General features: G+C 67.7%; 116 protein-coding genes, 2 pseudogenes and 1 riboswitch (1 of these 119 cut by a window edge). Of the genes and pseudogenes, 72 read left to right on the top strand and 46 right to left on the bottom strand.

Translation table 11 applies throughout. The features are described from left to right. Both FFS20_RS04580 and FFS20_RS04575 read right to left on the bottom strand, forming a co-directional pair. A protein-coding gene (locus FFS20_RS04580) for a histidine kinase (protein ID WP_171006979.1) crosses the window boundary here: on the bottom strand, positions 1-1,232 show its 5' portion. Its footprint begins 28 nt before the window's first position; the window shows 1,232 of its 1,260 coding nt (coding positions 1-1,232); its start codon is at positions 1,230-1,232; its stop codon lies off the left edge, out of view. 61 nt (positions 1,233-1,293) lie between these two features. Then, positions 1,294-1,857, bottom strand: a complete 564-nt coding sequence (locus FFS20_RS04575; RefSeq protein ID WP_137824739.1) for a hypothetical protein — start codon at positions 1,855-1,857, stop codon at positions 1,294-1,296. 171 nt (positions 1,858-2,028) lie between these two features. Here FFS20_RS04575 and FFS20_RS04570 point away from each other — a divergent pair, with 171 nt between their 5' ends. Further along, the gene (locus tag FFS20_RS04570) at positions 2,029-3,273 is read left to right on the top strand and encodes a crosslink repair DNA glycosylase YcaQ family protein (protein ID WP_249356662.1); all 1,245 of its coding nucleotides are present in this window, start codon (positions 2,029-2,031) and stop codon (positions 3,271-3,273) included. 55 nt (positions 3,274-3,328) lie between these two features. After that, a complete protein-coding gene (secA, locus tag FFS20_RS04565; RefSeq protein ID WP_137824738.1) occupies positions 3,329-6,025 on the top strand; it encodes a preprotein translocase subunit SecA in 2,697 nt (898 codons plus the stop codon). A gap of 40 nt (positions 6,026-6,065) precedes the next feature. On the opposite strand, the gene FFS20_RS04560 is transcribed toward secA, so the two are convergent. Both FFS20_RS04560 and FFS20_RS18065 read right to left on the bottom strand, forming a co-directional pair. Beyond that, positions 6,066-6,524, bottom strand: a complete 459-nt coding sequence (locus FFS20_RS04560) for an Rv3235 family protein (RefSeq protein ID WP_137824737.1) — start codon at positions 6,522-6,524, stop codon at positions 6,066-6,068. Beyond that, the gene (locus FFS20_RS18065) at positions 6,521-7,336 is read right to left on the bottom strand and encodes a LysM domain-containing protein (RefSeq protein ID WP_212743285.1); all 816 of its coding nucleotides are present in this window, start codon (positions 7,334-7,336) and stop codon (positions 6,521-6,523) included. The genes FFS20_RS04560 and FFS20_RS18065 overlap by 4 nt, the downstream gene beginning before the upstream one ends. A gap of 138 nt (positions 7,337-7,474) precedes the next feature. Here FFS20_RS18065 and FFS20_RS04550 point away from each other — a divergent pair, with 138 nt between their 5' ends. Continuing rightward, positions 7,475-7,990 (top strand): hypothetical protein, encoded by a 516-nt coding sequence (locus FFS20_RS04550; RefSeq protein ID WP_137824736.1) that lies wholly within the window; start codon positions 7,475-7,477, stop codon positions 7,988-7,990. 37 nt (positions 7,991-8,027) lie between these two features. Here FFS20_RS04550 and FFS20_RS04545 read toward each other — a convergent pair whose 3' ends face one another. Next, on the bottom strand, positions 8,028-8,249 hold the full coding sequence (locus tag FFS20_RS04545) for a helix-turn-helix domain-containing protein (RefSeq protein WP_137824735.1): 222 nt from the start codon (positions 8,247-8,249) through the stop codon (positions 8,028-8,030). A 164-nt stretch (positions 8,250-8,413) separates the two neighbouring features. On the opposite strand from FFS20_RS04545, the gene FFS20_RS04540 reads away from it, so the two are divergent. The 3 genes from FFS20_RS04540 to FFS20_RS04530 all read left to right on the top strand — a co-directional run bounded on the left by FFS20_RS04540 (position 8,414) and on the right by FFS20_RS04530 (position 10,827). Continuing rightward, positions 8,414-9,043, top strand: coding sequence for a hypothetical protein (locus FFS20_RS04540; protein ID WP_137824734.1), 630 nt, complete (start codon positions 8,414-8,416; stop codon positions 9,041-9,043). A 5-nt stretch (positions 9,044-9,048) separates the two neighbouring features. Further along, complete coding sequence (locus FFS20_RS04535) at positions 9,049-10,299, top strand: DNA-binding response regulator (protein WP_137824733.1); 1,251 nt, start codon at positions 9,049-9,051, stop codon at positions 10,297-10,299. A 69-nt stretch (positions 10,300-10,368) separates the two neighbouring features. Further along, positions 10,369-10,827: a hypothetical protein gene (locus tag FFS20_RS04530; RefSeq protein WP_137824732.1), complete on the top strand. Its 459-nt coding sequence runs from the start codon at positions 10,369-10,371 to the stop codon at positions 10,825-10,827. 9 nt (positions 10,828-10,836) lie between these two features. Here the strand turns inward: FFS20_RS04530 and FFS20_RS04525 are convergent, their stop codons facing one another. Continuing rightward, positions 10,837-11,301: a DUF2505 domain-containing protein gene (locus FFS20_RS04525; RefSeq protein WP_137824731.1), complete on the bottom strand. Its 465-nt coding sequence runs from the start codon at positions 11,299-11,301 to the stop codon at positions 10,837-10,839. A 143-nt stretch (positions 11,302-11,444) separates the two neighbouring features. Between FFS20_RS04525 and FFS20_RS04520 the strand changes: the two genes are divergently transcribed. Then, complete coding sequence (locus FFS20_RS04520; protein WP_137824730.1) at positions 11,445-16,328, top strand: NAD-glutamate dehydrogenase; 4,884 nt, start codon at positions 11,445-11,447, stop codon at positions 16,326-16,328. Positions 16,329-16,431: 103 nt separating this feature from the next. Then, on the top strand, positions 16,432-17,946 hold the full coding sequence (locus tag FFS20_RS04515) for a PAS domain-containing sensor histidine kinase (protein WP_137824729.1): 1,515 nt from the start codon (positions 16,432-16,434) through the stop codon (positions 17,944-17,946). 144 nt (positions 17,947-18,090) lie between these two features. On the opposite strand, the gene FFS20_RS04510 is transcribed toward FFS20_RS04515, so the two are convergent. After that, positions 18,091-18,339: a WhiB family transcriptional regulator gene (locus FFS20_RS04510; protein WP_009374875.1), complete on the bottom strand. Its 249-nt coding sequence runs from the start codon at positions 18,337-18,339 to the stop codon at positions 18,091-18,093. A 415-nt stretch (positions 18,340-18,754) separates the two neighbouring features. Between FFS20_RS04510 and FFS20_RS04505 the strand changes: the two genes are divergently transcribed. The 5 genes from FFS20_RS04505 to FFS20_RS18215 all read left to right on the top strand — a co-directional run bounded on the left by FFS20_RS04505 (position 18,755) and on the right by FFS20_RS18215 (position 22,567). Beyond that, positions 18,755-19,315 (top strand): gamma carbonic anhydrase family protein, encoded by a 561-nt coding sequence (locus tag FFS20_RS04505; RefSeq protein WP_137824728.1) that lies wholly within the window; start codon positions 18,755-18,757, stop codon positions 19,313-19,315. An 81-nt stretch (positions 19,316-19,396) separates the two neighbouring features. Next, positions 19,397-20,830: an NAD(P)H-quinone dehydrogenase gene (locus FFS20_RS04500; protein WP_137824727.1), complete on the top strand. Its 1,434-nt coding sequence runs from the start codon at positions 19,397-19,399 to the stop codon at positions 20,828-20,830. 120 nt (positions 20,831-20,950) lie between these two features. After that, positions 20,951-21,292, top strand: a complete 342-nt coding sequence (locus FFS20_RS04495; protein ID WP_137824726.1) for a YciI family protein — start codon at positions 20,951-20,953, stop codon at positions 21,290-21,292. Between the two features lie 8 nt (positions 21,293-21,300). Beyond that, positions 21,301-22,260 (top strand): sigma-70 family RNA polymerase sigma factor, encoded by a 960-nt coding sequence (locus tag FFS20_RS04490; RefSeq protein WP_249356661.1) that lies wholly within the window; start codon positions 21,301-21,303, stop codon positions 22,258-22,260. Then, positions 22,238-22,567 (top strand): hypothetical protein, encoded by a 330-nt coding sequence (locus tag FFS20_RS18215; RefSeq protein WP_249356660.1) that lies wholly within the window; start codon positions 22,238-22,240, stop codon positions 22,565-22,567. The genes FFS20_RS04490 and FFS20_RS18215 overlap by 23 nt, the downstream gene beginning before the upstream one ends. A gap of 27 nt (positions 22,568-22,594) precedes the next feature. Here the strand turns inward: FFS20_RS18215 and FFS20_RS04485 are convergent, their stop codons facing one another. From FFS20_RS04485 to FFS20_RS04475, 3 genes are all read right to left on the bottom strand, one after another. Beyond that, positions 22,595-24,403: a biotin carboxylase N-terminal domain-containing protein gene (locus FFS20_RS04485; RefSeq protein WP_137824725.1), complete on the bottom strand. Its 1,809-nt coding sequence runs from the start codon at positions 24,401-24,403 to the stop codon at positions 22,595-22,597. 124 nt (positions 24,404-24,527) lie between these two features. After that, entirely contained in the window at positions 24,528-25,205 is a 678-nt protein-coding gene (locus FFS20_RS04480; protein WP_137824724.1) for a Maf family protein, read from the bottom strand. Continuing rightward, positions 25,202-26,170: an SGNH/GDSL hydrolase family protein gene (locus FFS20_RS04475; protein ID WP_249356659.1), complete on the bottom strand. Its 969-nt coding sequence runs from the start codon at positions 26,168-26,170 to the stop codon at positions 25,202-25,204. The genes FFS20_RS04480 and FFS20_RS04475 overlap by 4 nt, the downstream gene beginning before the upstream one ends. 66 nt (positions 26,171-26,236) lie before the next feature. Here FFS20_RS04475 and FFS20_RS04470 point away from each other — a divergent pair, with 66 nt between their 5' ends. Continuing rightward, positions 26,237-27,652, top strand: coding sequence for an AI-2E family transporter (locus tag FFS20_RS04470; RefSeq protein WP_137824723.1), 1,416 nt, complete (start codon positions 26,237-26,239; stop codon positions 27,650-27,652). Between the two features lie 134 nt (positions 27,653-27,786). Here FFS20_RS04470 and greA read toward each other — a convergent pair whose 3' ends face one another. Together greA and FFS20_RS04460 are read right to left on the bottom strand one after the other, a co-directional pair. Continuing rightward, on the bottom strand, positions 27,787-28,281 hold the full coding sequence (gene greA / locus FFS20_RS04465) for a transcription elongation factor GreA (protein WP_137824722.1): 495 nt from the start codon (positions 28,279-28,281) through the stop codon (positions 27,787-27,789). A 254-nt stretch (positions 28,282-28,535) separates the two neighbouring features. Then, entirely contained in the window at positions 28,536-28,958 is a 423-nt protein-coding gene (locus tag FFS20_RS04460) for a DUF4307 domain-containing protein (protein ID WP_137824721.1), read from the bottom strand. A 124-nt stretch (positions 28,959-29,082) separates the two neighbouring features. Here FFS20_RS04460 and mca point away from each other — a divergent pair, with 124 nt between their 5' ends. Further along, positions 29,083-30,066: a mycothiol conjugate amidase Mca gene (gene mca, locus FFS20_RS04455; RefSeq protein WP_137824720.1), complete on the top strand. Its 984-nt coding sequence runs from the start codon at positions 29,083-29,085 to the stop codon at positions 30,064-30,066. After that, the gene (locus tag FFS20_RS04450; protein ID WP_249356658.1) at positions 30,063-30,428 is read left to right on the top strand and encodes a hypothetical protein; all 366 of its coding nucleotides are present in this window, start codon (positions 30,063-30,065) and stop codon (positions 30,426-30,428) included. The genes mca and FFS20_RS04450 overlap by 4 nt, the downstream gene beginning before the upstream one ends. Before the next feature lie 170 nt (positions 30,429-30,598). Here FFS20_RS04450 and FFS20_RS04445 read toward each other — a convergent pair whose 3' ends face one another. Then, on the bottom strand, positions 30,599-31,372 hold the full coding sequence (locus tag FFS20_RS04445) for a hemolysin III family protein (protein ID WP_137824719.1): 774 nt from the start codon (positions 31,370-31,372) through the stop codon (positions 30,599-30,601). A 208-nt stretch (positions 31,373-31,580) separates the two neighbouring features. Here FFS20_RS04445 and FFS20_RS04440 point away from each other — a divergent pair, with 208 nt between their 5' ends. Continuing rightward, positions 31,581-32,342 (top strand): isoprenyl transferase, encoded by a 762-nt coding sequence (locus tag FFS20_RS04440; protein ID WP_137824718.1) that lies wholly within the window; start codon positions 31,581-31,583, stop codon positions 32,340-32,342. Between the two features lie 60 nt (positions 32,343-32,402). On the opposite strand, the gene FFS20_RS04435 is transcribed toward FFS20_RS04440, so the two are convergent. After that, entirely contained in the window at positions 32,403-33,131 is a 729-nt protein-coding gene (locus FFS20_RS04435; protein WP_137824717.1) for a methyltransferase domain-containing protein, read from the bottom strand. Positions 33,132-33,306: 175 nt separating this feature from the next. Here FFS20_RS04435 and FFS20_RS04430 point away from each other — a divergent pair, with 175 nt between their 5' ends. Beyond that, positions 33,307-34,614, top strand: coding sequence for a PhoH family protein (locus FFS20_RS04430; RefSeq protein ID WP_137824716.1), 1,308 nt, complete (start codon positions 33,307-33,309; stop codon positions 34,612-34,614). A 77-nt stretch (positions 34,615-34,691) separates the two neighbouring features. Here the strand turns inward: FFS20_RS04430 and FFS20_RS04425 are convergent, their stop codons facing one another. The 3 genes from FFS20_RS04425 to glpX all read right to left on the bottom strand — a co-directional run bounded on the left by FFS20_RS04425 (position 34,692) and on the right by glpX (position 38,035). Then, positions 34,692-36,095, bottom strand: coding sequence for a class II fumarate hydratase (locus FFS20_RS04425; protein WP_137824715.1), 1,404 nt, complete (start codon positions 36,093-36,095; stop codon positions 34,692-34,694). A gap of 79 nt (positions 36,096-36,174) precedes the next feature. After that, positions 36,175-36,801 carry a carbonic anhydrase gene (locus FFS20_RS04420; protein WP_137824714.1) on the bottom strand — a complete coding sequence of 209 codons (627 nt, stop codon included), beginning with the start codon at positions 36,799-36,801 and terminating at the stop codon, positions 36,175-36,177. A 109-nt stretch (positions 36,802-36,910) separates the two neighbouring features. Beyond that, on the bottom strand, positions 36,911-38,035 hold the full coding sequence (gene glpX / locus FFS20_RS04415) for a class II fructose-bisphosphatase (RefSeq protein ID WP_137824713.1): 1,125 nt from the start codon (positions 38,033-38,035) through the stop codon (positions 36,911-36,913). 331 nt (positions 38,036-38,366) lie between these two features. Between glpX and FFS20_RS04410 the strand changes: the two genes are divergently transcribed. Beyond that, a complete protein-coding gene (locus FFS20_RS04410; RefSeq protein ID WP_137824712.1) occupies positions 38,367-38,936 on the top strand; it encodes a DUF4245 family protein in 570 nt (189 codons plus the stop codon). A 137-nt stretch (positions 38,937-39,073) separates the two neighbouring features. Here the strand turns inward: FFS20_RS04410 and FFS20_RS04405 are convergent, their stop codons facing one another. Both FFS20_RS04405 and xseA read right to left on the bottom strand, forming a co-directional pair. Then, complete coding sequence (locus FFS20_RS04405) at positions 39,074-39,310, bottom strand: exodeoxyribonuclease VII small subunit (RefSeq protein ID WP_137824711.1); 237 nt, start codon at positions 39,308-39,310, stop codon at positions 39,074-39,076. A 2-nt stretch (positions 39,311-39,312) separates the two neighbouring features. Then, positions 39,313-40,614: an exodeoxyribonuclease VII large subunit gene (gene xseA / locus FFS20_RS04400; RefSeq protein WP_137824710.1), complete on the bottom strand. Its 1,302-nt coding sequence runs from the start codon at positions 40,612-40,614 to the stop codon at positions 39,313-39,315. 176 nt (positions 40,615-40,790) lie between these two features. On the opposite strand from xseA, the gene FFS20_RS04395 reads away from it, so the two are divergent. Continuing rightward, positions 40,791-41,849: a 4-hydroxy-3-methylbut-2-enyl diphosphate reductase gene (locus FFS20_RS04395; RefSeq protein WP_137824749.1), complete on the top strand. Its 1,059-nt coding sequence runs from the start codon at positions 40,791-40,793 to the stop codon at positions 41,847-41,849. 87 nt (positions 41,850-41,936) lie between these two features. On the opposite strand, the gene FFS20_RS04390 is transcribed toward FFS20_RS04395, so the two are convergent. Further along, positions 41,937-43,103, bottom strand: coding sequence for a DNA recombination protein RmuC (locus FFS20_RS04390; protein WP_137824709.1), 1,167 nt, complete (start codon positions 43,101-43,103; stop codon positions 41,937-41,939). Between the two features lie 72 nt (positions 43,104-43,175). Between FFS20_RS04390 and ychF the strand changes: the two genes are divergently transcribed. After that, positions 43,176-44,261, top strand: a complete 1,086-nt coding sequence (gene ychF, locus FFS20_RS04385) for a redox-regulated ATPase YchF (RefSeq protein WP_137824708.1) — start codon at positions 43,176-43,178, stop codon at positions 44,259-44,261. 401 nt (positions 44,262-44,662) lie between these two features. Here ychF and FFS20_RS04380 read toward each other — a convergent pair whose 3' ends face one another. Continuing rightward, positions 44,663-45,706 carry a zinc-dependent alcohol dehydrogenase family protein gene (locus tag FFS20_RS04380; RefSeq protein ID WP_137824707.1) on the bottom strand — a complete coding sequence of 348 codons (1,044 nt, stop codon included), beginning with the start codon at positions 45,704-45,706 and terminating at the stop codon, positions 44,663-44,665. Positions 45,707-45,740: 34 nt separating this feature from the next. After that, entirely contained in the window at positions 45,741-46,985 is a 1,245-nt protein-coding gene (locus tag FFS20_RS04375; protein WP_137824706.1) for an MFS transporter, read from the bottom strand. A gap of 136 nt (positions 46,986-47,121) precedes the next feature. Here FFS20_RS04375 and FFS20_RS04370 point away from each other — a divergent pair, with 136 nt between their 5' ends. Then, complete coding sequence (locus FFS20_RS04370; protein WP_137824705.1) at positions 47,122-48,003, top strand: helix-turn-helix transcriptional regulator; 882 nt, start codon at positions 47,122-47,124, stop codon at positions 48,001-48,003. A 168-nt stretch (positions 48,004-48,171) separates the two neighbouring features. Here the strand turns inward: FFS20_RS04370 and FFS20_RS04365 are convergent, their stop codons facing one another. Further along, a complete protein-coding gene (locus FFS20_RS04365; RefSeq protein ID WP_137824704.1) occupies positions 48,172-48,546 on the bottom strand; it encodes a VOC family protein in 375 nt (124 codons plus the stop codon). A gap of 215 nt (positions 48,547-48,761) precedes the next feature. Beyond that, positions 48,762-49,124, bottom strand: coding sequence for a DUF5655 domain-containing protein (locus FFS20_RS04360; protein ID WP_137824703.1), 363 nt, complete (start codon positions 49,122-49,124; stop codon positions 48,762-48,764). Positions 49,125-49,395: 271 nt separating this feature from the next. Here FFS20_RS04360 and FFS20_RS04355 point away from each other — a divergent pair, with 271 nt between their 5' ends. From FFS20_RS04355 to FFS20_RS04320, 8 genes and pseudogenes are all read left to right on the top strand, one after another. Beyond that, the gene (locus FFS20_RS04355) at positions 49,396-49,677 is read left to right on the top strand and encodes a type II toxin-antitoxin system RelE/ParE family toxin (protein ID WP_137824702.1); all 282 of its coding nucleotides are present in this window, start codon (positions 49,396-49,398) and stop codon (positions 49,675-49,677) included. Then, positions 49,652-49,972 (top strand): HigA family addiction module antitoxin, encoded by a 321-nt coding sequence (locus tag FFS20_RS04350; protein WP_137824701.1) that lies wholly within the window; start codon positions 49,652-49,654, stop codon positions 49,970-49,972. Before FFS20_RS04355 ends, FFS20_RS04350 begins: the two co-directional genes overlap by 26 nt. A gap of 220 nt (positions 49,973-50,192) precedes the next feature. Further along, a complete protein-coding gene (locus tag FFS20_RS04345) occupies positions 50,193-50,651 on the top strand; it encodes an NUDIX domain-containing protein (protein WP_137824700.1) in 459 nt (152 codons plus the stop codon). Positions 50,652-50,802: 151 nt separating this feature from the next. Then, on the top strand, positions 50,803-51,204 hold the full coding sequence (locus FFS20_RS04340) for a GNAT family N-acetyltransferase (protein WP_137824699.1): 402 nt from the start codon (positions 50,803-50,805) through the stop codon (positions 51,202-51,204). 273 nt (positions 51,205-51,477) lie between these two features. Next, positions 51,478-51,777: pseudogene (locus FFS20_RS04335) on the top strand (HigA family addiction module antitoxin); the annotation flags it as partial. Between the two features lie 728 nt (positions 51,778-52,505). Then, the gene (locus FFS20_RS04330; RefSeq protein ID WP_137824698.1) at positions 52,506-52,751 is read left to right on the top strand and encodes a hypothetical protein; all 246 of its coding nucleotides are present in this window, start codon (positions 52,506-52,508) and stop codon (positions 52,749-52,751) included. A gap of 334 nt (positions 52,752-53,085) precedes the next feature. Next, positions 53,086-53,439, top strand: coding sequence for a DUF1801 domain-containing protein (locus FFS20_RS04325; RefSeq protein ID WP_137824697.1), 354 nt, complete (start codon positions 53,086-53,088; stop codon positions 53,437-53,439). A 223-nt stretch (positions 53,440-53,662) separates the two neighbouring features. Then, on the top strand, positions 53,663-54,811 hold the full coding sequence (locus FFS20_RS04320; RefSeq protein ID WP_137824696.1) for a heme-binding protein: 1,149 nt from the start codon (positions 53,663-53,665) through the stop codon (positions 54,809-54,811). Positions 54,812-54,836: 25 nt separating this feature from the next. On the opposite strand, the gene FFS20_RS04315 is transcribed toward FFS20_RS04320, so the two are convergent. The 3 genes from FFS20_RS04315 to FFS20_RS04305 all read right to left on the bottom strand — a co-directional run bounded on the left by FFS20_RS04315 (position 54,837) and on the right by FFS20_RS04305 (position 57,480). After that, positions 54,837-55,106 carry a DUF3263 domain-containing protein gene (locus tag FFS20_RS04315; RefSeq protein WP_137824695.1) on the bottom strand — a complete coding sequence of 90 codons (270 nt, stop codon included), beginning with the start codon at positions 55,104-55,106 and terminating at the stop codon, positions 54,837-54,839. A gap of 116 nt (positions 55,107-55,222) precedes the next feature. Further along, entirely contained in the window at positions 55,223-56,368 is a 1,146-nt protein-coding gene (locus FFS20_RS04310; RefSeq protein WP_137824694.1) for a glycerol dehydrogenase, read from the bottom strand. 161 nt (positions 56,369-56,529) lie between these two features. Further along, complete coding sequence (locus FFS20_RS04305; RefSeq protein ID WP_137824693.1) at positions 56,530-57,480, bottom strand: LysR family transcriptional regulator; 951 nt, start codon at positions 57,478-57,480, stop codon at positions 56,530-56,532. 129 nt (positions 57,481-57,609) lie between these two features. On the opposite strand from FFS20_RS04305, the gene FFS20_RS04300 reads away from it, so the two are divergent. Both FFS20_RS04300 and FFS20_RS04295 read left to right on the top strand, forming a co-directional pair. Then, complete coding sequence (locus FFS20_RS04300; protein WP_137824692.1) at positions 57,610-58,848, top strand: MFS transporter; 1,239 nt, start codon at positions 57,610-57,612, stop codon at positions 58,846-58,848. Positions 58,849-58,876: 28 nt separating this feature from the next. Next, positions 58,877-59,329, top strand: a complete 453-nt coding sequence (locus tag FFS20_RS04295; protein WP_137824691.1) for an acetyltransferase — start codon at positions 58,877-58,879, stop codon at positions 59,327-59,329. 34 nt (positions 59,330-59,363) lie between these two features. Here FFS20_RS04295 and hchA read toward each other — a convergent pair whose 3' ends face one another. Continuing rightward, entirely contained in the window at positions 59,364-60,224 is an 861-nt protein-coding gene (gene hchA, locus FFS20_RS04290; protein WP_137824690.1) for a glyoxalase III HchA, read from the bottom strand. Positions 60,225-60,401: 177 nt separating this feature from the next. Between hchA and FFS20_RS04285 the strand changes: the two genes are divergently transcribed. The 3 genes from FFS20_RS04285 to FFS20_RS04275 all read left to right on the top strand — a co-directional run bounded on the left by FFS20_RS04285 (position 60,402) and on the right by FFS20_RS04275 (position 62,227). Continuing rightward, entirely contained in the window at positions 60,402-60,974 is a 573-nt protein-coding gene (locus tag FFS20_RS04285; protein WP_137824689.1) for a GNAT family N-acetyltransferase, read from the top strand. Between the two features lie 80 nt (positions 60,975-61,054). Then, positions 61,055-61,777 carry a class I SAM-dependent methyltransferase gene (locus FFS20_RS04280; RefSeq protein WP_249356657.1) on the top strand — a complete coding sequence of 241 codons (723 nt, stop codon included), beginning with the start codon at positions 61,055-61,057 and terminating at the stop codon, positions 61,775-61,777. 51 nt (positions 61,778-61,828) lie between these two features. Then, entirely contained in the window at positions 61,829-62,227 is a 399-nt protein-coding gene (locus FFS20_RS04275) for a DoxX family membrane protein (protein WP_137824687.1), read from the top strand. Positions 62,228-62,242: 15 nt separating this feature from the next. Here FFS20_RS04275 and FFS20_RS04270 read toward each other — a convergent pair whose 3' ends face one another. Further along, on the bottom strand, positions 62,243-62,737 hold the full coding sequence (locus tag FFS20_RS04270) for a DinB family protein (protein WP_137824686.1): 495 nt from the start codon (positions 62,735-62,737) through the stop codon (positions 62,243-62,245). 189 nt (positions 62,738-62,926) lie between these two features. On the opposite strand from FFS20_RS04270, the gene FFS20_RS04265 reads away from it, so the two are divergent. Next, positions 62,927-63,613, top strand: coding sequence for an SDR family oxidoreductase (locus tag FFS20_RS04265; RefSeq protein WP_137824685.1), 687 nt, complete (start codon positions 62,927-62,929; stop codon positions 63,611-63,613). Here the strand turns inward: FFS20_RS04265 and FFS20_RS04260 are convergent. Further along, positions 63,606-64,244, bottom strand: a complete 639-nt coding sequence (locus FFS20_RS04260; RefSeq protein ID WP_137824684.1) for a dihydrofolate reductase family protein — start codon at positions 64,242-64,244, stop codon at positions 63,606-63,608. The two genes, FFS20_RS04265 and FFS20_RS04260, sit on opposite strands and share 8 nt — an antisense overlap. Positions 64,245-64,336: 92 nt before the next feature. Here FFS20_RS04260 and FFS20_RS04255 point away from each other — a divergent pair, with 92 nt between their 5' ends. The 3 genes from FFS20_RS04255 (at position 64,337) to FFS20_RS04245 (ending at position 65,586) form a co-directional block, all read left to right on the top strand. Further along, positions 64,337-64,828, top strand: coding sequence for a helix-turn-helix domain-containing protein (locus FFS20_RS04255; protein WP_137824683.1), 492 nt, complete (start codon positions 64,337-64,339; stop codon positions 64,826-64,828). A gap of 103 nt (positions 64,829-64,931) precedes the next feature. Next, the gene (locus tag FFS20_RS18060) at positions 64,932-65,123 is read left to right on the top strand and encodes a hypothetical protein (RefSeq protein WP_137824682.1); all 192 of its coding nucleotides are present in this window, start codon (positions 64,932-64,934) and stop codon (positions 65,121-65,123) included. Further along, a complete protein-coding gene (locus FFS20_RS04245) occupies positions 65,116-65,586 on the top strand; it encodes an SRPBCC domain-containing protein (protein ID WP_171006978.1) in 471 nt (156 codons plus the stop codon). The genes FFS20_RS18060 and FFS20_RS04245 overlap by 8 nt, the downstream gene beginning before the upstream one ends. On the opposite strand, the gene FFS20_RS04240 is transcribed toward FFS20_RS04245, so the two are convergent. After that, positions 65,576-66,463 (bottom strand): carbohydrate kinase, encoded by an 888-nt coding sequence (locus FFS20_RS04240; protein WP_137824680.1) that lies wholly within the window; start codon positions 66,461-66,463, stop codon positions 65,576-65,578. The genes FFS20_RS04245 and FFS20_RS04240 overlap by 11 nt on opposite strands. A 202-nt stretch (positions 66,464-66,665) precedes the next feature. On the opposite strand from FFS20_RS04240, the gene FFS20_RS04235 reads away from it, so the two are divergent. From FFS20_RS04235 to FFS20_RS04215, 5 genes are read left to right on the top strand one after another with little or no spacing between them, the layout of a single operon-like run. Continuing rightward, positions 66,666-67,391: a DUF2695 domain-containing protein gene (locus FFS20_RS04235; protein ID WP_171006977.1), complete on the top strand. Its 726-nt coding sequence runs from the start codon at positions 66,666-66,668 to the stop codon at positions 67,389-67,391. Positions 67,392-67,428: 37 nt separating this feature from the next. Further along, positions 67,429-68,511: a nucleoside hydrolase gene (locus FFS20_RS04230; protein ID WP_137824678.1), complete on the top strand. Its 1,083-nt coding sequence runs from the start codon at positions 67,429-67,431 to the stop codon at positions 68,509-68,511. Further along, positions 68,504-69,346, top strand: coding sequence for a histidine kinase (locus FFS20_RS04225; protein ID WP_137824677.1), 843 nt, complete (start codon positions 68,504-68,506; stop codon positions 69,344-69,346). The genes FFS20_RS04230 and FFS20_RS04225 overlap by 8 nt, the downstream gene beginning before the upstream one ends. Beyond that, a complete protein-coding gene (locus FFS20_RS04220; protein ID WP_137824676.1) occupies positions 69,347-70,153 on the top strand; it encodes an energy-coupling factor transporter transmembrane component T in 807 nt (268 codons plus the stop codon). After that, on the top strand, positions 70,150-71,670 hold the full coding sequence (locus tag FFS20_RS04215) for an ABC transporter ATP-binding protein (RefSeq protein ID WP_137824675.1): 1,521 nt from the start codon (positions 70,150-70,152) through the stop codon (positions 71,668-71,670). The genes FFS20_RS04220 and FFS20_RS04215 overlap by 4 nt, the downstream gene beginning before the upstream one ends. A gap of 47 nt (positions 71,671-71,717) precedes the next feature. Here FFS20_RS04215 and FFS20_RS04210 read toward each other — a convergent pair whose 3' ends face one another. After that, on the bottom strand, positions 71,718-72,008 hold the full coding sequence (locus FFS20_RS04210) for a YrhK family protein (RefSeq protein ID WP_212743284.1): 291 nt from the start codon (positions 72,006-72,008) through the stop codon (positions 71,718-71,720). Positions 72,009-72,363: 355 nt separating this feature from the next. Here FFS20_RS04210 and FFS20_RS04205 point away from each other — a divergent pair, with 355 nt between their 5' ends. The 3 genes from FFS20_RS04205 (at position 72,364) to FFS20_RS04195 (ending at position 74,324) form a co-directional block, all read left to right on the top strand. Then, positions 72,364-72,825, top strand: a complete 462-nt coding sequence (locus FFS20_RS04205; RefSeq protein WP_137824674.1) for a VOC family protein — start codon at positions 72,364-72,366, stop codon at positions 72,823-72,825. A gap of 133 nt (positions 72,826-72,958) precedes the next feature. Next, positions 72,959-73,654, top strand: coding sequence for a PepSY domain-containing protein (locus FFS20_RS04200; protein ID WP_137824673.1), 696 nt, complete (start codon positions 72,959-72,961; stop codon positions 73,652-73,654). A gap of 58 nt (positions 73,655-73,712) precedes the next feature. After that, positions 73,713-74,324 (top strand): thymidine kinase, encoded by a 612-nt coding sequence (locus FFS20_RS04195; protein ID WP_137824672.1) that lies wholly within the window; start codon positions 73,713-73,715, stop codon positions 74,322-74,324. Positions 74,325-74,377: 53 nt separating this feature from the next. Here the strand turns inward: FFS20_RS04195 and FFS20_RS04190 are convergent, their stop codons facing one another. Further along, a complete protein-coding gene (locus FFS20_RS04190; RefSeq protein ID WP_137824671.1) occupies positions 74,378-75,019 on the bottom strand; it encodes a mismatch-specific DNA-glycosylase in 642 nt (213 codons plus the stop codon). Between the two features lie 48 nt (positions 75,020-75,067). Between FFS20_RS04190 and FFS20_RS04185 the strand changes: the two genes are divergently transcribed. Further along, on the top strand, positions 75,068-75,547 hold the full coding sequence (locus FFS20_RS04185; RefSeq protein ID WP_137824670.1) for an SRPBCC family protein: 480 nt from the start codon (positions 75,068-75,070) through the stop codon (positions 75,545-75,547). On the opposite strand, the gene moeB is transcribed toward FFS20_RS04185, so the two are convergent. The 4 genes from moeB to thiO form a co-directional block, all read right to left on the bottom strand. Then, positions 75,531-76,685 (bottom strand): molybdopterin-synthase adenylyltransferase MoeB, encoded by a 1,155-nt coding sequence (gene moeB, locus FFS20_RS04180; protein ID WP_137824669.1) that lies wholly within the window; start codon positions 76,683-76,685, stop codon positions 75,531-75,533. The genes FFS20_RS04185 and moeB overlap by 17 nt on opposite strands. Next, positions 76,682-77,491: a thiazole synthase gene (locus FFS20_RS04175; protein WP_137824668.1), complete on the bottom strand. Its 810-nt coding sequence runs from the start codon at positions 77,489-77,491 to the stop codon at positions 76,682-76,684. The genes moeB and FFS20_RS04175 overlap by 4 nt, the downstream gene beginning before the upstream one ends. 1 nt (position 77,492) lies before the next feature. Then, positions 77,493-77,729, bottom strand: coding sequence for a sulfur carrier protein ThiS (gene thiS / locus FFS20_RS04170; RefSeq protein ID WP_137824667.1), 237 nt, complete (start codon positions 77,727-77,729; stop codon positions 77,493-77,495). Further along, a complete protein-coding gene (thiO, locus tag FFS20_RS04165; RefSeq protein ID WP_137824666.1) occupies positions 77,726-78,922 on the bottom strand; it encodes a glycine oxidase ThiO in 1,197 nt (398 codons plus the stop codon). Before thiO ends, thiS begins: the two co-directional genes overlap by 4 nt. Further along, positions 78,913-79,015, bottom strand: a riboswitch (TPP riboswitch). It overlaps the preceding gene by 10 nt. Before the next feature lie 23 nt (positions 79,016-79,038). On the opposite strand from thiO, the gene thiE reads away from it, so the two are divergent. Both thiE and FFS20_RS04155 read left to right on the top strand, forming a co-directional pair. Beyond that, complete coding sequence (gene thiE / locus FFS20_RS04160) at positions 79,039-79,839, top strand: thiamine phosphate synthase (RefSeq protein ID WP_137824665.1); 801 nt, start codon at positions 79,039-79,041, stop codon at positions 79,837-79,839. Continuing rightward, complete coding sequence (locus FFS20_RS04155) at positions 79,836-80,750, top strand: 2-dehydropantoate 2-reductase (RefSeq protein ID WP_137824664.1); 915 nt, start codon at positions 79,836-79,838, stop codon at positions 80,748-80,750. The genes thiE and FFS20_RS04155 overlap by 4 nt, the downstream gene beginning before the upstream one ends. Here FFS20_RS04155 and FFS20_RS04150 read toward each other — a convergent pair. After that, entirely contained in the window at positions 80,704-81,492 is a 789-nt protein-coding gene (locus FFS20_RS04150) for a DedA family protein (RefSeq protein WP_249356653.1), read from the bottom strand. The two genes, FFS20_RS04155 and FFS20_RS04150, sit on opposite strands and share 47 nt — an antisense overlap. A 148-nt stretch (positions 81,493-81,640) precedes the next feature. Here FFS20_RS04150 and FFS20_RS04145 point away from each other — a divergent pair, with 148 nt between their 5' ends. Beyond that, positions 81,641-82,777 (top strand): histidine kinase, encoded by a 1,137-nt coding sequence (locus FFS20_RS04145; RefSeq protein ID WP_171006976.1) that lies wholly within the window; start codon positions 81,641-81,643, stop codon positions 82,775-82,777. Then, positions 82,770-83,468: a response regulator transcription factor gene (locus FFS20_RS04140; protein ID WP_137824661.1), complete on the top strand. Its 699-nt coding sequence runs from the start codon at positions 82,770-82,772 to the stop codon at positions 83,466-83,468. Before FFS20_RS04145 ends, FFS20_RS04140 begins: the two co-directional genes overlap by 8 nt. A 145-nt stretch (positions 83,469-83,613) precedes the next feature. On the opposite strand, the gene FFS20_RS04135 is transcribed toward FFS20_RS04140, so the two are convergent. Beyond that, a complete protein-coding gene (locus tag FFS20_RS04135) occupies positions 83,614-84,333 on the bottom strand; it encodes a TetR/AcrR family transcriptional regulator (RefSeq protein WP_137824660.1) in 720 nt (239 codons plus the stop codon). 147 nt (positions 84,334-84,480) lie between these two features. Here FFS20_RS04135 and FFS20_RS04130 point away from each other — a divergent pair, with 147 nt between their 5' ends. The 3 genes from FFS20_RS04130 (at position 84,481) to FFS20_RS04120 (ending at position 88,403) form a co-directional block, all read left to right on the top strand. Further along, entirely contained in the window at positions 84,481-85,797 is a 1,317-nt protein-coding gene (locus FFS20_RS04130; RefSeq protein WP_171006975.1) for an NAD(P)/FAD-dependent oxidoreductase, read from the top strand. Between the two features lie 60 nt (positions 85,798-85,857). Continuing rightward, positions 85,858-87,354 carry an amino acid permease gene (locus FFS20_RS04125; protein WP_137824658.1) on the top strand — a complete coding sequence of 499 codons (1,497 nt, stop codon included), beginning with the start codon at positions 85,858-85,860 and terminating at the stop codon, positions 87,352-87,354. 86 nt (positions 87,355-87,440) lie between these two features. Continuing rightward, positions 87,441-88,403, top strand: a complete 963-nt coding sequence (locus tag FFS20_RS04120; RefSeq protein WP_137824657.1) for an iron-siderophore ABC transporter substrate-binding protein — start codon at positions 87,441-87,443, stop codon at positions 88,401-88,403. Between the two features lie 27 nt (positions 88,404-88,430). Here the strand turns inward: FFS20_RS04120 and FFS20_RS04115 are convergent, their stop codons facing one another. Beyond that, positions 88,431-88,898, bottom strand: a complete 468-nt coding sequence (locus tag FFS20_RS04115; protein ID WP_137824656.1) for an NUDIX domain-containing protein — start codon at positions 88,896-88,898, stop codon at positions 88,431-88,433. A 78-nt stretch (positions 88,899-88,976) separates the two neighbouring features. On the opposite strand from FFS20_RS04115, the gene FFS20_RS04110 reads away from it, so the two are divergent. From FFS20_RS04110 to FFS20_RS04080, 7 genes are all read left to right on the top strand, one after another. Then, complete coding sequence (locus tag FFS20_RS04110) at positions 88,977-89,489, top strand: SRPBCC family protein (protein ID WP_137824655.1); 513 nt, start codon at positions 88,977-88,979, stop codon at positions 89,487-89,489. Positions 89,490-89,505: 16 nt separating this feature from the next. After that, a complete protein-coding gene (locus FFS20_RS04105; protein WP_137824654.1) occupies positions 89,506-90,330 on the top strand; it encodes an alpha/beta fold hydrolase in 825 nt (274 codons plus the stop codon). Positions 90,331-90,429: 99 nt separating this feature from the next. Further along, complete coding sequence (locus FFS20_RS04100) at positions 90,430-91,332, top strand: sulfurtransferase (RefSeq protein ID WP_137824653.1); 903 nt, start codon at positions 90,430-90,432, stop codon at positions 91,330-91,332. After that, the gene (locus FFS20_RS04095) at positions 91,332-91,811 is read left to right on the top strand and encodes a SufE family protein (RefSeq protein WP_137824652.1); all 480 of its coding nucleotides are present in this window, start codon (positions 91,332-91,334) and stop codon (positions 91,809-91,811) included. The genes FFS20_RS04100 and FFS20_RS04095 overlap by 1 nt, the downstream gene beginning before the upstream one ends. 85 nt (positions 91,812-91,896) lie before the next feature. After that, positions 91,897-92,964 (top strand): iron chelate uptake ABC transporter family permease subunit, encoded by a 1,068-nt coding sequence (locus tag FFS20_RS04090; RefSeq protein ID WP_137824651.1) that lies wholly within the window; start codon positions 91,897-91,899, stop codon positions 92,962-92,964. Then, positions 92,961-94,073 carry an iron chelate uptake ABC transporter family permease subunit gene (locus tag FFS20_RS04085; RefSeq protein ID WP_249356650.1) on the top strand — a complete coding sequence of 371 codons (1,113 nt, stop codon included), beginning with the start codon at positions 92,961-92,963 and terminating at the stop codon, positions 94,071-94,073. The genes FFS20_RS04090 and FFS20_RS04085 overlap by 4 nt, the downstream gene beginning before the upstream one ends. Further along, a complete protein-coding gene (locus FFS20_RS04080; protein WP_137824650.1) occupies positions 94,070-94,939 on the top strand; it encodes an ABC transporter ATP-binding protein in 870 nt (289 codons plus the stop codon). Before FFS20_RS04085 ends, FFS20_RS04080 begins: the two co-directional genes overlap by 4 nt. Positions 94,940-94,977: 38 nt before the next feature. On the opposite strand, the gene FFS20_RS04075 is transcribed toward FFS20_RS04080, so the two are convergent. Further along, positions 94,978-96,105 carry a DUF808 domain-containing protein gene (locus tag FFS20_RS04075; protein WP_137824649.1) on the bottom strand — a complete coding sequence of 376 codons (1,128 nt, stop codon included), beginning with the start codon at positions 96,103-96,105 and terminating at the stop codon, positions 94,978-94,980. Positions 96,106-96,407: 302 nt separating this feature from the next. Next, positions 96,408-96,863: an META domain-containing protein gene (locus tag FFS20_RS04065; protein ID WP_137824647.1), complete on the bottom strand. Its 456-nt coding sequence runs from the start codon at positions 96,861-96,863 to the stop codon at positions 96,408-96,410. 256 nt (positions 96,864-97,119) lie between these two features. Between FFS20_RS04065 and FFS20_RS04060 the strand changes: the two genes are divergently transcribed. Together FFS20_RS04060 and FFS20_RS04055 are read left to right on the top strand one after the other, a co-directional pair. Further along, positions 97,120-99,018, top strand: a complete 1,899-nt coding sequence (locus FFS20_RS04060; RefSeq protein WP_137824646.1) for a S1 family peptidase — start codon at positions 97,120-97,122, stop codon at positions 99,016-99,018. Positions 99,019-99,404: 386 nt separating this feature from the next. Continuing rightward, entirely contained in the window at positions 99,405-101,507 is a 2,103-nt protein-coding gene (locus FFS20_RS04055) for a trypsin-like serine protease (protein WP_137824645.1), read from the top strand. 128 nt (positions 101,508-101,635) lie between these two features. Here FFS20_RS04055 and FFS20_RS04050 read toward each other — a convergent pair whose 3' ends face one another. Beyond that, a complete protein-coding gene (locus tag FFS20_RS04050) occupies positions 101,636-102,184 on the bottom strand; it encodes a GNAT family protein (protein ID WP_137824644.1) in 549 nt (182 codons plus the stop codon). A 41-nt stretch (positions 102,185-102,225) separates the two neighbouring features. Between FFS20_RS04050 and FFS20_RS04045 the strand changes: the two genes are divergently transcribed. The 6 genes from FFS20_RS04045 to tpx all read left to right on the top strand — a co-directional run bounded on the left by FFS20_RS04045 (position 102,226) and on the right by tpx (position 106,074). Continuing rightward, on the top strand, positions 102,226-102,444 hold the full coding sequence (locus tag FFS20_RS04045) for a hypothetical protein (protein ID WP_137824643.1): 219 nt from the start codon (positions 102,226-102,228) through the stop codon (positions 102,442-102,444). A 36-nt stretch (positions 102,445-102,480) separates the two neighbouring features. Continuing rightward, positions 102,481-103,299, top strand: a complete 819-nt coding sequence (locus FFS20_RS04040; RefSeq protein ID WP_137824642.1) for a thioesterase family protein — start codon at positions 102,481-102,483, stop codon at positions 103,297-103,299. Between the two features lie 130 nt (positions 103,300-103,429). Continuing rightward, entirely contained in the window at positions 103,430-103,855 is a 426-nt protein-coding gene (locus FFS20_RS04035; RefSeq protein ID WP_137824641.1) for a VOC family protein, read from the top strand. Beyond that, positions 103,852-104,367: a DinB family protein gene (locus tag FFS20_RS04030; RefSeq protein ID WP_137824640.1), complete on the top strand. Its 516-nt coding sequence runs from the start codon at positions 103,852-103,854 to the stop codon at positions 104,365-104,367. Before FFS20_RS04035 ends, FFS20_RS04030 begins: the two co-directional genes overlap by 4 nt. Before the next feature lie 98 nt (positions 104,368-104,465). Further along, on the top strand, positions 104,466-105,458 hold the full coding sequence (locus FFS20_RS04025) for a DUF368 domain-containing protein (protein ID WP_137824639.1): 993 nt from the start codon (positions 104,466-104,468) through the stop codon (positions 105,456-105,458). Positions 105,459-105,573: 115 nt separating this feature from the next. Next, complete coding sequence (tpx, locus tag FFS20_RS04020) at positions 105,574-106,074, top strand: thiol peroxidase (protein WP_137824638.1); 501 nt, start codon at positions 105,574-105,576, stop codon at positions 106,072-106,074. A gap of 3 nt (positions 106,075-106,077) precedes the next feature. Here the strand turns inward: tpx and FFS20_RS04015 are convergent, their stop codons facing one another. Next, a complete protein-coding gene (locus tag FFS20_RS04015; protein WP_137824637.1) occupies positions 106,078-106,797 on the bottom strand; it encodes a PIG-L deacetylase family protein in 720 nt (239 codons plus the stop codon). Positions 106,798-106,991: 194 nt separating this feature from the next. Between FFS20_RS04015 and FFS20_RS04010 the strand changes: the two genes are divergently transcribed. Beyond that, positions 106,992-107,549, top strand: coding sequence for a hypothetical protein (locus tag FFS20_RS04010; protein ID WP_249356648.1), 558 nt, complete (start codon positions 106,992-106,994; stop codon positions 107,547-107,549). A gap of 100 nt (positions 107,550-107,649) precedes the next feature. Next, positions 107,650-108,345, top strand: coding sequence for a hypothetical protein (locus FFS20_RS04005; protein WP_249356644.1), 696 nt, complete (start codon positions 107,650-107,652; stop codon positions 108,343-108,345). Here the strand turns inward: FFS20_RS04005 and FFS20_RS04000 are convergent. Together FFS20_RS04000 and FFS20_RS17860 are read right to left on the bottom strand one after the other, a co-directional pair. Continuing rightward, positions 108,320-109,768, bottom strand: a complete 1,449-nt coding sequence (locus FFS20_RS04000) for an FAD-dependent oxidoreductase (RefSeq protein WP_349290511.1) — start codon at positions 109,766-109,768, stop codon at positions 108,320-108,322. The two genes, FFS20_RS04005 and FFS20_RS04000, sit on opposite strands and share 26 nt — an antisense overlap. Before the next feature lie 319 nt (positions 109,769-110,087). Beyond that, positions 110,088-110,590 (bottom strand): annotated as a pseudogene (locus tag FFS20_RS17860) (hypothetical protein); the annotation flags it as partial.

The raw sequence follows: 110,590 nt of genomic DNA, 5'->3' as shown, positions 1-110,590 counted from the left end.
GGGTCGATCTCCTGTGAGTCTGTCGGTGCCGCGGCACGCACGGGCAGGTGCGCGCACACCTGCCAGCCTCCTCCCGGCGCCGGGCCGGTCTGCAGGGTGCCGCCGGCGCTGACGACGCGGTGCCGCATCCCGATGAGACCCGTGCCGCTGCCGCGGCCGATTCCCGCGGTGCCCGGACCGTTGGCGATCGTCAGGGTGAGGGCACTCGGTCTGCGCGCGGAGTCCGGACCGGCGGCCGTCTGCGGGGCACCGCCTGTCAGCGGGTCGTCGGCGGTGAGCGGGTCGTCGGCGGTGAGCGTGACCGTGACCGGCACCGTCGTGCCGGCGTGCCGGCGGATGTTCGTCAGCGCTTCGACGAGGACGCGGTCGAGCACGGCCCAGACCGGTGCGGGGACCGCCTCGGCGAGGGACCGGTCGATGTCGGCGCGGACATCGGTGCCGCCGGAGGCGCGGAAGGACTCGACCCGGTCGGTCAGGCTCTGCGGTCCCGTGGCCACCGGGAGGCGGGCGGCGGCCGACGTGTCCTCGGCGGTGGAGGAGACGAGCGCGCGGATCTCCTCGAGAGCGCGCGTGCTCGAGTCCTCGATCTTTCCCAGCGCGGTGTGGAGGATGCCGACGTCGCTGCTGCGGCCGGCAGCCTGGGAGAGCACGACGATGCCGGTGATCTCGTGGGCGACCATGTCGTGGAGTTCGGTGGCGATGCGGCGGCGCTCGTCGGCCACGGCGGTGGCGTGGCGTTCGACGAGGGAGCGATCGACCATGCGCAGCAGCAGCCCCAGGGCGAGGGCGGCGATGACTCCCGTGGACGCGCCGAAGGCGAAGGTGAAGCCGTCGCCGGCGGCGAAACCGGCCACGAGCCCCGGTGCGAGCACGGTGATGACGGCGAGGACGACGAGGCCGATGATCTGCTGCGCCGAGGCGGCGACCCGACCGAGGACGGCGAGGACGACGAAGCTCAGCCACAGCACGGTCACGCCGATGCCCTCGCCGAAGACGAGCGCGATCTGTGCGGCCGTGAGGACGGCGACGGCGACGAGGAGCAGGCGAGCGGTCGCCGAGTCGACCCCGGCGGCGGTGCGGCTGGGCATCCGCGTCCGGATGAGGATCGCGGTGCAGACCACGGTGGCGACCACCGTGACGAGAGCGGTGAACGGACCGAGCGAGGCGAGGAGGTCGAGTCCCAGGCAGAGCGGGATCGGGACGAGCCACAGCCAGGTCAGGACGGTCTTCATGCCTCGGAGTCTAGTCATGACCGCGCTCTCGCGCGGCCATGACTGAGTCGGAGGGCGAGGATCAGGCCAGGGCGCACGTCGGGTCCGCGTACTCGAGCTCTGCGGCGACGCCGGACTGGTTGGCGAACACGGAGGTCAGCGTCACGTTCTTCCGCAGGGGGAGCTCACCGAAGCTGCGGCCGTCGGCGAAGACCTCGAGCCTGCCGTCGCCGGCGGTGCCGGAGAACTTCACGGTCTTCCCGTCGATCGTCGCCTTGTCGGTGTAGGCGCCGTCGGCGTCCTCGACCGGCTGAGCGCCGGCCTTCGGGTAGTCGAAGGTGACGAAGCGGGTGACCCGGTCGGCCTTGCCGTCGGCGAGTTCGCGGACGAGGAGCTGATCCTTGTTCATGCCCGGCTGCGGGGCGACGTCGACGTAGGTGAGCTCGGCCCGCTCGGCCATCGCCGAGAGGATGAACGGCCGCCCGTGGACTTCGAGATGGGACGGCTTGACGTCGCAGGTGCCGAGGTAGTCCTCGACCTGGGCTTCGAGCTGCGCCTTCGACCGGTACTCCCAGTAGAAGAGCGCGCCGACGCCGACGGCGAGGACGGAGAGGATGGAGGTGAGGGTGATGATGACCTTCTTCATGGCAGGTCCTTTCGATCTTCGTGTGCCGACCGGAGGGTGTTCCGGCTTGTGATGTCCATCCTGTCGCCCGGCAGGGGGTCGCGAACTCAGCCGTTCGGCCGATCCGCCTCGGCCGAACGGGCGGAGCTGTCGCTGCGGGGCCGCGTCAGTGGCGTGGCCTATCGTGGGGCCATGCAGACGATGTCACTGGCAGCGGCGCGACGAACCGCGATCGCGGCGACCGGTCTCGACCGTGCGCGCCCGCAGCAGGTCACCGCGTGCCACCTCAAGTCGACGTTCGAGAGGATGGGACTGGCGCAGATCGACTCGGTCGCCCGGGTCGTGCGCTCCCACTACCTGCCCTTCTACTCGCGGTTGGGCCCCTATGACCGCAGCCGGCTCGACCGTCTCCTCTACTCCGCCCCGCGGATGGGCGTCGAGTACTGGGCGCACGCGGCGGCCTTCGTGCCCCCGGAGACGTGGCGCCACTTCGACCGCAGCCGTGCGGAGTGGTGGCGCCAGGATCACGGACAGCGGCACCCGGAGACCGGGGCTGCGTTCCGCGCCCTGCAGCGGTCGCTCCTCGACGCGCTCGAGGACGGACCGCAGACCGCCAGATCGGCCTCCGAGCTCGTCGACCACGACATCCCCGAACGCCACCGCGGGCACTGGGGCTGGAACCCGAGCCAGGTGAAGACGGCGCTCGAGGCGCTCTTCGTCTCCGGGGCGGTGAGCTCAGCGGGGCGCAACGACCACTTCGAGCGCATCTATGCGCTGCCGCGCGATGTCAGCCCCCTCCTCGGCGAACCGGTCCTCACCTACGGCACCCCGGAGGATCCGGATCTCGGACTGCGCAGCGGTGCAGGCAAGCCCCCGCGGGGCGTGTCCGGGACCGCCAACGATGTGCTCGCCCTCACCCGCATCGCCGCTCGAGCGCTCGGCGTCGCGCGCCCCGACTGCCTCGCCGACTACTTCCGTCAGCTGCGCGCCCCGACCGACGCCGCGATCGAGACGCTGCTCACCACGGGCGAACTCGTCGAGGTCGAGGTCGCGGGCACTCCTGCCCTGCGCTGGCACGCGGCGAGGACCCCGCGGACGACGGCGGCGAGGGCGCTGCTCGCCCCCTTCGACCCACTCGTCTTCCACCGCCCCCGCATCGAATGGCTCTTCGACTTCCGCTTCCGGATCGAGATCTACACCCCGGCGCCCCAGCGGCAGCACGGGTACTACGTCATGCCGTTCCTCCTCGGCGACCGCCTCGTCGCCCGCGTCGACGTCCACCGCGACGGTCGGGCCGGGGTGCTGCGCGCACTCAAGGTGACATGGGAGCCGGGGGAGGAGCACTGGGAGCAGCTGAGCGCTGAACTCGCCGACATGGCGCGGTGGCTGGGGGCGGAGTCGGTGGATATGTGCGGGACTCACCTGCCATTAAGCTAGGGACTATACAGTCATTCGAGTTGTCGTCAGGCGCCCAGCGCCGAATAGGAGAGAAGTGGCTAACATCCTCGAGAAGCTTCTGCGCACCGGCGAGGGTCGGACGCTGAAGAAGCTCCGCCGGTACACCGACGCCATCAATCAGCTGTCCGATGAGTTCAGCGAGATGTCCGACGCCGAGCTGCGCGAGGAGACCGACCGGTTCAAGAAGCGCGTGGCCGACGGGGAGTCGCTCGACTCGCTGCTGCCCGAAGCCTTCGCCGCGGTGCGCGAGGCCTCCGGCCGCACGCTGGGCATGCGCCACTTCGACGTCCAGCTCATGGGCGGTGCCGCCCTCCACCTCGGCAACATCGCGGAGATGAAGACCGGTGAGGGCAAGACGCTCGTGGCCACCGCGCCCGCGTACCTCAACGCGCTCACCGGCAACGGCGTCCACGTCATCACCGTCAACGACTACCTCGCGACCTACCAGTCCGAGCTCATGGGCCGGGTGTTCCGGTTCCTCGGCATGGAGACCGGCTGCATCCAGGCGAACATGCCCTCGGACGAGCGCCGGAAGCAGTACGCGGCGGACATCACGTACGGCACGAACAACGAATTCGGCTTCGACTATCTGCGCGACAACATGGCGTGGTCGTCCGAGGAGCTCGTTCAGCGGGGCCATTCGTTCGCGATCGTCGACGAGGTCGACTCGATCCTCATCGATGAGGCCCGCACCCCGCTCATCATCTCCGGCCCCGCCGAGGGCGATGCCAACCGCTGGTACGACGAGTTCGCGAAGGTCGTCAAGCGCCTCAAGGTCGACCGCGACTACGAGGTCGACGAGAAGAAGCGCACTGTCGGCGTGCTCGAACCCGGCATCGAGCGCGTCGAGGACTACCTCGGCATCGGCAACCTCTACGATGCCGAGAACACCCCGCTCATCAGCTTCCTCAACAACGCGATCCGGGCGAAGGAGCTGTTCAAGAAGGACAAGGACTACGTCCTCCTCGATGGGGAAGTGCTCATCGTCGACGAGCACACCGGTCGCGTCCTCAAGGGCCGCCGTTACAACGAGGGCCTCCACCAGGCCATCGAGGCCAAGGAGAACGTCAAGGTCCAGGCGGAGAACCAGACGCTGGCGACGATCACCCTGCAGAACTACTTCCGCCTCTACGACAAGCTCTCGGGCATGACCGGCACGGCCGAGACCGAGGCCGCCGAGTTCATGTCGACGTACAAGCTCGGCGTCGTGCCGATCCCGACGAACAAGCCGATGCAGCGCGTCGACCAGTCGGACTTCGTCTACAAGAACGAAGTCGCGAAGTTCGATGCCGTCGTCGACGACATCGTCGAGCGCCACGAGACCGGACAGCCGGTCCTCGTCGGCACGACGAGCGTCGAGAAGAGCGAATACCTCTCGAAGCACCTCGCCAAGCGCGGAGTCCGCCACGAGGTCCTCAACGCGAAGAACCACGCCCGTGAGGCCGCGATCGTCGCCCTGGCCGGACGCAAGGGCGCGGTCACTGTGGCCACGAACATGGCCGGACGCGGCACCGACATCATGCTCGGCGGCAATGCGGAGTTCATCGCCGTCGCCGAGATGGAGAAGCGCGGACTCGACCCCGTCGACGACGCCGAGGAGTACGAGAAGCAGTGGCAGGACGTCCTCGCCGAGGCGGAGGCGAAGGTCGAGTCGGAGGCCGAGGAGGTCATCGAGCTCGGCGGTCTCTACGTCCTCGGCACCGAACGCCACGAGTCCCGACGCATCGACAACCAGCTGCGCGGACGCTCGGGACGTCAGGGCGACCCGGGGGAGAGCCGCTTCTACCTCTCGCTCACCGACGACCTCATGCGCCTCTTCGGCTCCGGTGCCGCCGAGCGGATCATGGCCACGGCCAATGTGCCCGACGATGTCCCGCTCGAGTCGAAGATGGTCACCCGGGCGATCCTCTCGGCGCAGACGCAGATCGAGCAGCGCAACGCCGAGCAGCGCAAGAACGTGCTCAAGTACGACGATGTCCTCAACCGCCAGCGCACGGTGATCTACGACGAGCGCCGCAAGGTCCTCGACGGCGAGGACCTCGCCGATCAGGTCGCGAGCTTCCGCGAACAGGTCATCGACGCGTACGTCCAGGCCGCGACGACCGGCCCGGTCGAGGAGTGGAAGGTCGATGAGCTCTTCGAGGCGCTCGGCAAGATCTACACCCCCTCGATCACCGAGGACGACCTCGCCGAGGAGGTCGGCGGGCTGAGCAACCTCACGAAGAACCGCCTCAACGCGGAGATCCAGTCCGACATCGACGTCTTCTACGCCCAGCGCGAAGAGGATCTCGGGGAGGAGGCGACGCGTGAGCTCGAGCGTCGTGTCGTCCTCTCCGTCATCGACAAGCGGTGGCGTGAGCACCTCTACGAGATGGACTACCTCAAGAACGGCATCGGCCTGCGCGCGATGGCCCAGCGCGACCCCCTCGTGGAGTACCAGCGCGAGGGCTTCGAGATGTTCACGACGATGCAGGACGGGATCAAAGAGGACGTCGTGCGTCTCACCGACACCCTCGAGGTCACCGTCAACCGGCCGCAGGGCGAATCCGGAGACGACTCGGAGGTCGAGGTCGACGCGGCGGAGCTGCGCCACACCACCCCGAAGATGCAGCTCTCGGCGCCCTCGGAGGACGGCGGCACCTCGGTGACCGAGGACGACGCCGACGGTGCGGACGACCCGGCACCGGCCAACCGCGCCCAGCGCCGGGCGAAGAAGAAGGCGAAGCGCTGAACCGGCGCTGAGACATGAGACGGTGCGGCCCGGGCGGGGCTCACATGGTCTGCAGCGCCGTCATCGTCCACCGGTTCGTCAGCAGCTCGAGGCGGATCGCCACGGCTCGGTAGCGCGCGGGCGTGCGGACCATGACCGTGACCTCGGCGACGGTCTCGGCGACGCGGCACACGCGGGAGCGCCCCGCCGTGAGGGTGCGTTCGGCGCCATGGTCGCGGACCGGTCTCGTCGGGGCGATCTCCGCCCGCAGCTGAGCGCGCCGATCGATCTTCTCGAGCAGCTCCTGGTCGACCCAGCGGGCGATCGTGTCGCTGCGCCGCACCCCGGAGAAGATCTCGAGGCACGCGATGGCCAGCGACGTCGCCGTCTCGGCGATCCGTTCGCCGTCATCGTCCGGCGGCAGCGATCGCGGGGGAGACGCACCGGTGGCGCTGCGGGTCAGCCGCGTGGCCGGGGCTGTCGTCCGGGCCGGGCGCGTGAGAACGAGGGGTGCGCTCATGAGGGGATCTCCAATCGCTGTCCGGGCATGATGAGATCGGGGTCGGCGCCGATGATGTCGCGGTTGGCCGAGTGGATGGCGGCCACGAGCGTCCCGCGCGCGTCATCGGAATCGGTGAGCTCGGAGGCGATCGACCACAGACTCTCCCCACGGCTGACGACGTGCACCGTCGGCTCGAAGGCGTCGGACGAACCGTCGGACGAGCCGTCGGGCGAATCGTCGGGCGGAACACCGTCATCGGGTGGAACACCGTCATCGGGTGGATCCGTGCTGCTGGGTGGATCGGTGCTGGTCGGTGGATCAGTGTTGCTCGGCGGATCGGCAGGGTCGGTCGTCGGCCATCCCGGGTCGAGCGGCGCACCGGGAGTCGTCGGCCATCCCGGGTCGGGCAGGGCCGCGGCACTGACAGGCCTGTCGTCGATACTCGAACTCCCCGTGACACTCGCCGCCCTCGGATCACCGGCGATGCCCGTGCCGGCATCTCCGGCGATAGTGCCGCTGAAGGCGAGGGCGCTCTGCGCCGCGCAGCCGACGGCGACGGCGGTGAGCACGCTCGACGCGAGCATCCGGGGCGCCAACCGCACCGCTGCCGCACTGAGCCGGGTCCGCAGACGACCGGTCGGGAGCACGGCCACGCCGAGGGCGAGGAGGGCGGTGACGCCGAGGCGGGCGAACGCGAGGACCGCGGCCCCGGCGAGTGTGAGGACGACGAGGTCGCTGACCGTCCACGGCTGGGCGAGGACCACCCACAGCGTGGCGAAACCGCCGAGCAGAGACAGCCAGGAGATGGCGCAGAGACCGATGAGATACATTGTGGACATCCTTAAGCGTGAATGTTCACTCAGGATGCAGTTTGATACTGTTTCATGTCAATAGTATCCGTCGAACTACGACAGTGTAGTTAGTTCAGTCTCTTGCGGACATCGCGGGACTCGGGCAAGCTTCACGATATGGACGAGCGGATCGACGCCTTCCTCGATGACCTCGAAGCCATGCACACATGGCGGGAGCGTCATGCCCGACGCGGCGAGTTCTCCGATGAGCTGGCGATGCAGGCCGCCGAGCGGACCCTCCTCGAACGCCTGCGCGGCAGCCTCGGGGAGGAGGTCAGGGTGACGACCGAGAGTCGGGAGATCACGGGGACGGCGGCCTTCCTCGGCGCCGGGATCTGCGTCATCGCCGGGGCGGAGGTGACGATCGTGTCACTGGCCTGTCTCTACGAGCTGCGGACCGGATCCCGCCGGCACGACCACGGGGCGGGGGCGCTGGAGAAGCTCGGCATGGGATCGGCGCTGCGGCGTCTGGCCGCCTGGCATGAGGAGATCGTCATCGAGCTGCGGGCGACGGGCAGGACGATCCGCGGCCGCACCGACATGGTCGCCGCCGACTACGTCGAGATCGCGGGACGGATCATCCCGCTCTCGCGGATCGCCACCGTGCAGGCGCGGGTGAATCCCTTTGCGTGAGGGGCGCGGGAGACCTCTGCGGGAGCGGCGCAGGAGATCAGTCGTCGAGGAGGCCGGCCTTGATCTCGTGCTCGGTGCGCTCGTACATCCGCTGGATGTACGCCTCGATCTCGGCCTTCTCGACGCGCCACTGCCCGCGGCCGCCGACCTTGATGGCGCGCAGGTCGCCCGTGCGCACGAGGGCACGCGCCTGAGCGATCGAGACATTGAGCAGTTCGGCCACGTCGGTGAGTGGCAGGAAGCGGTTTTCGACGACCATGACGGTTCTCCCCAATTCCAAGCGACGGCATTGTTCCCAGCGATGACAGGGTTTCAAGCGACAACAGTTTTGCCTGAAATCATTGCTTTGACCCCATTTGATACTCGATACTATCACTCACAGGCAATTCCTGTCATGGGAAAATCCCCCGAATCGGAGATGCAATGGAGCTCTCGAGACGTTTCCGCCCACCCCGCTGGACCGATGCCAGACTGCTCGTCGGCGCAGTCCTCGTCATCGCGGCCATCGTCGCCACCTATCTCCTCGTCAGCGCCGCCACGGCGACGACGCGGGTCTGGGCCAGCGCGGCATCCCTCGTGCCCGGTCAGGCGCTCGGACCCGACGACCTCGTCGTCGCCGAGGTCAACCTCGCCGACGTCGGGGACAAGTACCTCTCCGCCGATGCGCCCCTGCCCCAGGACTCGAGCGTGCGCTCCGTCATCGCCGAAGGCGAGCTCGTGCCCGCCTCGGCGGTGACCCCGATGGCCGAACTCGAGGGCCGGATCGTCGCGATCGACGTCCCCGGATCGGTGCCCTCGGTCGTCGACCGGGGCAGCCTCGTCGACGTGTGGGCCCAACCGGAGTCGACGGGACTCGATGATGAGGCCGGCGACCCCGAGCAGATCGTCAGCGGCGCCCCGGTCGCGCACATCACCCGTGACGTCGGCAGCTTCGGGGTCGGCGACGGCGCCCGGATCGAAGTCTTCGTCCCGGCCACCGCGCTGTCCGGGGTGCTGTCCGCTCTCGACGGCCGCAGCGTCCTCTCCGTCGTCGGCGCTCCCGGCGGGAGCTGATCGCGATGCCCCAGGTGCTGCTCGCCGTCGACTTCGAGTACGACCTCATCCTCTTCGAACTGCTCAGCGACCTCGACGACGTCGACGTCATCGCCCGTCCCGCCGACGACGTCGAACTCCTCGCCCTGTGCCGGACCGGCAGCGCCGACATCGCGATCGTCGGCGAGTACTTCCCCGGCCTCGACGCCGACGTCATCGCGGCCGTGCTCGCCACCGGGACGAAGGTGCTCGGGGTCGGAGCCGATGAGGCGGCCCTGGCCCGTCTCGGCATCACGACGGCCGTGCCCGCCACCGCCGACGCCCTCCGGGTCGCCCGCGCCCTCGACGACGTCACCCGCAGCGCCGTCGTGCCGCCCCGCCCGGCGTCCCCGCCGGGACGCACCAAACCGGCCGGGCGGATCGTCACGGTGTGGGGGACGGGATCGTCCCCGGGGCGCACCCTCACCGCGGTCAACCTCGGCGATCAGTCCTCCCGTCTCGGACATCGCACCGTCGTCGTCGACGCCGACACCGTGGGGGCGATGGTCGCCACGACGCTCGGGCTGACGGAGGAGTCCTCCCACCTGGCGAGCCTGTGCCGGCTCGAGGCGGAGAAGTCCCCGCCCACCGACATCAGCGGGGTGCCGCACGCGGCGATCCGCGACGACTTCCACGTCATCACCGGGCTGACCCGGCCCGAACGGTGGCCGGAGGTGCGGGGAGCCGTGCTCCGCTCGGCGCTGCGCGACCTCGCAGGACTCTACGATCTCGTCGTCGTCGACGTCTCCGACCGCCTCGATCCCGACGACGACTTCGCCGATCCGTTCTACGACCGTCACTGCGCGACCCGTGCGGCCCTCGACGCGGCCGACGATGTCCTCGTGCTCGCGACCGGGGATCCGATCGGCCTGCAGAAGCTCGTGCGGCTCCTCGGCACCGAACGCTGCGAGCAGATGCGCGACACGCTGCGGATCGGGATCACGAAGGTGAGGGCCTCGGCGGTCGGGCATCCGGCGGAGACGCGGATCAGGGAGGCGCTCGGACGCTTCGCCGGGCGCGAACCCGACTTCGTCCTCAGCGACGACCGGGCGACCGTCGACGCCGCGCTGCTGTCGGGACGCACTGTGGCCGAGGTCAGGCCGAAATCGGTGCTGAGCCGGCAGTTCGCCGAGGTCGCTGCCGGGCTCCTGCCTACGCGCAGGCGGATCCGACACCGGTCCGGCAGTGCCCGGGGTGCGAGCGGGCGCGGAGTCGCGGCCCGCCTCCGGTCGCGCTGAGCCCCGCGGGTCGGCCCCGGCGGGGATCGTCTGCGCCTCATCCGGGGATCCTCGCCCTAGGATGGAGGCATGGCTGTTCGCTGCTACATCCCGACCACCCTCGCCGCCCTCGCCGCCGGCCTCCAGTCCGTGACCGCGGTCGCCCCGGACGCCGCTGCCGCCCAGCTCCGCGGTGACGACCTCGACGAGGCCGAGTTCACCGCCATGAGCATCGCCGCGGCCCTCGCCGCCGACGAGGCGCTGGGGTCCGGCGCGGAATCAGCGTCCCCGCGCGTCGTCGTCGCCTACGACGCGCCGTCGACAACCGGTCGGGAGCCGCTCGCGCCGGGATTCGATGCGCTCACCCTCACCAGGGTCGACGAGGACCGCATCGTCAGCGTCCACCTCGACGAGGCCTCCGACTGGGAGGCGGCGATCGAGCTGGCCGCAGCGCACGGGGCAGAGGCGGCCGGCGACCGCCTCGGCGAGTCCGATCTGCTCTGGTACGACCGGACCGAACTGCGCGATCTGCTCCGCGATCGCACCTGAGCCTGCGGGTCAGACCTCGGCGAGCCGGTCGAGTCGCTCGCGCAGCTGGGTCTCGAGGATGGGCACGAGCGCCTGTTCGATCATCGACCCGAACATCGGCACCGAGGAGCTGATCTCGGACCGCACGGTGGCCGCTGTGCCGCTGCCCTCGGAGACGAGGGTGAGGAGAGAGTCGATCTCCACGGGCACGCCGGCGGCGTGGGCGGTCATCCGGACCTCGGCACGATCGCCGATGACGTCCCCGGGAACCATGTAGACCTCGACGAGCTCGGCACCCGAGGGCAGGCGCGAGGCCAGGGTCGCCGGCAGCTCACTGGCCGGCACAGCGGTGCGCACGGTCACCTCGGTGTCGGGATCGACCCGCTCCGTCGTCGCCGCGGAGCCGAGCTTCTCCCACGTCGCGGCGTCGGCGAGCAGGGCGAGGAAATCGGTGAGTCCGATCGCATAGTCATGGCTGAGTGTCAGTGTTCTCATGCCCTCAGTCTGCCAGCCGATCGACGCCGTGCCGCGGCAGGCCGACCGGCGTGCCTTTCTCGCCGATTGAGCATAGTGTGGGGGATGGCGGCTCCGAGTCGAGCCGGCAACATTATTTGTGCGCTGATCGTAGAGGTGTAAAGGTGTCTCAGGTCTCATATTCGGACATTGCTGGAGAGTGGAGGAAGCAGAAGGGGCAGGCCGCTCCGGAGAATTTCATCGAAGCGTACTACCCCCGATTCGAACCGGGCACCGCCGAGGCGGGCGCCGAAGGTCTCGCCGCAGCGGCGGCCACCCACTACGCTCTCGGCCTCGAGTATGACGGCACCGCCCCGGTCCTCAACATCTACAACCCGTCGGTCGACTCCCCGGAGTACCTCGACAACCACACCGTCATCGCGATGGTCCTCCCCGACATGCCTCACCTCGTGTCCTCGATCGTCTCCGACCTCGCAACGAGCGGACGGGCCATCCGCCTCGTCCACCATCCCATCCTCGCCGTCGAGGGGCACGGCTCCGATCTCACCGTCCTCTCTCCCGCCGAAGCGCCCGCCGTGTCCGCCGACACCGCGGGCATTCCTGTGGTCACCGAGGCCGCGGAGCCGACCGGTGACGCCCCCGACCAGCAGTCGTGGATCCGCATCGAGGTCGACCGGGTGCCGCCGGAGGACCACGACGGACTCGAGAAGCAGCTGCGCAGCGTCCTCGACTACGTCGCTGCCGCCGCGCGCGATGCCGATGCGATGTCGGCGAAGGCCAAGGAGATCGCCGGTGAGCTCCAGGCGCGTCCGCCCCGCCCCGAGCTCGCCTCCGAGGCGGAGGCCGCCGCCGAACTGCTGACCTGGCTCGACGGTCATTTCACGTTCCTCGGCTACCGCGAGTACGACTACTCCCACGACGCGGAGTCGAGCAGCCTCGAACCGATCGAGCACACCTCGCTGGGCATCTCCGCGCTGCGCCCGCTCGCGAAGTCGCCGCTGTCGAGCGCCGTGGCGGCGAAGGCGGCCGAACCGCACGTGCTCGTCCTCACGAAGGCGAACTCCCGGTCCCGGGTCATCCGGGGCTCGTTCATGGACTACATCGGGGTGAAGACCTTCGATGAGAACGGCGAGATCGTCGGTGAGCGACGCTTCGTCGGCGTCTTCAAGCCCGAGTTCTACAACGACAGCGTGCTGAGCATCCCGGTCATCAACCGCAAGGTGCGCAAGATCCTCGCCTCGAGCGGGTTCCCCGCCGGATCCCACTCGGCCAACGAGCTCCTCGGCATCCTCGAGACGTATCCGCGCGATGACCTCATGCACGATGACACCCAGTCGATCTTCGACGTCGTCATGCAGATCGTCGACATGCAGGAGCGCCGCCAGTCGCGGGTCTTCGTCCGCGAGGACCCCTACCAGCGCTACGTCTCCGTCATCCTCTACCTGCCCCGCGACCTCTACGACACTGCGGCCCGCCAACGCGTCCAGGACGTGCTGCGCGAGTTCTACAACGCCGAGAGCGTCGACTTCGACGTCCTCCTCACCGAGTCCGCGCTGGCCCGCATCCACTTCGTCGCCCGTGTCGCCCGCGACGCGGAGCTGCCGGAGATCGATCCGGCGGTCGTCGAGAAGCGCATCGTCGCCGCCGTGCGCTCGTGGAACGAGGACGTCCACGCCTTCCTCGCCCCGACCGAGCGCGGCGACAGCGGCCGCGCCATCGAACGCGCCGACCTGTGGTCGAAGGCGTTCCCTCCCGGCTACGGCGAGTACCACACGCCCGCCGACGCCGTCGCCGATGTCGAGCGCTTCGAAGCGCTGAGCTCCGGTGAGGGATCGGCCGTGCGCCTCTACACTCCCGACGACGCCGACGATGCGCCGACGCGGCTCGCCCTCTACCGCGACGGTCGGGTCGGCCTCTCCGAGGTCCTGCCGTACCTCACCGCGTTCGGCGCCACGGTGCTCGACGAGCGACCCTACGAACTCGACCTCGCCGACGGCACCCACCGCTACATCTACGACTTCGGCGTCCGCTTCGACACCGACCTCGACGAGGCGGCCAGCGAGCGCATCGCCGAGGCGTTCATCGCCGGCTGGGACGGTCGCAAGGAGGCAGGCGTCTTCGACCGCCTCGTCGTCTCCGGTCTCGACTGGCAGCAGGTGACGATCATCCGGGCGCTCGGGAAGTACCTGCGCCAGGCCGGGTTCACCTACTCCGACGCCTACGTCGGGGAGGTCTACAGCGACAACCCGGAGATCTCCCGCCTCCTCGTCGACTACTTCTTCGCGAAGTTCGACCCCGCGGCCGACGACGCCGGACGCGAGACCGCCACCGCGGCGATCGACGAGCGAATCGAGACCGCCCTCGGCGACGTCGCCAGCCTCGACGCCGACCGCGTGCTGCGCTCCTCGCTCGAACTGCTGCGCGCGACCCTGCGGACGAACTACTTCATCAACCCCGACGGCGAACTCCCGACGGCACTGGCCCTGAAGATCCGCCCCACCGAGCTCAGCTTCGTGCCCAAGCCCCGGCCCGCACTCGAGATGTGGGTGTACTCCCCGCAGGTCGAGGGCGTCCACCTGCGCTTCGGCACCGTCGCCCGCGGCGGCCTGCGCTGGTCGGATCGCCGTGACGACTTCCGCACCGAAGTCCTCGGTCTCGTCAAGGCGCAGATGGTCAAGAACGCGCTCATCGTGCCCACCGGCGCCAAGGGCGGGTTCTTCCCCAAGCAGCTGCCGCCGATGAGCGACAGGGATGCGTGGATGGCCGCCGGTCAGGCCGCCTACGAAGTGTTCATCGAAAGCCTCCTCGAAGTCGCCGACAACCTCGTCTACACCGAGGACGGCAGCCAGAAGGTCGTCCACCCCGACCGCGTCGTCCGCCACGACGGCGACGACTACTACCTCGTCGTCGCCGCCGACAAGGGCACCGCGCGCTTCTCCGACGTCGCGAATGCGATCTCCGAGCGCCGCGGATTCTGGCTCGGCGACGCCTTCGCCTCCGGCGGCTCGGTCGGCTACGACCACAAGAAGATGGCGATCACCTCCCGCGGGGCGTGGAAGTCCGTCGAACGCCACTTCCGCGAGCTCGACCTCAACACCGCCGAGGAGGACTTCACCGTCGTCGGCATCGGCGACATGAGCGGTGACGTCTTCGGCAACGGCATGCTCCGCAGCGAGCACATCCGCCTCGTCGCCGCCTTCGACCACCGCGACATCTTCCTCGATCCCAACCCGGATGCGGCGAGGAGCTTCACCGAACGGCAGCGCCTCTTCGACCTGCCGCGCTCGTCGTGGCAGGACTACGACCGGGACCTCATCTCGCAGGGCGGGGGAGTCTTCCCGCGGACGGCGAAGTCGATCGACCTCAGCCCGGAGGCCGCCGCGGCCCTCGGCGTCGATCCCGGCCGGCGCAGTCCCGCCGAACTGATGTCGGAGATCCTCGCCGCTCCCGTCGACCTCCTCTACAACGGCGGCATCGGCACGTACATCAAGTCCTCCGGGGAGAGCCACGCCGACGTCGGCGACAAGGCCAACGATGCGATCCGGATCGACGGCGACGACGTCAGGGCACGGGTCATCGGGGAGGGCGGCAACCTCGGCGTCACCCAGCTGGGACGTGTCGAAGCGGCGCTGAACGGGGTCGCGATCAACACCGACGCCGTCGACAACTCCGCCGGCGTCGACAGCTCCGACCACGAGGTCAACATCAAGCTCCTCCTGCGCACCCTGCTGCACAAGGGGGCGTTCGCGGCCGAGGATCGGGAGAAGGTGCTGCTCTCCTTCACCGACGACGTCGCCGATCGGGTGCTGGCGAACAACTACGCGCAGAACGTCGTCCTCGGTGAGGCGCGCTCGCAGACCGAGGCGATGTCGGGCACCTACGGCCGGATGCTCGCCTACCTCGAGAAGCACGCGGACCTCGACCGCCACGTCGAGTTCCTGCCGAACGCCGAGGAACTGGCCAAGCGCGAGTTCAGCTCGTACGTCTCCCCGGAGCTCGCAGTGCTCCTCGCTTATGCGAAGATGCACGCCGTCGACGAGATCCTCGACAGCGTCGTGCCCGATGAGCCGTGGATGAAGCGGGAGCTCGCCGGATACTTCCCGGACGCCCTGCGCGAGCAGTACGGGGACTACATCGCCGAGCATCCGCTGCACCGGGAGATCGCCACGGCGAAGCTCGTCAACCGGATGGTCGACCGCGGCGGACTCACCTACGTCTACCGGATGCTCGAGGAGACTCCGGCCTCGGTGCCGCAGATCGCCCGTGTCTTCGTCGTCGTCTCCGAGATCTTCGGGCTCGACGACTTCTTCGACGCGGTCACCGCGCTCGACAACAAGGTGCCCACGGAGGTCCAGGTCAAGCTCCAGCACGACTACGTGCGCCTGCTCGACCGGTCCTCGCGCTGGCTCGTCCAGCAGGCCCCCGACACCCTCGACGTCGATTCGGGCATCGAACTCTACGGCAAGGTCGTCGCCGCTCTGCGCGAGCGCGTGCCCGCCCTCGTCGACGGCTTCGACGCCGAGGCGATGGCCGCCAAGGCGCAGGAGTACATCGACGACGGGGTCCCCGAGGAGCTCGCATGGCGGGCTGCGGCGCTGCTCGACGAGTTCGCCCTCCTCGACATCACCCAGCTCGCGGCGCGCACCAACGAGTCCGCCGAGGACGTCGCCGAGGTCTACTACGCCGTCAACGACAAGTTCTCCGGGTCGCAGGTGCTCGCCCTCATCGGCGACCTCGACCGGTCCGATCGCTGGTCGGCACTGGCCCGCGGCTCCCTGCGCGATGACTTCTACTCCGCGATCCTCTCGGTCGCCGGCTCCGTCATCGCCGCCACGGACTCGCCGATCTCCGGGACCCCGGACGAACGCGCCAAGCAGCGGCTGACCGAATGGCTCGAGCGCAACGAGACGGTCGCCGCGCGGGTGCTCGAGACGATCGAGACGGTCATCGCCCTCGACACCGTCACGCAGGCTCCGCTGTCGGTGCTGCTGCGCATGATGCGCGGTGTCGTGCGGTCCTCGGCCTGGGAGTCCGAGCACAGCGCCTGATCCCCACCGTCTGGCCGAGCGTCATCGGTGATAGCGTCAACCTCAGCGGGCTCGAAGACGACCTTCGGGCCCGCTGAACACTCCCCACCCGGAAGAGGGACCCGTGCTCAACGAACAACTGGCAGCCGAAGGCATCACCGATGAGGCGGATGCCGAATACCTTCACCTCCTCGTCGGGGACTGGCAGCTCATCGCCGATCTCTCGTTCGCCGACCTCGTTCTCTGGGTGCCGTCGGCGAGCGGGGCGTTCACGGTCGTCGCGCACGCGAGGCCGACGACGGGGGCGACGCTGTTCAATCGGGACCTCCTCGGCGCGCGGGCGACCGGGCTCGAACGCGAGCTCCTCGAGGCGGCGGTGGAGACCCGGACCATCGTCACCGAGGTGGCTCCGGCCAAGGAGCTCGGCGTCAACGCGGGCACCGAGGAGACCGAGGTGAGCGCCGAGGCGGTGCCGCTCGTCCGCCACGGGGAGACGCTCGCCGTCATGGTCAGGTACTCCGAGGAGATGCGCCGGCGCGGGACCTCGCGGCTCGAGAAGCACTACCGGGACGCGGCGAAGGCGCTGCTGACGATGATCGCCCAGGGCGCGTTCCCCGATCGGGAGGCGCCGAGCGGAGTGCGCCACGGTGAGCCGCGGGTCGGTGACGGCATCTTCGTCCTCGACCGTGACTCCCGGGTCCAGTACGCCTCCCCGAACGCCGTGTCGCTGATGAATCGCCTCGGCCACGGTGGGGAGATCGAAGGCGCCTACCTCTCCGAGGTGGTGTCGAGCCTGAGCACGGAGTTGCGGCAGGTCGATGAGACCCTGCCGCTCGTGCTCACCGGACGCGCGCCGTGGCGGACCGAACTCGAGGTGGGGCGCACGAGTGTCTCCCTGCGCGCGATTCCGCTCACCGACGACGGTGAGCGCACCGGGGCGATCGTGCTGGCCAGGGACGTCTCGGAGATCCGGCGGCGCAAGCGGGAGCTGCTCTCCCGCGATGCGATGATCAAGGAGATGCACCACCGGGTGAAGAACAATCTGCAGACCGTCTCCGCACTGCTGCGCCTGCAGACGCGGCGGATCGACAATCCCGCGGCCAAGGCGGCGCTGTCGGAGGCGATGCGGAGGGTGTCGATCATCGCCGTCGTCCACGATGTGCTCAGCCAGGGAGTCGAGTCCGAGGTCGACTTCGACGAGGTCGTCGACAAGGGCCTGCGACTGACCCCGGAGCTGACGAGTCCGCTCGTCCAGATCTCCCTGCAGCGCCAGGGCAGCTTCGGGACGATCTCGTCCGCCGACGCGACGTCCCTGGCGCTGGCGATCACCGAGCTCATCACGAACGCGATCGAGCACGGCTTCCCGCTCGAGGAGCAGGAGGGGCTCGCGCCGGGGGAGACGCTCACCGGCCATGTCTGGGTCGTGCCCGAGCGCAACGGCGACCACCTCCACGTCACGATCGCCGACGACGGCGTCGGGCTGGGCGACCAGCAGAGCCCGGGCAACGGCCTGGGCACCCAGATCGTGCGCACCCTCGTCTCGGCGGATCTCGCCGGGTCGATCCAGTGGCGGGAGCGGGAGGGCGGGGGCACCGAGGCGATCCTCGACGTCCCGCTGCGCCCCGACTCCTACGACTGACGGTCCGCCTCGGTGCTGCGATGCGCGCCGCGGTGGTGCGACGGGTCCGGGCACGACAAAGTCCCCAGCTCGGATCGCGAAGATCGTGGTTCGAGCAGGGGACTCTGACGAGGTTCGGACTGTGCGAGTTCGGTGGAGCGGGAGTCAGCCGGCGCGGCGGGCGCGGGCGGCGCGACGCTTGAGGGCGCGGCGCTCGTCTTCGCTGAGGCCGCCCCAGACGCCGGCGTCCTGTCCGGATTCGAGTGCCCACTGGAGGCAGGTCTCCGCCACTTCGCAGCGACGGCACACAGTCTTGGCCTCTTCGATCTGAAGCAATGCCGGACCCGTGTTTCCGATGGGGAAGAACAGTTCGGGGTCCTCATTGAGGCATGCAGCGCGATGACGCCAATCCATGGTGGCCTTTCGACGGTGATAAGTGAAAGCGGTGTGCGCGCACGACAGCAGCGGCGCGCAACTCTCACAGTCAAGGTTCACATAACCGCAAAAGGCACACAAGAGTCTGGCAGTGTGAAGTTTCTGACAAATATTCTGTCCATTTTCCTGCTAAGGCGTGCTCGTTGCAAATCCGTCCAAAACGCGTCTCACTCTGCAGAAGCACGGTGTCGCCGGGGTGAACGGAAAGGGGAGGGACCGTGAAGTCGCCCGTCCTCGGAGGAGGATGTCACGCGGCAGGCGGACAGCCGCCCCTCGTGGTGGGCGGAGACTATCACTGCGAGGAGAACTGCACGTGAGACGCCTGCCGCAGGGACCTCGGCCGTGGGTAGACTGGCAGGCACCTGAACCAGCACCGAGAGCCGATGGAGGACTCATGACGGAATCGCAGGCACGCATCATCTCTGTCGGCGGGCACACCCCGCAGATCGATCCCGAGGCCTTCGTCGCCGCCGGCGCCACCCTCGTCGGCGACGTGCGCGTCGAACGCGGCGCCGGCATCTTCTACGGCTGTGTGCTCCGAGCGGAGAAGGCCCCGATCACCATAGGCGAGGACTCCAACGTCCAGGACAACACGGTGATGCACACCGACGAGGGCAAACCCGTCGTCGTCGGCCGGCGGGTCTCGATCGGCCACCAGGCCCTCGTCCACGGCGCCGCCGTCGACGACGATGTGCTCATCGGGATGCATGCGACGGTCCTCAACGACGCGCACATCGGCTCCGAATCGCTCATCGCGGCCGGCACGGTCGTCCTCGAGGGCACCGACATCCCGCCGCGCTCCCTCGTCGCAGGCGTCCCCGGCAAAGTGCGACGCGAGATGACCGACGACGGCGTCGAGAAGGTCAGGGCCAATGCGCAGGCCTATGTCTCCCTCTCCGCGCTCCACCGCGACACCGCCGAGGTGGTCGACCCTGCCGACGCCGCCGATTCCTGACCGGCGCCGCCCGCCTGACGACGCACTTTCCGCCCCGAGAGTTCATTCGCTCCCGGGGTGGCGATTTGAGAGGATTGAGCCGTGAACGAAGAATTTGAATCCGCAGCAGATCGAGTCGTCGTCATCGGCGGTGGTCCGGGAGGCTACGAAGCCGCTCTCGCCGCCGCACAGCTGGGCGCCGACGTCATGCTCATCGAGCGCCACCGCACCGGCGGCGCCGCTGTCGTCACCGACGTCGTGCCCTCGAAGTCGCTCATCGCGACAGCGGAGATGATGGACGAGATCACGCGCTCGTCGAGTCTCGGCATCAGGATCACCGGCAAGGACGAGACGACCGAGGAGCACCCGGACCACGACCGGGTGACTGCGGACCTCAAAGCGGTCAACGACCGCATCCTCTCGCTCGCCACCGCCCAGTCCGACGACATCTACGACGGTCTCATCCGCGCCGGGGTGAAGATCATCAAGGGCAGCGCGACGCTCGTCGACCGCGATCGGGTCGAGGTCGTCGAGGAGAGCGGCACCGAATACACCCTGCGGGCCTCGACGATCCTGCTGGCCGTCGGCGCCCACCCGCGCGAACTCGACACCGCCAAGCCCGACGGCGAGCGGATCCTGTCATGGACCCAGCTCTACGAACTCGAGGAGCTGCCCGAGCATCTCATCGTCGTCGGGTCGGGCGTCACCGGTGCCGAGTTCGCCTCGGCGTACCGCGCCCTCGGCGCCGACGTCACCCTCGTGTCCTCCCGCGAGAAGGTCCTGCCCGGGCAGGACGAGGACGCCGCCGACGTCCTCGAGTTCGTCTTCCGCAACAAGGGCATGAACGTGCTCTCCCGCTCCCGCGCCCAGTCGGTCGAGCGGACCGACGACGGCGTCGAGGTCACCCTCGCCGACGGCCGCCGGGTCCAGGGATCGCACTGCCTCATGGCCGTCGGGTCGATTCCCAACACCGCCGACCTCGGACTCGACGCGGCCGGCGTCAAGGTCAACGACTCCGGGCACATCGTCGTCGACGGCGTCTCCCGGACCAACCGCCCCGGCATCTACGCCGCCGGTGACTGCACCGGCGTCCTGCCGCTTGCCTCGGTGGCGGCGATGCAGGGGCGCATCGCGATGTCCCACGCCCTCGGCGATGCCGTCCAGCCGCTCAAGCTGCGCAACGTCGCCTCGAACGTCTTCACCGCCCCGGAGATCGCGACCGTCGGATTCACCCAGCAGAACTACCGCGAGAACCCCACCGACATCGACACCGTCATGCTGCCGCTCGACACCAACCCGCGGGCGAAGATGCTCGGCATCGAAGACGGCTTCGTCAAGATCTTCGCGCGTCGCGGTTCGGGCTCCATCCTCGGCGGAGTCGTCGTCGGGCCCCGCGCCAGCGAGCTCATCCTCCCCATCACGATGGCCGTGGAGAACCGCCTGACCGTCGATCAGCTCTCGGCGTCGTTCGTCGTCTACCCCTCGCTGAGCGGATCGCTGACCGAGGCCTCGCGGCGCCTCCACCGGCACCTCTAGAGATCTTTTCGCCTCCCGGTGTCGATATCCTGACCTCAGGGACGTCACAGTGGTGTCGGACGATCCCGTCCGGCGCCACCGGGTGCGCGAGGCGCATCCGCACGCGAAGGGAAGTCAGAGATGAAATACGCACTGCTGCTCATGGGCAGGACCGCCGACGCCGACTGCGGTGAGGACGGCGGACCCGACCCGAGCGAGTTCATGCGCTTCGACGAGGAGATCAGCGCCGCCGGCATCGTCGTCGGCGGATTCGCCCTCGAAGGCCCCGAGCACGGGGTGAGAGTGAGCGAAGCGGAGGGGCAGGCGCTGGTCACCTCGGGGCCGTTCGCCGAATCGAGCGAGTTCGTCGGCGGCAGCTACGTCATCGAGGTGCCGACGATCGACGATGCGATCGGCTGGGCGAAGCGCAGCCCCGGCGCGCGGTTCGGGCACATCGAGATCCGGCCCCTCGCCGACTACTGAGTCCGGCCATGGCCACCGAGTCCGCGGCAGCCGCCCGGGCCCTCACCGTGATCGGCGAGGAGGACCACGGGCGCCTGCTCGCGGCTCTGGCCCGGACCTTCCACGACCTCGATCTCGCCGAGGAGGCACTCGCCGACGCGATCGTCCGCGCGGTCGAGACCTGGCCGGGCAGGGGAGTGCCCGCCAACCCCCAGGCGTGGCTGATGACGACGGCGAAGAACCGCGCGATCGACCTCATCCGTGCCGATGCCCGCAGAGCACGGCACCTCGCACGACTGCGGATCGAGGACGAACGGCGCCCCGGCGATCACGAGGACCACGCCGACCGCCTCGGCGCGGACCTCGATTCCGCCCGTATCCCCGATGACCGGCTCGGTCTCTTCTTCACCTGCGCGCATCCGACCTTGAAAGAGCCCGAGCGGATCGCCCTCATCCTCCGCTTCCTCGCCGGACTGAGCACCGCCGAGGTGGCTGCCGCCTTCCTCGTCGACACGACGACGATGCAGCAGCGGATCGTGCGGGCGAAGAAGCGGATCACGGTGACGGGGATTCCGTTCGGCACCCCCACCTCGGAGGTCCTCGGTGACCGACTGTCCGGAGTGCTGCGCGTCGTCTACCTCATCTTCACGCAGGGGTTCGCCGCGACAGCCGGACCGGTCCATGCGCGCGCCGACCTCCAGGAGGAGGCGATCCGGTTGGCCCGCCTGCTCGTGCGGCTGCTGCCGGACCGGACGGAGCCCCGCGGTCTGCTCGCCCTGCTCCTGCTCACCCGGGCGCGGGCGGAGGCGCGGGTCGATGAGCACGGGCGTCCGATCCCGCTCGAGCACCAGGACCGGCGGCGCTGGGATTCGCGGCTCATCGCCGAAGGCCTCGGGCTGGCGCAGGCGGCCGCCGGTGAACAGGGTGCGGGGGCGTACACGGTGCAGTCGGCGATCGCGGCCGTCCATGCCGAAGTTCGCCGAGACTGACTGGCCGCAGATCCTCGTCCTCTACCGGCTGCTCGAGCGGTTCGAGCCGACCCCGGTCGTCGCCCTCAACATCGCGGTGGTGCGGGGGAAGGTCAGCGGTCCGGCGACGGGGCTGGCGTCCCTCGATGCGCTCGCCGGTGACGCGCAGCTGCAGCGCCATCGTCCCTATCACATCGCGCGGGCGATCACGCTGCGTGAGCTGGGACGCGAGGACGACGCCGAGGCGGCGCTGCGCAGCGCACTGGCGTGTCCGGGCAATGATGCCGAGTCCGACTACCTCACTGCCCGGATCACCGACGACGGGTGATCCGGGCAGTGGGTGAGCGCGGTGGACTCAGGCGGCGAACCGGATGATCGGCTCTCCCGACTTCACGGCGGTGCCGGCATCGACGAGGACCTCGGAGACCGTGCCCGAGTGACCCGCCTTGAGCGGCTGCTCCATCTTCATCGCCTCGATGACGGCGAGCGTGTCCCCGGCCTCGACGGTGTCCCCGGCGGCCACGGCGACGGAGACGATCGTGCCCTGCATCGGGGCGTTGAGCGCGTTGGACTCGTCGGTCAGCTGCGCGCCCTTGCGGCGCAGGTTGCGCTTGCGGCGGGGCACGCTCGGGCTCGGGACGTGACCGAGGTCGGAGATGACGTCCTTGGGAACCGACACGGTCATTCGGCGGCCGTCGACCTCGACGACGACACTGAAGCTGTCAGCGGTGGTGCTCATGTGATCTCCTGTGGTCGGTGCGGCGAGCGGGTTGACGAACGCGGTTTCGAGCCAGTTGGTCCACACCGCGAAGTCTCCGGCGAAGGCCGGTTCCGAGGCGAGGATGCGGTGGAGGGGCAGCAGAGTGGAGACTCCGTCGATGCGGTATTCGCTCAGGGCGCGACGCGAGCGGGCCAGCGCCTGGTCGCGGTCGGCGCCGGTGATGATGAGCTTGGCGAGCATCGGGTCGAAGTCGGTGCCGACGACGCTGCCCTCGCCGATGCCGGAGTCGAGGCGCACCCCGGGCCCGGCCGGTGCCCGGTAGTTCTTCACGGTGCCGGTGGCGGGGAAGAACGTCGTGGGATCCTCGGCGTTGATGCGGAACTGGATCGCGTGTCCGCGCACGGCGGGGAACGTCTCGGGGAGGCGCTCACCCGAGGCGATGCGCAGCTGCCAGCCGACGAGATCGACGCCGGTGACCTCCTCGGTGACGGTGTGCTCGACCTGGATGCGCGCGTTGGCCTCCATGAAGATGATCGTCCCGTCCGTGCCGAGGAGGAACTCGCACGTGGCGGCGCCGACGTAGCCGACGTGGGCGAGCACGCGGATCGAGGCCTCGGTGACGATGCGCTCCTGCTCCGCGGTGAGGAACGGGGCAGGCGCCTCTTCGACGATCTTCTGGTTCCGGCGCTGCAGCGTGCAGTCGCGGGTCGAGAGGACGCGGACTTCGCCGAAGGAGTCGGCGAGGCACTGGGTCTCGATGTGCCGGGGGTGGACGATCTGCTTCTCGATGAGGCATTCGCCGCGCCCGAACGCCGCCAGGGCCTCGCGGGTGGCCGCGGTGTATGCGGCTTCGAGGTCGTCGGCGGTCGGGCAGGCGCGGAAGCCGCGGCCGCCGCCGCCGTGGACGGCCTTGATGACGACGGGATAGCCGATGCGCTCGGCGACCGCGGCGGCCTCGGCGAGATCGGCGACGGCGCCGTCGGATCCCGGTGCGACGGGAGCGGAGACCGCCTCGGCGACCTCACGGGCACCGGACTTGTCGCCGAGGAGCTCGATGGCGGCCGGGGGAGGGCCGACCCAGGTCAGACCGGCATCGATGACGGCCTGCGCGAACAGCGCGTTCTCGGCGAGGTAGCCGTAGCCGGGATGGATGGCATCGGCACCGGAGCGTGTGGCGAGGGCGAGGATCTTGTCGATGTCGAGGTAGGTCTCCCCGGCGCCGGTGCCCTCGAGCAGCCAGGCGTCGTCGGCGAGCGACACGAACTCGGCGTCCGCATCGGCTCGGGTGTAGACGGCGACCGCTTTGATGCCCAGGTCGTGTGCCGCCCGGATGATGCGCAGGGCGATCTCACCGCGGTTGGCGATGAGGACGCGGCGCACGGGGGCCGTGGGGACGTGGGTCGACAGCGAATCGGTCGTCTCGTCGGGGAGAACTGAGGTCATGGCGCTCCTTTTGTATGATCTCAGATCAATTTAGGGATCGCCGCAAACCATTTGTAGGCCAGCGATAAAAACCTCATGAGAAAACTTCAAAGGCGCCGGGCGTGTCCGCTCGACCGCTTCGAGTCTAGCCCCGGACGGACCAGAAATCGGGCCAGAACAGGCCCATGTCACGCGCGAGATCCCTCACAACCGGCAGGCTGAGCCCGAGCACCGTGAGATGGTCCCCGTCGAGCCGGTCGACGAAGGCGCCGCCGAAGCCGTCGATCGTCAGGGCGCCGGCGACGTGGAAGGGCTCCTCGGTGGCGATGTAGGCCTCGAGCTCCTCCGGGGTGGGAGTGCCGATGAGCACCGCGGTGGCCGACCGCTGCGAGCGGAGGTCCCGGAGCCGGAAGGGCTGCGCGAGGTCGGTGCGCTCGAGCACCGCGAGCGAGTGACCGCTGTGCAGCGTCGTCCAGGAGCCGGCCATCGACGCCCAGATCTCGCGTGTGCGCTCCGGCGTGCCCGGCTTCCCGATCGCCGCGCCGTCGTGTTCGAGGAGGGAATCGCCGGCGATGACGACGCAGGTGAGGGCCCCGCGCAGTGATTCGGGCAGGTCGGCGGCAGGCATCGCCTCGAGTCGGGTGACGACCGCCTGGGCCTTCGCCGCGGAGAGCTCCGTCGTCAGGTCCCCGACGGACCCGGTGAAGGACTCCTCGATCGCCCGTTCGTCGACGTCGGAGACGATGACGGTGGGGTCGATGCCCGAGGCGGCGAGGATCTGCCGACGGGAGGGGGACTGGGAGGCGAGGACGACCGGGATCACGGGGCTCTGCCCTCGGATGTCGGCGTCGTGGTGTCGGCGGGTGCGGTCGCAGACGCGTCCTCGTCGGCGACGCTGCCCTGGCCTGGGCCGGCGTCGGCAGACTCCTCGCGCGTGTCGTCGGGGATGTCCTGCGAGCGGTCGACGGCGATGGGGGCGGCGATGCGCTCGGCGATCGCGGCGAGCACCGTCGAGGCGAGCTGGGCGTATCCGAGGGCACTGGGGAACCGGCCGGACTCGTTGAGCAGCGATTTCCGGGTCGTGCCCGTCAGCGACCCGGTGGCGAGCAGCGGCACCGCGCGGGCCGACAGCGCCGCCAGCCACTGCGAGCCGGCGAGGACGCGGGACGAGCGCCGCAGTGTCGTCTTCAGCGGATCGCGCAGCCCCGGAAGCCCGCCGAGGTTGGGGCAGACGAGGACGAACACCGTGTACCGGCCTTCGCGCTGGAGCCGGTTGATCGCCTGGGTGAGCGCCGGCACGCCGATCGGACCGTGGATGGGGTGGATGACGTCACCGGTGCCGATCGAGATGATCGCGAAGCGGCGGTCCTGGGTCCACGACTCCGCGCCCTGCCGGGCGAGGCGCGACGAGCGGAGGATCTCATCGACCTGTGCCGAGAGCCGATCCGACAGCGCTGAGGGGCGGGCGGTCGCTTCGACCCGGACCGTGGTCCCGAGCAGTCGGGCCAGGCCGCGGCCGATGAGCATGGCAGGGGTCTGGGCGGGATCGTCGATGTCGACGCCGCACAGCCACGAATCGCCGATGACGGCGAGAGCGGCCACCTCCCCGTCATCGGCGCCCGGTGGAGGAACATCCTCGGCGATGGTGAGGTGGCGGCGGTCGGCGTCGGCGTCGAACCCCCGACGCAGGGACGAGGCCTGGCGGCGGAGCAGCCCGGCGGCCGATGCGCCGATGCCGACAGCCGCCCCTGTCATGGTGGCGGCTGCGTAGAAGATGCGCTTTCTCACAAAGAATCCCTTCCTGTGCTGTCATCATTCCACCTCACAGCCATGCGCAACAACTATTGTTGGAGCATGTCAGAGAACGAGAACACTGAATCCCGATTCCGGCTGAAGGGGGCATGGAACTCCTCCCGCGGAGACCGCAGCCGCTCGCGCCGGCGCAATGACGACGAGGCGGTGCGCGCCGGAGACGTCAGCTCCACCGAGGTCGCGCACGCCCGCCTCGACGCCGGTTCCGAACCGTACGTGTCCCCGGGCCTCAGAGTCGCCGCCGCATGGTCGTGGCGCTCGATCGTCGTCCTCGTCGGCATCGGCGTGGCCTTCTGGCTGCTGTCGAAGGTCTGGGACGTGCTCCTGCCCGTGCTCATCGCGCTGCTGCTGGCCGCGCTGCTCGGTCCGCTCACCGACTGGCTCGCGAAGCGGATGCCGCGCGGTCTTGCCGCCGCCATCGCCTTCGTCGGCTTCATCGTCGTCGTCGTCGGACTCTTCACCCTCGTCGGGCAGCAGATCTACTCCGGGATGCCCGATCTCATCGATCAGGTGATCACCGGATTCTCGAGCATCAGCGACTGGCTCGCGCACAACCCGTTCGGCATCGATTCGGGAACGATCTCGACCTACATCGACGACGCGATCCAGTCGGCGACCCAGTTCCTCCAGAACAACGGCTCGCAGCTGCTCGGCGGAGCGCTCCAGGCGACCACCTCGGTGGGTTCGTTCCTCGCCGGTCTCCTCATGACCCTCTTCGCGACGTTCTTCTTCCTCTACGACGGCAAGCGCATCTTCGGGTGGGTCGCGAACCTCCTCCCGATCCCCGCCCAGCCGGTCGCGATCGGCGCCGCCCGTCGCGGGTGGACCACACTGACCCAGTACGTGCGGGTGCAGATCCTCGTCGCCGCCGTCGATGCGATCGGCATCGGCATCGGTGCCGCGATCCTCGGCGTGCCGCTCGTCATCCCGATGACCCTGCTCGTCTTCCTCTCCTCGTTCGTGCCGATCGTCGGTGCCGTCGCCTCGGGCATCGTCGCCGTCGTCGTCGCGCTCGTGTCGAACGGCCTCGTCTCGGCGATCATCATGCTCGCCGTCGTCATCGGCGTCCAGCAGCTCGAAGGCCATGTCCTCCAGCCGTTCCTCATGGGCAAGGCCGTGTCCGTCCACCCGCTCGCCGTCGTCCTCGCCGTGGCCGCCGGAGGCTTCCTCTTCGGCATCGTCGGCGCCCTCTTCGCGGTGCCGCTCGTCGCCGTGCTCAACACCGTCGTCAGCTACATCGTCCACGCCAACGGTCCACGGGGAGGTGCGGCACCCCCGGAGGAGAGACCGGACACCGCCGAGGCGGATGCCGTGCTCGACTCCGCGCAGGCCAAGGTCGACGCGGCGGAGGCCAGGAGCGCCGCAGAGGGCCGCGATTCGGCCGAACCCGAGGACCTCCCCGGATCGGAGACCCCGAGCGGTCGCAGCGGCGCCGGCCGCGACGATCCGCAGCGCTGAGTCCGCCCGGTGCTGAGCGGCCTCGACCGCTCAGCACCGTGTCGTGGGGCGTCGTCCGCACGCGGAGAAGAGAAGACCGGTGGGCGGGTGCATGATGCACCCGCCCACCGGTCTTCGCTGCATCGCAGCCGGTCTCAGCCGGAGAAGGCCTCGATGTCGACGACCTCGACGGAGATCTCCTTGCCGTTGGGGGCCTCGTAGCTCGTCTTGTCGCCGACGGCGACGCCGAGCACGGCCGCACCGAGCGGCGATTTCTCCGAGAACACGTCGATGTCGGAATCGCCGGCGATCTCGCGGCTGCCGAGCAGGAAGCGCATCTCGTTGCCGGCGACCTTCGCGGTCACGACGGATCCGGGGGACACCGTCTTGCCGTCGCTCTCGCTCTCTCCGACCTTCGCGGACCGGAGCAGCTGTTCGAGCTGGCGAATGCGGGCCTCCTGCTTGCCCTGCTCTTCGCGTGCCGCGTGATAGCCGCCGTTCTCCTTCAAGTCACCCTCGTCGCGGGCGGCTTCGATTTTCTCAGCAATCTCTGCACGTCCCGGTCCGGAGAGGTGTTCCAGTTCCTTCGACAGACGGTCGAAGGCTTCCTGTGTCAACCATGTCTCTTCCTGGGTGACATCCTCGGTCATGACTTCTCCTTCTTCGGTTCGGTGCACTGACGGCACGTCAGGCAACGAAAAACCGGGCGTGGGGTACGCCCGGGTGGTGAATGAAACTACAGTCTAACGCATCTGCGGCGAAATACGATGATCTGGATCACCATCCGGACGCAGAAATCGTCCACGTCAGACCGCCTCGGCGAGGAACCAGTGGGAACAGGTGGCCTTGCGGCTCCAGCGCACGGCGGACGCATCCCGGTCGTTCGGCCTCGGGGTCGGCCGGCTCACTCGAACCAGCAGGCGTCGGCGTGGCCCGAGGCCGCGAGCTGCGTCGTCGCGAGGGTGACGTCGATCTGCTTGGGCGAGGTGGGATCGGCCTGCGGGTCGGCCTCGAGACTGACCTCGGTGAAGCCGACGATCGCCTCGCGGTCGTTCGTCGCCTGCACGATGCAGTGCACGCTGCGGGTCTCATCAGGGTAGATGGCGACGCTGACCTGAGTCGTCGCGGAATCTACGATCTCATAATTGAGCGTCCGGGGGTCAGTGGGCTCCTGCGACGGCTGGAAGTTGATGACGCCGATGACGACGACGGCGACGGCGATGACCGCTGCGGCGATGATCGTGGCCCGGCGGCTGAGGCGCCGCTGCGGAGTGCGGCTGCGGCCGTAGCGGTCGCTCTGGGGGTCGGCGGCTGTAACCTCAGTCATTGAATTCCTCATCTGTCAGTCTCGCGCACTAACCTAGAGTAGTCGATCCGAGTTCTGCGATCATGTTCACGGGCACGTGGAGTGAGGAACGGCTCACGGCGAATCGAAAGGGATCTTCCGAGAAATGACTGCGCTTCCATATGAGGGTCTGCGTCTGCTGGCAGTCCACGCCCACCCCGACGACGAATCGTCGAAGGGGGCTGCGACGAGCGCGAAGTACGCGGACCTCGGCGCGCGCGTCCTCATCGCCTCGATGACCGGGGGAGAGGCCGGCGACATCCTCAATCCGGCGCTCCTCCAGTCGCCCAAGGCCGTCCGCGACATCGCGGGGCTGCGCCGTGAGGAGATGGCGGCCGCCGCTGCCGCGCTCGGCGCCGAGCACGTGTGGGTCGGTCATGTCGATTCGGGACTGCCCGACGGCGACATCGACGAGGAGACCCCCACCGGCTGCTTCTACCGGGTGCCCGACGAGATCGCGATGCTGCCCCTCGTCCACATCATCCGGCAGTTCCGGCCCCAGGTCGTCACGACGTACGACGAGCTCGGCGGCTACCCGCACCCCGATCACATCAAGAACCACGCGGTGACGATGGCCGCCGTCGCCGCTGCCGCCGATCCGCAGGCGCACCCGGAGCTCGGCGAGCCGTGGCAGGTGCAGAAGGTCTACTACAACCAGGACCTCTCGGCGAAGAAGTGGATCACGATCCACGAGAAGATGACCGAGGCCGGTCTCGAGTCGCCGTTCGCCGACCATATCGAGGACTTCAGGAAGCGCGATGCCGAACGCGTCAACTGGCTGTCGACGCGCATCGACTGCAGCGAGTACTTCGACGCCCGTGATCGCGCCCTGCTCTCCCACGCCACCCAGATCGATCCCGAAGGCGGGTTCTTCTCCGCCTCGCGGGTGGCGGCCCGGAAGTACTGGCCGACCGAGGAGTTCGAGCTCGCCGTCGACCGCACCGACCGGCCGCCGCTGACTCCGGGCGTCGACTTCCAGGAGTCCGATCTCTTCGCCGGCGTCCGACGCGACGACGGCAGCACGGTCCCGGCCGAGGGCATGCTCCCGGCCTCACCCTCCGTCGACGAATACCAGGGAGAGCGCGCATGAGCATCATGGCAACCGAGTCGAGCCTGTCAGCGGTCGCGGTGCTCGCGGCGACCGGAACGGCGACCCCGTCGGGTGGGCCCGATCCCGACCTCGTCACGCCCGGCACGATCGGCTTCCTCACGACGTTTGCGATCGTCGTCGTCGCGATCTTCCTCATCCGCGACGCCCTCAAGCGCGTGCGCCGGGTGCGGGCGCGGTCCCGAGCCAGCGACGCCTACCCGATCCCGCTGCGCAAGTACGCGGTGCCCAACCAGTCGAAGCTCTCCGGGGCCAACGCCCCCGAGGCCACCGGTGACGCCTCCGAGACCGACCAGGCCGATGCTGATGGTGGGGCCGAGGAGTCCCGGAAGCAGGACGGCTGAACATCTGAGGGGGTGGGGCGGGCGCCGTCCCGACCCCACCGGCAGCCCACAGCGCCGGATCCGCTGATCGCCGAGGCGGTCGCCGGGTCCGGCGCTGTTTTGTGTGCTGTGTGCTCGGCCGGTGCGGCGCGGCCGGTGCGGCGCGGCCGGTGCGGCGCGGCCGCCCGTGCTCAGTACGCGGCGACGGCCGCGACGAGGAGCGCGGCGAGGTGGCAGCCGTAGCCGGCGATCGTGAGGATGTGGAAGATCTCATGGAACCCGAGCCACCGCGGTGCCGGGTTGGGCCGCTTGATGCCGTAGATGACGGCACCGGCGATGTAGCAGACGCCGCCGACGACGATGAGGATGCCGACCGCTGGGATCGTCGCCCAGATCTGCGGGATGTAGCCGACTCCGGCGATGCCGAAGAAGACGTAGACGGGAACGAAGAGCCACCTCGGCGCGGTCGTGAAGATCGTCCGGAACGCCACCCCGAGGGCCGCGGCGCCCCAGAGCACCGAGAGCAGGAGGATCGCCTGATCCGGTCGGAGCATGAGAACGGCGAGGGGGGTGTAGGTGCCGGCGGTGATGAGGAAGATGTTCGCGTGGTCGAGGCGGCGGAGGATGAGGCGGGCGCGGGTCCGCCAGCGGCCGCGGTGATAGACCGCGGAGGTGCCGAAGAGGAGCATGCCGGTCACCGCGAAGACCGAGGCCGCCAGCCGCGATTCGATCGTCGGGGAGATGATGACGAGGGCGAACCCGCCGATCATCGCCAGAGGGAACGCTCCGGCATGGAACCAGCCGCGCAGCTTCGGCTTGACCTGTCCGGCGAGTTTGCCGAGCTCCGAGCGCAGGGCCGTGCGGCGCCGGGCGATGCGCACGGGATACGCGCCGCCGGAGCGGGGCTGCCGGTCCGGCGATTCAAGACGGTCGAGCGCTGGCGGATCCGTGACGGGAGCGTTCATGGGTTCAATCTACTGGCTTCTCCTGGCAGGATCCCCAGCGGCTCATGTGCCGGTCGTGGCAGTCCCATCCCGGGTGTGCCAGTCCCATCCCGGGGTGTGCGCTGACCTCGGAGAGTCACCGGCTGAGACCGACCGCAGGTGAGGCGGTCGGAGGATAGTACTCTGGATGATGTTCGACCGACCGGGACCGCAGGAGAAAGAAGGCGACGTGGCACGACCGCTGAGCTTGCTCTACCGCCTCTACGAGCGGAGACTCCTGCGCGAGCTCGACACCTCGGTGCCCGTGCCCCGGCACGTCGGGGTCATCACCGACGGCAACCGCCGCTGGGCGAAGGAATTCGGGGCGACGACCGCCGACGGCCACCGCGCGGGAGCCGACAAGATCGTCGAGTTCCTCGGCTGGTGCACGGAGGTCGACGTCGAGATCGTCACCCTCTACGTGCTCTCGAAGGAGAACCTCGCACGCTCGGCCGACGAGGTGGCCGTGCTCATCGAGATCATCTCCGACATGGTCGAGCGGATCGCGAAGCTCGACGGGGTGTGGGTCCAACTCGTCGGCGACCTCGACATCCTGCCTCCCGATCTGCGCGCCCGCCTCGAAGCCGCGGCCTCCTCGGACGGACGCGGGATGCGGGTCAACGTCGCCGTCGGCTACGGGGGTCGGCAGGAGATCGTCAACGCCGTGAAGTCCCTGCTGCGGACCCGAACCGACGACGGCATCGACCTCGAGACGATCATCGCCGAACTCTCACCCGAGCAGATCGGGGCCCACCTCTACACGAAGGGTCAGCCCGACCCTGACCTCATCATCCGCTCCTCGGGCGAACAGCGGCTCTCCGGGTTCCTCATGTGGCAGAGCGCATACTCGGAGTTCTACTTCTGTGAGACGTACTGGCCCGACTTCCGGCGCACCGACTTCCTCCGCGCCGTCCGCGACTACGGGCTGCGCCAGCGCCGCTTCGGCCGGTAGACGGGCCCACGGCCTCGGCGGAGGCCGTCGGACCAACCGCCGCATCTGTGGCCGCCGGGCTCAGCGCTTCTGCGCGACGAACACCCATTCGGCTCCGGGACGGTCCGGTGCGTCCCGGATATCGCGGACGGCGAAACCGGTCGCCTCGAGCGCCGCGTTGACCTCTCCCTGCGTGTGGAACCGCAGCCGGGAGCGCGAACCGATGACGTCCCCGGTGGCCGCGAACCGGTAGAGGTGGGAGAACGAGACGAACGGCAGGTCGACCTGGCCCAGTGCCAGGGTCTCCGTGACCTCGCCGATGCCGTCGACGTCGAGGGTGCGCGGCTGGCGCCGTCCCCACGCCTCCCAGGCCCGGAGAGCGGGGTCGCGGGTCTCGACGACGAGGTGACCACCGCGGCGCAGACCCCGGGCACAGCCGGCGAACGCGACTCGCAGGTCGTCGAGGCCGAGGAAGACCTGAGCGACGTTGCCGGTCATCGTCACGAGATCGGCGACAGCTGTGGGGATGTCCGCTGCGGTGCCGACGCGGAGATCGATGCTGAGCCCCTCCGCGGCGGCGTGCGCCGTCGCCAGCTCGATCGAGGCCCGGGCCGGATCGATGCCGAGGACGTCGCGGCCGGTGCGGGCGAGCCTGCGGGCGAGCACTCCGGTGCCGCACCCGAGGTCGATGACCGCCGACGCCGCGACCTCCTCGGCGAGGGAGGTGTAGAGGTCGAGATCGTCGCGGGAGCCCTCGAAGGCATCGTAGACGGCGACGAGCTGCGGGTTCTCGAAGATCGCATCGGCCATGGGCCGAAACTATCACCCATCCCATTCATGCGAAGTTCATGACGCGGATGCGCGTGCCGGTACCGGGACACGCCCGAGACCGGGGTTAGGTTGGCTGTAGTTGGTCGACACCAACCCGGGGTTCGGGGGATGTCAGGACTTGGACCTCGGCGCTACGCACGCAACAGGGGTCCCCATGGCCGAAAAGGTCCACACATACGTTCTCGACACCTCGGTGCTTCTCTCGGATCCGGGAGCACTGCTGAGATTCGCAGAGCATCACATCGTCATCCCTCTCGTCGTGGTCTCGGAGCTCGAGGCGAAACGGCACCATCCTGAACTCGGTTTCACTGCCCGCAAGGCCCTCCACATCCTCGACGACTTCCGCTCCGACTACGATCGCCTCGACGAGCCGATCCCCGTCGGCGACGCCGGGGGCACGGTGCGCGTCGAACTCAACCACATCGACGCCTCGACGATGCCCGTCGGCTTCGACCGGTCGGAGAACGACACGCGGATCCTCGCGGTCGCCCGCAACCTCGCCGCGGAGGGCCACGACGTCGTCGTCGTGACGAAGGATGTGCCGATGCGCGTCAAGGCCTCGGCGCTCGGCCTCCAGGCCGAGGAGTACCTGGCCGAGCTCGCCACGGATTCGGGATTCACGGGGATGAGCGAACTCGCGCTCGGCGATGAGGAGATGTCGGAGTTCTACGACTCGGGGTCGATCCAGACCGCTGCGGTGGCCGACGAGGTCGTCAACACCGGGGTCGTCATCACCTCACCGCGAGGATCGGCTCTCGGCCGGGTGCGGGCGAACAACACGGTCAGCCTCGTGCGCGGGGATCGGGACATCTTCGGCGTCCACGGGCGTTCGGCCGAGCAGCGGGTGGCCATCGACATGCTGCTCGACGACGAGCTGGGCATCGTGTCGCTGGGAGGGCGAGCCGGAACGGGGAAGTCCGCGCTCGCTCTCATGGCGGGGCTGCAGAAGGTGCTCGAGGAGAACAAGCACTCGAAGATCATGGTCTTCCGCCCGCTCTACGCGGTCGGCGGCCAGAACCTCGGCTATCTGCCCGGCAGCGAGGGGGAGAAGATGAACCCCTGGGCCGAGGCGGTCTTCGACACGCTCAGCGCACTGGTGAGCAAGAACGTCATCGACGAGGTCGTCAACCGGGGGATCCTCGAGGTGCTGCCGCTCACGCATATCCGCGGGCGGTCGCTCCATGATGCGTTCGTCATCGTCGATGAGGCGCAGTCGCTCGAACGCAATGTGCTGCTCACGGTGCTCTCGCGCATCGGCATGAACTCGAAGGTCGTGCTCACCCATGATGTCGCGCAGCGGGACAATCTGCGGGTGGGGCGCCATGACGGGATCGCCGCGGTCATCGAGAAGCTCAAAGGCCACGACCTCTTCTCCCACGTCACGCTCACCCGATCGGAGCGCTCGGACATCGCCGCCCTCGTCACCGACGTTCTCGAGGAGTTCGACCCGTTTCGATCCTAGGGTGTGCTCAGACGCGACAGCGCCCGCCGGCGGTCGGAGGGGACCGGCGGCGGGCGCTGTGCGGAGATCGGGTCAGCTCACTTGTAGGTGCCGATCATCGTCATGACATCGAGCGCCTTGTCGAGGTCGGCCTCGGTGATCGAGCCGTTCTCGACGAAGCCGAGGTCGATCGTCGCCTCCTTGACGGTCATCTTGTTCGCGACCGCGTGCTTGGCGATCTTCGCGGCGTTCTCGTAGCCGATGACCTTGTTGAGCGGGGTGACGATCGACGGGGACGCCTCGGCGAGGAAGCGCGCCCGTTCGACGTTGGCGGTGAGCCCGTCGATCATCTTCTCCGCCATCACCGTCGAGGCGTTGGCGAGCAGGCGGATCGACTCGAGGAGGTTCGAGGCCATGACGGGGATGCCGACGTTGAGCTCGAAGGCACCGTTCGTCGACGACAGGGCCACGGTCGTGTCGTTGCCGATGACCTGGGCTGCGACCTGGATCGTCGCTTCGCAGATGACCGGGTTGACCTTGCCGGGCATGATCGAGGACCCGGGCTGGAGGTCGGGGATGGCGATCTCGCCGAGGCCGGTGTTCGGTCCCGAGCCCATCCACCGCAGATCGTTGCAGATCTTCATGTAGCCGTAGGCGATCGTGCGCAGCTGACCCGAGGCCTCGATGAGGCCGTCGCGGTTGGCCTGAGCCTCGAAGTGGTTGCGGGCCTCGGTGATCGGCAGGCCGGTCTCCTCGGCGAGTATCTCGACGACGCGCGAGGAGAACCCGTCAGGGGTGTTGATGCCGGTGCCCACGGCGGTGCCGCCCTGCGGCACCTCGGCGACGCGGGGGAGCGCCGATTCGATGCGCTCGATGCCGTAGCGGACCTGCGCGGCGTAGCCGCCGAACTCCTGGCCGAGGGTGACCGGGGTGGCGTCCATGAGGTGGGTGCGCCCGGACTTGACGACCGAGGCGAACTCCTCGGCCTTCTTCTCCAGCGACGTCGCCAGCGTGTCCATGGCCGGGATGAGCGTGGTCACCAGGGCCTTCGTCACGGCGACGTGGACCGAGGTGGGGAAGACGTCGTTCGACGACTGCGAGGCGTTGACGTGGTCGTTGGGGTGGACGTCGATGCCCTTGTCGGCCAGGGCCTTCGTCGCCAGCGTCGCGAGCACCTCGTTGGTGTTCATGTTCGACGAGGTGCCGGATCCGGTCTGGAAGACGTCGATGGGGAACTGCGCATCGTGCTTGCCGGCGATGACCTCGTCGGCGGCGTTCTCGATCGCCTCGGCACGGTCGGCGTCGAGGACGCCGAGTTCGCGGTTGGCCTTGGCTGCGGCCTTCTTCACCTGCGCGAGGGCGGCGATGTGCGCGGATTCGAGGGTCTTGCCGGAGATCGGGAAGTTCTCGACGGCGCGCTGGGTCTGCGCGCTGTAGAGGGCGTCCTTGGGAACCTTCACTTCACCCATGGTGTCGTGTTCGATGCGGAACTCTTCGCTCATGCTTGGGCACTGTCCTTTCGTGATGGTGGTGTGGCCGCGACGTGCGGACGCCGCGGCGCCCTCACGTTCCGGCCACGGGTCAGGAGGCGTAGGTCGAGACCGCGGCCTCGTCGCCTCCGTACTGGGCGACGACGGTCGTGTGACCGTCGTGGAGCTGGTAGGTCATGCCGACGATGATGAGTCGGCCCTCCTCGACGGCGCGGGAGATCAGCGTGGAGAGCTGCATGATCTTCTCGACGGTGTCGATGGTGTTCTGCACGACCGTCTCATTGACGGTGGTGCGGTGGTTCTTCCGCGCCCGGGCCACGGTCGGGAGAATGCGGGCGACGACGTCGGAGATGAACCCGGGCGGGGTCTCCCCGGTGTCGTAGGCGTTGTAGGCCGCCGTCACGGCCCCGCAGCTGTCGTGGCCGAGGACGACGAGCAGCGGAGTGCCGAGCATTTCGACCCCGTACTCGAGCGAACCGAGGGTGACGGGGTCGATGACCTGTCCGGCGTTGCGCACGACGAACATGTCACCGATCCCGACGTCGAAGATCATCTCCGCGGCCACTCGGGAGTCGGCGCAGCCGAAGAGGGTGACGAACGGCTTCTGGTCGGCCGTCACCGCCTCGCGGCGCGCCGTGTCCTGGTTGGGATGTTCGGGCTCGTCGTTGACGAACCGGCGGTTGCCTTCCTGCAAGCGCTTCCAAGCCTGATTGGGCATTGCGTCCTGAACCTGCTTCCCTGGGCCGGTGATGGTGGAGCGAGCGGAATCGCACTCGCTGTGTCTGGGTCCGGCGCCGGGGATGCCGACGCCGGTGATGGAGTCCGGGTCAGACGAGTCCGCGGCGGGCGGCCTCTTCGGCGGCCTCGACGTAGGAGTGGGTCTTCGCCGACTGGTGTTCGGCGAAGACCGAGCGCACGGTGCCGGACTTCGACCGCATGACGAGCGAATGCGTCGAGACGTGGCTGCCGTGGAACTTCACGCCGTCGAGCAGATCGCCCTGGGTGATGCCGGTGGCGACGAAGTAGCAGTTGTCCCCGGTCACGAGGTCATCGGTGCCGAGCACCTGGTCGATGTCGAGGCCGGCCTTCGCCGCGGCTTCGCGCTCACTGTCGTCCTGCGGCCACAGGCGGCCCTGGATGACGCCGCCGAGGGCCTTGATCGCACACGCGGTGATGATGCCCTCCGGGGTGCCGCCGATGCCCATGAGCATGTCGACGCCCGTGTCGGGGCGGCAGGCGGCGATGGCGCCGGCGACGTCGCCGTCGGTGATGAGGCGGATGCGGGCGCCGGCGGCGCGGATCTCCGCGATCGTCTTCTCGTGGCGGGGGCGGTCGAGGATCATCACCGTCACCGAGGCGGGATCCTTCGTACCCTTGGCCTTGGCGACGCGGCGGATGTTCTCCGCGATCGGCAGGCGCAGGTCGACGGCGTCAGCGGCGGCGGGCCCGGTGACGAGCTTCTCCATGTAGAACACGGCCGACGGGTCGTACATCGCGCCGTCTTCGGTCACGGCCATGACGGAGATCGCGTTGGGCATGCCGAGCGCGGTCAGTCGGGTGCCGTCGATCGGGTCGACGGCGACATCGCAGCGGGCTCCGCCGCCGTCGCCGACCTGCTCGCCGTTGAAGAGCATCGGCGCTTCGTCCTTCTCGCCTTCGCCGATGACGACGGTTCCGGCCATCCGGACGCTGGAGATGACATTGCGCATCGCGGCCACGGCTGCGCCGTCGGCGGCGTTCTTGTCCCCGCGGCCCACCCAGGGGGCGGCGGCGATGGCGGCGGCTTCGGTGACGCGCACGAGTTCGAGGGCGAGGTTGCGGTCGGGAGCGTCGGCTCCGACCTGGGCCTGCTGGGACCATGCGTCGGTGACTGCGACGGGTGGCGCTTCCGCGTCCACTCGGCCCCGATCATGATGCGATTTCACGTCAACTGAATCCTGTGGGTCACTCATGCCTCCAATTGTGCCACCCTCCTCAGGTGGTCTCCGACACCTCCTCGGTGAGTGCTGACACCCAATTGATGAGTACTGACACCTCATTGATGAGTACTGGCACCTCCTCGGGTGTGCGCCGACAGCGGGGCCCGGCACGTGGCCGAGTGCCGGTCGCCGAACGGTGAGCCCGTGCGCCAGGCGTCAGTGGCACCACCGCGCCGGGCGTCAGCGGCGCTGCCGATTGGCTCCTGGTGGGCCGCGCGGGGACAATGGAGGGGTGAATGTCCGTTCCACCACCGACGAAACGGGTTCCCGGCAGCAGCAGGGGACCGGCCGTGAGGGAGTTTCCATGTCCGACCAGTCCGGAGTCGTCCTTCCCGGGTCGCGGGAAGAGATGCGTCTGCTGCGGAAGAACTCGAACTGGGTGAACATGACCGTGGCGATCATGGCGTGCCTGGCGCTCGTCGGCGGTGTACTCCTCCTTGCTCCGCAGCCGGAGGTCAACTCCGAGCGGGTCGTCGACTATCGCGCGATCGCCGAGGTGTCCCAGTCGAACACGGACTATCCACTCGTCGTTCCCGACGTGCCGTCGGGGTGGACGTCGAACGAAGCCAACCTCGATCGCATCGGCGACACCGGCGTCACCTCGTGGTACGTCTCGTTCCTCGGGCCCGACGATCAGTGGGTGAGCATCGAGCAGGCGCAGGCGTCGCAGGCGTGGGCCGACGGGAGGGTCAAAGATGCGACCGCCGCCGAGACCGTCGATGTCAGCGGCTACACCTACCAGGTGTACCGGACCGATGATGCGAAGGTGCAGTGGGTGACGTCGAAGGGCGACGTCTTCGTCGTCATCACGGCCATCGCCACTCCGGACACGGTCAACTACTTCGCCGATCAGGTGTCAGCCGACCTCGCCTGAGCCGACAGATCGCCTGAGTGGGCACCGCGCCACTGTTGCGTACGGTGCCCTGACTGCCTGCGCTTGCATGGGCCGCGCGTGACCGCGGCCCGCGGTCGGATCCAAGCCGTCGCCGGGCACCGGGGACGGCTGAACCGTCATTCGTCGTCGGTGCTGTCCTCGTGGGCCTTGTCGAGGCGTTCGCGCGCACCGTCGAGCCACGCCTGGCACCGGTCGGCCAGTGCCTCGCCGCGTTCCCACAGCCGCAGCGACTCCTCGAGGGGCAGGTTGCCGGCCTCGAGGCGCTTGACCGTGGTGACGAGTTCCTCGCGCGCCTGTTCGTAGCTCAGTGTGCTGATGTCGGGTTCGCTCTGCTGGGTGGCGGGTTCGGTCATGGTCAGCTCCTTGTCTCTTCTGTGGCATCGTCGATGGTCGTCACCTCGGCGTCGAAGCGTCCGCGGGCGACTCTGATATGGACGGTCGATCCGGTGTGGACTTCGTCGGCATCGCGCACGGCCTGGCCGCTGTCCGTCTGCACAACGGCGTAGCCGCGTTCGAGCGTGCGCAGCGGCGAGAGCGACCGGGCCTGCGACCGCAGGTGGTTGATCTCGTTCTGTCCCTGGTTGAGCTGACCGAACATCGCCTGCAGGCTGCGGCGCCGGAGCATGAGGAGTTCGTCCTCCCGGGCGTCGACGATCGTCTGGGGTTCGGCGAGGACGGGTCGCGAGCGCACGGCGGTGAGCATCTCCTGCTCGCGGTCGATGATGCGATTGACTGCGGAATCGAGCATGGCCCGGGCATTGAGGATGCCCATGGCTTCCTCGGCGACGTCGGGGACGATGCGCTTGGCGGCATCGGTCGGTGTCGAGGCGCGGAGATCAGCGACCTCGTCGAGGATGGGACGGTCGGCTTCATGGCCGATCGCCGAGACGACCGGTGTCTGAGCATTGGACACGGCGCGGACCAGCGCTTCGTTGGAGAACGGGAGGAGGTCCTCCATGCTGCCGCCGCCGCGGGCGATGACGATGACGTCGATCGACGGGTCCGCGTCGAGCTCGGCGAGGTTCTTCATCACTCCGGGCACGGCGTCAGGCCCCTGCACCGCGGTGTTGCGGATCTCGAATTCGGCGGCGGGCCAGCGGAGGTGGACATTGCGCACGACGTCCTTCTGGGCGTCGGAGTCGCGTCCGGTGATCAGCCCGATGCGGTTCGGGAGGAACGGCAGACGCTTCTTGCGGTTGGGATCGAACAGGCCTTCGGCGGCGAGCTGCTTCTTCAGTCGTTCGAGACGAGCGAGCAGCTCGCCGAGGCCGACGGCGCGGATGTCGTTGGCGCGCATCGTCAGACGGCCGGTCTTCGTCCAGAAGTCGGCTTTGAGGTTCGCGACCACATGGCTGCCTTCGGACAGCTGTGCTCCCGTGCGGTCGAGGACGTTCTTCCAGATCTGGACGGGCAGGGACATCTCGACGTCGGTGTCGCGCAGCGTGAGGTAACTGGCCTTGCCGCGGTGGTTGAGCTCAACGACCTGGCCTTCGATCCACACGCTCGACATGCGGTCGATGTAGGACTTCATCTTGTTCGACAGAACACTGAGCGGCCACGGGTTCTCCGCTGTGGTCTCCGCCGCCGTCGCCGGCAGCTCCTGCGGGTCGACGGACTCGCCGAGCGTCCCGGGGGTGCCGGATATTCGTTGCGCCATGTCATCTCCTTGTCCCGACCCAGCCTAACGAACGCCTCGGACATGGACGGTCAGCGCTGCCGGGCGGGTCCCGGGCAGCCGTCGGGCAAGGCAACTGCCTGTGGAATGGTTCACCTTTGTGGCCCACGCACAGCCCCGACACTTAGACTGTCCCTGTGACTGCCGTTTCTGTTCCCATGCCCACGATCCCGCGCAAGCGCATCGCCCCGGACGCTATTCGGACCCCGGCCGGCAGCGAGCAGAAGGTGCTGCTCGCCGCTCCGCGCGGTTACTGCGCTGGCGTCGATCGCGCCGTGATCGCGGTCGAACGCGCGCTCGAGCACTACGGTGCTCCCGTCTATGTGCGCAAGGAGATCGTCCACAACCGGCACGTCGTCGAAACGCTTTCGGAGCGCGGTGCGGTCTTCGTCAATGAGACCGATGAGGTTCCCGAGGGCGCCCGGGTCGTGTTCTCCGCTCACGGTGTCTCCCCGGCCGTTCACGCCGAGGCGGCCGCCCGCGATCTCGCGACGATCGACGCGACGTGCCCGCTGGTGACGAAGGTCCACCGGGAGGCTGTCCGGTTCGCCCGCGACGGCTACCGCATCCTCCTCGTCGGCCATGCCGGTCACGAAGAGGTCGAAGGCACGATGGGCGAGGCTCCGGATCACATCACGCTCATCCAGAACCCGGAGGAAGCGAAGACCGTCGAGGTCGAGGACACCGAGAACCTCGTGTGGATCTCGCAGACGACGCTGAGCGTCGATGAGACCATGGCGACCGTCGACATCCTCCGTCAGCGCTTCCCGCAACTGCAGGATCCGCCGAGCGATGACATCTGCTACGCCACCCAGAACCGTCAGGTTGCGGTGAAGAAGATCGCCCCGCAGGCCGATCTCGTGCTCGTCGTCGGGTCGGCGAACTCATCGAACTCGGTGCGCCTCGTCGAGGTCGCCCTTGAGCACGGTGCGAAGGCGGCCCACCGCATCGACTTCGCCCGTGAAGTCGACGAGACCTGGTTCCACGACGTCGCGACCGTCGGCGTCACCTCGGGGGCGAGTGTCCCCGACGGCCTCGTGCAGGAGCTGCTCGGACTCCTCGCCGACTACGGCTTCTCCTCGGTCGAGGAAGTCGTCACCGCCGAAGAGGATCTCATGTTCTCGCTGCCGCGGGAACTGCGCAAGGACCTCAAGGCGGCAGGCAAGAAGACGTCGAACAAGCGCGACGGCGCTGACCGTCAGCACGACATCATCTGAACTGTTCGACCCTTCACCGGACGCGTGAGCCGTTCGACCCCTCACCGGACGCGCTGATCGGACGAATCGCGCATCTGTGTGCTCGTCTCAGTCGGTGCCGGTATGTCGCCTCCTCAGCAGTGTCGGATCGTCTGCGCCGAAGCTCGGGCGTGAGAGCTCCGCAGCACTGACCCCCCGCGTTCGGGAGTCGAGTTCGGCGACCGCGTCGAGTTCCTCGCTGACGATGCCCGTCGACGGGAACTTGCGCGCCGTGACGAGGAAGCGCGACTCGAACGAGGAGACGAACCGGTTGTAGTCCTCCACGGAGCGGTCGAGGCTCGACCCCATCTTCGACACATGCGAGACGAGCGTGCCGACGCGTTCGTAGAGTTCCGTGCCGAGACGCAGGACCTCAGCCGCCGACGTGCTCATCTCCGCCTGACGCCAATTGAGCGCGATGGTCTTGAGCAGGACGAGGAGCGTGGCAGGAGAGGTGAGGACGACGTTCTTGCCCAGGGCATGATCGATCATCTTCGGATAGGTCGCGGCCGCGGCGGAGAGCAGGCCGTCGGTGGGAACGAAGCACACGACGAAATCCGGTGCGGTCTCGAACGCCTTCCAGTACTCCTTCGACGCGAGCGCATCGACATGGCGCAGGAGCGCGCGAGCATGGCTGCCGTCGGCCTCCTCTCCCTCGCCGATCCGCGCCGACAGCGGGGTCTTCGCATCGATGACGATGGTGCCTCCGCCGGGCAGGTGCACGATCATGTCGGGACGGTGGCGCTGTCCATCGCGTTCGACGCTGACCTGCGCATCGAAGTCGACGTGGGGGAGGAGCCCCGCGTATTCGACGATGCGCCGCAGCTGCACCTCGCCCCAATCGCCGCGCTGAGTTGTGGAGTTCAGGGCATTCGCGAGTGACCCGGTCGATTCCTGCAGCCGCAGATTCTGCTGGCTCAGGTGCGAGATCTGGGCGTTGAGCCGGGTGATCTGCTCGACCTGAGCCCTGTCCTGAGTGCGGACGCTCTCATGCAGCTGTCGGACACTGGCGGCGAGGGGCCCGATGGCCGCGGTGATCTCGCTGGCCATCTGGGCGTCGGCTTCGAGGTCCTCGGTCCGGGTGGAGAGGAGCTGGGAGGTCGTCTCCGCGCGGGTCAGGCGTTCGACGTAGCGGGAGCGGGTGAGGGCGCGACCGAGGAGGAACCCGAGGGCAGCGCTGAGGACGATCGCCAGGAAGAAGGCGACGATGACGCCGGCGGCGGGAAATGCATTCATGACTTCAGGGTGACAGACGGCACGGACACGAGGATTCGGGACCGCCTCGGCGCCGGGATAGACTTGACTACCGTGGCACTGACAATCGGAATCGTGGGACTGCCCAATGTCGGCAAGTCGACCATGTTTAATGCACTGACCAAGAACCAGGTTCTCGCGGCGAACTATCCGTTTGCGACGATCGAGCCGAATGTGGGCGTTGTGCCCCTGCCGGATGCGCGGCTGACGCGCCTGGCCGAGATCTTCGGGTCGGAGCGGATCCTCAACGCGACCGTCGACTTCGTCGACATCGCCGGAATCGTGCGCGGTGCCTCCGAGGGTGAGGGGCTGGGCAATCAGTTCCTCGCGAACATCCGCGAAGCCGACGCGATCTGCCAGGTCATCCGCGGTTTCGTCGATGACGATGTCGTCCACGTCGACGGCAAGATCAGTCCGGCCGATGACATCGACACGATCAACACCGAGCTCATCCTCGCCGATCTCCAGACCCTGGAGAAGGCGCGCCCGCGGATCGAGAAGGACGTCAAGGGCAAGCGGGCGCCGGCCGAGTTGCTCACGGCGATGGATGCGGCCACGGAGATCCTCGAGAGCGGGCGGACGCTCTACCAGGCGATGCATACGGACAAGTTCGACGTCTCGCCGCTGCGGGAGCTGCAGCTGATGACGACGAAGCCGTTCCTCTACGTCTTCAATGTCGACGACGAGGTGCTCGGCGATGAGGCGAAGAAGGACGAGATGCGGGCGCTGGTGGCCCCGGTCGAGGCGATCTTCCTCGATGCGAAGTTCGAGTCCGAGCTCGCTGAGCTCGACGAGGACGAGGCGCGGGAGATGCTCGAGTCGACGGGTCAGGAGGAGAGCGGACTCGATCAGCTCGCTCGCGTCGGGTTCGACACGCTCGGTCTCCAGACCTATCTGACCGCGGGGCCGAAGGAATCGCGCGCGTGGACGATCCCGAAGGGGGCGACGGCCCCCGAGGCGGCCGGAGTCATCCACACTGACTTCCAGAAGGGCTTCATCAAGGCTGAGGTCGTCTCCTTCGACGATCTCGACGCCACCGGCTCGATGGCGGCCGCCAAGTCCGCCGGCAAGGTGCGGATGGAAGGCAAGGACTACGTCATGGTCGACGGGGACGTCGTGGAGTTCCGGTTCAACGTCTAGTTCGCTTCTTCTGATTCCGACGGACGAACTGTTCGCTGCGGCGCCTGAGTTCGAGGATGCCCAGTTCCTGGTTGTGGAGCTGCGTCGGCGCGGTGACTCGAAGTGTGTCAACAGCACGATCGCGATGTCATGGCCCTTGATCACCTCGAGCACCGTCATCACCTCGCCGAAGTCGACTTTCTCCAACTCCTCGCGGGGAGCTGTGAGCGGCGTGGGCGAGCACGACACGGTCGATGCCCGGGGCCGCCGCTTCGATGAAAGCCGGGTCGGTGGCGTCGGCAGCGAACAGCGCGACGCGGGAGGACAGGAACTCCCGGTCCTCGCAGCGGACGAGTGCGCGGATGGCGAGGCCGTTTGTCGTCGCAACGGCGGGCAGTGCAACTCCGCCGCCGCTCACAGGGTTACGGACGGATAAGGACCTTCAGACTCCGTCGCTCGTCCATGTCTCGGTATCCGCCCGGGACGCCGTCGAGATCCGTATCGACATCGAAGACCTTGCCGGGGTTGATGGTGCCGTCGAGGATGTCAGGCATGAGTTCCTCGATGTAAGCGCGGACCGGAGCGGGTCCGCCGGCGAGGCGGATGTTGTGCCGGAACAGGCTGCCGAATCCGATCGGGGCGTCTTCGTACTGCGGGACACCGACTCGGCTGATCACATCGCCTGGGCGGACGACGCCGAGCGCCTGCTCGTAAGCCGGCAAATGGCCGACGGCCTCGAGCACGGCGTGGGCGCCGTGGCCGGCGGTGAGGTCTCGGACCTTCGCGATGCCCTCCTCGCCGCGCTCGGCGACGATGTCGGTGGCCCCGAACTCGCGTCCGAGGCTGGTGCGGCCAGTGTGACGACCCATCAGGATGATCTGTTCTGCGCCGAGTCGCTTGGCGGACAGGACTGCCATGAGGCCGACCGCGCCGTCGCCGATCACCGTCACGCGCTGACCGGGCGTGACTCCGGCCATCTTCGCGGCGTGGTGACCGGTGCCGAGCACGTCGGCCAGGGTCAGCAGCGAGGGGACGAGCGCTGAGTCTTCGGCGACGGGCAACTTCACCAGGGTGCCGTCCGCGAGCGGAATGCGGATGGCTTCGGCCTGGCCGCCCTCGTCGGCGATGCCGTCGAGGAAAGTCGCCTCGTGGTGGATGCAGGAGGTCTGGAGACTCTCACGGCAGAACTCGCACACGTTGTCCGAGATAGCGAACGGGGAGACGACCAGATCGCCCTTCTTCAGAGTGGTGACCTCGCTGCCGAGATCTTCGATTACGCCGATGAGCTCGTGGCCCATGCGGGCAGGGCCGTTCTCATGGGTCATCTGGTGGTAGGGGTGCAGGTCTGAGCCGCAGATGCAGGACGCGGTGACACGCACCAGAGCGTCTGTCGGATGCTTGATGATCGAGTCGGGGACATCCTCGATCCGGACGTCGCCTGCTTTGTACATGAGCGTTGCGCGCATGGTGTGTTCTCCTTCGTGGGGTGATGTTGAGTGGTCAGACGGACCGGGTTGGCTCGGCGATGCTTCTGCGTGTCATGACCGCGAGGACGAATGCCGGAATCAGGGACAGCGCGACGATCACCGTGCCCACGACCGGGGGACCGGACAGGCCCAGCGAAGTGGTCAGGGTGGCTCCGGCGATGGTGGTGCCGATGGCGGTACCGGCGTTGAATGCTGCGACAGCGAGTCCTGAGCCGAGAGTGGCCGCGCGGCCGGCGTAGCCGACGGCGAGGTGGATGAGCACACTGTTGGCGCTGAGTCCGAATGCCCCCAGCAGCACGACGAGCACGACGGTGGTCCAGGTCGACCCAGGCAGCAGGGCCATCGCCAGCAGCACGAGCGTCGTCAGCGCGGGGGCCGCGATCGTCACGGCGTGGGCATGCTTGTCGCCCAGTAGTCCGCCGAGCAGGGTGCCGAGGAAGGAGCAGATGCCGAAACCTGCCAGCACCAGCGGCACGAGACCAGCAGAAACTCCGGCCTGGATGGTGAGAATCGGTGCGATGAACGAGTACGCGGCGAGCACGCCGCCCGTGGTGGTCAGGCAGGCGGCCAACACGAGCCAGAGGCGCGGTGTTCGCAGATCCGCGAGCCCGGACAGCATGGAAGACTCCTCGGGCTGTGCCTCGTCCGCCGGGACCAGTCGGGCGACGAATACCACGGCGACCGCCGCGGCGATCCCGAGCGCCCAGAAGGTGCCCCGCCAGCCCACATGTTGGGCGAGGTACGCTCCGATCGGAACTCCAAGCACTGTGGCCAGCGAACCTCCGGCGGCGACCACTCCCACCGCGGAGGACTTCAACGACGAGCCGACGACGTTCGAGGCCACGACTGCGGAGACGGCCCAGAAGGCGCCGGTGGCGAGTGCGGTGACGAAGCGCGCGCCGGTGAGGACTGTGAGGTCCTCGGCGAGCGCGACGACCAGATGCCCGGCGACGAACACGATCAGTGCGATGAGGAGCGTGAGCTTCTTCGACAGCCGCAATGTCACCATAGTCAGCAGCGGTGCGCCGATGACCATGCCGGTTGCGAACACTGTGATCAATGACCCGGCTTGGCCGAGCGAGATGTCCAGGTCGCCGGCGATCTCGGGCAGGATGCCCGCGATCACGAACTCGGTCGTGAGCATCAGGAACGTGCCCAGCGCCAGGACGTAGACGACGAGCGGAAGGCGGAGTTTTGGCGTGTCGTCACTGGGTGCGGTTTGCGTCGGGATGAAAGCCGTGGCGGCTTCGTTGTGCATGGATACCTCGTTGACGGTTGGACTATGTTTGCTCGATATCCATTTGGCATCCGTTCGCGCAGGCGGGGAAGGTCGAGTTCATAGGGGGTAGAAGATCGACCCCCTTCGCGCATGGGAACCCTTCTACTCTTGAACCATGGACAATCGCGACGACATCAAAGGCTTCCTCGCCAGCCGCCGCGCGAAGCTGACGCCCGATATGGTCGGGCTTCCTACCGGCACTCGCCGGCGTGTGCCGGGACTGCGCCGCGAAGAGGTCGCTGTTCTCGCCGGGGTGAGCACCGAGTGGTACACCCGCCTGGAGAAGGGCCACATCGGCGAAGTGTCTGCCGAGGTCCTCGACGCGGTCGCCGCAGCGCTGCGACTCGATGACGACGAACGCACTTACCTGAACGACCTCGCTCGCGCCGCCAAGCCCACCCACCGGAGGTCTGTCCGTCGCCGCGACGTCCCGATCGCGCCACAGGTACAGTGGATGCTCGACTCGATCACCGGCTCCGCCGCTTTCGTGCGCAATGGACGCCTCGACGTCATCGGCTCCAATGCCCTCGGTCGCGCTCTGCACTCACCGATGTTCGCCAGCCCTACCTCTGTGGATGGGACAGCGAACTTCGCCCGCTACCACTTCCTCGACGAAGGATCCAAGGACTTCTTCATCGACTGGGAGTCAGGAGCCGCCGCGACCGTGGCGCTCCTACGGGCCGAGGCCGGACGCGATCCTTACGATAAGATCCTGCGAGAGCTCATCGGCGAGCTGTCCACGGCAAGTGAGGCGTTCTCCGCATACTGGGCCTCCCATGACATCCGCATCCGCCACGAAGGCACTAAGCTCCTGCAGCACCCCGAGGTTGGCGAGATCGAATTGACATACCAGTCAGTCGGTCTCCCCACGGGCAAGCGCACCCGGCATGACCTGTCGATCTACACGGCTGAACCCGGCTCGCCGCACGAGGAAAGCTTGAAGCTGCTGTCGACCTTGGCGGCTCCAAGCGAGGGAGCGCACCCGACGACGCGCTGACGGCTGACGCGCGTCAGCCAAGCTGTAGAGGCTGGAATGTGGTGGAGTTCCGGTTCAACGTGTAGTCGCGTTCCGGTTCACCCTCAGTCTTGCTGCTGATCTGTGAGGGTGAGTTCGATGATCCAGGGCCCCGGTTCCGTGATGGAACCGGGGCCCTGTTGTCGGGAATCACAGGTAGGGCTGCGTGATCAATTCGAGGTAATGCCCTGAGGGGTCGAGCAGGTAGACGCCTCGTCCACCGTGCTCGTGGTTGATCTCGCCTGCACGGGTGCGCTGAGGATCTGCCCAGTGGTCGCGTCCGCTCGCCGTGATCTGCGTGTAGGCGCGATCGAAATGTGCATCATCGAGTCGGTAGGCGTAGTGCTGTGGTGGGAAATCGATCGGCGGGGTCGCGAACTGAAGCAGTACGCCGTCGCCGATCTGGAGGTTGAGGAACGGGCCCCATGCGGGGGCGTCGTCGGCCTCGAGAAGATCGCGATAGAACCGGGCCATTTCGGTCGGGTCCGTGGACGCGATGATCGTGTGGTTGAAGTGTGCTGTCATGGTTCTCCTTGTTGTCTCGTGGGTGAAAGTGGCTTCACTCACGCAAGGAGGTGCGCGGATCAGGGAACGACCAGATTGCCGTTCCGGGAGCGGCCGACAGCGGCCTGGCTGGTCATCATCGTCATCATCTTAGTGGATCAGCGGGAGCGGTCTCGCGCTCACCTCCGATGCCGCTGCTGGAGGTTGGTCGTGCCGGAGCCTGGTGGAGTTCCGGTTCACTGTGCAGCTGTGGGGCCTTCTTTGCCGCCCCACGCCCTGGCCAGTTCGAACCAGTTCCGGTTCGCGACCAAGGTGATCGTCTCGGCGGAGTCGACGGTGATCTGGTGAGTGAACTTGTCCGCGCGGAACGGGATGATCTCGTCTACGACCGGATCCTCGTGTGGTTCGTACATGTCGAGCGTCAGAAGCGACCGCGTCCGAGTGACGGGTGTGAGCCAGGCGAACTGGCGCTTCACGCGGTATGCCACCTGGGTGCGGGCGAATTGCTCCTCTGCCCCTCCGGCCGCTGCGATCGATGAGGCGAAGGCTTCATAGTGAGCTCGAAGAGAGCCCGGGAACAGTGTGTCGGGTCCTGTCATCGCGCGTCCTCCTGACGGAGATCACCTCGGTCAACCATTGTACGCATCGATCTCGTCGTTGCCGAGCGAAGTCGTGACGATGCGTACAGTCGGTCGATCAGAAGTACGTCGCCCTGCAGCGCAGGTCGTCGTGGGCGAGCTGGCCCTGTGGCGGCGACCGAAAGGGGATGGTGTTGCCGGGTGACAATCTGATGGCTGGTCGTGCCGGAACCCGGTGGAGTTTTGGTTTAACGCTTAGCGGTATTGACGAATTCCGTTATATAGTTGTTCCATGATCAGATCGTTCGGCAGTAAGGAAACCGAGCGCATCTGGCATGAGCAATACGTCAAACACGTAGACCGGATGGTCCAACGAGCGGCTCTGCGAAAGCTCGAATTGATCCACGCGGCGAACGATGTCGAGGATCTGAGGATTCCGCCAGGGAATCGTCTGGAGCGACTCGTCGGAGATCGTGCGGGTCAGCACAGCATCCGGGTCAACGCGCAATGGCGCATCTGCTTTGTCTGGAGAGAGGGAGGAGCGGACGATGTCGAACTCGTCGACTACCACTGAGAGTGACCTGATCGAGCCTGTCCATCCGGGAGAAATCCTGATGGAGGATTTTATCGAGGGTTTCGGGATCACCCAGAACAAGCTTGCAGTGTCCATCGGAGTGCCGCCGCGCCGAATCAACGAGATCGTGCACGGCAAGAGGGGGATCACCGCAGATACGGCGATTCGGCTGGCACGGTACTTCGGGACCTCGGAGGAATTCTGGATGAACCTGCAGTCAAACTACGAGCTGCGGATCGAACGTCGGACACTGCGGGACAAGGTCGCCGCGATCACGCCGCTGCAGGTTGCGTGACGCGTGTCCGAAATAACGATGAACATTGTCGTTGACCAGCGTGCTCGACGTTTGGGATTGTTGTGAAGTACCAATTCAATGTAAATCGTCAGTGGCGCACCCCGCGGGCAGGGCGACTGAGATCTCGTCGTGCTTGTACTCACTCGAGCCGGCGACTGTCTGGTGTCTAATTTGATCGGTTCTGTTCAGTCGATGCGCGAACACAATAGGCTGTTGTCCGATGGCCCTTTCAACTCGTACCGCAGCGCGGGTAATTTTGCTCGATCCCTCGTCACGCGTGTTGCTTTTCGAGGGACGCGATCTTTCAGATGGTGACGATATCGTGCGATTCTGGTTCACGGTGGGCGGCGGCGTAGAACATGATGAGTCTCTCACCGACGCTGCCGCGCGTGAGCTGCGTGAAGAAACCGGACTGACTGGATTGTCGATAGTGGGCCCGTTCCATCGCCGAGTTGCGAACTTCCTCAACCACGGCGAACGCGTCCTTCAGACCGAACATTTCTTCGCCGCGCGAGTCACCGCTGCCTCAGCACTCAAGTGCGAGGGATGGACGGAGCTGGAACGTGTAGCGATGACACGGTGGCGATGGTGGTCGCAGGCTGAGCTGAAAAGCACGACCGTAACGTACTTTCCCAGGAATCTTCCGCAACTTATCGCGAGGGCAATTGAGCTTGTTTAAGGAGGATCACGATGGAAACGTTCACCTCTGCGTCTGGCGTCGGATCGGGGGGCTTCGCTGATCGTCTTTTGGCGCGTACTCTAACGACGGTCTATGATTCGCACGCCATTGCTGACGTCTTCTGCCGCGTCCCATGTCAGGCTGAGTTCCGATGACTGTTGAGTTTCAGATTTCGCCCGACCTCGATGACCGGAAGCTGTCGGACCTGCACCATCAGGCATTCGGAACAGAGTCGACGGCAGTTTTCCCGTGGTCAGCTCGTCTCGAACGGCACAGCATCTTCTGGGTGACGGCAGAGGTCGAACAGCATCTTGTCGGATTCGTCAATGTCGTTGGGGACGGCGGTGCCCACGCCTTCATCCTCGATACCGCTGTACTGCCGGCATACCAAGGTCAGGGTCTTGGCTCCAAGCTCATCGACATGGCAGTTGCCGAAGCCCGCGACCGAGGATGTGAGTGGATGCACGTCGATTTCGAGCCTCGCCTCGCAGACTTCTATCTGAAAGCGAACAGGTTCTATCCGACGCAGGCGGGACTGCTTCGGTTGCAGTGAGGATCGTCCGTGCAGCAATGTCCCCGAATTCCGGTGCGAAACGACACTCTGGCGCGCCATCAAAGTATGGTCCCCAGCATCTGGGAGAGGCACCCAGCGACTGGGTGTCGACCGAGAGCCTGTCCGTGAAGGATGATCTGTGACTAATGTTCGCCATACCGATTAGCTCGAAGGTGTCAACGGAGTTCTAGCGTGACAGCGCAATATTTGTTCTAATGACCAAAAACGGATCTGTTTCACACTGACGGACGTCGCACGTAAGGGCTGGGGTCGTTGACTCGCGTTGGCAAGATCGAGCCGATCCACCCAGGGGAGGTCCTCATTGAGGACTTCATCGAGGGATTCGGTGTGACCCAGAACAAACTCGCCGTGTCGATCGGTGTGCCCCCGCGGCGGATCAATGAGATCGTGCACGGCAAGCGCGGGATCAGCGCAGACACGGCACTGCGCCTCGCGAGGTACTTCGGTACGTCTGCGGAGTTCTGGATCAATCTGCAGAGTCACTACGAGCTCGACCGTGCGGAAGAACACGCGGGGGAGCAGATCGCGTCGATCACCCCGCTGAGCGTCGCGTATCGCGTAATGGGCGAAGCTATCCAGAGCGCGGCACCCGACACGTCTGGCTTTACCCTGCAGGTCTACGTGCCTACTGATCAAGTCGCTTCGGCGCGGCAGTTCTATGCCCGTCTCTTCGGGCGAGAACCCGACTTCGAACCTCACGATGACTTCCTTGAGTGGGCACCGATCGCCGGGCAGGAATGCTTTTTCCAGGTGGCTGGCCGGTCGCCCGCACTCGCTCTGGGAAGCCGAGTGCGGTTCCGTGTGCGCGATCTTGCGGCAGCTGTGGCGTTCTTGGACGAGTGCGGCATTGCGCATTCAGTTCCCGCTCGGTTGCCGGATGTGGTCGCCTTTCTCAACTTCGCCGATCCGTGGGGCAATCAGCTCGGTTACTACGAGGACCTTGTGCCGACAGAACAGCAACGGACGTACTCGGGTACCTCGGTATCCGACGAATCTCAGTTCGAAGACCATCAAGTCTGAGGGCCATGCCGATGGCACGGCGAGACTGCCCAATGCCGAAGAGAATCGACGATGCCCCGAACCAACGTGTATGACGGAGTGGTCCTACGCAGGCTCTGACACTCACACTTTGCCGGCTTTTGCAGTGGTAATCGGGCAACATGTTCGCATGCGGACGAGCGCGGATTCGTCGGCACCAGCACATCCCTCAAGCACGCCTATGAATGCGATGATGAGGAGCCGATGTTCGGCCCGCCCAACCATCACTGCGAAGGGATCGAATGACGATGACATCCGACCGTGGGAGGTTTGTGCGCCGACTCGTCGCCGTCGGCATCGCCATTTCGGGGTGGGCGATCGCACTCCTCGTCGTCCGCGTGGGGTTGGACTGGTCAGATTCGCAGCCGTATGCACCCTGGGTTGAGACGTACTACATCGTTCTTGCCATCACGGCTGTGCTTCTCGCTGTCGTGGCAACCGTCACCGGAGGACTGCTGTGGCATCGAGCCCGACTTCGCCCCGAGTGAACCGAGACGTGAATCGGTCGCCCGAAGCACATGACGGTCATCGTTGACCGGAGCGATGCCCGACCGGAAGCGCCCGGGTCTGCTGAGCCGAGGCCGGCGAGACCTGCCCGGACAGACGCTGACTGTCCTGCGACCAATGGGCACCAGATGATGAGTGTCGTTTAGACTGAACTCGGTGGCGCTCAGCGTCACCTCCTGCACTTCCACGTGAGGATCACGTGAATCATCGCGGAGAGACTTGAGTTCCTCAGGACAAGTCCGGATGGGGTGCGGCGCTCCAACGCGCCGACTTCTGCCCGCCGATGTTCGACATCGGCCGATGAAAGGACATGACATGTCATCGAAAGATGAGAAGAACCTCACGCAGGTCATCGACAAGATCGCAGCCATGGATGAGCCGAGACGCTCGACTATGCAGCAGGTGCACGACCTCATCGTGGCGACCGCACCGGAGCTCAAACCCAGGATCTGGTACGGGATGCCCGCCTACGCCGCCTCCGCGAGCACTCCGGCACTGATCACCCTGCGCAACGACGAACGGCTGAACCTCGCGCTCACCGAGAAGGCTCCCTTCCGAGCTGCAGGTGGTGAGGACGGCTCGCTCATGCCTGCGGCCTGGTACTTCGAGACCGTGGATGCCGACGCGGAGAAGCGAATCGCGGAGATCGTTCGCTCGGTGGTTGGCTGACAGCATTGCACAGTGCTCTTCCCGGCGATGGGCTCTCGCCGGGAAGAGCACGGGTCGGTGCCCGAGTGCTCCTGAGCAGACCTGTTCAGGCCATGCACGGATGTGGCAAGATGGCTTTCCTCAGATGAGGCAACGGGGTCGAAGAGTGCGGTGACCCGGACGGCGGCTGAACGCCGTGCCCGCTCGATCTGAGTTTTCCGGATTCCTCGAAGGAGAGTGCGCGATGTCAGAGTCAACGGTTCGCTTCAGCCCGGACAACAGCAATGTGCTCTCGTGTCTGGGCGGTCTGCAGGAACTCGCGGGCTCTTGGCGCGGACACGGATTCAACCTGATCTCCCGACCCGACTACTCCGGGCACGCGAATCTCTATCTCCAGCTCAACCAGACCGAGGAAACCTACGACGTCACACCGATCGGCTCACCGGTGCCCAACCGTGCCTGCGGCGGAGACGGCGTCGATCTCCACGGCCTCACCTACCTGCACAAGGTCAGCGACAAGGACACCCACAGCGCGCTGCACATCGAACCCGGCATGTGGATGATCCAACCACCGGCCGAATATCCGCCCCTGCGCAACCCCTCGAACGGGCAGATCGTCTACCGCATGTCGTCGATCCCGCACGGCAACACCCTCATCGCCCAAGGAACGGTCGTGCCGTTCTCCGGTGTGCCACCGGTGCTTCCGATCGGCGACCAGCCGTACGGCTACTCGGACTTCCTCTCGTTCAACAGCACCCCGATCACCGGCGTGACACCGCCTGAGGAAGCGATCATGAACGCGGCAGGCAGTTCGGAGGCCGGAACTTCACGCACCGACCACCTCAAACCGTTCCAGCAGTTCGACCTCAGCGTCCCCGAAGGCCCGGAGAACCCCCGCACTCCCTATGACACGCACCCTGCGGAGCCACCGCTGCCCGACCACATCCTCGGCGTGCCGATGCAGGACGTCGTCAACGATCCCATTCGCCTTCTCCAAGCCGATATTCATGACAAAGTCGAGGCCGGTTACTCGATCGACGGAGTCGCGATCAACGTGATGACGCAGGCCAAGGTCGGCTTCCGCAAACACCGGAACGACCCGTATGGCCCGCACGTCACCGTCGAACCGCAGCTCGCCGAGGGCGGTCTGACGAACTCGCCCTTTCTGCTCGGGGGCGTGCCGACGGGAGACAAAGGGCCGAACGCGCAGACCACCCTCGTCTACGCGACCATGTGGGTTGAGAGGCTCACCCATCCGGACCAGCCGACGATCATGCAGATCCAATACGCACAGATGTGCGTCCTCAACTTCCGCATCCTGCTCATGCCGGACCAGGGCATCGTCGGTTGGCCGCACATCTCGGTGGCCACACTTCGCAAGACCTTCGGCTGATCGCCCAGCGCCATCCACGATCGCCCTACGGCATGAACGAACGCCAGCGGCCCTTTCGCCGCTCGAAGGCGAAGCGCTCTGAGCGCAGTCGGCGGATGCGCGTGACGACATCCGGGGCGTAGCTGAACGCCGCGTCGGTGTCAGCGAGTCCGTCGAGCACCGCAGGGTATCTCTCGACGGCCAGTTCGATGCGACGGCACAGGATCACGCGGGTATCCGCCGATGACGGTGACCGCTCGAAGTCGAGGATCATCCGATCATGCGCGGAGAGCTCGTTGACGGTGCCTGGAACCACGACGCTCAGTCTCACACGAACCCATCGACGTATACGAACCCCGAGGTCACAGCGCCGAGGTTCGCATCACGTCGATCAGGCGAGGAGTCCGATCAGTGCAGGCGGGAGGCGATACCTCAGTGCCCCTTCGCCTCGTACTTCTTCGGCTCGGGCAGGCCGCGCTCAGCCCGCACTCGGCGCGAGACGGATTCGACCGCGCGGAGGGCGTCGACGACCATCTCCGGGGTCACCGGGAACGGCATGTTGTGGATCGTCTCCTCGGGCACGGTCGCTGCCTTCGCCACCGCTTCAAGCTCCTTCGTGTCATCGGGACTCAGCCCCACCTCGGTGAGGGTGTTGGGCAGACCGACGAGGGTCGTGAACTCGATGAAGTCCTCGATCTCCTCGGCATCGGCGCCTTCCATGATCAGCTGGGCGAGAGTACCGACGTTGACCTTCTGCCCGTGGGCGAGACCATGCGTCTGCGGAGCCGCGGTCAGCCCGTCGTGGATCGCATGGGCAGCGGCCAGCCCACCGGCCTCGAAGCCGAGACCGGACAGCAGGGTGTTCGCCTCGACGACGGCCTCGAGGGCCGGGGTGACGGTCTTCGCGTTGACCGCGTCGATCGCCGCCATTGCGTTGTCGTGGAGGATTTCCCAGCTCAGATGCGCCAGCGCGGTGCCGGCCTGGGTCGGGCGGCCGCCGGACATCGTCTCGCCGGTGCCGCGTGCCGTGGCCCGCGCTTCGATCCAGGTCGCGAGCGCATCGCCGATGCCGGCGATGAGGAAGTTCACCGGTGCGTTCGCCACGAGCTGGGTGTCGATGAGGACGAGATCGGGGTTCTTGTGGAAGAAGCGGTACTCGAGGAATTCGCCGTCAGCGGTGTAGACGACCGACAGGCCCGAGGTCGGGGCGTCCGAGGACGCTGCGGTGGGAATCGACGCCCACTTGATACCGGCCTTGTGCCCGGCGGCCTTGGCCGAATCGATCGCCGAACCTCCGCCGAGGCCGACGACGACATCGTGACCGCCCGACCGGATGCGGTCGACCAGGCCGTCGATCGTCTCGGGTGTGGCGAAGCCGCTGAACGACTCGCGGACGACGTCGATGCCCGCGTCCTTGAAGCTCTTCTCGATCGGTGCTTCGACAAGACCCCACACGGTGTCGTCGGCGATGAGCAGCGGAGTGGAGCCGAGGGGTGCGAGATGCTCGGCGAGGTCGGCGATGACGTTCTTCCCCTGGACGTAGTGCGAGGGGCTGGAGAATGCGTACTGGGTCGTCATGGGGTCTGTCCTTCCTGCGTGCGGCTTCCCGAGCCGACGTGGCGAGCCGTGGATGAGACCCGTCGGTCAGCCGATGGGGATCGCTCCTGTGCCGGAGCGCGCGGCCAGTCTATGCCCGTCGCCGAGGCGTCTCCACCTGACAAGGTGACTGTTCGATCACGTCAGCGGCGTCCGGCTCTGCTCGGATCCCCGTGGCCAGCGGCTTTGCCGCTGTCGCCGTCGCCGGCGTCCTCTGCCTCGGCGTCGTCGAGAAGCTCGACGAGGGCGGTGAGCGCGGGCGGCTGCCAGCGGCGCTGGTGACAGATGAGTGAGATGCTCCAGTGGAGTGCTGCGTCGCGCAACCCCAGGGTGACGACGCCCGGGGCCTGTCTGACAGCCGATTCGGGAAGCAGGGCGATGCCGAGCCCGTTGCGGACGAACGCGAGGATCATCGCCGCTGTCGAGGATTCGACCATGACCGATCTGCGCAGGCCCACCGCGCGGAAGGCATCGTCGGCGATCGCGCGGAGTCCGAAGCCGGCAGGGAAATCGATGAACGGATCCTCAGCGATGTCGGCCAAGGTCACGGTCGACTGCGTGGCGAGCTCATGGTCATCTGCGACGACGAGGACGACCGGTGTGCGCGCGATCTCGCGCACCGACAGCGCCGGATGCGGCGTGGGATCCGAGGAGAACGCCGCGTCGAGCTGGTTGTCGATGACATCCTGGCGCATGCCCACCGATCCGGTCGGTGAGGAGATGAGCTGCAGTTCGACGGCGGGGTAGCGCTGCCGGAAGCGGGCAAGCAGGTCCGGCAGGTCGAACGGCGGTTCGAAGGTCGGCGCACCGAGGCGAAGCCGACCGCTGACCACCCCGTCCGCGCGCCGCACCGCTGCCAGGGCCGCCTGCTCATCGGCGAGCAGGCTCTGTCCCCGCATGAGCATCTCCGTCCCGGCAGGGGAGAGGTGGAACTGCCGCGTCGTCCTGATGATGAGCGACACGCCCACTTCGCGCTCGAGGGCCTTGACTCCGGCCGACACCGTTGACTGCGAGACGTGGAGGGACTCGGCGGCACGGGTGAAGCTCTGGGCGTTCGCAACGGCGACGAAGTACTCGAGCTGACGAAGGTCCATCCACCAATTATCGCATAAGGCGATTTCTCCAATCCGAATTATTCGTTGGACACGATGGCTGGGTGGGAGCACAGTGGAAACGGCGTCCGGTGGACAGGACGCTCCGAGCACCGAGAGGCAGGAACCCGAATGACGACGACACTCAACCGCGACCGCAGAGCAGTGAGCACCCGACACGGCGTCGGGTTCTGGCTCGTCGCCGCCGCCTTCCTCATCGGCATGGCCTACTCGACGCTGCCGACCCCGCTCTACCCGCTCTACGCCGAACGCGACGGCTTCTCGACGTTCGTCGTCACGATCGTCTTCTCGGTCTACGCCGTCGGCGTCGTCATCAGCCTCATCCTCGTCGGCCACATCTCCGACTGGGTGGGACGCAAGCGCATCATCATCCCCGCGCTCGCCCTCGAGGCCGCCTCGGCGATCATCTTCCTGCTCTGGCCCGACCTCCCCGGACTCATCGCCGCCCGGTTGATCTCGGGACTCGGCGTCGGCATGCTCACCGCCACGGCGACGGCGCACCTGCACGAACTCCACAGCCGTCACCGTCCGCGCGCAGCCACCTCGGCCCGCTCTGAGGTCGTCTCGATCGCTGCGAACATCGGCGGTCTCGGTCTCGGCCCGCTCGTCGCCGGCTTCCTCGCCCAGTACGTCACGGGTCCCCTCGTCGTGCCCTACCTCGTCTTCCTCGTCCTTCTCCTCGCGTCGATCGCCGCGGTCTGCCTCGCCCCCGAGACCGTCGACGTGCTGCCGTCGCGGCCGAGCTACCGCCCCCAGCTTCCTGGCGGCGCTGGATCGGGGTCAGGATTCTGGCAGGCGGGAGTCGCGGCGCTCGCCGCGTTCTCCGTCTTCGGTGTCTTCACCTCGGTGACTCCGGAATTCCTCGCCGAGGCGCTCCACGAACCCAGCAGACTCATCGCCGGTGCGGTGACGTTCGTCGTCTTCGCCGCCGCCGCGCTCGCCCAGACCGCAACCCAGCGGATGACACCGCTGGTGCGATTGAGGGTCGGCGTGCTCGCCGAGATCATCGGGTTCGGATTCCTCGTCGCCGGCTCGGTCTCGGCGAGCCTCGTGCTCTTCCTCGTCGGGGGAGCGGTCGCCGGTGCCGGGGCCGGCTTCCTCTTCAAGGGCGCGGTCGGCACGATCCTCGCGACCACCTCGGCGGACCGTCGCGGAGCGGCCCTGGCCGGTCTCTTGCTCGTCGCCTACCTCGGTCTCATCGTCCCCGTCGTCGGTCTGGGCCTGGCGGTCACGATCCTGCCGTCGACGACGGCGATGATCGGGTTGAGCATCATCCTCGTCATCGTGCTCGCCGGACTCGGTCTCAGCACCGTCCCCGGGGTGGGCCGGTCGGAGGCAGCGCGCGGGTGAGGGCCAGCGGTCGACTACGCTTGTCGACATGGCCCGCTCCCTGCACATCCGCCCGGCACGAGGCGCCGACGACTATCCGCGGCTCGTCGGCATCTGGCGTTCGTCGGTGCTCGCGACGCACGATTTCCTCGCCGCTGACCACCGTGACGCCATCGAGGAGCGGCTGGCCTCGGACTATTTCCCGAATGTCCGTCTCACCGTCGCCGAATGCGGCGGTGTCGCCGTCGGCTTCGCCGGCACCGCCGATGGCAGCCTCGAGATGCTCTTCATCGACGCCGACCACCGAGGCGAGGGAGTCGGGACGAAGCTTCTCGACCATCTCATCGCCGCCGAGGACGTGACGGCCGTCGACGTCAACGAGCAGAATGAGCAGGCGTACGGGTTCTACCTGCGCCGCGGGTTCACTGTCACCGGACGCAGCCCCGTCGACGCCGCCGGTCTGCCGTATCCGCTGCTCCATATGACAATGGCCCGGGGCTGAGTGCCCGGGGCCTGATGGCAGACCCAGACCGGTGTCAGTTCCCGAACTGTTCGAGCAGCGCCTTCGCGGAGTCCTTCCCGAGCTGGTTCGCCGCAAGCGGACTGTCGCCGGTGAGGAGGTTGCGGTCGCGCGTCGTCGCTCCCGTCATGTCCTCGTTGGCGATCTCGATGCCCGCCTTCGTCAGCGCCTTCCCGAGCGCCCACGGCATCTTGCCCGGCAGGTAGCCGATCTCGATGTTCGCGCCCTCATCGAGGGTGTCCGGGAACGCGACGATCCGGTATCCGGCGAACGGGTTCTCATCGCGGCCGACACCGGAGGCCAGCAGTGCGGCCGGGCCGTGGCAGAGGGTGATGATGAGACGGTCGTTGTCGAGGAAGTAGTCGAGGGTCTCGCCGAGGACAGCGCTGAAGGGAATGCCGTTCATCGCACCGTGACCGCCGGGAATGAAGATCGCCGCGTAGTCGTCGAGACCCTGTTCGAGCACCTCGGTGAGCTTCTTCGGCGCCTTGAACGCTTCCTTCGTCGCCTCCCACTCCGCGGTGACGGCTTCGTCGTCCTTCGGGTAGGCCCACCATTCGAACTTGCCCGGTTCCCCGTCGAGGGTCGCGATGTCGATTGCGTAGCCGGCCTGGGCGATGTGGTACATCGGCAGGAGCGTTTCGACGGGGTGGTTGCCGGTGGAGAAGAACGTCTCGTTCTGCATGAGCATGTAGCGCTCGTCGGTGGCGATGACGAGCACCTTCCACTTGCCGCCCGTGTACGTCTCGTCGGTGCCGAGGCCGTCGAAATCGGTCGTCGGCGCCGTGTACTGCGACAGCGAGTACGGCGACGGGAAGTAGGCGTTGTTCTCCGCCGGGTCCGGGGTGGGCTGGCGGTCCTGTGCTGAGTCAGCCATGGGATTCCTTCCGCAGAGCGTCGCCGAGGTTGTCCCCGGCTGGCAGCAGATGTGCAAGGCATCTTGCTGCTCGGTACGGCTTCAACCTAGTTCATGGTCCGTGTGCGCACAAGAGACCAACGCCGCCGGTGGGCCGAGAATCGGCTGTGAGCCCAGCGGATGTGACACGATGAGCCCATGTCACCGCCGACACCGATGCTCCCGACCCCGACGCTCACCACGGACCGTCTTCGCCTGCGGCCGTTCGCGGAGGCCGACGCCGAGGCGCTCTATGCGCTGCAGTCGAATGCGCGGGTGCTCGAGTACTGGGATTCACCGCCGTGGACCGACCGGACGATGATCGCGCGCTTCATGGACGGCTGCCGGAGCATGGCGGAGAACGGGACCGGCGCACGGGTGGCCGTCGAACGGAGCGCAGACGCCGCGTTCATCGGCTGGGTCACGTTCAACAGCTGGAACCCCGATTTCCGGAGCGGATCCCTGGGATTTTGCTTCGCCGAGGAGGTCTGGGGACGCGGTTACGCGACCGAGGCGGCCGGGGCTCTGCTGGCATGGGCGTTCGACGCCCTCGACCTCAATCGTGTGCAGGCCGAAGCCGACACGCGCAACATCGGTTCGGCCCGCGTGCTCGAGAAGCTCGGCTTTCGCCGGGAGGGGACCCTGCGCGAGGACTGCATCGTGGCCGGTGTGGTCTCCGATTCCTGGGTCTACGGGCTGCTGAGGAGGGAGTGGGACCATGGCTCGGATTGAGCTGCGTCCGCTGCTCGGCTATGTTCAGGCGACAGTCACCGATGTTGGCGGCACAGCGGAGATTGTTTGGGCGGGCAACGGTGGGTGACTACCATCCGTGGATCGTCGAGCTCTATGACAGCGACAATCCCGGCGGTGTTGACCATGAGTACTTCCGTGCGCTCGCTCACCGAATGGGTGCCCGACGGATCCTCGACCTCGGCTGCGGGACGGGACTGCTCACGCGCTCGCTCGCCGTGGACGGACGCCGAGTCGTCGGAATCGATCCGTCGGCCGCGATGATCGCCTTCGCGGCGAGTCGAGAGGAAGGACAGCGCGTCGAATGGATCAACGGCGATTCGACTGCGGTCCCGGCCGAGCGCTTCGACCTCGTCATCATGTCGGGAAACGTCGCCCAGCACATCAGCGACCCCGACTGGCAGGGCACTCTCCTCGACGTCCGCGCTGCACTGCGCACAAATGGAGTCCTGGCCTTCGAGAGCCGCAATCCGAGCGCTCGCGCGTGGGAGACGTGGTCGCAGCCCGAGGCGACGACGCGGATGACCGGACACGGGCCGCTGGAGGAATGGGCCGAAGTCGACGACCTCGGCGAAGGTCGCATCCACGTCCGGTTCTCGAATCGTTTCGTCGACACCGATGAGGTCCTCGTCGAGGACGAGACCTTCGTATTCCGCAGCAGGGAAACGCTGGCAACACAACTGACGGCAGCCGGGTTCGCCGTCACCGAGGTGTGGGGTTCCTGGTCACGTCGAGCATTCGTCGGAACCGAACCGCTCTTCATCATCGAGGCGCAGGCAGTGTGATCGGCGCGTAGACTGCCTCGGGTCAGCCGTCCGCGCCCAAGGGGGTCCGTCGTGTTCACCGCGCCGCCGCTCGTCATCGCCGTCGTCCTGTTCCTGGTGCGCGGTCTGCTCGCCTTCACGTTCTTCCACGAATCACTGCTCAAGCTCAAGGACGTGCGCCGCTTCGCGAAGAACGACGGCCTCCCGCTGCCGCTGGCCTGGTTCGTGCCGATCGCGGAGTTCGCCGCCGCCCTGTCCTTCGCCACCGGTGTGCTCGCCCAATTGGCCGGCATCGGCGTCGTCGTGCTCATGCTCATCACGATCTCGATGCAGAACTTCCGGTGGCACAGCAAGTACTGGGCCGCCGACAACGGGTGGGAGTACGACCTCTTCCTCCTCACCCTCGCCGCGGTGATCGCAGTCTTCGGCGCCGGCCCGATCGCGATCCCGACGTTCTTCGGCATGGCGTAGCGGGATCAGCCGAGGTCAGCGGGGCACTCCGGCGGCATAGGCCGCCTGCCCGGCGTGCTGGGCGGCATCGTCGACGATCGAGACGAGGCGGACGCCGCGAGTCACCGGGGGAGTCCAGTTCTCATCGATGACGACGTCGAAGTCCTCCGCGCTCAGCCGGTTCGCGTAGTCGATGAGGGCGCTGAGTGCAGCGGTGGCGTAGTCGACGAGGAGCCCCTGATCGTTGACGACGATCTCCGAGGCCTGCTCGGGGGTGTGCCCGTAGCCGATGGTGTCGCCGATCGGACCGAGGTCGAAGCGGTCGCGGAACCGCTCCCACACCTGGTCCTCCCCGGTGAGGCCGGCGAGCTGGACATCGACCTCGCGTCCGATGTGCCACAGCAGCCACGCGACGGAATTGGGATGGGACCCCGGGTGAGCGTTGAGCTCCTCGGGGGTGAGTGTCGGCAGGTTCGCGATCGTCTCGAGGGGACGCTTGGCGACATCGGCGAAGAGCTCAGTGATCGTCATGCCTCCCATTGTGCTCCGGCAGGGCCGGTTTGAGAGCCGCCGCGCACAGAATTCTTCAGCCCGTCCCTTCCCCGGGATGACAGCGATCGCACGCGATCGGCACCAAACGCCGGGCCGCCTCGGCGGAATAAATGAGCGCCGGTCGCGGCTGTTGTGGGCACCACCTATCGTCAACGAAGGAGCAACCACATGTCGGACTCAGGTCGCGTCGTCATCCTCGGCGGACACGGGAAGGTCGCCCTGCTGGCGGCCCCGAAGCTCACGGCCGCCGGCTTCGCCGTCGACTCGGTCATCCGCAACCCCGACCAGGCCGGTGACGTCGAAGCCGCCGGGGCGCATCCGGTCGTCCTCGACATCGAAACCGCGGACACCGATGCCCTCGCCGAGGTGTTCGCCGGCGCCGCGGCGATCGTCTTCTCCGCGGGGGCCGGCGGTGGCAGCCCCGAGCGGACCAAGGCCGTCGACCTCGAGGCCGCCAAGCGCGCGATCGATGCCGCCGAACAGGCCGGAGTCAAGCGCTTCGTCATGGTCTCCTTTGCCAGTGCGAGCGTCGACCGCGACCGCGTCGACCCCGAGAGCTCGTTCTACCCCTACGTCGAGGCCAAGGCCGGGGCGGACGCCTACCTGCGCGCCAGCGACCTCGACTACACGATTCTCGGACCCGGCGGTCTGACCCTCGAGCCCTCCAGCGGCAAGGTCCTCATCGCCGATGCGGCCGGCGATCTCGATGGTGAACGCCCGGCAGACGAGGTGCGGGTAACCTCCCGCGAACTCGTCGCCGATGTCATCACCTACGTCATCGCCAATGACGCCGACGTGCGAGAGACCGTGAACTTCTACGACGGTGCGACCCCGCTCGCCGAGGCTCTCAGCTGAGCCGATTCCACAGCCGGTGAGTCAGTCCGCTGGGCGTGCTCACCGATTCGAGTGCGAAGCGCTCGTCGATGACGCCGGGATCGTCCCACAGTCGCACCCCGGTGCCGAGGACGATCGGCACGGTGATCGTGTGCATGAAGTCGACGAGGTCGGCGTCGAGGAACTGTCTGATCGTCGACGGGCCGCCGCCGAGCCGGACATCGAGTCCGCCCGCGGCGGCCCTCGCCGTCTCCAGGGCCGTGGCGGGGTCGGCGTCGATGAAGTGGAAGACGGTGCCGTTGGCGAACTCGATGGGCGGCCGAGGATGGTGGGTGAGGATGAAGCACGGAGTCCCGAACGGCGGCGCATCATCCCACCACCCCTGCCAGCCGTCATCGGGCCACGGCCCGGTCTGGGGGCCGAACTTCTTGCGGCCCATGATCTCAGCGCCGATGCCCTGCCCCCACATGCTGAAGAGCGCACGGTCGACGGTGATCGGGGCATCAGCGCGATCGACGCCCATGATGACGCGACCGTCGAAGCGGGAGAAGAGCGCCGCGGCGTCGCCGATGGGCTCATCAAAGGTGACGTGGTCGCCCGCGGCGAAGCCGTCGAGGGAGACGAAGAGATTGTGAATGCGCGTGCGGAACATCGTTGTCCTCCGGAGCCGGTCGATTGTCGGCGACAATGGACCCCAGCGTAGGATGATGCACTTGCAGAACACAACCACCTGAGGGAGGGCGCGTGGCTGGGCAACCGCGGTCAGGATGTGCGATCAATGCCGCCGTCGAGGTGCTCGGCGATTCGTGGAGCCTCATCATCCTCCGCGACATCGTCTTCGGCGGTCGCCGCCGCTTCCGGGAGCTGCTCACGCAGAACAACGAGGGCATCGCCTCGAACATCCTCGCGAGCCGACTGAAGAAACTGGTGGACGAAGGGCTCCTGACCAAGGCGGAGGCGGTCCGCGGTCAGAAGGTGACCTACTCCCTCACCGAGGCGGGGATCCAGACCCTGCCCGTCATGGTTGCACTCGGAACCTGGGGGATGACCTACCGACAGACCTCGCGCGAACTCACCGTGCGCTCCCGCCTCCTCGCCGAATCGCCGGATCTCGTGGACGGGCTCATCGACGAACTGCGCGAGACCCACCTCGGTGTTCCGCGCCCCGATCCGGATTCACCGCGCGCTTCGGAACGGCTGCAGGCTGCCTTCGAAGCGGAGATCGCCGGAAGCTGAGTCGGTCGTCGAACCTGGTTGCGGCCGGCGCCGATGATCGGCGGATTGCCGTGCTGCGGTCGCTTGGACGATTCTGTTGTCTGATCCTTCGAGGTGTGGTTCCATGGAAAAAGCAGTTGCAAAATGCAATCGCCTTGATCCGAATACTGATCCCGAAGGAGCGATCATGGTGAGCGGACTCATGGCCGGCATCAGCGTCGGCAGCGAGCAGGACTCGCCGTCCCCTGGGGTCGGGTGCCGCTTTCTCCCGATCACCGATCCGGACGGAGACCAGGTGGTGTTCTTCGGTGAGTGAGTTCGCAGACGATCAGGGCGCACCTGTGACCGCGACGATCAGCCTCGGTGCTGATATCGCACACCCGGTCTCTGCAGTGTGGACCGCCTTCGCCGATACAGATCAGCGCGTGCAGTGGGGAGTCCCCGAAGGGGAGGAGATGGTCTGCGACATCGACGAATTCCGCCCCGGTGGATCGATCCGCGCCCGTTGTGGGGCGCCTGGAGCACTGGAGTTCGCATCGACTGGGCAGTACTGCGCTGTCATGCCGGAGCGTCACATCGTGACCACTGAGACGCTTACCAAAGACGATGAGATCCTCTCGACCGCCATCATCACCTGGACCCTGACGGCCACCTCGACGGGCACCAGAGTCGAGCTCGTCGACCAGGTCGTTTCCTTCGTCGGTCAGGGGATGATCGACGGTCACCGCAACGGCCACGACATCTGCCTGCGACAGCTCGGCGCATTCCTCAGTTCGTGAGATCCGCAGCCCACGGAAGGTCGGCGCCGATACGGCCGACGGTGATCCCGGCCAGAGCCGATGCCCTGTCGCCCAATGACGTCAGCTCCGCAATGCCGAGGTCGGACACCGCCGACGTCGCGGCATGCAGATCGTGGATGAGGGAGACCATGAACGTGTCCCCGGCCCCGATCGTATCCGCGACGTCGACCCGAGCCGAAGCCACCCTCACCCGCGCCGAGGCAGTCGCCAGGATTGCGCCCTCACCCCCGCGAGTCATCGCCACCAGGTCCGGACCAAGGCCGAGCAGGCGATCGACCTGTGCTTCTTCGGCGAGGTCGGGGTAGAGCCAATCGGCATCGACATCGCTGAGCTTGAGGACGTCGACGCGTGCGGCGAGTTCTTCGAAGCGGGCCAACGCCGCCGCGTGCCCGCCGATGATCGTCGGTCGGATGTTCGGGTCGAACGTCACCAGTCGCGTCGACGCGCGGTGGTCGTCGAGCAGGTCGTCGATCGTCGCTGCCCCGGGTGACAGGAATGCCGCGATCGACCCGATGTGGATGGCCTCCCAGCGCTCATCTTTGACCGGTGTCGGATCGGGATTCCAGCGCAGGTGGAAGTCGTATTCAGCCGACCCGTCGGCGGAGAGAGTCGCGCGCGCCGTCGAGGTCGCACCCTGAGGGGCTGCATGGACGGTGACGTTCGAGGCCCGCAGGTGCGAGAGGACGAATCCGCCGTGGAAGTCATTTCCGAGGTCCGTGAGCAGGGCAACCTCGTCACCGAGGCGACCGAGGCCGAGTGCGACATTGGCCGGCGCGCCTCCAGGGGCGTACCTGTCGGGTGCGTCGGGAGTCGCGACGATGTCGATGAGGGCCTCACCGATGACGAGAGTGGTCATCTGTCCAGTCTATGGATCGGCCGTGGTCGGCGACGCTGAATCGTCTGATCGCGCGGGAGCCGTTCTCGGTGCGCAGCCCGGGATGCGACCCGATGTGGATGGCTCGGACAATCGCACACCGGGGAAGGAGAATCGGACGCGACTCGAAACTCTCTGTGACCTGAGTCTCTCTCATGTCAGTGCCGGATGGCACCGTGAGGTCATGGACAACATCACGGAGAACCCAGAGATCAGGCAACACTACGACGACGATTCAGAGTCTCGGCTCAACCCCCTGCCGGGAGAATGCGTCGTCTGCTTCGTCCACCGACAACTCGCCGAGTTCGGGTGCGACGACACTCATCGCTTCGCCGAGCGCTTCCGGGAGCAGACGGCGCCGAGGGCCACCGCACTGATCCCGCGACTGCGAGGAATGGGAGCAGAGCACTGCGACTGCCAATTGTTCCGCGAAGTCTTCACCTTCGCACCACGGCCGCTGTTGGCTCGGGGCATCTTCGCTTCGACCATCGGCGGCAGGTTGGATGCCGAAGAGCTGACCGACATCGGAGTGTTCGCTGACCCGAGAGGGGACGGACGCGGCATCGGATACGGCCACCTGAAGACGGGCCGAACCGTCGATCGGTTCGACTGGTCGGACCGGCGCGAATACGTCGACACCGCCGGGTACGACGACGGAGTCGGATTCCCCGGCATGGACGGTCCCGTCGGATACACCGACATCTTCGGTTTCGCGGAGGACGACTACCCGTTCGGGCGCGAACGAGTCGACGCCCCGACACCGGCAGCGATCTATCTCTGCTGTCAGTACGTCCGCCGCGGCTCGACACAGGCGTGCGGCAATTGGCAGCGGGGGAGACGACGTTCGCGGTGGGCGGACCAGTGGAGGATGATGCCGCCGGACTACTCCAGCGGCCCCAGTCCCTTCTGACAGCTCTCCGGGTGGGCAGATCCGGCAGAATGACCGTATGACTCTGCCGCTCTTCCTCGACTGCGACCCGGGCATCGACGACGCGATCGCGCTCGCCTACCTCCTCTGCCAGGACGACATCGACGTCGTCGGCATCGCCGCCTCGGGCGGGAACGTCCCCACCGCGCAGGTCGTCGAGAACACGCTGGGGTGGCTCACGCTCGCCGGACACGACGACATCCCCGTCCACCCGGGCCATGCCCTGCCGCTGGTTCGCCAGGAGTCAGCGGGCGCGCAGACGCCACCCGGACCGACTGCGGGAGAGCCTGAGACCGCCGACATCGAGTACGCGGACCTCACCCACGGTCAGACCGGTGCCGGGTACGCGGCCCTGCCGGAACCGACGGTGCCGCTCAGCCCCACCTCGGCGGCACAGGCATGGGTCGACGCCGCCCGCGCGCACCCCGGTGAGCTCATCGGCATCGTCATCGGGCCGTCGACGAACCTCGCGCTCGCCCTGGAGATCGAACCCCGGCTGCCTCTCCTGCTCCGCCGTCTCTTCATCATGGGCGGGGCCTTCAACTACCGCGGCAACACGCACCCGACGACGGAATGGAACGTCACCTTCGACCCCGAATCGACCGCCGCCGTCCTCGCGGCATTCGACCGGGCCCGTCGCGAGCTCCCCGACATCGCTCTGCCCGTCATCGCCCCGATCGAAGCCACCGAAGCCGTGGCGATGACCCCCGAACGCTGGGCGGCCATCCTCTCAGGCGATGAGGACGACCGGTGGCACGCGGTGCTCCGGGAACTCGGCGAGGCCCTGCGCTTCTACTTCGAGTTCCACGAATGGGACGGACTCGGCTACCTCGCCCACATCCACGACCCCTTCGTCGTCGCCTGCGCCCTCGCGTGGGCCCGAGAACCCGACCGGCCGGAGAGCACCCTGCCCTGGGCGCGAAGCGCCACAGCACCGGTCGACGTCGAACTCACCGGTACACTCACACGAGGCGAAACCGTCGCCGACTGGCTGGGGCGGTGGGGGAGAGAACCCAACGCAGAGATCATCCGCTCGATCGATGCCGACCTCTTCCTCGACCACCTCGGCGCCACACTGAAGAAGGGACCACACCATGGTTAGAGACACGACCACCCGCACCCTGTCTGGGCAGGGGCCAGCCGCACCGACTGGTCCCGGACAAACCCCCATCACTCTCACCCTCACCGTCCTCGGTACCGCCGTCATCCTCGCGACCTACCTCGTCGTCCTCCTCACCCAGCCCGCCAACCTCGGCACCGACCTCGGCCACACGACCCTGTGGGTCATGGTCGGGTACCTCGCCGGCGGCATCCTCCTCGCGGCCGGCACCCTGCCGCTCATTCCGCGCAGCATCATCGCGCTCATCCCCGTGGCCATCGCCCTCAACATCGTCATCGGCCAGGTCGTCGGCACGCTCACCCCGATCCCGCTCTACCTCGACTCCATCGGCACCGTGATGATCGGCGTTCTCGCCGGACCGGCAGCCGGAGCGTTCACCGGCATTATCTCGAACCTCATCTGGGGAGTGACCCTCAACCCCAGCGTCATCGCCTTCACCACCGGCGCGGCCTTCATCGGCGCCGCCGCCGGATGGGCCGCCCGCCTCGGCGCCTTCCGCACCCCCTGGTTCGCGGTCCTCACCGGAGCGCTCGCGGGAATCCCCGCCGCAGCCCTCGGCGCCCCGGTGGCCGCCTACGTCTTCGGCGGCGGACTCGGGGCCGGGACCGGCGGCATCGTCGCGGTCCTCCAAGCGGCCGGACAGGAGATGCTCGCGGCGACTCTCGCCCAGAGCATCGTCTCCGACATCATCGACAAGGCGCTGATCTTCGGCCTCGCCTACCTCGTGCTCCGCACCCTGCCTCGCCGGATCCTCGACAGGTACCCGTTCACCGAGCACAGCCGTCCCCCGCAGGCGCGCGCCGCGCGTCTGAGCTGAATGGCGACAGCGATCCCGGAATCCCGAACCCGCTGGCATCCGGCCACCGACCTCATCGTCATGGCCTGCGCCCTCTTCCTCGTGTTCGGGATTCCGTCGCCGTTCGTCCCCGCCGCCGTCATCCTCGGCACGCTCATCGCCGCGGTGACGACGAGGAGGGTCTCTCTGGCCCGGTGGGCGCTGACAGTGGCGGCGCTGAGCCTGCCGCTGCTCATCGTCGTCGGACTCGTGCAGGGACTCTTCTACCCCGGGACAGCAGTGACCGTGCTCTGGCAGTCCGGGGCCGTTCGCGTCACCGTCGAAGGACTCGCGATCGCCGCCCAGATTTGGCTGCGGGTCACCGCGCTCATCGCCCTCGGCGCGCTGTTCGGGCTCGGCAACGACTCCGCGCGGCTCTTCGACGGTCTCATCGCCCTCCACCTGCCCGCAACAGTGGCCTACATCTGCGCCTCCGCGCTCAGCCTCCTCCCGGATGTGCGCCGACGTACCACCGAAGTCCTCGACGCCCTCGCCGCCCGCGGATGGCCGACGCACCGTTGGGGAACGCGGATCCGGCTTCTCCCGCGCATCGTCGCAGGCCTCTTCACCTCCCTGCTCGTCGGGGTCGACCAACGCCATGAGGTCCTCGACCAGCGCGGCTTCGCCCGCTCCGACCACGCAGTCGCCCTGCAGGATCACCGCGATGGTCGGGCGCAGTCCCTCATCCGCCGAGGCGGCCCCGTTCTCACGCTCATCCTCGTCGTCGCCTCGGTGGCAGGCCTCCTGCCCCTGCCCAGCGCCGACACGCTCCTCGGAGGTCGGGAATGAGCGCCGTGCTCGACCTCGCCGGGGTCGACGTCACGTACCGGACGTCGCAGGCGCCGGTGCTCTCCGACATCCGCCTGCGACTCGATCCCGGACGGATGCACGCGGTGCTCGGTCCGCAAGAGGCGGGGATCTCGACACTGGCCCGGCTCACCGTCGGACTGCTCAGCGAGCAGGCGACCGTGACCGGCCACGCGGTCGTCACCGACAGCGCCGTCATGCTCGGTGACGATCCCGAGGCGCAGCTGTCGGGGATGACGAGCATCGTCGGCGACGAGGTGCAGCTGCCGAGCCGACTCCACGGCGTGGCCGGGGAGCGTTCCCGGGCGGAGGCCACGGCTGCGCTCAATGCTTTCGGTCTCGGCGGTCTGTGGGACCGACGCCTCGACACGCTGTCCGGTGGACAGCGGCAGCTCGTCGCGCTTGCCGGTCTGCTCGCCCTCGACCCCGTGCTCCTCGTCCTCGACGAGCCCGCGCTCTCACTCGACCCGCGGATGCGCCGCAGTCTCATCGCCGGGCTGCGCGCCCACACGGACTCCGGGGGTGCGGTCCTCCTCACCGGTCATCAGTTCGACGACGTCGCCGAGGCCTGCGATGCCGTCAGCTTCCTCTCCTCGGGCATACTGAGCGCCGCCGTGGAACCGTCCTCCCTCGGAGACGCTGCGATCGCGGGGCACGGAGTGTGGACATCGGTGCCGGGGCGTGCACCCGGCCGGTCCCGAGACGCAGTCGCCCTCGCCTCCGAATCCGCTGAGCGGGTGCCCGCCGAACCTGACGCAGGACAGCAGGCCCCTCACCCACGCGCATCCGGTGCGCCCGTGCTCACGATCGACGGCCTGCGGGTGGAACGGGGTGAGGCGGTGGTCCTCGACGGCGTCGACCTGCGACTGCATCCGGGTGAGCTCGTCGCGCTCACCGGGGCGAACGGCGCCGGGAAGTCGACGCTGCTGCGGGCGCTCCTCGGCCTCCTCGACCGCAGGGCCACGGTGACGGGCGCAATGAGCGTGCGCCGCCTCGGCGAGGACATCTCCCTGCCGGGCATGCCCGCCTGTCGGCGAGCCGCGCATCTCGGGTGGGTCGGTCAGGACCCGGGCACTCAGCTCTCGGCAGCGACGGTGGCGAACGAGCTGCGGCGAGCCGCGCCCCTGCCCCGGCATCGGCGGCGTGAGCGTGAGGCCGTCGTCGCAGAGCGGACCGCGGCGGTCGCCTCGGCGATGGCATTGGTGGGACTCACCGAGGCGGCCGAGACCCATCCCTTCGACCTCGGGACTGCGCGGCGGAAGGACATCGTCATCGCCTCAGCGCTCATCACGGAACCGGCGGTCCTCCTGCTCGACGAACCCACACAGGGCAGGGACGCGGCGGCGATGGCACGGCTGAGCGCAGTCATCGCGGACTTCTGCGGGCGAGGCGGAGCCGTCATCGCGGTTACCCATGACCGACGGTGGGCGCGTTCGGCCGCCGACCGGATCGTCACGCTCGACGGGGGTCGCCTCGTCGCGGCGGGCGTCGACGTCTGAGCGCGGCCGGTATAGCCATTCAGGGGTGCGTGACCTGTGGGGCGTGCTCAGTAGTCGTAGGACGAATCGGTCGTCAGCGTGCCCGGGGTGCGGAACTTCTGGAGGTGGATGTGGCGGGTGAAGCGGATGACCGGGCGGATGAGCATCTCGATGCTCCCGAGGACGAAGAGGCAGGTGCCGGCGAACATGAGGGAATCGGAGAAGAACATGAAGCTGCCGATGAGGAACCACAGGCCGATGAGGACATCGTTGGCGATGCTGATCATCTGGTAGCGCTGGCGGATGACGATCTCGTCGTGTCCGATGTGCATGATGAGGTCGTGTTCCTGCGTGGTCAAGCAGTCCTCCGGAGGATGGGTGGGAAAAGGGCCGTTGTGATTTTACGCGGGGCCGCGGTGCGCGCGCCATCCGAGACCGGTCACGGCGGCGGACTCACAGGAAGACTCAGCCCGCGTGGAGGTCAGCCGGTGGTCGCTGCGGGCTGCGGACATGCGGCGCTGCCGACCAGGTCGCTCGGAGGCGGCGCCGATTGTGCAGTGCGACGCTTCGGAGCGTGGGCGCCGGATTCGACGGCACGTCATCGTCACGCACGCGTCATGCGGGGGACGAGCCGGCGCGGCCGTGTCCGTGGGTTCGGCTACAGTCAGAATCACCGACTCTCAACACGCGCCAGAATCTCAATGAGGAGACATCATGAGCCGTTCCGTGCAGATCACCGTTGACTGTCATGACCCGATCCTCCTCGCGAGGTTCTGGGCAGAGGTCCTCGGCTACGTCATCCCCGGTCCACCCGGGACCTCGCTGTCCGACGGGCAGGATCCGTTCGATGCATGGAGGGAGTTCCTCGAGGGGCTCGGCGTCGAGATGAGACCGGAGGACATGCGTGCCGCGATCGAAGACCCGGCCGGGCGCGGCCCGCGGGTGTTCTTCCAGACAGTCCCCGAGGACAAGACGGTGAAGAACCGCATCCACCTCGATGTCCGTGCCGCTCCAGGACTGCAGGGCGCCGATCGGATGGACGCCCTCGAAGCCGAATGCAATCGACTGGTCGCCCTCGGGGCCACGCGGTTGCAGCGGTTCGAACCGAAACCGCCGATGGAGGCCGGTTTCATCGTCATGGCCGATCCCGAGGGCAACGAGTTCTGCCTCGACTGAACCGGCTGCCTGGACCGGCCAGGCTGCCCGGATCGACCACGTTGCCGCGGTCGACTTGTCGGCCCGGACCGATCCGATGATAGTTCTCTTAGATTCCTGACGGGCTCTCGGCCGCGTTGCTACCGTGATTGGTATGAAGACTGCGAAGCCGACCTACCTCGCCGCTGTCGTCACGCTCGCCTTCAGCCTCTCCTTGACCGGGTGCGCCGGCGGGAATGCCGAATCCCAGAGCCCAGACGCCGCGTCGAGCCAGCCGACGCAGGCCGGAGCGGTCGGCTCCGCATCGGCTGAGGAGAGCGAACAAGCCGGCCAGACCGGGCAATCTGACCAGTCCGATCAAGCTGGCCAGACTGGTCAGTCCGGCCAGACTGGTCAGTCCGGGCTGTCGGCCGACGCCGACCTGAGCAGGGCCCAGCCGCAGGTGACGCCCGAGGACGCGATCACCGCAGCGCAGACCGAGGTCGGCGACGGCACCGTCCACGCCATCGAACTCGACCACGACCGCCGTGACGACGCGTGGCAGTACGAGGTGAAGATCCTCTCCGGCACGACGGACTACGACGTCACGGTCGATGCGGACTCCGGCGACGTCGTCAGCCGCGACGAGGACACCACCGACGACTCCGAGCAGGCCATCGACCTCAGCGCCCCGATGACCTTCGACGAGGCGCTCGGCCTCGCCGCCGGGCAGGGCACAGGGCGGCTGACGAGCTGGAAGCTCGAATCCGACGACGGTCGTATCGAGTATCAGTTCGACTACGAGGACGGCAGCACGGACACCGAGGTGACCGTCGACGTGGACACGAAGAAGGTCACCGTCGACAACTGAGGTGATCTCGCGACCGGTCCGACCCCTGTGTGTCACCGCCTCGGGCTAGGCTGATCCCATGCACGCCAACGCTGCGCCTCCGGTCGGCCGCCTCGAAGTCATCACCGGTCCGATGTTCTCCGGCAAATCCGAAGAGCTCATGCGCCGTGTTCGGCGCGCCCGCATCGCGGGTGTCAACGCGCTCGTCATCAGCCATTCCCTCGACACCCGCGCCGAACTCTCGGCCGTCACCTCGCACATCGGGGTCAACATTCCCGCGATCCCCGTCGGCAACGTCACCGACCTCGCAGCGGTCGCCGCGACGGAGGACTTCGACCTCATCGCCATCGACGAAGCTCAGTTCTTCGGTCCCGACCTCGTCCCGGTCGTCGACGACCTTCTGGCCACGGGTGCCACGGTCATCGTCGAAGGCCTCTGCGTGACCTTCGACGGCGCTCCGTTCGAACCGCTGCCGACCTTCATGGCGCTCGCTGAGGACGTCACGAAGCTCACGGCAGTCTGCACGATCTGCGGCCGTGACGCCGTGTTCCATGAGCGCATAGCCGCGCAGCCAACCGGCGCCGCCACCGACATCGACGCCAGTCACGTCGGCGGCCTCGACTCCTATGTCGCCCGCTGCCGGGAGCACTTCGGTGAGGGAACGGCGCGCACCGTTCCGGACCGGCCATGAGCCCGGCACCTGACTCACCCTGATCCCGCGGCCCTGTCGTCAGCCGGGCAGCATCACTGCTCGATGGCAGTCCACGTCTCCCGCCAGATGTCGGCGAGCGCTGCGATGTTGTAATGCGCGTTCAACCCGCTCGGCTGCGGCACGACGCGCAGAGCGACGTCCTCCGGCCAGCCGGGAATGAGCGAGGTGTCCTGGACGCCGAGCGTCGCCTTCGGCTGGGAGAACGCGATCCGGAACGAGGTGATCCCGGCGATCGCCACGGCTGCCGGACGAATCTCGGCCAAGCGCTCGACGAGCCGGGCACCGCCGGCGCGCAGCTCCTCGTTCGTCAGCTCGTCGGCCCGGGCAGTGGCCCGTCCGACGAGGTTGGTGATTCCGATGCCCCGGGAGAGCAGATGCTCCTCGTCCTCGGCGGAGAGACCGAGAGAGGCATCGACGAGGTGATCGGTCAGCCCGCCCCGATGGAGCGAGGGCCAGAAGCGATTGCCCGGACGTGCGAAGGGCGCATTGACCGCCGCCGTCCACAGTCCCGGATTGATGCCGACGATGAGCAGAGAGAGTTCTCCCGGCGCGGCCGGGAGAACATCATCGATGGCGTCGGGATCGTCGGTGGCGAACTGCGCGAGGTCGTCCTTCGTCGGCTTCCGCCCGCCGAGCGGCGATGGTCTGCGGGGTCGGCGATTTTCGGCTGGCACGCCACCCAGACTACCGTCGAAGGACGACGCGTCGAACGGAGGCCCGCCATGAGCCACGAGCACACCCGGCCCCGCCCCGGTGAGTCCGCGCCCTTCCACTTCGAGTCGGTGTGGCGGGTGGCCGATCCCCTCGCAGCGGTGTGGTCGGTCCTCACCGACGTCGAGGCCTGGCCGCAGTGGTGGCCGGGCATCGCCGTGGCCACCACAGACGACTCCGGTGTGCACCCCGGCAGCCGCGCGGGGATCACCGTGCGCAGCCCCCTCGGCGTCGCGTTCGACATCACGCTGTCCATCGAGGGTCTCACTCCTGCGCGGCAGGTGCGCCTCGTCGCCGACGGCGATCTGCGCGGCGTCGGCGTCTGGACCCTCGCGCGCACCGGGCCGCTCACCGCGATCTCTTCGACCTGGTGCGTGACGACGCGCCGGCGATCGGTCCGGGTCCTCAGACCGGTCTCCGCCGGCATGCACGGCTTCGTCATGCGAGCAGGCGAGGACGGACTCCGCCGCCGCCTCAGCGCACTGGCGTAGACCCCGCCGCAGCCCACGCCTCGATGCCTCCGGCCAATGACCGAATGCGGACGTCCGGCGGCACCTCGCTGCTCATTGCCGAGATGGCGCGAGCCGACCGCACCCCCGACTTGCAGTGGACGACGATGTCGGTGGCAGGGCCGACCGCCTCGGCGAGGGACTGCCAACCGCGGTCGACGACGTCGGCAAGCGGGACGTGCACGCTGCCGGGGATCGCCTCGAGCTCCCGCTCCCACGCCTCCCGAACATCGACGATCACCGGCGACGGCGTGAGTGCGCGGACATCGTCGACCGTGACCTCTGCAACCCCGACCATAGCCGGGGATCCCACCGCCGGTGCCGCACAGGCGAGGGCCACCTCGGTGAGATCGGTGACAGCGGGCCGGTCCGGGTCGGGCGAGAAGCGCAGCGTCGTCAACGTCGTGCTCAGCGCATCGACCCGCAGCAGGCGGCCGAGCAGGGGATCGCCGATACCGCAGATGAGCTTGATCGCCTCAGCGGCCATGACCGACCCGACGAGACCGCAGAGCACCCCGAGCACCCCGCCCTCGGCACAGCTCGGCACGGAATCGGCATCGGGGATGTCGGGGAAGAGGTCACGCAGCATCGGACCGTGACCGGGGAAGAACGTGCTCACCTGTCCCTCGAATCGGAAGATCGTTCCCCACACGAGCGGTGTGCCGGTGAGTTCGGCGACGTCGTTGGACAGGTAGCGGGTCGCGAAGTTGTCCGCCCCGTCGATGACGAGGTCGTGGCCGGCGAAGAGTTCGAGGGCATTGTCCGGGCTCAGCCGCTCGGCGATGGTCTCGACGGTGAGAGCGGGATCGAGCCGGAGCAGGGCGTCACGTGCGGACTCGACCTTGGGACGGCCGACATCGGCATCCCGATGAAGGATCTGGCGCTGCAGGTTCGAGACGTCGACGACGTCGTCGTCGATGACGGTCAGCTGCCCGATCCCAGCCGCTCCGAGGTACTGGAGGACCGGGGCACCGAGACCGCCGGCGCCGATGACGAGGACTTTCGCCGTGCGCAGGCGGCGCTGACCGGTCACCCCGACATCGGGCAGGCTGAGATGCCGAGAGTAGCGGGCGATCTCCGCGGGGGTGAGCTCGGGTCCGGGGTCGACGAGCGGTCTCACGGCCCCATCACCAGGTTCTCGACCGAGGTCGTGCGGGCGGTCTCCGCGGTGACCCGTCCGTCGTCGGGGGACGAGGCCAGTGCAAGCGGTCGTTTGGGGATCCGTCCCGCCCCGGCCGCCAGACGACCGGCGTCGACGGCGAGCCGCATCGCCTGCGCCATCGCCGGGGCGTCGTGCGCACGAGTGACGGCGGAGGCGAGCAGCACCGCGGTGCACCCGAGCTCCATGGCCAGGGCGGCATCCGAGGCGGTGCCGATGCCCGCGTCGAGGATGACGGGCACCTGGGCGCGGGAGACGATCGTCTCGATGTTGTGCGGGTTGAGGATGCCCAGGCCCGAACCGATCGGAGCGCCGGCGGGCATGACCGCGGCGGCCCCGGCGTCCTCGAGCCGCTTCGCCAGTGCCGGATCGTCGTTCGTGTAAGCGAAGACCGTGAAGCCGTCGAGGACGAGCTCCTCGGTGGCGCGGAAGAGTTCGACAGGGTCGGGCAGCAGGGTGTCCTCGTCGGCGATGACCTCGAGTTTGACCCAGTTCGTCTCGAGCGCCTCGCGGGCGAGCTGAGCGGTGAGTACGGCATCGCGGGCCGTGTAGCAGCCGGCCGTGTTCGGCAGTGAGCGGATGCCCAGCCGTTCGAGGAGCGCGAACACCGAATCCCTGGCTTCGGCGTCGAAGCGGCGGATCGCGACCGTCGTCAGCTCTGTCGCCGAGGCGGTCAGGGCGTCCTCGAGGATGCGCAGGGTGCTCGCCCCACCCGTGCCCATGACGAGGTGGGAGTCGAAGGTCACGGTGTCGATGGTCCAGCTCATATCAGCCTCCCTGGACTGCGGTGACGATGTCGACGGTGTGGCCGTCGGTGATGGTGAAGCCGGCCCACAGGCCGCGGCGCACGACTTCGCCGTCGACGGCGAGGGCCACCCCGAGGCGGCCGCCGTCGACCGGGGTGCCGTCCTCGCTCAGCTGCCGTCCGGTGATGTCCTCGACGAGGGTGCGGGCGGTCGTGCCCGCGGTGATGTCCCGGCGGTCGCCGTTGAGAGTGATGGTCATGATCCCTTCCTTGCTGTCAGCAGTGGCGCAGCAGGTGGCTGCGGTGATGGTGGCGGGTCGGCCTCGAACCGTCCCGGTGCCACGGCCTCGCGCGCACCGACGGGCAGCCACGCGGAGTCGGCGCCGAGGACGAGATCCGCGCCGAGGCGGGCGCCGAACGGTGCGAGGAGCACCCCGTGGCGGAAGTACCCGGTGGAGACGACGAGACCGGGGTCGCTGCGGCCGAGCAGTGGGAGGTCGTCGGGCGAACCGGGCCGGGCTCGCGCGGTGATCTCCGTGATCTCACACCCCAGGAGTCCGGGCACGAGCCGTTCGGCGTCGTGGAGGAGACGGTGGACGCCCTCGGCGAGGATGCCGGTCTGACCGTCCTCCCGGGACGTCGCCCCGAGGACGAGCTCCCCATCGGGCCGCGGCACGACGTAGACGGGCCGACCGGCGACGAGTCCCCGGATCGTGCGGGTGAGCAGCGGCGGCGCGTCGGGGTCCGAGCGGAGCCGGATGACATCGCCGTGGACGGCCCGCAGCGGCAGCGGCGGAGCCCCGGCGATCGCATTGTGCGCCATGCCTGCGGCGAGCACGACCTGATCGGCGCGGGCTCGGCGCCCCGAGGCGAGCACGACTCCGGTCGTCCGAGCCGGGGCTTCGCCGGCCGGTGACCCCTCCTCGCCGACCAGCCCTGTCACCCGATCCTCGATGACGCGGTCACCGAGGACGGTGAGCAGCGCGCGCGTCACCCGCCGGGGATCGATCGCATGATCGCCGGGAATGAGGACGGCCCCGCACACACCGGGAGCCAGGGCGGGTTCGAGGTCGCGGGCCCGGGATCCGGTGACCAGGTCGAGGTCGGAACCGGCCGCGGACTGAAGGGCGCTGAGTTCGCGCAGGGCCGTGAGATCCGCGCGGTCCCCGGCGCAGACGAGCGTGGCGGTCGTCGTCTCCCCGAGGTTGGCCCCCGAATCCCGGGTCAGTGCCGCAGTGAAGTCGGGGTAGAGGTCGGCGGAGACGCGCATGAGCGGAAACAGCGGAGTCTGGCCCCACGCGATCTCGGCGGCAGGGGCGATCATCCCGGCCGCGGCCGACGTGGCACCCGTGCCCGGGTGCGGATCGATGACGGTGACGGCCGCCCCGCGCCGGTGCAGCTCCCACGCCGTGGCCAGGCCGATGATCCCGGCGCCGACGACGATGACGTCCATGCGATTCTCCCTCCGGCGGCATGACCCGCATCAGGTGAGGCGGTCGGCACGAAGCCCTCTCAGCCTCCCAGCGAGGCTCCCGCGAACTCCTCTACTCTAGGAGCATGGTTCCCACGATGCCAACGTCTCCCGCAGTGCAAGACCCCGTCACCGCCCCTGCTGAGCACGCGGGCCACCCGGTCGACCGCGACGCCTCCGGGTCGGATGCCGCGCGGACCCGTGCGCTCGCCTCCGCCCGGCTCTACCTCTGCACCGACGCCCGCACGCAACAAGGCGACCTCGGTGAGTTCCTCGACGCCGCCTACGCCGGGGGCGTCGACATCATCCAGCTCCGCGACAAGGGTCTCGAAGCGCGGGAGGAGATCGCCGCCCTCGAGATCCTCCGCGATGCCGCGCGCCGGCATGGGAAGCTCTTCTCCGTCAACGACCGTGCCGATGTCGCCCTCCTCGTCGGCGCCGACGTCTTCCATGTCGGGCAGGGCGACCTGACGAGCGCGCAGGCCCGTACGGTGCTCGGCGACGACGTCATCCTCGGCCGGTCCACGCACTCGGTCGAGCAGGCGCTCGCCGCAGCCGCCGACCCGGAGATCGACTACTTCTGCGTCGGCCCCGTGTGGGAGACCCCGACGAAGCCGGGCCGCCCGGCCGCCGGACTCGATCCGCTGGCGGCGGTGAGCGGGAGGACGGAGAAGCCGTGGTTCGCGATCGGCGGGATCTCCGCCGGTGACCGTCTCCGGGCGGTGCAGGAGACCGGGGCGACGCGCATCGTCGTCGTCCGCGCGATCACCGAGGCGCCTGACCCCGCCGAGGCGGCCGCTCGGCTGCGCGCGCAGCTGACTTCCGCTGACCCCGACACGACCACCGACACGACCACCGACACGACCACTGACTCGACCACGAAGGACGGCACCCTGTGACAATCCTCATCGCCGGAGCCGGGGCGACCGGCGGCGCCTTCGGCACCCGCCTCGTCGAAGCCGGGCGCGACGTCGCCTTCCTCGTCAGGCCCGCCCGTGCCGAGGCTCTGAGAGAGACCGGACTGCGATTCATCGCCCCCGACGAGGACCGGACGAACCCGGTGACCGTGACGACGGCGGAGGAGCTCGCAGCCGACCCCACCCCGGTCGACCTCGTCCTCGTCGCCGTCAAGGCCGGTGCCCTCGAATCGATCATCGCCGACCTTCGCCCGGCCGTCGGACCCCAGACCCTCATCATCCCGTTCCTCAACGGGATGGCGCAGATCGGCCGCCTCGAGGCGGAGTTCCCCGGACAGGTGCTCGGCGGACTCGTCAAGATCGTCGGCACGATGCGCGGAGCCGACATCGTCCAGATGACGGATCTCGCGACGATGACGATCGGCCGCCTCGGCGGGGGAGAGGTCCCACCCGCGGTCATCGACGCGCTCGACGTCCCGGGCTTCCGGCTCCAGGTCATCGACGGCATCGACGACGCCCTGTGGGAGAAATGGGTGTTCATCGCCGCGGCCGGAGTCGTCACGTGCCTCTTCCGGGCACCGGTGGGCGCGATCATGGCCGCGGGCGGCGAACCCCACGTCGTGGGGATCATCGACGAACTCGAAGCCGTCGCCATGGCCGCCGGCCACCCGGTCTCGGCGCGGGCGCGCGCCGCCACCCTCTCGATGCTCACCGCCGAGGGCTCCGCTTTCACCTCCTCGCTCTACCGCGACGTCACGGCCGGGCTGCCGAACGAGACCGAGCACATCCTCGGCCACCTCCAGAGCACGGCGCGCGACCTCGGCGTGCCCACCCCGCTGCTCGACCTCACTCTCGTGCAGCTGCGAGCAGGCGAGTTCGACCGGAGCGCGTGAGGCGGCCGCGCTCTGCGGTCGGGACACACTCCCGTGGCCCGACCGCAGCTGCCGTGGGCTCGGGCACCGCGGGCTCGAGGACAGCGGTGCCGGCCTCGTCTCCGTCAGATTCGGAACCTCCGGATGCGGGCTCGGCAACAGCGGTCCTCCGCTTCACACGGAGACGGCGGACCGCCTCGGCGAGGGTGGTGAGGGTGAGCGCGATGCCGACGCCGAGGACGACACCCCACAGCGGCTGATCAGCGAAGACGGCCCCACCGAGGAGCCCGATGCCCGTCGAGTAGGCCGCCCACGCCAGCGCCCCGAGGACGTCTGCGGCGAGGAACCGGGGCAGGGGATAGCGAAGCATCCCCGAGGCGATCGTCGTCGCCGTCCGCCCGCCGGGGATGAACCGCCCCGCGACGAGCATCGCACCGCCCCGAACGGCGAACATCTCCGCCGTCGAGGCAAGCAGTCTGCGCAGCCGGGCCGACCGGACCCACCGGTCGGTGGCGCGGCTGCCACCGCGGCCGACGAGGTGGGCGGCGAGATCGCCGAGGAGCGCACCGACGGTCGCCGCCGCGATGATGCCCACCGCAGCCGGACTGCCGGTCACGGCGTACGCGGCGGCGGTGATGACGACGGTCTCCGAGGGCACGATCGGAACGAGGGAGTCGAGGGCGGCGACGACGGCGATGAGGAGATAGAGCCACGGGGAGGTCAGCGTCTGGTGGATGAGGTCGAGAGCGAAGTCCATGGTCATCGACCCTAGTGACGCAGCCGTGGCCGCCGGTACGAGGCGGAGCGCAGACCGCGGGCGGGCTCACCCGAGCCGACGATGCGGAAAACCGGAACGAGAAGTGAGGTCTGACCCCTCCAGACGCCCTGACCTGCGTTGCTACGATCGAGCCATGCCGTGGCCCGCGACGATCCCGCGCGAACCCCGCATGTTCCTGAAGCGGTGGTCGCTCTCCGTGCTCGGGGTGCTGTGGGGCGGCCTGCTGTGCCTGCCGCTGCTGCTCGCCGCATGCTTCCCGCCCGCCTCGGCGCTCTCCCGCCGCGTCCTGGCCTGGGAGCGGAACCGGCAGGAGCGGACCTTGGGCATCGTGCTCGCCGACGCCCGGCCGGGGCGCGGATTCTTCGCCCTGACCGGCCTCGTCGCCCTCCTCATCGCCGTGCCCGTGGTCAATCTCCTCACCGGCTTCGTCTTCGTCACCCTCGGCGCGCTCATCCAGGGCCTGTTCGCCGGCGGCGGGGTGACGATCAGCTTCTCACTGTGGACGATGAGCCAGCCGCTGCTGCTCGTCGGAGTCCTCTACGGGGCGGCGAACCTCATCGGCGCGGTCCTCCTCGCCGAACTCGGCAACTGGCTGCACGGGCGCATCGACGCCTCCGCCGGGCAGGTGAGCCGACCGACCGCCGTCCACAGCCGCATCACGGAGCTCATCACCACCCGCCGCGGGGTCGTCGTCGCCATCGACGACGAACGCCGCCGCATCGAACGCGACCTCCACGACGGGGTGCAGCAGAACGTCGTGTCCCTGTCCGTCCTCATCGCCCGGGCCCGCCGGGCACAGGACCCGGAGAAGGCGGCCGCCCTCCTCGACAGTGCGCTCGTCCAGTCCCAGGACCTCATCGACGAGATGCGCGAGGTGGCATGGCGGGTCTATCCGACGGCCCTCGACGAGCACGGGCTGGCGTCGGTGCTCACGCGCATCGCCAACCACTGCCCGGTGCCGGTGTCCATCCTCGAGCAGCCGGGCAGGCGCATCCCGCAGGCCGTCGAATCGGCCGCGTACTTCGTCGTCCGCGAAGCCGTGACGAACGTCGTCAAGCACGCCGACGCCTCGGCGATCACCATCCGCGTCCACGACGGCGGGTCCGCGCTGGTCGCCGAGGTGGTCGACGACGGCCGGGGAGGCGCCGACCTGCGCGGGGGCGGGCTCCAGGGCCTCTCCCGGCGGGTCAGCGCACTCGACGGCCGACTCGAGATCATCAGCCCCGAGGGTCAGGGCACGACAGTGAGAGCGGAGATCCCCTATGACTGAGCCCACCCGCACGAATGCGCCGACGCCGGCGACCCCTGACGCGCTGCGCGTCGTCCTCGCCGACGACGCCGTCCTCCTGCGGGAGGGTGTGCGCAGTCTCCTCGAGGACGAGGGGATCTCCGTCGTCGCCTCCGTCGATGACGGAACCCAGCTGCTCGCCGCCGTCGACGCCCTGTCCCCGCAGCTGGCGATCGTCGACGTGCGGATGCCGCCGACGCATACGACGGAGGGCCTCGAGGCGGCGCTGACGATCAAGCGCACCCACCCGGACATCGGGGTGCTCGTGCTCAGCCAGTACGTCCTCCACGAGTACGCGACCGAGCTGCTCAGCTCCGAATCGGTCGGTGTCGGCTACCTGCTGAAGAACCGGGTCACCGACATCGACAGGTTCCTCGACTCGGTCATGCGCATCGCCGCCGGCGGCACCGTCATCGACCCCGAGGTCGTCCGGCAGCTCCTGCGCACCTCGGAGCGGCAGTCGACGCTCGAGGCGCTCAGCCCCCGGGAGCACGACGTCCTCGAGGCGATGGCCGAGGGCCTGTCGAACCGCGGCATCTCAGAGCGCCTCTACGTCTCGATCAGCTCGGTGGAGAAGGCGATCAGCGCGATCTTCGACAAACTCGACCTCCAGGCAGGAGAGACGACGAGCCGCCGGGTCGCAGCGGTCCTGCGCTTCCTCGACCGCACGTGAGGCCACTCTGATCTCCGCTCGGGCTCGGATCCCGAAGCGCTGACCCAGATCCGCTGATTCGACGAGGATGCCGTCGACTGCGCACATGGGCTGCGCCGGCCAGCCGTCGCACCGTGGGTGATCCGCGGTCAATCGTCTGCCATCCTCAGTCGTCTGCTGCCGCGATGAGACGCCTGAGAAGGTGGAACTGCTCAGCGCCGAGCCGAGCGATCGCCCCCGCCCGCGTCTCGTCCGGACCCGCTCCCGCCTGCGCCGAGAAGGTCGAGTCCGCCGTCTGTGCCGCCTCGGCCGGATCGTCGTCCGATAGCGCCCCGGTGCCATCCCGGGGCGCGGGGACGGTTGTGCGCAGCGTCCACTCGTCGAAGGCCCGAAGCAGCGTCGTGACCGCCATGGTCTGCAGCCGGGGCGAGACCGCTGCGTCGACGGCACCGGTGCGGCGTCCGACGATGAGGACCTCGTCAAGCCAGTGATCGATCGCGCGGTGGAAATCGCGGAGCGCTGGGTGCTGGGGATCGGTCCAGACGATGCGCCACAGCAGATCGAGTGCCTCGCTGGACGGCCAGACTCGCATCGCCTCATCCCATGTCGCCGAGGCGGTCGCCCAGAAATCGGGGGCGAAATCCTTCGGCGAAGGCGGGCTCCAATCGTCGCGGGCCCGGTCGACGAGGGTGGAGACGACGAGGCCGAGCAGCTCGTCCTTCGAGTCGAAGGCGTGGTAGAACGAACTCTTGCTCATCCCGCACGCAGCGATGATCCGGTTGAGCGACGCCTGACTCGCCGCATGCGAGGCGAACTCGTGGGCGGCTGCGGCGATGAGAGCATCGCGCTTGCCGGGGGCCATGCGCGCGAGGGCAGTGTCGGACATGAGCCGATCGTAGCAAGCCGGCCCCACTGTATGGACTAGGTAGTCCACAGAATGCTATCGTCAGTGGACCAGGCGGTCCACGACGTCATCGACGGACCGAGATCAGGGCATCACCGAACCACAGGACCCCACGAGAGAGCGGGCATCATGATCAGTGCGACCAGCTTCGACGTGCAGCTCCGCGCCGCTTCCAGTGACGACCTGCGCATTCTCGTCGTCGGTGCGGGGATCGCCGGGTTGACGATCGCCCAGCTGCTGCGGGCGCAGGGACGACACCCGGTGCTCATCGAACGCTCCCGAGACGCCGCTCGGCTCACCAGCGAGAGCGGAGCCGGTTACATGCTCGCACTCATGCCCCTCGTCGACCCGGTCTTCTCCGCCCTGGGCAACCGAGAGGCGTATGAGCAGGCGAGCACCGCCATCGACTCCTTCGACTTCCACTCCCATCGTGGGGCGCTCATCTCCTCGGGAGACATCGGCAGTCTGCTCTCTGAGTTCGGCGACTATCGCGGCATCTCCCGGGGACGGCTCATCGACGTGCTCGCGCTCGGCGGATGCCCGGTCTCCTTCGGCACCGAAGTGAGCGGACTGATCGAACGCACCAGCCGCGACTCTCGGGGCGGTGCTGCCCCTCCGAGCGGCGCGGTTCCCGATCGCCGTGTCCATGTCGACCTGGTCGGTGAGGCCGGTGCGGGGCATTCAGCGGAATTCGATCTCGTCATCATCGCCGACGGGCTCCATTCGACGACTCGGGACCTCGTCCTCGGCCGCGGCGAAGCCGAGTCTCTCGACACGACGTGGGGCGGCTGGGTGACGTGGACGGCCGCTGACGGGTCTCCGCACACGGGCAGTGAGGTCTGGGGAGACGGCTTCTTCCTCGGCTCCTACCCGGTCCGTGATCGCCTCGGCGTCTTCCTCGGCGGCCCTGACACGCGTCAGCCCCTCGGTCCGCGCCGGTTCGCCGCCGAGGTCCGCCGACGGTTGCGGACGGCGACCCCGCGGCTCGACGCGGCGCTGGCCGCCTTCGACACAGCAGATGAACTGTTCTACTGGCCGCTGCGCGATGTGCGCTGCGGCCGCTGGACGACGGGATCGACCGTTCTCCTCGGCGATGCGGCCGCAGGGTTCCTCCCGACCGCGGGCGTGGGAGCGGCCATGGCGATGGAATCCGCCTGGGTACTCAGCCGCGTGCTCGACGGTGCCGGGTTCGCGACGCTCGAGACGGACCTCGCCCGATTCGAGGCTCTGGCCAGGCCGCGGGTCGAACGGGCACAGGACAACTCGCGGAACCTCGCGAGGATGATGTTCCGCGATTCGGCGCTGCTCGCCGCAGTCCGCAGCGAAGTCTTCCGTTTCGTCAGCGTACGGACCGCCCTTGCGCCGATCGTCGGGCTGCTCGACGACAGGGTGACCGATGCGATGATCGCCGCGACCCTCGCGCGCCCACCGCTCGCGTCACCGTGATGTGATAAGAATGGCCGGGGCCCGCAACCGGGACCCGACCGAACGCGATCAGGGGACACGATGCCACAGCCGACCACCTCGGCGACGACCACCCGGAACGAGAACTCCCGGGAACTCAAGCGGGGACTGCGGTCGCGTCACCTGCAGATGATCGCGATCGGCGGCGCCATCGGCACCGGCCTCTTCCTCGGATCGGGCGGCACGATCTCCCAGGCCGGCCCCGGCGGGGCGCTGCTCGCGTACGCCGTCATCGGGATCATGGTCCTCTTCGTCATGCAGTCCCTCGGCGAGATGTCGACCCATCTGCCCGTCGCCGGGTCCTTTCACACGTACGGCTCGAAGTACGTCAGCCCCTCCTTCGGCTTCGCGATGGGCTGGAACTATTGGTTCAACTGGGCGATCACCCTGGCCGCCGAACTCGTCGCCGCCGGTGTCATCATGTCGTTCTGGCTACCCGACGTCCCGTCATGGGTGTGGGCGGCCGTCTTCCTCGCCCTCCTCACCGGCCTCAACTTCCTCTCGGCCCGCGCCTTCGGCGAAGGCGAGTTCTGGTTCGCCGCGATCAAGGTCACAGCCGTGCTCGCGTTCCTCGTCCTCGGCGTGCTCATGATCGCCGGCATCATCGGCGGCAGCTCACCGGGACTGAGCAACTGGACGACCGGGGAGGCGCCGTTCGTCGGCGGGTGGGTCTCGATCATCTCCGTGTTCATGATCGCCGGCTTCTCCTTCCAGGGCACGGAGCTCGTCGGGGTCACCGCGGGCGAATCCCGGGACCCTCGTCGCGACATGCCGCGGGCGATCCGGACCGTATTCTGGCGGATCATGCTCTTCTACATCGGGGCGATCGTCGTCATCGGATTCCTTCTGCCCTACACGGATCCGTCGCTGCTGGCTGCGGCGGACAACGACGACATCACCGCGTCGCCGTTCACCCTCGTCTTCGAGCGCGCGGGCATCGCCGTGGCCGCGAGCGTGATGAACGCCGTCATCCTCACCGCGATCCTCTCCGCCGGCAACTCCGGACTCTACGCCTCGACCCGCATGCTCTACGCGATGGCGAAGGACGGCACCGCCCCACGGCTGTTCGCCCGTCTCAACGCCCGCGGGGTACCCGTCATGGCCCTCTTCGCGACCGCGTTCATCGGGCTCTTCGGATTCCTCACCGAGGTGATGGGCGACGGCGCGGCGTACACCTGGCTCATCAACGTCTCCGGTCTCTCAGGATTCATCGTGTGGATCGGCATCGCCTGGTGCCACTTCCGCTTCCGTCGCGCCTACGTCCGCCAGGGCCATGACGTCGCCGCCCTGCCCTACCGGGCACCGCTCTTTCCCATCGGGCCGATCATCGCGCTCATCATGCTCATCGTCGTCGTCGCCGGACAGAACATCGAAGCCGTCGTCGACGGACGCGTCCTCGAAGTCGCCTCCGCCTACATCGGCCTTCCCGCCTTCCTTCTCGTGTGGGGCGTCTACCGGCTCGTCAAGGGTCGCCCTGCCGGACTCGTGCCCCTGGGGAAGGTCGACGTCGGCGGACTCGAGATCAGACCCGAGCGCTGAGCTCGGGCACGGGTGGCCGGTGGCGTTCACCCCACGCCCTGTCATGGATTAAGCTAGGCTTGCCTAAACTCCGAAGAAAGAGATCCATGCGCAGAATCCTCGCCCCCATCCTCGCCTCCGTCCTCCTGCTCACCGCCTGTTCCGGCGGCGGCGCCGACGATGCGGAGACGGCCGCGACCGGGGCCAGCGTCGACACGAAGTTCGGTGCCGTCGAGGTCCCCGCCGACCCGCAGCGCGTCGTGGCCTTGGGCTGGGGTGACGCGGAGACGGCGCTGGCGCTCGGCGTCCAGCCCGTCGGCGCCTCCGACTGGGTCGAATTCGGCGGCTCCGGCGTCGGCCCGTGGGCGGAGCAGCTCTACGACACCCCGCCGGAGATCATCGCGACCCTCGAACCCGACTATGAGGCGATCGCCGCGCTCGAACCCGACCTCATCCTCGACACGAAGAGCTCGGGCGAGCAGGAGCGCTACGACCGTCTCAGCGAGATCGCCCCGACCGTCGGTCCGCCCGAGGGCGGCGACAACTACCTCACGTCGATGGATCAGCAGGTGACGATGGTCGCCGAAGCCCTCGGCGAGGAGGACAAGGGCAAGAAGCAGCTCGAGGACCTCGACGCCGAGTTCGCGGCCGCCCGGGACGCCAACCCCGAGTTCGCGGGCAAGTCAGTGACCGTGGCGGCGAAGACCTCCGAGGGCTGGGGCGCCTACATCAAGGGCACCGAGCGAGTGCAGTTCATGGAGAACCTCGGCTTCACGCAGTCGTCGACGATCGACGGACTCAAGCCGGAGGGCTTCACGGTGCCGGTGTCGGAGGAGAAGCTCGACGACCTCGACGCGGACCTCCTCCTCGTCTTCCCCATCTACATCCCTGACTCCGAGGTCACCGATGATCCCGCATTCCAGCGGATCCCCGCGGTCGCCGACGGCCGCTCGGTCGTGCTCACCCAGGACGACGACGAAGTGCGGAAGGCGTTCTCGCTCAACTCCGTGCTCTCGGCGCGCTACGCCGCGCAGACGATGCCGGAGCTCCTCAAGCCCGCGGTCAAGTAGCGGCGTGCGGCAGGCGGCGCGAGAACCTCACCGCCTGCTCGCCCGCTTCGCCTCATCAGCCCGCCACGCTTCGAGTCCGACGTCGATGATGCGGGCGTGGCGGATCCGCGCGAGTGCCGGAATCGAGATCCACTCGGCCCTGTCGGTCGTGCCGTCGACCTCGAGGGTGCCGAGGCTGCCGCCGACGATCCGCGCAAGATAGACGACCCGCACACCCTTGAAGGGGCGCCCGCTGCGGCGGTGCTTCTCCGTGAAGCTGTGCGTCGTCAGCGGGCGGAGGAGTTCGGCGTCGAACCCCGTCTCCTCCCGGATCTCCCGCACGGTGCCGTCTTCGATGCTCTCCTCGTAGTCGATGCCTCCGCCCGGCAGCGTCCACAGGGCACGGTTGGGCTCGCCACCGCCGTTGAACCAGCTGAGCAGGATCTCATCGCTGTCGTTGACGATCACGGCGTAGCCGGCGACGCGCGTGTCGTATTCGGAGAAGTGCAAGTCCATGTCCACACCCTACCCATGAGTTGAGAGCGCCCTCGGCGCGGACTTCCCAATTCCCATCCCCGTGCCTAGGCTGAGGCCATGGCCGACACGCGCGCAGCACGCTCCCAGACGACCTATCCCGGCGACAAGATGTCGAGCACCCGCGTCATCGCAGCTTCACCGGCGGAGATCTTCGCCGTGCTCGCCGATCCCGGCCGCCACCAGGACACCGAACCCGGCGACTGGGTGCGCTCGGCGATCTCGGCCGAACCGATCACCCGCGTCGGACAGGTCTTCTCGATGAACATGTTCCTTGAGCAGGCCGGCGGCGCCTACCGGATGGACAACGTCGTCACCGCCTTCGAACCCGACACGGCGATCAGCTGGGATCCCGGCCAGGACGACGGCACGGGCGACGTCGCCGTCGGCGGCTGGCGCTGGCGTTATGACCTTGCCCCTGTCGACGGGGGCACCGAGGTGACTCTGACCTACGACTGGTCGGGGACGACGCAGGCGGTGCGCGATGATTTCGGGGGCTTCCCGGTCTTCCCGCCGGCCTTCCTCGACGCCTCCCTGGCGGCGCTGGCGAAGACGGTGACAGGGCGCCGCTGACGGGTAGGCTGGTGACGTGAGTGAGATCGCCAGCAGACGCATCGGAGACACGGGGAAGCTCATCGTCTTCCTCCACGGACTGTTCGGGCGCGGCAAGAACTTCGCGTCGATCGCGAAGGCCCTGAGCCCGGAGTTCTCGAGCCTCCTCATCGACCTCCCCGATCACGGGGAATCGGCGTGGACGGACGCCTTCAGCTACGTCGCGACCGCGGATGCCGTGGCCGCCGCCATCACCGAGGCGACCGATCCTGAGGATCGCCCCGTCCACCTCGTCGGCCATTCCCTCGGGGGCAAGGCGGCGATGGTGCTCGCACTGCGCCACCCCGACCTCGTCGACCGCCTCGTCGTCGTCGACATCGCCCCGAGCGGCGGGGGAGACGTCGGCACATTCGACCACCTGCTGACGAGCCTCGCCGAGCTCGACCTCGACACCGTGGCCTCACGCACCGAGGCGGACGCGGCGCTCGCGGAGAAGATCCCCGACCCGACGGTGCGCGGCTTCCTCCTGCAGAACCTCAGACCGGATTCGGGCGGCTACGCGTGGCAGCCGAACCTCACGATGCTGCGGGCGAACCTCCCGGTCATCGGCGGCTTTCCGGAGGAGTCCGACCTCGTCGATGCGGCCACCGGTGCGACCCGGTTCCCCCGCCCCGTGCTCTGGGTCGCCGGCGCGGAATCGGACTACATCGACCGTGCACAGCTGCCGCTCATGCGCTCCTTCTTCCCCCGGACCACGCTCGTCACCGTCAAGGGGTCGGGACACTGGGTCCATTCGGAGAAGCCCGAGGCGTTCGTGACGGCTCTGCGGACGTTCCTCAACCGACCGGAATATGCTGGCTGAACACGGCGTTGTCGCCACAGAGGACGCTGCCTCGACCGCCGAGGCGACGGCAGCGGCCTCGGACACGCTGAACTGACATCGATCCCACAGGAGGAACGCGTGAGCGCACCCATCGACCAGACTCCCAAGTTCGCCGACTACGCCGACGGATCCCGCCTGGTGAGCACCGACTGGGTGGCCGAGCATGCGAGCGATCCCGGCGTCGTCATCGTCGAAAGCGACGAGGACGTCCTCCTCTACGAGACCGGCCACATCCCCGGCGCCGTCAAGGTCGATTGGCACACCGAGCTCAACGACCCCGTCTCCCGTGACTATGTCGACGGTGCGGGGTTCGCGGCGCTCATGGCCGCCAAGGGGATCTCCCGTGACGACACCATCGTCTTCTACGGCGACAAGTCCAACTGGTGGGCCGCCTACGCACTGTGGGTGTTCTCGCTCTTCGGCCACGCCGATGTCCGCCTGATGGACGGCGGCCGTGCGAAGTGGGAGGCCGAGGGCCGGGAGATGACGACCGAGAAGCCGCAGCGGGAGACCACCGACTACCCGGTCGTCGAGCGCGACGATACGACGCTGCGGGCCTTCCTGCCCGAGGTCAGGGACGGACTCGGCACACGCCCGCTCATCGACGTCCGCAGCCCCGAGGAGTACAGCGGCGAACGCACCCACATGCCCGCGTACCCCGAGGAGGGCGCCCTGCGCGGCGGTCACATCCCCGGGGCGCAGTCGGTGCCGTGGGCGAAGGCCGCGAACGAGGACGGCACCTTCCGGACCGCGGACGAGTTGCGCGCCATCTACACCGACGGCGCGGGACTCGGCACCTCCGACGACGTCATCGCGTACTGCCGGATCGGGGAGCGCTCGAGCCACACGTGGTTCGTCCTCCAGCACCTCCTCGGCTACGACCACGTCCGCAACTACGACGGATCGTGGACGGAGTGGGGCAACGCGGTGCGCGTGCCGATCGCCACGGGCACCGAACCGGGCGACGTGCCGGCGCGCTGATGGCCGAGGACATCATCACCTCCGACCTGCCGGACTCGCTGGCCGAGATCGTCACCGACTTCGCCGAGACCGAACCGGCCGAGCGGCTCCAGCTGCTCCTCGAGTTCTCGAGTGAGCTGCCCGAGCTGCCGGCGAAGTACGCCGATCACCCCGAGCTCCTCGAACCGGTGCCCGAATGCCAGTCGCCGATCTTCCTCGTCACCGAGGTCGACGACCCCGAGAGCGGAGAGCAGGCGACCGTGCGCCTCCACTTCTCCGCCCCGCCCGAGGCGCCGACGACCCGCGGGTTCGCCGGCATCCTCTCGGAAGGCCTTGACGGGCAGTCCGCGGCGACGGTGCTCTCCGTGCCCGCGGACCTGCCTCTGCGGCTGTCGCTGACCGAGGCGGTGAGCCCGCTGCGACTGCGGGGGATGAGCGGAATGCTCTCGCGCATCCAGCGTCAGGTTTCTGAGAGGATCGGCAAGATCACATCCGCATGAGCGCGGAGGCGGTTGGCTGAGCGACGCATGTGGGCTAGATTGTGGTTAGCCTGTCCTTAATCAATCGACCTCTGAGGATCTTCCGATGACTGCTCTCGCCACCCCCGCCTCGGCGACAGCAGACTCTCCTTCGAAGCCCTCGACCTCGACCGCACTCAGGGCGAGACGCACCATCGGCCTCGTCATCGCGCTCATCGCGCTCGTCGTCGTCATCCTCGCCTCCCTCGCGATCGGCACGCGGGACATGCCGGTCTCGGAGGTCATCGGCGCATTCGTGGCCCCCTCCGGCAGCGACGATCAGCTCGTCGTCCTCGAGCTGCGGTACCCGCGGACCGTGCTCGGCATCATCGTCGGCATGGGACTCGGGCTGTCCGGGGCGCTCATCCAAGCGCTCACCCGCAACCCGCTCGCCGATCCCGGCATCCTCGGCGTCAATGCCGGGGCGTCGTTCGCCGTCACCGTCGGCATCGGCTTCTTCGGCATCACCTCGATCAGCGGCTACGTCTGGTTCGCCTTCCTCGGCGCCCTGCTCGCGACGACCGGCGTCTACGTCATCGGCTCCGCCGGACGCACCCGCACGGTCGATCCCATCCGGCTCACCCTCGCCGGGGTCGCCGTGGCCGCGGTGCTCACGGGACTGACGAAGGGCATCCTGCTGACCAACGAACGCGCGTTCGACGCGTTCCGCTCGTGGGACGTCGGCGCGATCGCCGGCCGCGGCTTCGACACGGTCTCCGCGGTCGTCCCGTTCATCGCGATCGGCATCGTCCTCGCGCTTGCGCTCTCGCACTCGCTCAACGCCGTCGCCCTCGGCGACGATCTCGCCGCGAGCCTCGGCACCTCGGTCAACCGCACGCGGATCCTCTCGATCATCGCCGTCACCCTCCTCGCCGGAGCCGCCACCGCAGCGGCCGGTCCGATCGGCTTCATCGGACTGATGATCCCGCACATCGCGCGGTGGATCGTCGGTCCCGACCAGCGGTGGATCCTGAGCTATTCGCTCATCCTGTCCCCGATCCTCCTGCTCGCCTCCGACATCATCGGCCGGGTCGTCATGAAGCCCGGTGAGCTGCAGGTCGGAGTCGTCACCGCGTTCGTCGGCGCCCCCGTCCTCATCGCGCTCGTGCGCCGGAAGAAAGCGAGCGGCCTGTGAACCCGACATCAGCAGGTGCGGACACCAGGCCGGTCCGCGAACTCGTCCCCGGCAAGGGCGCGGCCGCGGGGGAGCGGATCGACTTCGGTCGGCCGATGGCCCGGGTGGTCGGTCACCGCATCGACGTCCGTGTCGTCGTGGCCGCCGGCATCGTCGCGCTCCTCGCCCTCGTCTGCGGCTTCTTCGGCCTTCTCCTCGGCGAGTTCTCCCTCACTCCCACCGAGGTGTTCGAGGGTCTCTTCGGAGCCGCTGACAAGCGCATCGTCAACACTGTCGTCGGCGAATGGCGGGCCCCGCGGATCGTCGCCGGCATCGTCCTCGGCGCCGGCCTCGGCGTCTCCGGTGCCGTCTTCCAGTCGCTGACGCGCAATCCGCTCGGCAGTCCGGACATCATCGGCTTCTCCACCGGCGCCTACACCGGCGGCATCGTGACGATCATCTTCTTCGGGTCGAGCTTCGTCTCCACCGCCTTCGGCGCGATCGTCGGCGGCATCCTCACCGCCGTCCTCGTCTACGTCCTCACGTGGAAAGGCGGTGTCCAGGGCTTCCGACTCATCATCGTCGGCATCGCGCTCACGGCAATGCTCAGCGCCTTCAACACGTGGCTGATCATGCGCGCCGACCTCGACCTCGCGATGGCCGCCGCCACGTGGGGTGCCGGCACCCTCAACGGCATGGGCTGGTCGACGATCCTGCCGGCGACGATCGCCACGATCGTCCTCGGCGTCGCCTGCGGACTCTTCTCCCGCGACCTCGGCACGCTTGAGCTCGGCGACGACACCGCGAAGGCTCTCGGGGTGCGCAACGAACCCGTGCGGGCGGCGCTCATCCTCGTCGCCGTCGCGCTCGTCGCCGTGGTCACCGCCGCTGCCGGTCCGATCGCCTTCGTCGCCCTCGCCGCCCCGCAGATCGGACGGCGCATTGCGAAGTCGCAGGGCACGAGCCTGCTCATGGCCGCCGCCGTGGGCGCGCTCCTGCTCGTCGGGGCCGACCTCATCGCCCAGCACGCTCTGGGTGAGATCCAACTTCCCGTCGGAGTCGTCACCGTGTGCATCGGCGGCGTCTACCTCATCTGGCTACTCGTCCAAGAAGCTCGGAGGGCACAATGAGCGCTCACACCATGGCCGCAGACCTCGCATCCTCAGGGGTCGGCGCCCCGGCGCCGCTGATGGCGGAGAACCTCGACCTCGCCTATGACCAGCGCCAGATCGTCACCGACCTCGATGTGCGGATCCCGGAGGGGAAGTTCACCGTCATCGTCGGGCCGAATGCGTGCGGCAAGTCGACGCTGCTGCGTGCCCTCGCGCGTCTCCTGCCGCCGGCCAAGGGGACCGTCCTCCTCGACGGCACCGACATCACGAAGCTGAAGACGAAGCAGATCGCCAAGCGCCTCGGCCTGCTGCCGCAGAGTTCGATCGCCCCGGAGGGCATCACGGTCGGCGAACTCGTCGCACGTGGCCGCCACCCGCATCAGTCCTTCCTCAAGCAGTGGACGGATGACGACGAGATCGCCGTGCTCTCCGCGCTGCGAGCGACGAACACCGAGGAGCTGTCGGCCCGTCAGGTCGATGAGCTCTCCGGCGGTCAGCGGCAGCGGGTGTGGGTCGCGATGGTGCTCGCCCAGGAGACGCCGCTGCTCCTCCTCGACGAGCCGACGACGTTCCTCGACGTCGCCTTCCAGATCGAACTGCTCGACCTCTTCGCGCAGCTCAACCACGAGCACGGGCACACCCTCGTCGCCGTGCTCCACGACCTCAATCAGGCGTGCCGTTACGCCGACGAGATCATCGCGATGAAGGACGGCGCGATCGTCGCCCAGGGTGCCCCCTCGCAGATCGTCACCGCTGAGCTCGTCCACGATGTGTTCGGCATCGACTGCAGCGTCATCGACGACCCTGTCACCGGCGCGCCGATGATCGTGCCCGGCCCGCCGAAGAAGACCTTCGCCGACCGTGCGGAGAAGGCCAGCGCCTGAGGGGTGCGCGGCCGCTCAGCTGAATCCGGGGGTGCCGCCTACCGCTTGGCGATCCCGTCGCCGTCCGGCCCGTCGGTGGTGGGCCGGTCGGTGTTGGTCCCGTCGGTGGCGGGCCGGTCGCGGGTCTGTGTGCCGGTGTCAGATGTGTCCGATGCGGCACCCTGCGCGCTCCGCGCATCGGCGACTCGAGCGCCGCTCGCGGCCGTGTGATCGGATGAATCGTGGTTCGGCTTCTTCACGAGCTTCTGGATGCCGATCGCGATCGCCGCGACGATGGCGCCCCAGACCGCACCGAGGATGAGCGAGAAGAACGTGTTGACGAGCCAGCCGAGGATGCCGGCCACCTCGGCGGCAGGTGCTTCGAGGCTGTGGACGAAGTCGTAGATGGCGGTGAAGCCGAGTTCGTCGGTGCCGACGAGGATGATGTGGCCGCCAACCCAGAGCATCGCCAGGGTGCCGATGACGGAGAGCCCGCCGAGGAGCTTGGGCATCGCCTGGACGAGGAAGCGCCCGAACTTCTGGGCACCCGGATTCTTTCGACCGGCGAGGTTGAGGCCGATGTCGTCCATCTTGACGATGAGGGCGACGACGCCGTAGACGCCGACGGTGATCGCCAGCGCGACGACGACGAGGATGATCGCCCGCGACAGCAGCGGCTCGTCGGCGACCTCGTTGAGGGCGATGACCATGATCTCGCAGCTGAGCACGAAGTCCGTGGTGATCGCCGAGCGCACGATCTTCTTCTCACGACCGGCCTCATCTTCGGGCTCCTGCCCGGCGGCCTCCTCCTTGTCGTCGTGCGCCTCGACCCAGCCGAGCTTCTCGAAGATCTTCTCGGCCCCCTCGAAGCACAGGTACGTGCCGCCGACCATGAGCAGGGGAGTGAGCAGCCACGGGAGGAACTGACTGAGCAGGAGGATGATCGGCAGGATGATGACGATCTTGTTGAACAGCGAGCCGAATGCGATGCGCTTGATGATCGGCAGCTCGCGCTTGGGATCGACGCCTTCGACGAACTTCGGAGTGACAGCGGCATCATCGACGACGACGCCGACGGTCTTGGCACCGGCACGCGACGCACCGGCGGCGACGTCGTCGAGGCTGGCCGCGGAGAGTCTGACGAGTGCGGCGACGTCGTCGAGGAGGGCGAAGAGGCCGCCGGCCATCTACTTCTCCCCGCCGTGGTCGCGGATCAGCTCGCCGAGGCGGTTCCCGCTCTGGTCGAAGACCGCGAGGACATCACCGTCGGCCTCGACCCGGCGCACTCCGCCGACCCAAGTCTGCATTCCCCTGCTTGCCATCTGCGTGGTGAGGAACGGAGCGATGACTGCGCTGGCGTCACCGTCAGACTGCCAGGTCGTCACAATGCGATTGGCACCATCGCTGCCCGTGACAGATCCGTTCAAAGCGAGTTCGAGGAAGGCTCCGGGATTGCTCTCGGCAGCCCACCTCCCGCTGGCGCTGTGCGTCATTTCTGCTTCTCCAATCCGCCGATGACTGACCCCTGTGCGTCTTTGAACGTCATGACTTCGCCGTCGATCGTCGCCGTCGAGGCCTTCGACAGCCATTGGTCTCCGGGGCAGGCTTTCTGTGTGGTTGTGAACGGCTCGATCGTGATCTCGTCTCCTTCGACAGTCCACGTCGTATCTATGGGGTTGCATCCGTCCGAGCCCGAGACCGCACCGTCGCCACTGAAAGTGAGGAAGGGGTTTCCTGCCTCAGGTGACGTCCATTTGCCGACGGGATCGAGCTCAGCCGCGGCGGACTCGGTCGGTGAGCTTGTTTCGCCGGCAGCCGAACTCGTGGGCGACTCGGCAGGAGATCCTGTGCTGCACGCGGCAAGGGGCAGTGTCGCCGCAAGAGCGACTGCGCCGAAGACGCGCCGGAGGCCGGGAGACAGTCGGTGCACGCTGAGGGTCGTCATGCACCGATCATAACGGGGACGCCCGAGAGGTCGATCCCCATCGCCGACGAAGCGGACGATTCCATGTTTTGTTCGTTTTGTTCACCGGCAACACGCAAACTTGTTGCTTCGCACCGTTGCCGATCCGTAACCTGGCACACGGTTGACACCTGTTTTCGTGACCTGTTTGTGACAGTGCAGATGACTGCTGGATCGGCATGTTCACGGACTCACCAGACAATCGCATCAATGAATCCGACCAAGGGAATCCAAGAGTATGCAGAAGAAACTCGTGCAGAGTTCGCTCGCCCTGTCCGCTGTCGCAGCGCTCAGTCTCGGCAATGCCTTCTTCGCGTCGCCTGCGATGGCCACCGCCGCCCCGCAGAAGCTCGACGTGCAGAGTGACACCCAGATCCAGAAGGCGCTGTCCGACATCGAAGGCGTCAATGCCTACGGTGAGCGTGACGGCAAGCTCAGCCTCGGCGTCGAGAAGAAGACGCAGGAGATCAAGGATCTCGAGAAGAAGTACTCGAACATCACGATCACCGAAGGCATCAAGGAGCTTCAGCCGTACGCGAAGAACGACCTCGTCGGCGGTGCCGGGTACCTCGTGCAGACCCCGGCCGGCGGCGGCGTCTGCTCGACCGGATTCTCCGGTTGGGACGACGCGGGCAAGCCGGTTGTCCTCACTGCGGGTCACTGCGCGAAGAACTACAACGCCGACACCGGTGAGATCAACGGTGACTCGACCGTCGACCAGACCGAGCGTCCGAGCACCGCGCAGGCCAACGGCGGCGAGGGCTTCGATCCGTCGGGCCTCGGCATCGCCGGCAAGTGGGGCTTCACGAGCTACGGCAGCGGTGACCTCCTCGACCCGACGGACCCGAATCCGCCGCTCCCGAAGGAAAGCGACATCGACTTCGCCGTCATCAACGTCGACGAATCGAAGTACAACGTCAAGAACGGCGTGACCGACTGGACCACCGCAGACACCGAGGACCTGTCCTCGAGCCTCGCGACGAACATCGCGAAGGTCGGCGCCCACACCGGGGGCAAGATCCAGAAGTCCGGGCGCACCACCGGTCTGACCGAGGGCCAGGTCATTCCTCGGTCCGAATACAACTTCGACTTTACGAACGTCGGCGGATACTGGGTGCACGGCTTCGGCGTGACCTCGCCGGCCGACAAGCCGTTCTCGCAGCCGGGCGACTCCGGTGGAGCCGTCTTCCAGGGTGAGACTGCTGTCGGCGTCATCTCCGGCGGCGGACCTGCCGACGACGGCACCCAGTTCGGTTGGGTCGCTGACCTCGACTACTCGCTCGAGCAGTCCGGCCAGTCGTTCAACGTCGAGAAGCCGGGCACGGAGACGCCTGAGGCCCCGGCCGCTCCCGTGGTCGAGGATCAGACGATCAAGCCCAACGGTGACGTCAAGGGCAAGGCTGCGGCGAATGCCGAGGTCAAGGTCGCCTGGAAGCCGGCAGCCGACGCCGGCACGAACAGTGCTCAGGCTGCGACGGAGGGCTCGGAGACGGTCAAGGCCGATGCCGATGGCAACTTCGTCCTCGAAGGCCCCGAGGCCGCCGGCGATTACGACTACACCGCGACGGCTGTCGTCGACGGTCAGGAGTCCGAAGCCGCTGCCTTCACGGTGACCGTCGAGGAGGAGAAGACCGAGACCCCGGCTCCGGTGGAGCGCGGAATCACGGTCGACCCGAAGGAGATCGCCGCCTCGGACTTCGTCCAGAAGGACAAGGCCGTGCAGATCACCGTCAAGGGCTTCGACGAGGGCGAGAAGGTGTCGCTCAAGCTCGTGTCCGGACCGGAGAACGTCAAGGGCATCGAACTCGACGAGACGGCCAACGCCGATGGCGTCGCCGCCTTCTCGATCTACGGGACGAGCGCCTCCGACCCCTCGGTCTACGTCGGCCAGTACGACGTGTCCGTCACCGGTGCCAATGACACCGAGGACGAGTCGGCTCTGACCGGGTCGTTCAAGGTCGTTGCCGATGAGAAGGGCAACGGCGGCGGAAGCGATGACGGCAAGGACGGCGGTGACGGCGGCGGCGACCTGCCCCGCACCGGTGCTGAACTCACCGGTCTCGCTGCCGGTGCAGGTCTGCTCCTCGTCGGCGGCGCCGCTGTGGTGCTGACGATGCGTCGCGCGAAGAAGAACTGAATGCGCTGAGCGTCGCACAGTGACCGACTCTGGTCGGTCGCGGTGTGAGCACAATCGACAGGGCGCCCTCGGTGGAGACACCGAGGGCGCCCTCGTTGTCCGTTTCGTGATGGAGCACTGCGCCACACGCCCGATGAGTCGAGAAGTTGCCGCGCCGGGGCCGAGCGGCGTTCTGGTGCGGTTCTCACGACTCAGCAGCGGTCTGAACTGGAACGAAGACAATCCCATCGCTCGGTCTCGCTTGAGCAGTCTTCTGTTTCGTTCATTTAGTTCACAGGAACAGACCCCATTTCTTGGTGGTCCATGGATGCGGCCCGTAACCTGTTTGTGACTAAGGTCATCACTTTGTGACATTGGCAACTCCCCGAAGAAGAGAGACGGAAAGTATGCAGAAGAAGCTCGTGCAGAGCTCGCTCGCTATGACCGCCGCTGCGGCCCTCGGCCTCGGCAGTGCGTTCTTCGCAGGTCCCGCAATTGCCGCGGACAAGCCTGCGATCAACGTGAAGTCCGAGTCAGCGGTTCAGGATGCAGTCGCTGAATACCTGGCGAACGACAAGGGCGAACTGCCCACTGAGATCGGTCGATTCGGCACGTCCGGCGACACCCTCTACCTGGGCGTGTCTGAGAAGACGGACAGCGTCGAGAAGCTCGATTCCAAGTACAAGAACGTCGAAGTCAAGGTGTCCAGCGAGTTCACGGCCGGCGAACCGCAGAGCAAGAAGGACCTTGTCGGTGGAGCGGGTTACCTCTTCAACGTTCCTTCATCCGAGGGAACTGCCGTCTGCTCGACCGGATTCTCCGGCTGGGACGCGAGTGGTGCGCCGATCGTGCTGACCGCGGGTCACTGCGCCGATGATGGTGGTAGGGCTACGCAGATCCTCGACACGGAGCGTCCGTCCACGGCCAATGCCGTCGGCGGCGAAGGCTTCGAACCGAACGGCACCGGAGCCCCCGGAACGTGGGGCACATACCAGTATGGTTCGACCATTACCGGCTCAAATGTGGACGACCCCGATAAGGCCTACGATTTCGGTGTCATCAAGGTCGCTGAGGGTTTCTCGGTGAAGCCCGAAGTCACCGACTGGACGACTGCGAAAGATGATGATCTGTCGCTTTCCACCACGAAGATCACTCAGCTCGGCACAGAGACGCCAGGAGCTCCCATCACCAAGTCCGGTCGTACGACCGGTGTGACCACGGGCACGGTGTCGACTGATACCCAGTTCCAGTTCGCAAACATCGGTGGGCGTGCTGTTCATGGTTTCCAGGTCGATTCAGGTTCCTCTGCGTTCTCCGCTTCGGGCGATTCCGGCGGCGCTGTCTATCAGGGCGATTCCGCGATCGGCGTGATCTCCGGCGGACCCGGTAAAGACAGCCCCGAATTCGGTCAGTGGTCGTGGGTTGCCGACCTCGACTATTCGCTGGAGAAGTCGGGCCAGTCGGTCACCTTCGAGGATCCCAATCAGACGCCTGAACCGCCCGCTGCTCCGGTCGTGAGCGATCAGACGATCAAGCCCAATGGAGCCGTTACCGGTAAGGCTGCACCGAACACTGATGTTCAGATCACCTGGGGTCCGGCTCCTCAAGCCGCCCCCAACGGCGATCAGACGGTGAAGACTGATGCCGACGGCAACTTCAGCATCGAGGGCCCCGCCAGTGTCGGTGTCTACGACTACACCGCGACCGCCAAGAATGAAGGCGGCTCTTCGGATACCGTCAACTTCAAGGTGACGGTCGAAGACGATTCGGCGGCGAACGCTGACGCTGGTGCGACCGGTGCCGAGGCTGACGCTGGTGCGACCGGTGCTGAGGCTGACGCTGGTGCCACGGGTGCTGAGGCTGACGCTGGTGCCGAAGCCGATGCCGGTGCCGATGCCAAGGACGCCAACGCGGACTCGGGTGCCGACACGAAGGATGCGGGTGCCAACGCCGCAGCCGACGCGAAGGACGCCAACGCCGACTCGGACGATTCGAAGGACGGCGGCGAGGCTCCGGCTGAGCGCGCGATCTCGATCACCCCGAAGGAGATCGTCGACACGGACTTCGTCCAGAAGGACAAGGGCGTGAAGATCACCGTCAAGGGCTTCGACGAGGGTGAGAAGGTCACGCTCAAGGTCGTCGCCGGTCCTGACAACGTCAAGGGAATCGAGCTGACCGAGACCGCGAACGCCGACGGCGTCGCCGGATTCTCGATCTACGGCACGAGCGCCTCCGACCCCTCGGTCTACCGCGGCAAGTACGACGTGTCCGTCACCGGTGCCAACGACACCGACGACGAGTCGCCCCTGACCGGTTCGTTCACGGTCGTCTCCGATGACCAGGGCAACGGAGGCGGTGGCAGCGACGACGGTGGCAAGGACGGCGGTGACGGCGGCGGCGACCTGCCCCGCACCGGTGCCGAGCTCACCGGCCTCGCAGCCGGTGCCGGCCTGCTCCTCGTCGGCGGTGCCGCTGTGGTGCTGACGATGCGTCGGGTCAAGAAGAACTGAGACTCTGTGATCACTGAGTGATCGCACGAGCACAGCAGAAGCGCCCCTGGTGGACATCACCAGGGGCGCTTCGCCGTCCCCGAACGCTGCTCTCAGTCCCGACCGCGGTGCCCTCCTGATCTCTGTGCTCAGTCCGGTTGGTCGTCCCACTCGACTGGAATCCTCACGCCGGTCTCCCATTCTTCGCGCAGAATCGCATAGGCGACGGCATCGAGCCGGTCACCGCCCTCGACGGTCCAGGCTCGCCGATGGTGAGCCTCCTTCGTCCACCCCGCCCGGACGAACACCTTCCGCATCGCGACGTTGTCCGCCCTCGTCATTCCTTCGAAGCGCTGCGCCGAGGTGGTCGTGAACAGATGGTCCGTCACCGCCCGCAGGATCTCCTCGCCCAAGCCCCTGCCGCGGTGATCCGCCGCCACGCGCAGATCGAACTCCGGAGTGTCGTTGCCGAGGTCGTCGATCCGCACGAGGCCGATCCGTCCCAGCTCGGCGTCGACGACCCACAGTGCGGCACCGTCGTCGCCGAGGAATCCACCGGAGTCGACGAACTCCGCGGCCTCACCGACCGACCGCACACCCGCCCGCGCATGGTACGGAAAGGCGTTCGTCGAGAAGAACTCGATGAGTGCGGTGCGATCGCGGCCGCCGGGAACGATCGTTTCGAGGGATATGCTCATGGCACCAACGGTAGTCCGTCACCGCAGAGAGGGGAGTGACAGTGAGCATCGACGACGATGCCTTCGACTACCGGATCACGAAGTCCGGAGTCATCGTCATCGGGCGCGGCGGCCGCACCGTCATGGAGCTCGGCGGTCGGCAGGCCGCCGCACTCATACCCAAGCTCGGTCACAGCGACGCCGCCGACCAGCAGCTGCTCGCACGAGCGACAGGGAACTATCGCCGCGGCAACGAGCGCCGAAGTCGTCGCTCACAATGACTTGTCTACCGATCAGTAATTGGTAACGTGGGTCACATGACCGATGAGACCCAGAGCGAGTTCGCCCACGCGACCGCAGTGACTCCGCGCGGAGACGCCCGCTTCTCCGCCGACCTCGACGCCCGCTGGAAGGTCGGCGGCGCCGTCAACGGGGGCTACCTCCTCGGCGTCATCGGTCGAGCGATGGCGCAGACCGTTCCGACCACGCCGGATCCGCTCGTCATCTCCGCCTATTACCTCGGTCCCAGCGACTCCGGGCCCGCCGAGGTGGCGGTGCGGACGATCCGCACCGGTCGGTCGAGTGCGACGCTGGGCGCCGATCTCAGTCAGGCGGGGCAGCCGAAAATCACGGCGCTCGCGACGTTCGGCAGCCTCGGCGCGCTTCCCGACGACGTCGCCACCTCAGCGCAGCGGCCGGATCTTCCCGACCCCGACGACTGCATTCCGATGGCCGAGGGTCCGCAGGAGTTCCTCGACTCCGCGCCCGTCGTCTTCCGCTATGACATGCGTCTCGACCCTGCCACCGCGGGATTCGCGGCCGGCCGTCCGAGCGGGCGCGGTCTCCTCCAGGGATGGATCAGGCTCGCCGACGGCGCCGATCCTGATCCGCTGGCGCTTCTCGCCTTCCTCGACGCCTTCCCGCCGGTGATGTTCGACCTCGGGCGCTTCAACTGGGCGCCGACGATGGAGCTCACCGCCCACGTGCGGGCGAACCCGGCGCCGGGGTGGATCGGCGTGAAGGTACAGACCCGCAACATCGCCGGCGGCATGTTCGAAGAGGACTGCGAGCTGTGGGACTCAGCCGGTCGCCTCGTCGCCCAGTCCCGTCAGCTCGCGCGCCAGCCGCGCGCCTGAGCTCGCACCCGCCGGCCGGGTGAGACGTCACATGACAGCGGATCTCGGTCCGCGGCGGTCGCGTCAGTGCCGCGGCATAGGGTGGAACCCGTCATCGACTGCTCGACCATACAAGGAAGGACCACCTGTCATGGCCTCGCTGAACTCTCTGAGCATCACCTTCGACTGCACCGACGTCGAAACCCAGTCGCTGTTCTGGGCGGAGCTGCTCCACGCCGAGATCGATGAGGGCGCCAACGAGTTCGTCGCGAGCATCGGCGGAATTCATGACGGAGCATCGCCGACGCCGGGCATGCTGTTCCTCAAGGTCGATGACCGAGCCGATGCTCGGGGTGCCGACGCGAAGAGCGCCGGTCGGGTCGTGGCGAAGAATCCTCTCCACATCGACCTCGACGACCCCGACTATCCTGCCGATGTCGATCGTGCGGTGGCGCTGGGCGCGACGAAGGTCGCCTCGTTCGATGAATTCGGCATCGAATGGACAACACTGACGGATCCCGAGGGCTACGTCTTCGACATCGGTCGCCGCAAGGCAGAGAGTGAGGACCCCCGATGAATCTGCCGCTGGACGAACCCCGCGATCAGCCGGACGAGCGTGAGGGACTCGTCGAATTCCTCGACTACCAACGGCAGGTGCTGCGCCGGAAGGTCGCCGGACTGAGCGCGGAGGACCTGCGGCGCACCGTCGGCGCCTCGAGTCTCACGCTCGGCGGCCTCATCAAGCACCTCAGCCTCGTCGAGTACACGTGGTTCCTCGAGCGGACAGCGGGGGAGGCGCTGCCCGAGCCGTTCGCGGCGATCGATTGGCGGACCGATCGCGACTGGGATTTCGAGAGTGCCGTCGACGATTCGCCTGAGGAGCTGCTCGACCTCCACGAGCGCGCGGTCGAGAGCTCACGGGAGGTGCTCGCCGGCATCGCCGATCTCGGCACGCCGCTGCGCCGCCGCTCCCACGGCAGCGTGCACAACGTGCGGTGGGTTCTCATCCATATGATCGAGGAGTACGCCCGGCATCTCGGGCACGCCGACCTCCTCCGTGAGAGCATCGACGGCGCCGTCGGCGACTGATCGGGTCGGGCCGCTCACCTGCGCGATCAGGGAGGGCGCAGGCCGCTGTGAGACGATGGAGGCGAATCCCATGCCCTGTCGTCGGACGAAAGCGACCCTTGACTTCTCCTGCCCCCAATCACACCAGCACGCCCACTGACGCGCCGCGCCGCTCGAAGGCGTGGATTCCCCTCGACCTCGTGCGCGGGTTCCTCATCGGCTCCGCCGAGCTCGTCCCCGGCGTCTCCGGCGGCACGGTGGCCCTCGTCACCGGTGTCTACGACCAGCTCATCGATTCCGCCGCGCACGTCGTCAAGGCGGCGAAGACCCTCGTCACCGGCCCTGATCGGCTCTCCGGTGCGCTCGCGGAGCTCAAGCGCACCGACTGGTTCCTCATCATCCCCGTCCTCCTCGGGATGGCCACCGCCGTCTTCAGCATCGCCGGACTCATGGCTGGATTCGTCACCGACAACCCCGAACTCGCGCGCGGACTGTTCTTCGGACTCGTCGCCGCGAGCATCCTCGTGCCCCTGCTCATGCTGCCGCCCCGGACTCGGCGCGAACCCATCGCGCTCGGCATCCTCGCCTTCATCGCTGCGGCCGCACTGGCGTTCTGGATGACCGGGCTGGCCGGCGGCGCCGAGGTGGAGAACCCGCCGCTCATCGCCGTCTTCCTCGTCGCCTCGGTCGCGATCTGCGCGCTCGTCGTGCCCGGCGTCTCCGGCTCGTTCTTCCTTCTCGCCGTCGGCATGTACACGACGACTCTGCGGGCCGTCGACGAACGCGACCTCGTCTACATCGCCGTTTTCGGCCTCGGTGCCGTCGTCGGCCTCGCCGTCTTCGTCAACATCCTCCGCTACTTCCTCCACAATCACCGCTGGTGGACGCTGCTCATCATGGCCGGACTCATGCTCGGATCCCTCCGCGCGCTGTGGCCGTGGCAGTCCGCCGCCGAGGTGGGCTCCGACGGCGAACCGCATGGTGCCGGCGGCCTGCTCGCCCCCTACGACCCCGTGCTCGGCCCGGTGCTCCTCGCCATCGCCGGTGCGATCGTCGTCATCATCCTCATCATCGTCGAGAAGCGCTTCGCCTCGAAGCCGTCAGCTCACTGAAGCAGCCCACCGAGACGGTGGTCCGCCTCGGCGCTGGACGGTCGGTTGAGGCCGACGATGATTGCCGTAGAGTGAGGAACGACCCATTCACCTTCCGTCAAGGAGCGATCGAAGCATGGCGACCACAGCACTCGAAGGCAACCCCGTCCACACCTCCGGAGACCTCCCGGCCGTCGGCACGCAGGCCCCGGCCTACACGCTCGTCGGCAACGACCTCGGAGAGGTCAACTCCTCGGAGTTCGCCGACTCCCGGGTCGTGCTCAACATCTTCCCGAGCGTCGACACGGGAGTGTGCGCCGCCTCGGTGCGCCGGTTCAACGAACTCGCCGCGAGCCTCGAGAACACCACTGTCGTGTGCGTCTCGAACGATCTGCCGTTCGCGCAGGCCCGCTTCTGCGGTGCGGAGAGCATCGACGATGTCGTCACCGCCTCGGCGTTCCGCAGCGCCTTCGGCAAGGAGTACGGCGTGACGATGGTCGACGGCCCGCTGGCCGGTCTGCTCGCCCGCGCGGTCGTCGTCCTCGATGACACGGGAACGGTGATCTACACGCAGCTCGTCGATGAGATCACCACCGAACCGGATTACGATGCGGCGATGGCGGCCCTCGGCGCCTGAGCCTCACATCTCGTATACGCGCACAGGCAGGGCGTACTCGACGCCCGCCTGTGCGCCGGTGTTCGCGCAGATGTCGGTGATCATGTCCTTCGGCTCCGGATGATCTCCGAGTGCTTCGAGGTAGACCGTGTGCGCTTCGAGCGATTCCACGCCTTTGGCGACATCCTCGGCGCTCAGTTCGATCGCATCCGTCGGTGAATCGGGGCCGGTGACGAGCAGCCGACCCGCCTTCCACGCCTCCAGACCGGAATCGGCGAGGTCGGTGAACAGCCACGGATTGTCTGCGTCCCGGATGGCGTCGACCGTCGCGATGCCGGCCGCCCGATGATCGACGTGGTTGAGGCCCCACGCCGTCTCGAGATTCCAGTTCGTCACCATGACGGCGTCCGGCCTGAACTCGCGCAGCTTCTTCGCGATCGCGTGTCGCAGCTCCTGGCTGACGTCGAGCATGCCGTCGGGGAACTCGAGGATCTCGAGGTCGTCGACGCCGACGACGGCGCATGCGTGAGCCTGCTCCTCTGCCCGCAGCGGCGCCACCTGATCCGGCGGCATCGTGCGGATGCCGGCTTCGCCGCGGGTGAGGAGGAGATAAGCGACGGTCTTCCCCTGACCCGTCCACTTCGCCACTGCCGCTGAGGCGCCGTACTCCATGTCATCGGGGTGGGCGACGATGCAGAGGACGCGGTCGATGTCGGAGTCGTCGAGGAGGAGGAGATCAGCCATGTCTCAAGGCTATGCCCCGGCCGGGATTCGCACCAGGGTCCGGGCATGCGGTGTGCCGTACGATGTTGATGACTGCGACGGAAGGCGTGACGATGACCCCTCGGCGGCTGCTCGGCGGCATGCTGGTTGCCTGTCTGCTCACCACTGGGTGCTCTGCCCTGAGAGTGAGCACGTCCGAGCAGGATTCCGGACCGGTGGCTGTCGGCGTGGGTGACGGCTCGCCGGAGACGGCGAACTCCGACGCGATCCCGGAGGGGTGGCAGGAGGTCGAGGCCGCTCTCGGAGACGAGTGCCCGATCTCCGTCGAATTCGCCGTCGACCCCCGATGGACCGACGCCGGCGGCGTGAGCGGCTATCAGGTGTACGCGAACGGCGAGGAGCGCCTCGTCAGTGTCAACTGCTACGCCTGGGGCGGCGATGACCCGGAGTCGGTCACCGACGATGCGATGAATGTCATCCTCACCGACCCGGGATCCCGCGTCGTCACCGAGAAGGCCGGCGAGATCCCGGGCGGAGTCTACTGGACCGTGCAGGGCGAGTTGGGCGCCTCGTCGGTGCGTTCGATAGGCGGCATGGAGTCGGTGTTCTACGGTGCGGTGGCGGGGCTCCGGGACGAGGGCCGGCTCTACCGGGTCAGTGTAGAGATGGCAGCGAAGAAGGACGACGCCGAGGCGGCTGCCGTCTACGCGCTGATGCTGCCGACCGTGCGCTTCGCGGGCGAACCGGTCACCCCGCCGCCGGGGCTGAAATGACCGGTGACGTCTTCTGCATCGGCCTCTGAGGAGGAGCTGCCGACCCTGCCCGGCGGCGTCCGAGGCGACGCTGCAGACCGCGCCCGCCGGTAGGATGGTGGTGACTCTGACGGAAGGCCAGCCGATGACCCTGCGATCCCTGACCACAGGCTTTCTGGCGCTGACCGTGGTGCTCAGCGGCTGCTCGGCGATGCGAGTGAGCACGAACGAGGGCGATTCCGCGCCCGTGAAGGTGGGCGTCGGCGATGGGTCGACCTCGACGCCGACCGCGGAGTCCGGTGTCGGGACGATTCCGCCGGGGATGACCGAGCAGACCATCGACGTGGGACAGTCGTGTCCGGTGCCCATCGCGATCGCGATGGACGATGAGTGGAGTGACTCGACCGGATACGACGGGTACCGCCTGTTCGAGCGCGGGTCCGGCGCGCTCATGACGGTCAACTGCTACGAGGACGACGACATCACCCCGGCCGACTCCGTGAGGTCCGCGCAGGATGCGACGTTCGCCTCGGCGGGGTCGCAGTTGTCGACGGAGAAGACCGGCCAGGTGACCGGGGGAGAGTACTGGACGTTCACCGGCACCCTCGGCCCCGACGACATGCGGTCGATCGAGTCGACGGAGTCAGTGATCTACGGGGTGGCGGCCGGTGTGCAGGTGGAGGGCCGACAGTTCAAGGTGACGCTGGAGATGGTGGTCAAGAGCGGGGATCAGGCCACCGCTGCCGTCTTCGCGACGATGCTGCCGACGGTGCGGCTTGCCGATGAGAGTCTCACTCCGCCGCCGGGGCTGAACTGACAGTTGCTCCGGCCCTGCGCTGAGCCTGCGGTACGGCGTCGAGCGCGACAGCGGGGACGGACTCATCGTCGGTGGGCGGGCTGGCGGTCGCCGCGTCGCTGGTCGGGCCGGCGGTCGCCGCGTCTCTGTTTGTCGCCTCGCTACTGTTTGTCGCCTTGTTACTGTCGGCCGCCTCGGTGCCGGGTGCTTGAGTGGTGAGGTTCTCGTGACCGGTCGTCTCAGCGGTGTCAGTGGTCTCGAGGCGTTTGAGGAGCTCGCGGGCGGCGATGCGACCGGCGCGGGTCGCGCCGATCGTCGAGCTCGCGGACCCGTAGCCGACGAGGAAGATGCGGTGATCGTCCCTGACGGCCACCTCGGTGTCCATGGCGATGCCGCCTTCGCGGGTGCGCAGGTGGAGGGGTGCGAGGTGGTTGAGGGCGGCACGGAATCCGGTGTTCCAGAAGATGACGTCGACCTCCTCGATGCGCTCCTCGGGGAACGGCTGCCATGACTGGGGGAGGGCGAGACGGTCGCTGTGGGAGGGGCCGAGGCCTTCGGAGGTCACCGCCTCCTCGGCGGGTCGGGCCGGGAAATGCACGCCGTGGGGAAGGATCTCGTCGAACATGCCGCGGGAGACGAGGACTCCGGATTCGACGCCGTCGAGGAATTCGCGGCGCAGCGGCAGCCCGGTGGTGCGGACGACGCTGGCCGGTGGGAGTCCGGCGAGGGTGCGGGAGCGCACCGCGCGTTCGACCTCGAGTCCCCAGTTGCCGTCGAATTCGCGGGCGGTGAAGTTCGGTGGACGGCGGGTGGCCCACAGGGTGTCGGTGACGGTGGCGAGTTCGAGGAGGAACTGGGTGGCGGAGATGCCGCCGCCGACGACGAGCGTGCGCAGGCCGCGGAAGTCCTCGACCTCGCGGAACTGGGCGGTGTGGAGCTGTTTGCCCTCGAATTCGGCGATCCCTGGAACGTAGGGGACGTAGGGGTGGGTCCACGTGCCCGTCGCGTCGATGAGGTAGTCGCTCGTGAGGTGCAGGCGTTCGCCGTCGAGCATGACGGTGAGCTTGAGCGGTCCGGCACCGGTGTCGTCCGAGGTCACGTGCGCAACCTCGGCGGGACGGACGACGCAGAGTTCGAGTTCCTTCTCGTAACGGGAGTAGTAGTCGGTGACGATCTCGGATGCGGGCACGGACGGGTCTGGCGCGCCGAGGGGGAAGCCGGGGAGATCGGCGATGTGATTCGTCGAACCGAGCGTCAGGGATTCCCAGCGCTGCCGCCAGGCACCGCCGGGGCCATCGCTGGCGTCGAGGACGATGAAGTCCCGACCAGGTTTCAAACCATCGCGCCAGAGGTAGTGCGCGGCCGAGAGACCGGCCTGACCTGCGCCGATGATGACAACGCGCCAGTGTGAGTCGACGAGCAACTCGGTGAGTCGGCAAACCATGGCGATAGTCTCTCAGGGAGCCTTGAGGTTTTCCTGTGTGAATTGGCGACGATTCGACAGGTGCGGACGGACGTCGCTGGTACGGGTGGGCGGACGTTGCTGGAACGGACGGACGGATGTTTCTGGAACGGATTGATTGACGTTGAAGGCACGCGCGAACGGATGTTGAGTCAGCAGGTGTCGTGGGAGGGTCAGGGACGAGTCCACTTCAACCGTTCTGCGGTTTCAGATCTGGGCGTTCTGTGGGTGGCGGGTGCGCGGTTGAGCACGAACTGATTGCCGATGCAGGTCATTTGCAGTCAGTTCAGTTTCAGCCGGGTCAGTTGCAGTCGGGACCATTCGGATTCGCGTTGCAGTCCTCGTCGACGAGATAGCGGTGGAACCGGTAGACGTCGATGGTCAGCTCGTTGCTGGCGACATAGGCGTAGCCGTCGATGGGGATCCAGGGTCCGCCGTCGACGGAGAATTCGCCGGTGAACGTCGTTGTCATCTCGACGGTTGTCGGTCCGACTTCTTGGAAGTCGTGGCCGATCTCCGGCTTGTCGCCGGGCTGCGGTTTCGAGCCTTTGGTTGTAGTCGTCGCGCCGGTGCCGTCGCCGAAGTTCCAGTTGTACTTCTCCGGAGTCACCTTCACCTGCACGGCGTAGGTGAGGAGGGTCATGTCGATGTAGCTGACGTCGGCGTTCGTCCAGAAGGCGGCGGGTTTGCCGATGACCGCCCAGTCCTTCGGCCAGGCGTGAATCGTCGGCGCGGGGATGTCGAATGTCTGGAACTGGGATTCGGGAATCTCCGTCGGCGGTGCTGGTCGCGCGGGACCTCCTC

The sequence above is a fragment of the Brevibacterium sp. 2SA genome, from assembly GCF_005502845.1.
Classification (GTDB): Bacteria; Actinomycetota; Actinomycetes; order Actinomycetales; family Brevibacteriaceae; genus Brevibacterium.
This window is presented reverse-complemented; position numbering and strand designations above follow the sequence as displayed.

Coding starts and splice junctions, on each gene's coding strand:
- FFS20_RS04575 (WP_137824739.1), bottom strand. CDS start 1,857: ATGAAGAAGGTCATCATCACCCTCACCTCCATCCTCTCCGTCCTCGCC.
- FFS20_RS04570 (WP_249356662.1), top strand. CDS start 2,029: ATGCAGACGATGTCACTGGCAGCGGCGCGACGAACCGCGATCGCGGCG.
- FFS20_RS04560 (WP_137824737.1), bottom strand. CDS start 6,524: ATGAGCGCACCCCTCGTTCTCACGCGCCCGGCCCGGACGACAGCCCCG.
- FFS20_RS18065 (WP_212743285.1), bottom strand. CDS start 7,336: ATGTATCTCATCGGTCTCTGCGCCATCTCCTGGCTGTCTCTGCTCGGC.
- FFS20_RS04550 (WP_137824736.1), top strand. CDS start 7,475: ATGGACGAGCGGATCGACGCCTTCCTCGATGACCTCGAAGCCATGCAC.
- FFS20_RS04545 (WP_137824735.1), bottom strand. CDS start 8,249: ATGGTCGTCGAAAACCGCTTCCTGCCACTCACCGACGTGGCCGAACTG.
- FFS20_RS04540 (WP_137824734.1), top strand. CDS start 8,414: ATGGAGCTCTCGAGACGTTTCCGCCCACCCCGCTGGACCGATGCCAGA.
- FFS20_RS04535 (WP_137824733.1), top strand. CDS start 9,049: ATGCCCCAGGTGCTGCTCGCCGTCGACTTCGAGTACGACCTCATCCTC.
- FFS20_RS04530 (WP_137824732.1), top strand. CDS start 10,369: ATGGCTGTTCGCTGCTACATCCCGACCACCCTCGCCGCCCTCGCCGCC.
- FFS20_RS04525 (WP_137824731.1), bottom strand. CDS start 11,301: ATGAGAACACTGACACTCAGCCATGACTATGCGATCGGACTCACCGAT.
- FFS20_RS04510 (WP_009374875.1), bottom strand. CDS start 18,339: ATGGATTGGCGTCATCGCGCTGCATGCCTCAATGAGGACCCCGAACTG.
- FFS20_RS04505 (WP_137824728.1), top strand. CDS start 18,755: ATGACGGAATCGCAGGCACGCATCATCTCTGTCGGCGGGCACACCCCG.
- FFS20_RS04495 (WP_137824726.1), top strand. CDS start 20,951: ATGAAATACGCACTGCTGCTCATGGGCAGGACCGCCGACGCCGACTGC.
- FFS20_RS04490 (WP_249356661.1), top strand. CDS start 21,301: ATGGCCACCGAGTCCGCGGCAGCCGCCCGGGCCCTCACCGTGATCGGC.
- FFS20_RS18215 (WP_249356660.1), top strand. CDS start 22,238: ATGCCGAAGTTCGCCGAGACTGACTGGCCGCAGATCCTCGTCCTCTAC.
- FFS20_RS04485 (WP_137824725.1), bottom strand. CDS start 24,403: ATGACCTCAGTTCTCCCCGACGAGACGACCGATTCGCTGTCGACCCAC.
- FFS20_RS04470 (WP_137824723.1), top strand. CDS start 26,237: ATGTCAGAGAACGAGAACACTGAATCCCGATTCCGGCTGAAGGGGGCA.
- greA (WP_137824722.1), bottom strand. CDS start 28,281: ATGACCGAGGATGTCACCCAGGAAGAGACATGGTTGACACAGGAAGCC.
- FFS20_RS04460 (WP_137824721.1), bottom strand. CDS start 28,958: ATGACTGAGGTTACAGCCGCCGACCCCCAGAGCGACCGCTACGGCCGC.
- mca (WP_137824720.1), top strand. CDS start 29,083: ATGACTGCGCTTCCATATGAGGGTCTGCGTCTGCTGGCAGTCCACGCC.
- FFS20_RS04450 (WP_249356658.1), top strand. CDS start 30,063: ATGAGCATCATGGCAACCGAGTCGAGCCTGTCAGCGGTCGCGGTGCTC.
- FFS20_RS04445 (WP_137824719.1), bottom strand. CDS start 31,372: ATGAACGCTCCCGTCACGGATCCGCCAGCGCTCGACCGTCTTGAATCG.
- FFS20_RS04435 (WP_137824717.1), bottom strand. CDS start 33,131: ATGGCCGATGCGATCTTCGAGAACCCGCAGCTCGTCGCCGTCTACGAT.
- FFS20_RS04430 (WP_137824716.1), top strand. CDS start 33,307: ATGGCCGAAAAGGTCCACACATACGTTCTCGACACCTCGGTGCTTCTC.
- FFS20_RS04425 (WP_137824715.1), bottom strand. CDS start 36,095: ATGAGCGAAGAGTTCCGCATCGAACACGACACCATGGGTGAAGTGAAG.
- FFS20_RS04420 (WP_137824714.1), bottom strand. CDS start 36,801: ATGCCCAATCAGGCTTGGAAGCGCTTGCAGGAAGGCAACCGCCGGTTC.
- glpX (WP_137824713.1), bottom strand. CDS start 38,035: ATGAGTGACCCACAGGATTCAGTTGACGTGAAATCGCATCATGATCGG.
- FFS20_RS04410 (WP_137824712.1), top strand. CDS start 38,367: ATGTCCGACCAGTCCGGAGTCGTCCTTCCCGGGTCGCGGGAAGAGATG.
- FFS20_RS04405 (WP_137824711.1), bottom strand. CDS start 39,310: ATGACCGAACCCGCCACCCAGCAGAGCGAACCCGACATCAGCACACTG.
- xseA (WP_137824710.1), bottom strand. CDS start 40,614: ATGGCGCAACGAATATCCGGCACCCCCGGGACGCTCGGCGAGTCCGTC.
- FFS20_RS04395 (WP_137824749.1), top strand. CDS start 40,791: ATGCCCACGATCCCGCGCAAGCGCATCGCCCCGGACGCTATTCGGACC.
- FFS20_RS04390 (WP_137824709.1), bottom strand. CDS start 43,103: ATGAATGCATTTCCCGCCGCCGGCGTCATCGTCGCCTTCTTCCTGGCG.
- FFS20_RS04380 (WP_137824707.1), bottom strand. CDS start 45,706: ATGCGCGCAACGCTCATGTACAAAGCAGGCGACGTCCGGATCGAGGAT.
- FFS20_RS04375 (WP_137824706.1), bottom strand. CDS start 46,985: ATGCACAACGAAGCCGCCACGGCTTTCATCCCGACGCAAACCGCACCC.
- FFS20_RS04370 (WP_137824705.1), top strand. CDS start 47,122: ATGGACAATCGCGACGACATCAAAGGCTTCCTCGCCAGCCGCCGCGCG.
- FFS20_RS04365 (WP_137824704.1), bottom strand. CDS start 48,546: ATGACAGCACACTTCAACCACACGATCATCGCGTCCACGGACCCGACC.
- FFS20_RS04360 (WP_137824703.1), bottom strand. CDS start 49,124: ATGACAGGACCCGACACACTGTTCCCGGGCTCTCTTCGAGCTCACTAT.
- FFS20_RS04355 (WP_137824702.1), top strand. CDS start 49,396: ATGATCAGATCGTTCGGCAGTAAGGAAACCGAGCGCATCTGGCATGAG.
- FFS20_RS04350 (WP_137824701.1), top strand. CDS start 49,652: ATGTCGAACTCGTCGACTACCACTGAGAGTGACCTGATCGAGCCTGTC.
- FFS20_RS04345 (WP_137824700.1), top strand. CDS start 50,193: ATGGCCCTTTCAACTCGTACCGCAGCGCGGGTAATTTTGCTCGATCCC.
- FFS20_RS04340 (WP_137824699.1), top strand. CDS start 50,803: ATGACTGTTGAGTTTCAGATTTCGCCCGACCTCGATGACCGGAAGCTG.
- FFS20_RS04330 (WP_137824698.1), top strand. CDS start 52,506: ATGACGATGACATCCGACCGTGGGAGGTTTGTGCGCCGACTCGTCGCC.
- FFS20_RS04325 (WP_137824697.1), top strand. CDS start 53,086: ATGTCATCGAAAGATGAGAAGAACCTCACGCAGGTCATCGACAAGATC.
- FFS20_RS04320 (WP_137824696.1), top strand. CDS start 53,663: ATGTCAGAGTCAACGGTTCGCTTCAGCCCGGACAACAGCAATGTGCTC.
- FFS20_RS04310 (WP_137824694.1), bottom strand. CDS start 56,368: ATGACGACCCAGTACGCATTCTCCAGCCCCTCGCACTACGTCCAGGGG.
- FFS20_RS04305 (WP_137824693.1), bottom strand. CDS start 57,480: ATGGACCTTCGTCAGCTCGAGTACTTCGTCGCCGTTGCGAACGCCCAG.
- FFS20_RS04300 (WP_137824692.1), top strand. CDS start 57,610: ATGACGACGACACTCAACCGCGACCGCAGAGCAGTGAGCACCCGACAC.
- FFS20_RS04295 (WP_137824691.1), top strand. CDS start 58,877: ATGGCCCGCTCCCTGCACATCCGCCCGGCACGAGGCGCCGACGACTAT.
- hchA (WP_137824690.1), bottom strand. CDS start 60,224: ATGGCTGACTCAGCACAGGACCGCCAGCCCACCCCGGACCCGGCGGAG.
- FFS20_RS04285 (WP_137824689.1), top strand. CDS start 60,402: ATGTCACCGCCGACACCGATGCTCCCGACCCCGACGCTCACCACGGAC.
- FFS20_RS04270 (WP_137824686.1), bottom strand. CDS start 62,737: ATGACGATCACTGAGCTCTTCGCCGATGTCGCCAAGCGTCCCCTCGAG.
- FFS20_RS04265 (WP_137824685.1), top strand. CDS start 62,927: ATGTCGGACTCAGGTCGCGTCGTCATCCTCGGCGGACACGGGAAGGTC.
- FFS20_RS04260 (WP_137824684.1), bottom strand. CDS start 64,244: ATGTTCCGCACGCGCATTCACAATCTCTTCGTCTCCCTCGACGGCTTC.
- FFS20_RS18060 (WP_137824682.1), top strand. CDS start 64,932: ATGGAAAAAGCAGTTGCAAAATGCAATCGCCTTGATCCGAATACTGAT.
- FFS20_RS04240 (WP_137824680.1), bottom strand. CDS start 66,463: ATGACCACTCTCGTCATCGGTGAGGCCCTCATCGACATCGTCGCGACT.
- FFS20_RS04235 (WP_171006977.1), top strand. CDS start 66,666: ATGGACAACATCACGGAGAACCCAGAGATCAGGCAACACTACGACGAC.
- FFS20_RS04230 (WP_137824678.1), top strand. CDS start 67,429: ATGACTCTGCCGCTCTTCCTCGACTGCGACCCGGGCATCGACGACGCG.
- FFS20_RS04225 (WP_137824677.1), top strand. CDS start 68,504: ATGGTTAGAGACACGACCACCCGCACCCTGTCTGGGCAGGGGCCAGCC.
- FFS20_RS04220 (WP_137824676.1), top strand. CDS start 69,347: ATGGCGACAGCGATCCCGGAATCCCGAACCCGCTGGCATCCGGCCACC.
- FFS20_RS04215 (WP_137824675.1), top strand. CDS start 70,150: ATGAGCGCCGTGCTCGACCTCGCCGGGGTCGACGTCACGTACCGGACG.
- FFS20_RS04205 (WP_137824674.1), top strand. CDS start 72,364: ATGAGCCGTTCCGTGCAGATCACCGTTGACTGTCATGACCCGATCCTC.
- FFS20_RS04200 (WP_137824673.1), top strand. CDS start 72,959: ATGAAGACTGCGAAGCCGACCTACCTCGCCGCTGTCGTCACGCTCGCC.
- FFS20_RS04195 (WP_137824672.1), top strand. CDS start 73,713: ATGCACGCCAACGCTGCGCCTCCGGTCGGCCGCCTCGAAGTCATCACC.
- FFS20_RS04185 (WP_137824670.1), top strand. CDS start 75,068: ATGAGCCACGAGCACACCCGGCCCCGCCCCGGTGAGTCCGCGCCCTTC.
- FFS20_RS04175 (WP_137824668.1), bottom strand. CDS start 77,491: ATGAGCTGGACCATCGACACCGTGACCTTCGACTCCCACCTCGTCATG.
- thiS (WP_137824667.1), bottom strand. CDS start 77,729: ATGACCATCACTCTCAACGGCGACCGCCGGGACATCACCGCGGGCACG.
- thiO (WP_137824666.1), bottom strand. CDS start 78,922: ATGGACGTCATCGTCGTCGGCGCCGGGATCATCGGCCTGGCCACGGCG.
- thiE (WP_137824665.1), top strand. CDS start 79,039: ATGCCAACGTCTCCCGCAGTGCAAGACCCCGTCACCGCCCCTGCTGAG.
- FFS20_RS04150 (WP_249356653.1), bottom strand. CDS start 81,492: ATGACCATGGACTTCGCTCTCGACCTCATCCACCAGACGCTGACCTCC.
- FFS20_RS04145 (WP_171006976.1), top strand. CDS start 81,641: ATGCCGTGGCCCGCGACGATCCCGCGCGAACCCCGCATGTTCCTGAAG.
- FFS20_RS04140 (WP_137824661.1), top strand. CDS start 82,770: ATGACTGAGCCCACCCGCACGAATGCGCCGACGCCGGCGACCCCTGAC.
- FFS20_RS04135 (WP_137824660.1), bottom strand. CDS start 84,333: ATGTCCGACACTGCCCTCGCGCGCATGGCCCCCGGCAAGCGCGATGCT.
- FFS20_RS04130 (WP_171006975.1), top strand. CDS start 84,481: ATGATCAGTGCGACCAGCTTCGACGTGCAGCTCCGCGCCGCTTCCAGT.
- FFS20_RS04125 (WP_137824658.1), top strand. CDS start 85,858: ATGCCACAGCCGACCACCTCGGCGACGACCACCCGGAACGAGAACTCC.
- FFS20_RS04120 (WP_137824657.1), top strand. CDS start 87,441: ATGCGCAGAATCCTCGCCCCCATCCTCGCCTCCGTCCTCCTGCTCACC.
- FFS20_RS04115 (WP_137824656.1), bottom strand. CDS start 88,898: ATGGACTTGCACTTCTCCGAATACGACACGCGCGTCGCCGGCTACGCC.
- FFS20_RS04110 (WP_137824655.1), top strand. CDS start 88,977: ATGGCCGACACGCGCGCAGCACGCTCCCAGACGACCTATCCCGGCGAC.
- FFS20_RS04095 (WP_137824652.1), top strand. CDS start 91,332: ATGGCCGAGGACATCATCACCTCCGACCTGCCGGACTCGCTGGCCGAG.
- FFS20_RS04090 (WP_137824651.1), top strand. CDS start 91,897: ATGACTGCTCTCGCCACCCCCGCCTCGGCGACAGCAGACTCTCCTTCG.
- FFS20_RS04080 (WP_137824650.1), top strand. CDS start 94,070: ATGAGCGCTCACACCATGGCCGCAGACCTCGCATCCTCAGGGGTCGGC.
- FFS20_RS04075 (WP_137824649.1), bottom strand. CDS start 96,105: ATGGCCGGCGGCCTCTTCGCCCTCCTCGACGACGTCGCCGCACTCGTC.
- FFS20_RS04065 (WP_137824647.1), bottom strand. CDS start 96,863: ATGACGACCCTCAGCGTGCACCGACTGTCTCCCGGCCTCCGGCGCGTC.
- FFS20_RS04060 (WP_137824646.1), top strand. CDS start 97,120: ATGCAGAAGAAACTCGTGCAGAGTTCGCTCGCCCTGTCCGCTGTCGCA.
- FFS20_RS04055 (WP_137824645.1), top strand. CDS start 99,405: ATGCAGAAGAAGCTCGTGCAGAGCTCGCTCGCTATGACCGCCGCTGCG.
- FFS20_RS04050 (WP_137824644.1), bottom strand. CDS start 102,184: ATGAGCATATCCCTCGAAACGATCGTTCCCGGCGGCCGCGATCGCACC.
- FFS20_RS04040 (WP_137824642.1), top strand. CDS start 102,481: ATGACCGATGAGACCCAGAGCGAGTTCGCCCACGCGACCGCAGTGACT.
- FFS20_RS04035 (WP_137824641.1), top strand. CDS start 103,430: ATGGCCTCGCTGAACTCTCTGAGCATCACCTTCGACTGCACCGACGTC.
- FFS20_RS04030 (WP_137824640.1), top strand. CDS start 103,852: ATGAATCTGCCGCTGGACGAACCCCGCGATCAGCCGGACGAGCGTGAG.
- tpx (WP_137824638.1), top strand. CDS start 105,574: ATGGCGACCACAGCACTCGAAGGCAACCCCGTCCACACCTCCGGAGAC.
- FFS20_RS04015 (WP_137824637.1), bottom strand. CDS start 106,797: ATGGCTGATCTCCTCCTCCTCGACGACTCCGACATCGACCGCGTCCTC.
- FFS20_RS04000 (WP_349290511.1), bottom strand. CDS start 109,768: ATGGTTTGCCGACTCACCGAGTTGCTCGTCGACTCACACTGGCGCGTT.